The sequence below is a fragment of the Streptomyces sp. NPDC048185 genome, assembly GCF_043202495.1.
Classification (GTDB): Bacteria; Actinomycetota; Actinomycetes; order Streptomycetales; family Streptomycetaceae; genus Streptomyces.
Genome location: NZ_JBIDAN010000001.1, coordinates 443,156 through 556,876, shown reverse-complemented (window position 1 = coordinate 556,876; position 113,721 = coordinate 443,156). Strand labels below are relative to the sequence as shown.

At 72.4% G+C, this 113,721-nt stretch carries 99 protein-coding genes, 1 other RNA gene and 1 pseudogene (1 of these 101 running past the window's edge); 51 read left to right on the top strand and 50 right to left on the bottom strand.

What is annotated here, in order from left to right:
* From ACGF3H_RS02545 to ACGF3H_RS02515, 7 genes and pseudogenes are all read left to right on the top strand, one after another.
* Positions 1-345: pseudogene (locus tag ACGF3H_RS02545) on the top strand (DMT family transporter); its annotated part reaches 483 nt to the left of the window's first position; the annotation flags it as partial.
* A gap of 70 nt (positions 346-415) precedes the next feature.
* Positions 416-819: RNase P RNA component class A (gene rnpB, locus ACGF3H_RS02540), an RNA gene on the top strand.
* A 466-nt stretch (positions 820-1,285) separates the two neighbouring features.
* Positions 1,286-3,085 carry an ATP-binding protein gene (locus tag ACGF3H_RS02535; RefSeq protein WP_362495740.1) on the top strand — a complete coding sequence of 600 codons (1,800 nt, stop codon included), beginning with the start codon at positions 1,286-1,288 and terminating at the stop codon, positions 3,083-3,085.
* Between the two features lie 117 nt (positions 3,086-3,202).
* Positions 3,203-3,622 carry a roadblock/LC7 domain-containing protein gene (locus tag ACGF3H_RS02530; RefSeq protein ID WP_362495737.1) on the top strand — a complete coding sequence of 140 codons (420 nt, stop codon included), beginning with the start codon at positions 3,203-3,205 and terminating at the stop codon, positions 3,620-3,622.
* Positions 3,619-3,975 (top strand): DUF742 domain-containing protein, encoded by a 357-nt coding sequence (locus ACGF3H_RS02525; RefSeq protein WP_362495734.1) that lies wholly within the window; start codon positions 3,619-3,621, stop codon positions 3,973-3,975. Before ACGF3H_RS02530 ends, ACGF3H_RS02525 begins: the two co-directional genes overlap by 4 nt.
* Complete coding sequence (locus ACGF3H_RS02520; RefSeq protein ID WP_362495732.1) at positions 3,956-4,573, top strand: ATP/GTP-binding protein; 618 nt, start codon at positions 3,956-3,958, stop codon at positions 4,571-4,573. The genes ACGF3H_RS02525 and ACGF3H_RS02520 overlap by 20 nt, the downstream gene beginning before the upstream one ends.
* Complete coding sequence (locus ACGF3H_RS02515) at positions 4,570-5,832, top strand: cytochrome P450 (protein WP_362495730.1); 1,263 nt, start codon at positions 4,570-4,572, stop codon at positions 5,830-5,832. Before ACGF3H_RS02520 ends, ACGF3H_RS02515 begins: the two co-directional genes overlap by 4 nt.
* 57 nt (positions 5,833-5,889) lie before the next feature.
* Here ACGF3H_RS02515 and ACGF3H_RS02510 read toward each other — a convergent pair whose 3' ends face one another.
* Positions 5,890-7,116 (bottom strand): cytochrome P450, encoded by a 1,227-nt coding sequence (locus tag ACGF3H_RS02510; RefSeq protein WP_362495727.1) that lies wholly within the window; start codon positions 7,114-7,116, stop codon positions 5,890-5,892.
* Positions 7,117-7,303: 187 nt separating this feature from the next.
* Here ACGF3H_RS02510 and ACGF3H_RS02505 point away from each other — a divergent pair, with 187 nt between their 5' ends.
* From ACGF3H_RS02505 to ACGF3H_RS02495, 3 genes are all read left to right on the top strand, one after another.
* The gene (locus ACGF3H_RS02505; protein WP_362495724.1) at positions 7,304-8,860 is read left to right on the top strand and encodes a hypothetical protein; all 1,557 of its coding nucleotides are present in this window, start codon (positions 7,304-7,306) and stop codon (positions 8,858-8,860) included.
* A 213-nt stretch (positions 8,861-9,073) separates the two neighbouring features.
* Entirely contained in the window at positions 9,074-10,075 is a 1,002-nt protein-coding gene (locus ACGF3H_RS02500) for a glycoside hydrolase family 11 protein (protein WP_362495722.1), read from the top strand.
* Positions 10,076-10,110: 35 nt separating this feature from the next.
* Complete coding sequence (locus ACGF3H_RS02495) at positions 10,111-11,124, top strand: polysaccharide deacetylase family protein (protein WP_362495720.1); 1,014 nt, start codon at positions 10,111-10,113, stop codon at positions 11,122-11,124.
* Positions 11,125-11,181: 57 nt separating this feature from the next.
* Here the strand turns inward: ACGF3H_RS02495 and ACGF3H_RS02490 are convergent, their stop codons facing one another.
* From ACGF3H_RS02490 to ACGF3H_RS02480, 3 genes are read right to left on the bottom strand one after another with little or no spacing between them, the layout of a single operon-like run.
* Positions 11,182-12,276, bottom strand: coding sequence for a hypothetical protein (locus ACGF3H_RS02490; RefSeq protein ID WP_362495717.1), 1,095 nt, complete (start codon positions 12,274-12,276; stop codon positions 11,182-11,184).
* Positions 12,277-12,319: 43 nt separating this feature from the next.
* Positions 12,320-12,715, bottom strand: a complete 396-nt coding sequence (locus ACGF3H_RS02485) for a MazG-like family protein (protein ID WP_362495715.1) — start codon at positions 12,713-12,715, stop codon at positions 12,320-12,322.
* Between the two features lie 43 nt (positions 12,716-12,758).
* On the bottom strand, positions 12,759-13,301 hold the full coding sequence (locus ACGF3H_RS02480) for a DoxX family membrane protein (RefSeq protein WP_362495712.1): 543 nt from the start codon (positions 13,299-13,301) through the stop codon (positions 12,759-12,761).
* 171 nt (positions 13,302-13,472) lie between these two features.
* On the opposite strand from ACGF3H_RS02480, the gene ACGF3H_RS02475 reads away from it, so the two are divergent.
* Positions 13,473-13,799 (top strand): nuclear transport factor 2 family protein, encoded by a 327-nt coding sequence (locus tag ACGF3H_RS02475; protein ID WP_362495709.1) that lies wholly within the window; start codon positions 13,473-13,475, stop codon positions 13,797-13,799.
* Between the two features lie 357 nt (positions 13,800-14,156).
* Here ACGF3H_RS02475 and ACGF3H_RS02470 read toward each other — a convergent pair whose 3' ends face one another.
* Positions 14,157-14,951, bottom strand: a complete 795-nt coding sequence (locus ACGF3H_RS02470) for an SDR family oxidoreductase (protein WP_362495706.1) — start codon at positions 14,949-14,951, stop codon at positions 14,157-14,159.
* Between the two features lie 142 nt (positions 14,952-15,093).
* Here ACGF3H_RS02470 and ACGF3H_RS02465 point away from each other — a divergent pair, with 142 nt between their 5' ends.
* Complete coding sequence (locus tag ACGF3H_RS02465) at positions 15,094-16,761, top strand: alkaline phosphatase D family protein (RefSeq protein WP_362495704.1); 1,668 nt, start codon at positions 15,094-15,096, stop codon at positions 16,759-16,761.
* Here the strand turns inward: ACGF3H_RS02465 and ACGF3H_RS02460 are convergent.
* Complete coding sequence (locus tag ACGF3H_RS02460; RefSeq protein ID WP_362495701.1) at positions 16,748-17,785, bottom strand: Gfo/Idh/MocA family oxidoreductase; 1,038 nt, start codon at positions 17,783-17,785, stop codon at positions 16,748-16,750. The genes ACGF3H_RS02465 and ACGF3H_RS02460 overlap by 14 nt on opposite strands.
* An 84-nt stretch (positions 17,786-17,869) precedes the next feature.
* Between ACGF3H_RS02460 and ACGF3H_RS02455 the strand changes: the two genes are divergently transcribed.
* The 3 genes from ACGF3H_RS02455 to ACGF3H_RS02445 all read left to right on the top strand — a co-directional run bounded on the left by ACGF3H_RS02455 (position 17,870) and on the right by ACGF3H_RS02445 (position 21,407).
* Complete coding sequence (locus ACGF3H_RS02455) at positions 17,870-19,249, top strand: multidrug effflux MFS transporter (protein ID WP_362495698.1); 1,380 nt, start codon at positions 17,870-17,872, stop codon at positions 19,247-19,249.
* 77 nt (positions 19,250-19,326) lie between these two features.
* Positions 19,327-20,376 (top strand): serine hydrolase domain-containing protein, encoded by a 1,050-nt coding sequence (locus tag ACGF3H_RS02450; RefSeq protein WP_393583029.1) that lies wholly within the window; start codon positions 19,327-19,329, stop codon positions 20,374-20,376.
* A 38-nt stretch (positions 20,377-20,414) separates the two neighbouring features.
* Positions 20,415-21,407: a small ribosomal subunit Rsm22 family protein gene (locus tag ACGF3H_RS02445; RefSeq protein WP_362495696.1), complete on the top strand. Its 993-nt coding sequence runs from the start codon at positions 20,415-20,417 to the stop codon at positions 21,405-21,407.
* A gap of 9 nt (positions 21,408-21,416) precedes the next feature.
* On the opposite strand, the gene ACGF3H_RS02440 is transcribed toward ACGF3H_RS02445, so the two are convergent.
* Positions 21,417-21,593, bottom strand: a complete 177-nt coding sequence (locus tag ACGF3H_RS02440; RefSeq protein WP_393816446.1) for a DUF6243 family protein — start codon at positions 21,591-21,593, stop codon at positions 21,417-21,419.
* Between the two features lie 134 nt (positions 21,594-21,727).
* Between ACGF3H_RS02440 and ACGF3H_RS02435 the strand changes: the two genes are divergently transcribed.
* Positions 21,728-22,354 (top strand): TetR/AcrR family transcriptional regulator, encoded by a 627-nt coding sequence (locus ACGF3H_RS02435; protein WP_362495690.1) that lies wholly within the window; start codon positions 21,728-21,730, stop codon positions 22,352-22,354.
* 91 nt (positions 22,355-22,445) lie between these two features.
* Entirely contained in the window at positions 22,446-23,174 is a 729-nt protein-coding gene (locus ACGF3H_RS02430; RefSeq protein WP_362495688.1) for a bifunctional DNA primase/polymerase, read from the top strand.
* Between the two features lie 22 nt (positions 23,175-23,196).
* On the opposite strand, the gene ACGF3H_RS02425 is transcribed toward ACGF3H_RS02430, so the two are convergent.
* From ACGF3H_RS02425 to efeO, 4 genes are read right to left on the bottom strand one after another with little or no spacing between them, the layout of a single operon-like run.
* Positions 23,197-24,189, bottom strand: coding sequence for a hypothetical protein (locus tag ACGF3H_RS02425; RefSeq protein ID WP_362495685.1), 993 nt, complete (start codon positions 24,187-24,189; stop codon positions 23,197-23,199).
* The gene (gene efeU / locus ACGF3H_RS02420; protein ID WP_362495683.1) at positions 24,149-25,021 is read right to left on the bottom strand and encodes an iron uptake transporter permease EfeU; all 873 of its coding nucleotides are present in this window, start codon (positions 25,019-25,021) and stop codon (positions 24,149-24,151) included. The genes ACGF3H_RS02425 and efeU overlap by 41 nt, the downstream gene beginning before the upstream one ends.
* 2 nt (positions 25,022-25,023) lie before the next feature.
* On the bottom strand, positions 25,024-26,268 hold the full coding sequence (gene efeB / locus ACGF3H_RS02415; protein ID WP_362495680.1) for an iron uptake transporter deferrochelatase/peroxidase subunit: 1,245 nt from the start codon (positions 26,266-26,268) through the stop codon (positions 25,024-25,026).
* A gap of 15 nt (positions 26,269-26,283) precedes the next feature.
* Positions 26,284-27,438 carry an iron uptake system protein EfeO gene (efeO, locus tag ACGF3H_RS02410; protein WP_362495677.1) on the bottom strand — a complete coding sequence of 385 codons (1,155 nt, stop codon included), beginning with the start codon at positions 27,436-27,438 and terminating at the stop codon, positions 26,284-26,286.
* 293 nt (positions 27,439-27,731) lie between these two features.
* On the opposite strand from efeO, the gene ACGF3H_RS02405 reads away from it, so the two are divergent.
* Positions 27,732-28,376 carry a PhzF family phenazine biosynthesis protein gene (locus ACGF3H_RS02405; protein ID WP_362495674.1) on the top strand — a complete coding sequence of 215 codons (645 nt, stop codon included), beginning with the start codon at positions 27,732-27,734 and terminating at the stop codon, positions 28,374-28,376.
* Positions 28,377-28,390: 14 nt separating this feature from the next.
* Here the strand turns inward: ACGF3H_RS02405 and map are convergent, their stop codons facing one another.
* Positions 28,391-29,248, bottom strand: a complete 858-nt coding sequence (gene map, locus ACGF3H_RS02400; RefSeq protein WP_362495671.1) for a type I methionyl aminopeptidase — start codon at positions 29,246-29,248, stop codon at positions 28,391-28,393.
* 57 nt (positions 29,249-29,305) lie between these two features.
* Here map and ACGF3H_RS02395 point away from each other — a divergent pair, with 57 nt between their 5' ends.
* Positions 29,306-29,536 carry a hypothetical protein gene (locus ACGF3H_RS02395; RefSeq protein WP_362495667.1) on the top strand — a complete coding sequence of 77 codons (231 nt, stop codon included), beginning with the start codon at positions 29,306-29,308 and terminating at the stop codon, positions 29,534-29,536.
* A 285-nt stretch (positions 29,537-29,821) separates the two neighbouring features.
* On the opposite strand, the gene ACGF3H_RS02390 is transcribed toward ACGF3H_RS02395, so the two are convergent.
* Positions 29,822-30,424: a hypothetical protein gene (locus tag ACGF3H_RS02390; protein WP_362495664.1), complete on the bottom strand. Its 603-nt coding sequence runs from the start codon at positions 30,422-30,424 to the stop codon at positions 29,822-29,824.
* Between the two features lie 131 nt (positions 30,425-30,555).
* Here ACGF3H_RS02390 and npdG point away from each other — a divergent pair, with 131 nt between their 5' ends.
* Positions 30,556-31,263 (top strand): NADPH-dependent F420 reductase, encoded by a 708-nt coding sequence (npdG, locus tag ACGF3H_RS02385; protein ID WP_362495662.1) that lies wholly within the window; start codon positions 30,556-30,558, stop codon positions 31,261-31,263.
* Between the two features lie 88 nt (positions 31,264-31,351).
* Positions 31,352-31,540, top strand: a complete 189-nt coding sequence (locus ACGF3H_RS02380; RefSeq protein ID WP_189228095.1) for a hypothetical protein — start codon at positions 31,352-31,354, stop codon at positions 31,538-31,540.
* Here the strand turns inward: ACGF3H_RS02380 and ACGF3H_RS02375 are convergent.
* Positions 31,533-32,327, bottom strand: coding sequence for a site-2 protease family protein (locus ACGF3H_RS02375; protein ID WP_362495659.1), 795 nt, complete (start codon positions 32,325-32,327; stop codon positions 31,533-31,535). The genes ACGF3H_RS02380 and ACGF3H_RS02375 overlap by 8 nt on opposite strands.
* A gap of 159 nt (positions 32,328-32,486) precedes the next feature.
* On the opposite strand from ACGF3H_RS02375, the gene ACGF3H_RS02370 reads away from it, so the two are divergent.
* Positions 32,487-36,392: a BTAD domain-containing putative transcriptional regulator gene (locus tag ACGF3H_RS02370; protein WP_362495656.1), complete on the top strand. Its 3,906-nt coding sequence runs from the start codon at positions 32,487-32,489 to the stop codon at positions 36,390-36,392.
* 5 nt (positions 36,393-36,397) lie between these two features.
* Here the strand turns inward: ACGF3H_RS02370 and ACGF3H_RS02365 are convergent, their stop codons facing one another.
* From ACGF3H_RS02365 to panB, 3 genes are all read right to left on the bottom strand, one after another.
* Positions 36,398-37,210, bottom strand: coding sequence for an ABC transporter permease (locus ACGF3H_RS02365; RefSeq protein WP_362495654.1), 813 nt, complete (start codon positions 37,208-37,210; stop codon positions 36,398-36,400).
* The gene (locus ACGF3H_RS02360; RefSeq protein ID WP_362495651.1) at positions 37,207-38,235 is read right to left on the bottom strand and encodes an ATP-binding cassette domain-containing protein; all 1,029 of its coding nucleotides are present in this window, start codon (positions 38,233-38,235) and stop codon (positions 37,207-37,209) included. Before ACGF3H_RS02360 ends, ACGF3H_RS02365 begins: the two co-directional genes overlap by 4 nt.
* A gap of 142 nt (positions 38,236-38,377) precedes the next feature.
* A complete protein-coding gene (gene panB, locus ACGF3H_RS02355) occupies positions 38,378-39,253 on the bottom strand; it encodes a 3-methyl-2-oxobutanoate hydroxymethyltransferase (RefSeq protein WP_362495648.1) in 876 nt (291 codons plus the stop codon).
* Positions 39,254-39,449: 196 nt separating this feature from the next.
* Here panB and ACGF3H_RS02350 point away from each other — a divergent pair, with 196 nt between their 5' ends.
* The 4 genes from ACGF3H_RS02350 to ACGF3H_RS02335 all read left to right on the top strand — a co-directional run bounded on the left by ACGF3H_RS02350 (position 39,450) and on the right by ACGF3H_RS02335 (position 44,284).
* Positions 39,450-41,042 carry an MFS transporter gene (locus ACGF3H_RS02350; protein ID WP_362495645.1) on the top strand — a complete coding sequence of 531 codons (1,593 nt, stop codon included), beginning with the start codon at positions 39,450-39,452 and terminating at the stop codon, positions 41,040-41,042.
* 50 nt (positions 41,043-41,092) lie between these two features.
* The gene (locus ACGF3H_RS02345; RefSeq protein WP_362495642.1) at positions 41,093-41,716 is read left to right on the top strand and encodes a TetR/AcrR family transcriptional regulator; all 624 of its coding nucleotides are present in this window, start codon (positions 41,093-41,095) and stop codon (positions 41,714-41,716) included.
* Positions 41,717-41,902: 186 nt separating this feature from the next.
* On the top strand, positions 41,903-42,955 hold the full coding sequence (locus ACGF3H_RS02340) for an endonuclease/exonuclease/phosphatase family protein (RefSeq protein ID WP_362495638.1): 1,053 nt from the start codon (positions 41,903-41,905) through the stop codon (positions 42,953-42,955).
* A 105-nt stretch (positions 42,956-43,060) separates the two neighbouring features.
* On the top strand, positions 43,061-44,284 hold the full coding sequence (locus tag ACGF3H_RS02335) for an MFS transporter (RefSeq protein WP_362495636.1): 1,224 nt from the start codon (positions 43,061-43,063) through the stop codon (positions 44,282-44,284).
* Positions 44,285-44,354: 70 nt separating this feature from the next.
* On the opposite strand, the gene ACGF3H_RS02330 is transcribed toward ACGF3H_RS02335, so the two are convergent.
* Positions 44,355-44,597 (bottom strand): phosphopantetheine-binding protein, encoded by a 243-nt coding sequence (locus tag ACGF3H_RS02330; RefSeq protein WP_362495633.1) that lies wholly within the window; start codon positions 44,595-44,597, stop codon positions 44,355-44,357.
* A 113-nt stretch (positions 44,598-44,710) separates the two neighbouring features.
* On the opposite strand from ACGF3H_RS02330, the gene ACGF3H_RS02325 reads away from it, so the two are divergent.
* The 7 genes from ACGF3H_RS02325 to ACGF3H_RS02295 all read left to right on the top strand — a co-directional run bounded on the left by ACGF3H_RS02325 (position 44,711) and on the right by ACGF3H_RS02295 (position 53,339).
* Positions 44,711-46,705 (top strand): caspase family protein, encoded by a 1,995-nt coding sequence (locus ACGF3H_RS02325; protein ID WP_362495631.1) that lies wholly within the window; start codon positions 44,711-44,713, stop codon positions 46,703-46,705.
* Entirely contained in the window at positions 46,668-48,905 is a 2,238-nt protein-coding gene (locus ACGF3H_RS02320; protein ID WP_362495628.1) for a WD40 repeat domain-containing protein, read from the top strand. The genes ACGF3H_RS02325 and ACGF3H_RS02320 overlap by 38 nt, the downstream gene beginning before the upstream one ends.
* Before the next feature lie 63 nt (positions 48,906-48,968).
* Complete coding sequence (locus ACGF3H_RS02315) at positions 48,969-50,345, top strand: hypothetical protein (RefSeq protein ID WP_362495625.1); 1,377 nt, start codon at positions 48,969-48,971, stop codon at positions 50,343-50,345.
* A gap of 77 nt (positions 50,346-50,422) precedes the next feature.
* The gene (locus ACGF3H_RS02310) at positions 50,423-50,548 is read left to right on the top strand and encodes a hypothetical protein (protein ID WP_362495623.1); all 126 of its coding nucleotides are present in this window, start codon (positions 50,423-50,425) and stop codon (positions 50,546-50,548) included.
* A 4-nt stretch (positions 50,549-50,552) separates the two neighbouring features.
* Complete coding sequence (locus ACGF3H_RS02305; RefSeq protein WP_362495621.1) at positions 50,553-51,920, top strand: SUMF1/EgtB/PvdO family nonheme iron enzyme; 1,368 nt, start codon at positions 50,553-50,555, stop codon at positions 51,918-51,920.
* Positions 51,917-52,363, top strand: a complete 447-nt coding sequence (locus ACGF3H_RS02300; RefSeq protein WP_362495619.1) for a pyridoxamine 5'-phosphate oxidase — start codon at positions 51,917-51,919, stop codon at positions 52,361-52,363. The genes ACGF3H_RS02305 and ACGF3H_RS02300 overlap by 4 nt, the downstream gene beginning before the upstream one ends.
* A 31-nt stretch (positions 52,364-52,394) precedes the next feature.
* Complete coding sequence (locus ACGF3H_RS02295) at positions 52,395-53,339, top strand: hypothetical protein (protein ID WP_362495617.1); 945 nt, start codon at positions 52,395-52,397, stop codon at positions 53,337-53,339.
* A gap of 100 nt (positions 53,340-53,439) precedes the next feature.
* Here the strand turns inward: ACGF3H_RS02295 and ACGF3H_RS02290 are convergent, their stop codons facing one another.
* Complete coding sequence (locus ACGF3H_RS02290; RefSeq protein ID WP_362495614.1) at positions 53,440-53,664, bottom strand: hypothetical protein; 225 nt, start codon at positions 53,662-53,664, stop codon at positions 53,440-53,442.
* Positions 53,665-54,086: 422 nt separating this feature from the next.
* Between ACGF3H_RS02290 and ACGF3H_RS02285 the strand changes: the two genes are divergently transcribed.
* Entirely contained in the window at positions 54,087-54,689 is a 603-nt protein-coding gene (locus tag ACGF3H_RS02285; protein ID WP_362495612.1) for a GNAT family protein, read from the top strand.
* Between the two features lie 74 nt (positions 54,690-54,763).
* Here ACGF3H_RS02285 and ACGF3H_RS02280 read toward each other — a convergent pair whose 3' ends face one another.
* The gene (locus tag ACGF3H_RS02280; RefSeq protein WP_362495609.1) at positions 54,764-55,162 is read right to left on the bottom strand and encodes a VOC family protein; all 399 of its coding nucleotides are present in this window, start codon (positions 55,160-55,162) and stop codon (positions 54,764-54,766) included.
* A gap of 162 nt (positions 55,163-55,324) precedes the next feature.
* On the opposite strand from ACGF3H_RS02280, the gene ACGF3H_RS02275 reads away from it, so the two are divergent.
* Positions 55,325-55,792: a MarR family transcriptional regulator gene (locus ACGF3H_RS02275; RefSeq protein ID WP_362495607.1), complete on the top strand. Its 468-nt coding sequence runs from the start codon at positions 55,325-55,327 to the stop codon at positions 55,790-55,792.
* A gap of 50 nt (positions 55,793-55,842) precedes the next feature.
* Here the strand turns inward: ACGF3H_RS02275 and glnA (ACGF3H_RS02270) are convergent, their stop codons facing one another.
* Complete coding sequence (glnA, locus tag ACGF3H_RS02270) at positions 55,843-57,204, bottom strand: type I glutamate--ammonia ligase (protein ID WP_362495604.1); 1,362 nt, start codon at positions 57,202-57,204, stop codon at positions 55,843-55,845.
* 309 nt (positions 57,205-57,513) lie between these two features.
* Between glnA (ACGF3H_RS02270) and ACGF3H_RS02265 the strand changes: the two genes are divergently transcribed.
* Together ACGF3H_RS02265 and ACGF3H_RS02260 are read left to right on the top strand one after the other, a co-directional pair.
* The gene (locus ACGF3H_RS02265; protein ID WP_362495601.1) at positions 57,514-58,182 is read left to right on the top strand and encodes a DUF3105 domain-containing protein; all 669 of its coding nucleotides are present in this window, start codon (positions 57,514-57,516) and stop codon (positions 58,180-58,182) included.
* Entirely contained in the window at positions 58,179-58,805 is a 627-nt protein-coding gene (locus tag ACGF3H_RS02260) for a DUF305 domain-containing protein (RefSeq protein WP_362495599.1), read from the top strand. Before ACGF3H_RS02265 ends, ACGF3H_RS02260 begins: the two co-directional genes overlap by 4 nt.
* A 124-nt stretch (positions 58,806-58,929) precedes the next feature.
* On the opposite strand, the gene ACGF3H_RS02255 is transcribed toward ACGF3H_RS02260, so the two are convergent.
* The gene (locus tag ACGF3H_RS02255; protein WP_362495596.1) at positions 58,930-59,373 is read right to left on the bottom strand and encodes a VOC family protein; all 444 of its coding nucleotides are present in this window, start codon (positions 59,371-59,373) and stop codon (positions 58,930-58,932) included.
* A 193-nt stretch (positions 59,374-59,566) separates the two neighbouring features.
* On the opposite strand from ACGF3H_RS02255, the gene ACGF3H_RS02250 reads away from it, so the two are divergent.
* The gene (locus ACGF3H_RS02250) at positions 59,567-62,569 is read left to right on the top strand and encodes a bifunctional [glutamine synthetase] adenylyltransferase/[glutamine synthetase]-adenylyl-L-tyrosine phosphorylase (protein WP_362495593.1); all 3,003 of its coding nucleotides are present in this window, start codon (positions 59,567-59,569) and stop codon (positions 62,567-62,569) included.
* Positions 62,570-62,940: 371 nt separating this feature from the next.
* Here ACGF3H_RS02250 and ACGF3H_RS02245 read toward each other — a convergent pair whose 3' ends face one another.
* A complete protein-coding gene (locus ACGF3H_RS02245; RefSeq protein WP_362495590.1) occupies positions 62,941-63,804 on the bottom strand; it encodes a phosphatase PAP2 family protein in 864 nt (287 codons plus the stop codon).
* An 85-nt stretch (positions 63,805-63,889) separates the two neighbouring features.
* Positions 63,890-64,924 (bottom strand): LacI family DNA-binding transcriptional regulator, encoded by a 1,035-nt coding sequence (locus ACGF3H_RS02240; RefSeq protein ID WP_362495588.1) that lies wholly within the window; start codon positions 64,922-64,924, stop codon positions 63,890-63,892.
* 391 nt (positions 64,925-65,315) lie between these two features.
* Here ACGF3H_RS02240 and ACGF3H_RS02235 point away from each other — a divergent pair, with 391 nt between their 5' ends.
* The 7 genes from ACGF3H_RS02235 (at position 65,316) to ACGF3H_RS02205 (ending at position 77,954) form a co-directional block, all read left to right on the top strand.
* Positions 65,316-66,587 (top strand): extracellular solute-binding protein, encoded by a 1,272-nt coding sequence (locus ACGF3H_RS02235; protein WP_362495585.1) that lies wholly within the window; start codon positions 65,316-65,318, stop codon positions 66,585-66,587.
* Between the two features lie 108 nt (positions 66,588-66,695).
* Entirely contained in the window at positions 66,696-67,700 is a 1,005-nt protein-coding gene (locus tag ACGF3H_RS02230) for a sugar ABC transporter permease (protein WP_362495582.1), read from the top strand.
* 13 nt (positions 67,701-67,713) lie between these two features.
* Positions 67,714-68,625: an ABC transporter permease subunit gene (locus ACGF3H_RS02225; protein WP_362495580.1), complete on the top strand. Its 912-nt coding sequence runs from the start codon at positions 67,714-67,716 to the stop codon at positions 68,623-68,625.
* Positions 68,626-68,775: 150 nt separating this feature from the next.
* The gene (locus ACGF3H_RS02220) at positions 68,776-70,458 is read left to right on the top strand and encodes a glycoside hydrolase family 13 protein (RefSeq protein ID WP_362495577.1); all 1,683 of its coding nucleotides are present in this window, start codon (positions 68,776-68,778) and stop codon (positions 70,456-70,458) included.
* A gap of 150 nt (positions 70,459-70,608) precedes the next feature.
* On the top strand, positions 70,609-71,979 hold the full coding sequence (locus tag ACGF3H_RS02215) for an alpha-amylase family protein (RefSeq protein WP_362495575.1): 1,371 nt from the start codon (positions 70,609-70,611) through the stop codon (positions 71,977-71,979).
* A 144-nt stretch (positions 71,980-72,123) separates the two neighbouring features.
* Positions 72,124-77,550 (top strand): pullulanase-type alpha-1,6-glucosidase, encoded by a 5,427-nt coding sequence (pulA, locus tag ACGF3H_RS02210; RefSeq protein ID WP_362495572.1) that lies wholly within the window; start codon positions 72,124-72,126, stop codon positions 77,548-77,550.
* A 50-nt stretch (positions 77,551-77,600) separates the two neighbouring features.
* A complete protein-coding gene (locus ACGF3H_RS02205; protein ID WP_362495570.1) occupies positions 77,601-77,954 on the top strand; it encodes an isomerase in 354 nt (117 codons plus the stop codon).
* A gap of 1 nt (position 77,955) precedes the next feature.
* Here ACGF3H_RS02205 and ACGF3H_RS02200 read toward each other — a convergent pair whose 3' ends face one another.
* From ACGF3H_RS02200 to ACGF3H_RS02190, 3 genes are all read right to left on the bottom strand, one after another.
* Entirely contained in the window at positions 77,956-78,672 is a 717-nt protein-coding gene (locus tag ACGF3H_RS02200) for a TetR/AcrR family transcriptional regulator (RefSeq protein ID WP_362495567.1), read from the bottom strand.
* Positions 78,673-78,738: 66 nt separating this feature from the next.
* Positions 78,739-79,848 (bottom strand): PDR/VanB family oxidoreductase, encoded by a 1,110-nt coding sequence (locus tag ACGF3H_RS02195; RefSeq protein WP_362495564.1) that lies wholly within the window; start codon positions 79,846-79,848, stop codon positions 78,739-78,741.
* A gap of 85 nt (positions 79,849-79,933) precedes the next feature.
* Entirely contained in the window at positions 79,934-81,853 is a 1,920-nt protein-coding gene (locus ACGF3H_RS02190) for a hypothetical protein (RefSeq protein ID WP_362495561.1), read from the bottom strand.
* 137 nt (positions 81,854-81,990) lie between these two features.
* On the opposite strand from ACGF3H_RS02190, the gene ACGF3H_RS02185 reads away from it, so the two are divergent.
* Positions 81,991-82,419, top strand: coding sequence for a hypothetical protein (locus ACGF3H_RS02185; protein WP_362495559.1), 429 nt, complete (start codon positions 81,991-81,993; stop codon positions 82,417-82,419).
* Positions 82,420-82,493: 74 nt separating this feature from the next.
* Here the strand turns inward: ACGF3H_RS02185 and ACGF3H_RS02180 are convergent, their stop codons facing one another.
* The 8 genes from ACGF3H_RS02180 to ACGF3H_RS02145 form a co-directional block, all read right to left on the bottom strand.
* Positions 82,494-84,023: a DUF1996 domain-containing protein gene (locus ACGF3H_RS02180; protein ID WP_362495556.1), complete on the bottom strand. Its 1,530-nt coding sequence runs from the start codon at positions 84,021-84,023 to the stop codon at positions 82,494-82,496.
* A 131-nt stretch (positions 84,024-84,154) separates the two neighbouring features.
* Complete coding sequence (locus ACGF3H_RS02175) at positions 84,155-84,808, bottom strand: response regulator transcription factor (RefSeq protein WP_362495553.1); 654 nt, start codon at positions 84,806-84,808, stop codon at positions 84,155-84,157.
* Positions 84,793-86,058: a sensor domain-containing protein gene (locus ACGF3H_RS02170; RefSeq protein ID WP_362495550.1), complete on the bottom strand. Its 1,266-nt coding sequence runs from the start codon at positions 86,056-86,058 to the stop codon at positions 84,793-84,795. The genes ACGF3H_RS02175 and ACGF3H_RS02170 overlap by 16 nt, the downstream gene beginning before the upstream one ends.
* Before the next feature lie 53 nt (positions 86,059-86,111).
* On the bottom strand, positions 86,112-87,131 hold the full coding sequence (locus tag ACGF3H_RS02165) for an SDR family oxidoreductase (RefSeq protein ID WP_362495547.1): 1,020 nt from the start codon (positions 87,129-87,131) through the stop codon (positions 86,112-86,114).
* Between the two features lie 60 nt (positions 87,132-87,191).
* The gene (locus tag ACGF3H_RS02160) at positions 87,192-87,779 is read right to left on the bottom strand and encodes a winged helix-turn-helix domain-containing protein (RefSeq protein ID WP_362495544.1); all 588 of its coding nucleotides are present in this window, start codon (positions 87,777-87,779) and stop codon (positions 87,192-87,194) included.
* A 393-nt stretch (positions 87,780-88,172) separates the two neighbouring features.
* Positions 88,173-89,204, bottom strand: coding sequence for a glutamine synthetase (gene glnII, locus ACGF3H_RS02155; RefSeq protein ID WP_362495542.1), 1,032 nt, complete (start codon positions 89,202-89,204; stop codon positions 88,173-88,175).
* A 227-nt stretch (positions 89,205-89,431) separates the two neighbouring features.
* Complete coding sequence (locus ACGF3H_RS02150) at positions 89,432-90,163, bottom strand: hypothetical protein (RefSeq protein WP_362495539.1); 732 nt, start codon at positions 90,161-90,163, stop codon at positions 89,432-89,434.
* Positions 90,164-90,277: 114 nt separating this feature from the next.
* Positions 90,278-90,637, bottom strand: coding sequence for an arsenate reductase family protein (locus ACGF3H_RS02145; protein WP_362495537.1), 360 nt, complete (start codon positions 90,635-90,637; stop codon positions 90,278-90,280).
* A 174-nt stretch (positions 90,638-90,811) separates the two neighbouring features.
* Between ACGF3H_RS02145 and ACGF3H_RS02140 the strand changes: the two genes are divergently transcribed.
* The gene (locus ACGF3H_RS02140) at positions 90,812-91,126 is read left to right on the top strand and encodes a hypothetical protein (RefSeq protein WP_362495535.1); all 315 of its coding nucleotides are present in this window, start codon (positions 90,812-90,814) and stop codon (positions 91,124-91,126) included.
* Positions 91,127-91,260: 134 nt separating this feature from the next.
* Here the strand turns inward: ACGF3H_RS02140 and ACGF3H_RS02135 are convergent, their stop codons facing one another.
* The 5 genes from ACGF3H_RS02135 to glnA (ACGF3H_RS02115) form a co-directional block, all read right to left on the bottom strand.
* Positions 91,261-92,445: a winged helix DNA-binding domain-containing protein gene (locus tag ACGF3H_RS02135; RefSeq protein WP_362495533.1), complete on the bottom strand. Its 1,185-nt coding sequence runs from the start codon at positions 92,443-92,445 to the stop codon at positions 91,261-91,263.
* A gap of 78 nt (positions 92,446-92,523) precedes the next feature.
* Positions 92,524-93,102, bottom strand: coding sequence for a hypothetical protein (locus ACGF3H_RS02130; RefSeq protein ID WP_362495530.1), 579 nt, complete (start codon positions 93,100-93,102; stop codon positions 92,524-92,526).
* A gap of 5 nt (positions 93,103-93,107) precedes the next feature.
* Positions 93,108-94,025, bottom strand: a complete 918-nt coding sequence (gene htpX / locus ACGF3H_RS02125; RefSeq protein ID WP_362495529.1) for a zinc metalloprotease HtpX — start codon at positions 94,023-94,025, stop codon at positions 93,108-93,110.
* A gap of 80 nt (positions 94,026-94,105) precedes the next feature.
* On the bottom strand, positions 94,106-94,366 hold the full coding sequence (locus ACGF3H_RS02120; protein WP_362495527.1) for a hypothetical protein: 261 nt from the start codon (positions 94,364-94,366) through the stop codon (positions 94,106-94,108).
* A gap of 164 nt (positions 94,367-94,530) precedes the next feature.
* Positions 94,531-95,940 carry a type I glutamate--ammonia ligase gene (glnA, locus tag ACGF3H_RS02115; protein WP_361564961.1) on the bottom strand — a complete coding sequence of 470 codons (1,410 nt, stop codon included), beginning with the start codon at positions 95,938-95,940 and terminating at the stop codon, positions 94,531-94,533.
* A gap of 230 nt (positions 95,941-96,170) precedes the next feature.
* Between glnA (ACGF3H_RS02115) and ACGF3H_RS02110 the strand changes: the two genes are divergently transcribed.
* Positions 96,171-96,638: an RDD family protein gene (locus ACGF3H_RS02110; RefSeq protein WP_362495524.1), complete on the top strand. Its 468-nt coding sequence runs from the start codon at positions 96,171-96,173 to the stop codon at positions 96,636-96,638.
* A 127-nt stretch (positions 96,639-96,765) separates the two neighbouring features.
* Here ACGF3H_RS02110 and ACGF3H_RS02105 read toward each other — a convergent pair whose 3' ends face one another.
* From ACGF3H_RS02105 to lipB, 4 genes are all read right to left on the bottom strand, one after another.
* Positions 96,766-97,467, bottom strand: coding sequence for a DUF4191 domain-containing protein (locus ACGF3H_RS02105; protein ID WP_362495522.1), 702 nt, complete (start codon positions 97,465-97,467; stop codon positions 96,766-96,768).
* Between the two features lie 68 nt (positions 97,468-97,535).
* The gene (locus ACGF3H_RS02100; protein WP_362495519.1) at positions 97,536-97,739 is read right to left on the bottom strand and encodes a hypothetical protein; all 204 of its coding nucleotides are present in this window, start codon (positions 97,737-97,739) and stop codon (positions 97,536-97,538) included.
* A 272-nt stretch (positions 97,740-98,011) separates the two neighbouring features.
* The gene (lipA, locus tag ACGF3H_RS02095; RefSeq protein WP_362495516.1) at positions 98,012-98,977 is read right to left on the bottom strand and encodes a lipoyl synthase; all 966 of its coding nucleotides are present in this window, start codon (positions 98,975-98,977) and stop codon (positions 98,012-98,014) included.
* 206 nt (positions 98,978-99,183) lie between these two features.
* Positions 99,184-99,984 carry a lipoyl(octanoyl) transferase LipB gene (gene lipB / locus ACGF3H_RS02090; protein ID WP_362495513.1) on the bottom strand — a complete coding sequence of 267 codons (801 nt, stop codon included), beginning with the start codon at positions 99,982-99,984 and terminating at the stop codon, positions 99,184-99,186.
* Between the two features lie 256 nt (positions 99,985-100,240).
* Here lipB and ACGF3H_RS02085 point away from each other — a divergent pair, with 256 nt between their 5' ends.
* Entirely contained in the window at positions 100,241-101,704 is a 1,464-nt protein-coding gene (locus ACGF3H_RS02085; protein ID WP_362495510.1) for a regulator, read from the top strand.
* Between the two features lie 80 nt (positions 101,705-101,784).
* Here the strand turns inward: ACGF3H_RS02085 and ACGF3H_RS02080 are convergent, their stop codons facing one another.
* The 3 genes from ACGF3H_RS02080 to ACGF3H_RS02070 all read right to left on the bottom strand — a co-directional run bounded on the left by ACGF3H_RS02080 (position 101,785) and on the right by ACGF3H_RS02070 (position 107,418).
* Complete coding sequence (locus tag ACGF3H_RS02080; RefSeq protein WP_362495508.1) at positions 101,785-103,911, bottom strand: FG-GAP-like repeat-containing protein; 2,127 nt, start codon at positions 103,909-103,911, stop codon at positions 101,785-101,787.
* An 817-nt stretch (positions 103,912-104,728) separates the two neighbouring features.
* The gene (locus ACGF3H_RS02075) at positions 104,729-106,123 is read right to left on the bottom strand and encodes an NAD(P)/FAD-dependent oxidoreductase (protein WP_362495505.1); all 1,395 of its coding nucleotides are present in this window, start codon (positions 106,121-106,123) and stop codon (positions 104,729-104,731) included.
* A 389-nt stretch (positions 106,124-106,512) separates the two neighbouring features.
* On the bottom strand, positions 106,513-107,418 hold the full coding sequence (locus ACGF3H_RS02070; protein WP_362495503.1) for a TIGR01777 family oxidoreductase: 906 nt from the start codon (positions 107,416-107,418) through the stop codon (positions 106,513-106,515).
* A 65-nt stretch (positions 107,419-107,483) separates the two neighbouring features.
* Here ACGF3H_RS02070 and ACGF3H_RS02065 point away from each other — a divergent pair, with 65 nt between their 5' ends.
* Together ACGF3H_RS02065 and ACGF3H_RS02060 are read left to right on the top strand one after the other, a co-directional pair.
* Complete coding sequence (locus ACGF3H_RS02065) at positions 107,484-107,972, top strand: GNAT family N-acetyltransferase (RefSeq protein WP_362495500.1); 489 nt, start codon at positions 107,484-107,486, stop codon at positions 107,970-107,972.
* Positions 107,973-108,049: 77 nt separating this feature from the next.
* Entirely contained in the window at positions 108,050-108,856 is an 807-nt protein-coding gene (locus ACGF3H_RS02060) for a peptidoglycan recognition protein (RefSeq protein ID WP_362495497.1), read from the top strand.
* A gap of 57 nt (positions 108,857-108,913) precedes the next feature.
* Here ACGF3H_RS02060 and ACGF3H_RS02055 read toward each other — a convergent pair whose 3' ends face one another.
* The 3 genes from ACGF3H_RS02055 to aceE form a co-directional block, all read right to left on the bottom strand.
* Positions 108,914-109,435, bottom strand: a complete 522-nt coding sequence (locus ACGF3H_RS02055; RefSeq protein ID WP_362495769.1) for a DUF4240 domain-containing protein — start codon at positions 109,433-109,435, stop codon at positions 108,914-108,916.
* 133 nt (positions 109,436-109,568) lie between these two features.
* Positions 109,569-110,549, bottom strand: coding sequence for a YafY family protein (locus ACGF3H_RS02050; protein ID WP_362495494.1), 981 nt, complete (start codon positions 110,547-110,549; stop codon positions 109,569-109,571).
* A gap of 55 nt (positions 110,550-110,604) precedes the next feature.
* Positions 110,605-113,307 (bottom strand): pyruvate dehydrogenase (acetyl-transferring), homodimeric type, encoded by a 2,703-nt coding sequence (aceE, locus tag ACGF3H_RS02045; protein ID WP_362495491.1) that lies wholly within the window; start codon positions 113,305-113,307, stop codon positions 110,605-110,607.
* Between the last annotated feature and the right edge of the window lie 414 nt (positions 113,308-113,721).

Sequence of the window (113,721 nt, the reverse complement as noted above, 5' to 3'; positions counted from 1 at the left end):
ACCGCCCCCCTGATAGCCGCGCGCCACCTCAAGGACGTCCACACGCTCCAGCTCATCACCCCCTGCCTCACCCTGGCCGCCGTCGTCTACGCTCCCGCCGCCTTCCTGACCCGGCCCGCAGACCTCCCCCCGGGCGAGGTCCTGGCGGCCCTGGCCGGCCTCGGCGTCGTCTGCACCGCGATCGCCTTCGTGGCCTTCCTGGAGCTGATCAAGGAGGCCGGCCCGACCAGGGCCGGGGTCATCACCTACGTCAACCCGGCGGTCGCCGTCGCCGCGGGCGCCGTCCTCCTGGGCGAGGAGCTGACCCTCGGCATCGGCGTCGCCTTCACCCTCATCCTGGCCGGCTCGGTCCTGGCGACGGCCGCCGCCGGTCCGGGGCGGGAGGTGCGCCGGGTACCATGGTCGGCACGGCAGACGAGCCGGGCGGGCGGCCGCGTGGAGTCCCTTGTGGGGCTTCCCGAGGAACGTCCGGGCTCCACAGGGCAGGGTGATGGCTAACGGCCACCCGGGGTGACCCGCGGGACAGTGCCACAGAAAGCAGACCGCCGGAGGCTTCGGCCCCCGGTAAGGGTGAAACGGTGGTGTAAGAGACCACCAGTGCCCAGGGCGACCTGGGCAGCTAGGTAAACCCCACCCGGAGCAAGGTCAAGAGGAGCGCCGTGAAACGCGCTCTGCGCGGACGTTCGAGGGCTGCCCGCCCGAGTCCGCGGGTAGACCGCTGGAGGCCGGTGGCAACGCCGGTCCTAGATGGATGGCCGTCGCCGGCGGGACCGCGAGGACCCGCCGGAACAGAACCCGGCGTACAGCCCGACTCGTCTGCCGCCCTTCCCGGGCCGCCGTCACGGAACCTCCACGATCGACGGCATTCCCACACCCCGACGGCCCGGCCGGCCGGGTGGCCCGTGCGCGCAACGGGGCTGTTCGTACGTATAGTTGGCTGGAATTCGACAGCTCGTACGGGACGGGGGCCGGTGAGACTCGCACAGTTGGGGCGACGGGACGCCGTGCCGGTGCGGTCCCTGCCCGCATTTCCGCCCTCCGGCCGGACGTGCCGTGCGTCGTCCCGGCTACCACGGCCGCACGTACGGGCGATGAGTTCACGACGAACTCGGATTGCCGACGGACCGTGCGACAAGTGGGGTTTTCTCGCACGTCGGGGTGATTAGCATGAGCCGTAGGTGGACGGAAGATCACCCTCCTGTTGGCTGACCTCCCTCTCCCGGCCCGCGACTGCCTCGTGCCGCCGCCCTGATTCCCCTGCTCTCACCGACCGAGGGACCGCTCCATGCCAGTGCCTGCTTCGCCCAGCCAGCACCGCCCGGCCGGGGCGCCGCGCACCTCGTCCGCCGCACGGCCGGTCGTCCTGGTGACCAGCGCCGTCGCCGGCGGCGCGACGGTCGCCCTGGCACCGTCCGGCGCCTTCACGTGGATCCTCGCCGTGGTGGTGGTCGCCTGGGTGTGCGTGGCCGTCAGCGTCCTCGTCTGCCACCGGCTGGTCCACCGGGCCCGCGGCGCGGCCGCCGAGCGGGAGGCGGAGAACAACCACCTCAGGGCCGAAGCCGCCCGGCTGTCGGTCGAGGTCTCGCACCTGGCCGGGACGACGCTGCCCGCCGTGGCCGAGCGGCTGCGGGAGGGCGCGAGTGCGGCCGACGTGCTGGCCAGCGTGCCGCCGCCGTCCGACCCGCAACTGCAGCGGCTGACGCGCACGTTCGCCACGGTCGTCGAGGAGGACACCCGGCGGCTGGCCGCCCTGGACGGCGAACTGCGCACGCTGCGACACGAGATGGACCAGGCGGTCGCCGAACACGAGCGCTTCGTGCAGGAGACGATGCCCGCCGCGGTCGCCCGGCTGCGCGAGGGCCGGTCCGCCGCCACCGTGCTCGCCGAAGCCGAGCTGCCCCGGCTGCCGGGGCTGCGGGTCCCCGCCGAGTCGTTCATCCGCGAGCTCGCCCACAGCGAGCGGCGTGCCGCCGCCGCCCAGGCCGCCTCCGCGAAGGCGCTCAGCCGCGTCCAGGCCAAGGCCGTGCGGATGCTCGCCGACCTGCGGGACATGCAGGAGCGCCACGGCGAAGAGGTCTTCGGCGACCTGCTGAAGCTCGACCACAGCACCTCCCAGCTCGGCCTGATGACCGACCGGCTGGCGCTGCTCATGGGCGGCCGGTCCAGCCGCGCCTGGAACAAGCCGATCGTGATGGAGAGCATCCTGCGCGGCGCCGTCGGCCGCATCGCCGCCTACCAGCGGGTGCGCCTGCACTGCTCCACCCGCGCCGCGGTCTCCGGCTTCGCCGCCGAGGGCGTGATGCACCTGCTCGCCGAACTGATGGACAACGCCGCGAACTTCTCCCCGCCCATCGACGAGGTGCACGTCTACGTCGAGGACCGCAGCGCCGGCATCGTCGTCACCATCGAGGACAGCGGCCTGAAGATGGCCGACGCGGCGATGCGCCGCGCCGAGGAGGCCGTGACCGGACACGTCACCGACCTCGCCTCGCTGCAGGGCACCCGGCTCGGCCTGGCCGTGGTGGGCCGGCTCGCCGTGAAGTACGGCATCAGCGTCAACTACCGCCCCTCATCGCGCGGCGGCACCGGCGTCGTCGTCCTGCTGCCCCTGCATCTGCTCGCCCAGCAGCGCGACCTGGTCCCGCACCGGACGGCCCCCCGGCCCGAGGCCATGCCGGCGGCGCTCGCGCCCGCGCCGGTGCCCGAGGCGACCGAGCGCCCCGCCGCCCCGGCCCTGCCCGCGGGCACCGAGCGCCCCGCGGCGGCCCTGCCGGTGGCCACCGGACCAGCCGCGGCAGGGCACGTCCTGCCCGAGCCGTCCGAGCCGCGACGGCACCGGCGGCCCGACGGCACCACGCCGAACGGTCTGCCGGTCCGGGCCCCCGGCCGCACCATGGCCGAGGCCGAACGCGAACGCGAGCAGCGTCAGTCGGCCTCCGCGCAGACCGGCGACGCACCGCCGGACCGGCGTCCGGCACGCGACGCGGGCTCGCGGTTCGGCGCCTTCCACCGCGCACGGCAGTCCGCGGACGGCACCGCCCGCCCGGCCGCCCGTCCCGAGACCGAGCCGCCCGCGGCTCCGTAGTCCCACCCCTTCCCGTACGGCGTCCGGGGCGACGGCGCCCCTTCCCGCTCGAGTTCGTGAGATAGGAGGAACGGGCCGGTGGCCGGTCAGCCCGGCACCACCGTCCCATCACCCATCATGCAGACCACCGACAACAGCCTCAGCTGGCTCCTGCACGGTCTCCTGGAACAGACCCCCGGTGCCCGCCACGCCCTGGTCCTCTCCCGGGACGGCCTGAAGCTCTGCTGGAGCGAGCACCTGACGCTCGACCTGGCCGACCAGCTGTCGGCGATCTGCTCCGGCATCCAGGCCCTCGCCCAAGGGGCCTCCATGGAGTTCGGCGACGGCACCGGCGGTGTCCGGCAGTCGATGACCGAGTTCCACGGCGGCCTGCTGTTCATCGTGGAGGCCGGCGAGGGGGCGCACCTCGCCGTCGTCGCCGGGGAGGACGCCGATCCCGGAGTGGTCGGCCACCAGATGACGGAGCTGGTCGAGCAGATCGGCGAGCATCTGCGGGCGGAACCGCGGGACCAGGCCAGGGCGAACGGCACCTCGTGATGCGCAAGCCCGTCGACACGGGTGATCCCGACCGGCTCTACACCGTCACCCGCGGACGGAGCCGTGCCGACGAGTCCTTCGACCTGGTCACCCTCGTCGTCAGCGAGAGCGGGCCGGCCCCGGGGATGCAGTCCGAGCACGCCCGGATCCTGGAGATGTGCCGGCACCCCACCGCCGTCGTCGAGATCGCCGCGGAGCTCGGACTGCCCGTCACGGTGGTGCGGATCCTGCTCGGCGACCTGCTGGACACGGGCCGCATCACCGCCCGCCACCCGCGCGCGGCGCAGTCCGTCGCCTCCCTGCCTGATTCCGCCCTACTCCAAGAGGTGCTCCATGGGCTCCGCAACCTCTGAGCTGCCCTCCCACCGCACACCGCTGAACGACACCGCGGAGACCGGTCTGAAGATCGTCGTCGTGGGCGGGTTCGGCGTCGGCAAGACGACCCTCGTCCGCTCCGTGAGCGAGATCCGGCCGCTCAACACCGAGGAAGTGATGACGCAGGCCGGCGTGGGCGTCGACGAGACGAGCGCGGTGTCGGCGAAGACCACCACGACGGTCGCCTTCGACTTCGGACGGATCACCCTCAACGACCGCATGGTGCTGTACCTGTTCGGGGCGCCGGGCCAGGAGCGCTTCTGGTTCCTGTGGGACCGGCTGTTCTCGGGCACGCTGGGCGCCGTGGTCCTCGTGGACACGCGGCGGATGGACGACTCCTGGTACGCGATAGACAGGCTCGAGCACCACCGCACGCCCTTCGTGGTGGCCGTGAACCGCTTCGACGACGACACGGTCCGCCACTCCCTGGACGAGATCCGCCAGGCGCTCGCCCTGCCCGCGCACGTGCCGATGGTCGACTGCGACGCGCGGGTCAGGCAGTCCGGCAAGGACGTCCTGCTCACCCTGGTCAACCACCTGCACGACATGGCCATCGCCCAGGAGGCGACACTGTGACCGACCCCGGCTATCCCTCCGCGCGACCGGCGCCCCCGGGCTGCCCCGCCCACGCCGGGGCGGTGCGCCTCGGGGGACTCGAGTACCAGCAGACGCCGTCGCAGCTCTACCGCGCGCTGCGCCGGGAGCACGGTCCGGTCGCGCCGGTCCTGCTCGACGGAGACATCCCCGCCTGGCTGGTGCTGGGCTACTCCGAGGTCACCTACGTGACCAGTCACGACGAACTGTTCGCGCGCGACTCGCGGCGCTGGAACCAGTGGGACGCCATCCCGCCGGACTGGCCGCTGCTGCCCTTCGTCGGCTACCAGCCGTCCGTGCTCTTCGCCGAGGGAGAGGAGCACCGGCGGCGGGCCGGGGTGATCACCGAGGCGCTGGAGGGCGTCGACCAGTTCGAGCTGTCCCACGACTGCCTGCTGATCGCCGACGACCTCATCGCCCGGTTCGCCGGCAGCGGCCAGGCGGAGCTGATGGCCGACTACGCGCACGCCCTGCCCATGCGCACCGTGGTGCAGATGTGCGGGATGCCGACCTCGGGCGAGGACACCCGCCGGCTCGTCGACGACCTGCGGATCTCCCTGGACGCCGGGGAGGGCGACGACCCCGTGGCGGCCTACGCGCGCGTGGGGGAACGGCTGCGGCAGCTCGTGCAGGACAAGCGGGCCGCCCCCGGCCCCGACGTCACGTCGCGCATGCTGGCCCACCCGGCGGGCCTGACGGACGAGGAGGTCGTCCAGGACCTGATCTCCGTGATCGCGGCGGCGCAGCAGCCGACCGCGAACTGGATCTGCAACACGCTGCGGCTGCTGCTGACGGACGAGCGGTTCGCCGTGAACGTGTCGGGCGGCCGGCTCAGCGTGGGCGAGGCGCTCAACGAGGTGCTGTGGCTGGACACGCCGACGCAGAACTTCATCGGGCGCTGGGCGGCGCGGGACGTCCAGCTGGGCGGCCGGCAGATCCGGGCCGGCGACTGCCTCGTGCTGGGGCTGGCCGCGGCCAACACCGATCCGCAGATCTGGCCGGAGGGGCACGTGGGCGCGGAGAACGCCGCGCACCTGTCGTTCAGCAACGGCGAGCACCGCTGCCCGTATCCGGCTCCGCTGCTCGCGGACGTGATGGCGCGGACGGCGGTCGAGACGCTGCTGGAGCGGCTGCCCGACCTGGTGCTGGCTGCGGACCCGGAGGAGCTGGCCTGGCGGCCGTCGATCTGGATGCGCGGGCTGTCGTCGCTTCCGGTGCGGTTCACCCCGGTGGTGCAGTAGCGCGGCCTCCGGGCCCCTGACCTGGGGCCCGGACACCGGCGCGGGACGGCGGGCGGGTCAGTCCCGCACGGGCGTGAAGCGCACCGGGAGGCTCTGCGGTCCGCGGGTGAACACGCCCTGCTCGGCCGGTTCGAACCCGTCGGCGAGGCGCACGTCGGGCATGGCGTCGAGGAGCTGGCCGACGCCGGTCTCCACCTCCGCCTTGGCCAGCAGCGCGCCGACGCAGAAGTGCCGGCCGAGCGCGAAGGCGAGGTGGTCGGCGGCGGCCGAGAAGGCCGTCGTGGTGGTGAGGTCGTCGCGGAAGATGTCGAAGCGGTCGGGGTCGCGGTAGCGGTTCTCGTCCCGGTTGGCCGCGCCTATCAGACAGGTGACGGTGGCACCCGCGGGCACGGTGCCGCCGCTGAGCGTCACCTCCGTCGCGGACTGGCGCATGATCATGTGCACGGGCGGGGTGACCCGCAGGGTCTCGGCGAAGGCGCGCGGGATCAGCGAGCGGTCCGCGCGGACGGCGGCGAGCTGGTCGGGGTGGAGCAGCAGGTTCGCGAAGATGCCGGCGATGGCCTTGTCCGTGGTCTCGCCGCCGGCGGCGAGCAGCAGGCTGCAGAACGCCTTGACGTCCTCGTCGCTCATCCGCACCCCGTCCACCTCGGCGGCGCACAGCGCGGACAGCAGGTCGTCGCCCGGCTTCTCACGGCGTTCCCGGATGATCGGCAGCATGTACTCGGCGAACTCCACCCGGGTCCGCTCGCCGGCCGCCGTCACCTCGGGGTCGCCCGACAGGTTCCCGAGGAAGGCGATGACGGCCGTGTACCAGCGGTGGAAGCGGGTGTGGTCGGCCTTGTCCAGGCCCAGCATGTCGGCGATGACGTTGACCGGGAAGCGGGTGGCGTAGTCCGTGACCAGGTCGGCGGAGCCGGTGTGCCGGAAGGCGTCGATCAGTTCGCGGGAGTTGCGCTCGATGACGGGCAGGAACTTCCGCTCCAGGTCGCTGCCGCGGAAGGCGGGGGCGACGAGGGCCCGGCGCACGGCGTGCTCCCGCCCGCTGAGCTGGAGGATCGTCTTGCCGTGCACGGGTTCGAGCTGCCAGGCGTAGTTGTCGGTGGTGAACTCGCCCGCCTTGTCCTTGAAGACGCGCTCGACGTCCTCGTAGCGCGAGACGATGTAGCTCTGCGTCGCCTCGTGCCAGATGAGGGGGGCGGTCTCCCGCATCACCCGGTAGGCGGGGTAGGGGTTCGCCGCGAACTCCGGCGAGAGGATGTCGGGCACCTGCTGGGCGGTGGACATGGGACTCCCAGGATCGTGACTCGGTGTACCACGCAAGGTTATTGATCATTCATCAGTTTCGACAGGGCGCCAGGAGGCCGACTGTGCCGGCCGTGACGGGAGGGAACCCGGGTGCCGTCCGGCGCATGACGTTCCGTAGTCTCCTGGCTGTCTCGCGCGACACCCGGTGCAGGAGGAAGCAGACCGCATGGCCCCCACGCGATACGACCGACGGGTCCGGGTGTTCGTCCAGGTCTGCGGCGGTGAGCACGACTGGCAGGAGGCGGAGGCCCGCTTCGAGGCGCACGGCTGGCCGGTGCGCGACGCGCACCCCGCGGGCGGGGGGCCGCTGGGTACGGCGCTGGACGCCGACCCCGCGTCACGCGTGTACGAGATAGAGGTCCGCCTCTTCGGCGCGGCCAGGGGCAGCGACCGGGGCGCGGCCGACCGGGTGCGCAAGGTGCTGCGCGGCGCGCACCTCGAGGGGTACGTCCGCCGCGCCGAACCACTGGAACGCGACCGGGAGTTGTTCCCCCACTGGCGGGTCGTCAGCACGGCCCACCGGCGGACGGGCAGGCGGCCGGCCTGGCGACGGCACCTCAGCCGCGCCGCCACGCGGCTCGGCCGGCACGACACCGGCGGGTTCGTCGCCGGTGGCCCGCGCCAGGCGCTGCGGCTGGCCCGCGCGGACGCTCCCGCCGGAGGCCCGCGCCCCGCCGTGGCCGTCAGGCCGCTGGACGGACGCCGGCGTGAACCCGCGCCGTACCGGCGGGAGGAGCACCTGGAGCGCTCGATCTACCGGCTGGTCCTGTGGACCCTGCTGTCGGCGGGCGCGCTCACGCTGGCCTCGGCGGCGGTCCCCGGGGCACCTCGGTGGGTCCTGGGGACCCTGGCACTCTTCGGCGCCTGCGGATCCCTCTGGTCCGGCTGGGACATGAGCCGGGCGGGCAAGCGGCAGGAGGGTGTCGTCCTCGCCCTGCTCTGCCTGCTGGTCTTCGCCGCCTTCGGGATGGGCCTCCTCAGCAGCGACGGCAAGGCCTGGACGCCGCGCGAGACCCTCACGACCGCGGTGGTGCTCGCCGTCCTCGCGGGGCTGTGGCTCCTGGTGCGGCAGTGGACGTGGGGCGAGTGGGTCGCCTGGGCGGTCCCGCTGGCGGTGACCCTGACGGTCTCCGCGTTCGTGGCGGCGGGGTCCGTCCTCCACGCCCTGTACGCCGACGGCCTCTCGCTCACCCCGGGGGACCTGGACGTGCCGCCGGTCTGGCAGTTCGCGGCCGCGGTGAAGCTGCTGGTGATGCTGAGCCTCGTCATGATCGTCCCGGCCTGGTGGGGATTCGCCAAGCACCGGCACCACCGGTACGCCACACCGGGGGACGGCACGAACATCATCCTGAACGTGTGCCTCTTCGTGGCGATGCTCGCCGGCGCGGGGCTGCAGGCCCAGAACTCCGCAGCGACGGCCGTGGACCGGACGGTCGCGGCGGCCGCGCGCGGTGAGGACCCACCGCCGTACTTCGGCGTCGAACCGGAGTGGACCTGCGTACGGCTCACCGTGCCGGCCGGTGAACTCGCGGGCGAGGGACCGTCGCTGAAGCCGGGCAGGCCCTACCTCTCCTTCGGCGTCGCGGGAGAGACGGCGGTCCTGTGGGATCCGGCCACCCGCGAACCGGTGAAACTGCCGGCGAACCAGGTGTGGCTGGGACCGGCGGAGTCGGGGAACGTGACGTGCCCGGCGGGGCCGTCGGTCCAGTCGAAACTTTCGTAAGAGACTCCCACTGTTTCTGATCTACCTGGTGGCTTCCTCGTCCCAGAAGTGGTTCCTCGCAGGTGGGTGCGCATCTGAGCAGCCAGTATCGGCTCGTCCTGCAATCTCCTGGTGACCGAAGCTTTCGAAACAATTACCGAAAGTATTGACGCTTGACGGGGACAGGCCAACACTGGCGCCGTTGTCGAACCCCCCAGGAGAGGAAGCACCGCCATGAGCGTGCTCGTCCAACCCGCGCGCCGCGGAAGCCGCGGCGTCGCGTTGTCCGTCCGAAGCGCGTGGGCCTTCGCCCTGGCCGCCCTGGCCGCGATGCTGCTGCCGGCCACCGCCCACGCCGACACGGTCGTGACCACCAACCAGACCGGCACCGACAACGGCTACTACTACTCGTTCTGGACCGACAGCCAGGGCACCGTCTCCATGAACATGGGCTCCGGCGGCCAGTACAGCACCTCGTGGCGCAACACCGGCAACTTCGTCGCGGGCAAGGGCTGGAGCAACGGAGGGCGCCGGACCGTGCAGTACTCGGGCACGTTCAACCCGTCCGGCAACGCCTACCTGGCGCTCTACGGCTGGACGTCGAACCCGCTCGTCGAGTACTACATCGTCGACAACTGGGGCACCTACCGGCCCACGGGCACCTTCATGGGCACCGTGAACAGCGACGGCGGCACCTACGACATCTACCGGACGACGCGGTACAACGCCCCGTCCGTCGAGGGCACCCGCACCTTCGACCAGTACTGGAGCGTGCGGCAGTCGAAGCGGACCGGCGGCACCATCACCACGGGCAACCACTTCGACGCCTGGGCGCGTGCCGGGATGCCGATGGGCAGCTTCACCTACTACATGATCATGGCGACCGAGGGCTACCAGAGCAGCGGGAGCTCCAGCATCAACGTCGGAGGCACGTCCGGCGGTGACGGCGGAGGGGGCGGTGGTGGCGGTGGCGGCTGCACCGCGACGCTGTCGGCCGGGCAGAAGTGGGACGACCGGTACAACCTGAACGTCTCGGTGAGCGGGGCGAGCAACTGGACGGTGACGATGAACGTGCCGTCCCCGGCGAAGGTGCTGTCGACCTGGAACGTCGGAGCGAGCTACCCCAACGCCCAGACGCTGACCGCCAAGCCGAACGGCAGCGGCAACACCTGGGGCGCCACCATCCAGGCCAACGGGAACTGGACCTGGCCGACGGTCAGTTGCAGCGCGGGCTGACGCCACCCACCGACGAGCGAGGAGGATCCCTTCGCATGCGCACCAGAACCCGTCCGTCATGGCGGCCCCTGGTCACCGGGGCGGCCGTCACCGCGCTGGCCGCCGCGGGCACCGTCGCCGCCGACGCCGCACCCGCGGCCGCACCCGCACGTGCCGCCGCCTGCACCGGCTACGTCGGCCTCACCTTCGACGACGGCCCGTCGAGCACCACGCAAGCGCTGCTCAACGCGCTCAAGCAGAACGGGCTGCGGGCCACCATGTTCAACCAGGGCCAGTACGCGGCCCAGAACCCGTCCCTCGTCCGCGCGCAGGTCGACGCCGGCATGTGGGTCGCCAACCACAGCTACACCCACCCCCACATGACCCAGCTCGGCCAGGCCCAGATGGACTCGGAGATCTCCCGCACCCAGCAGGCCGTCGCGGCCGCGGGCGGCGGTACGCCGAAGCTGTTCCGCCCGCCGTACGGCGAGACCAACTCCACCCTGCGGTCGGTCGAGGCCAAGTACGGCCTGACCGAGGTCATCTGGGACGTCGACTCGCAGGACTGGAACAACGCGAGCACCGACGCCATCGTGCAGGCCGTGTCCCGGCTGGGCAACGGCCAGGTCATCCTGATGCACGACTGGCCCGCCAACACGCTCGCGGCGATCCCCCGCATCGCGCAGACCCTGGCGGGCAAGGGCCTGTGCTCCGGCATGATCTCCCCGGTGACCGGCCGCGCGGTCGCCCCCGACGGCGGCGGCACCGGCGGCGGAGGAGGCGGCGGAGGAGGGGGCGGTGGCGGCAACTGCACCGCGACGCTGTCGGCCGGGCAGGCGTGGGGCGACCGGTACAACCTGAACGTCTCGGTGAGCGGGGCGAGCAACTGGACGGTGACGATGAACGTGCCGTCCCCGGCCAAGGTGCTGTCGACCTGGAACGTCAGCGCCAGTTACCCGAGTTCACAGGTGCTGACGGCCAAACCCAACGGCAGCGGCAACACCTGGGGCGCGACCATCCAGGCCAACGGGAACTGGACCTGGCCGACGGTCAACTGCAGCACCGGCTGAGCCGCACGGAGACACACGCGGCGCGGTGGTCGCCCGGCCACCGCGCCGGACGCCCGCTCAGCACCAGCGGGTGCGGGGGCAGTTCCAGTGGTCGCCGCCTCCGCCGCCGTTCCCGTCCGACGAGTCGTCGGAGCCGCCCGTCAGGCCGTTCGGGAAGGCGCTGGTGCGGTTCCGGTCGCCGGGGAACGGGTCCCGGTAGTCCGGGTCGCCGTCGTCGTCCCGGTCCGGCAGGTCCGGCCGGTCGCCGTCCTCCCGGTCCGGGTCGGGGCAGCCGTTGTCCGGGTGGGTCAGTTCGAGGGTCACCCGCAGGTCGACGGTGACGTCGCCGCCCTCGGCGGGGTCGGTCACGCAGACCCGCCAGTCGTCGTACTCGCCCTCGTCGGGGAGCTGGTCGTTGAGGTACGCGGTGGACGCCATGATGTGGTCGCCCGGAACGGTCCCGAGGGCGGCGACCTCCTGGTGCGCCGTCTTCCACGTCTTCCAGACGAGGTCCGGCATCGTCGGCCAGGGGATCGCCCCGCCGTCGGCCGCGGGGCAGGGGGCGCCGTTCTTCACCGCGCCGAAGTCGATCGTCTTCGTCCCGGACGACGTCCAGCCGGTCTTCTGGAAGCAGACGGTCCAGTTGAGCCGCATCATGATGCTCTTGTCCTCGTCGGACGCGTCGTGCTCGTCGACGCCGAACCCGGCGGCCTCGGCCCTGTCCCGGGCGTCGTCCAGCGTCATGCCCCGGTAGTCCGCGGCCTCGGGCCGGGGTCGGGGGCTGGGCTCCGGGGTCGTCCCGGCCGTCGGCGACGCCGGGGCGAGGACGCCGGCCGCGCTGCCCCCGCCGGCGGCCTTCCCGTCCGCCTCCGCCGTGACCGTCGCGGCCCCGTCCTCGGGCGGAGCCGGGAGGACCGCGCCGAGCAGTGCCATGGCCCCGATCGTGGCGGCCACCTTCGTGCCCTTCTGCCAGGGGCTGTCCTTCCACACCAGGACGATCGCGGCGAGCAGGGCGAAGAAGCCCAGGTACTCGCTGACCAGACCGAGCAGGGGCACGGCGACCAGGGCACCGAGGCGGGTCCGGTCGGTCAGCCACCGACGGGTGCCGGGGCGGGCGGGCCCGGGAGGGTCCGGTGGCGTGGGTGGCGTGGGAGGGGCGGGCGGGCGGTGCATGGGCGGTGTCTTTCCTGGTGCAGGGTGGTGATGGCCCGTGAGGTCACTCCGGCCTCCCGTCGGGCGACCGCATCGTACAGTCCGCGGCCGGCCGGGCCGGACCCCCGAGCGACCGCCCCGCCACCCGCGCCAGATGCCGCCCGAACACCTCCCGCGCCCCGGGTGTCAGGGTGCGCAGTGCCACCATCGCCGTGATCACGACGTCGCACAGCTCGGCCTCGACGTCCTCCCAGGTGTGCGTGACGCCCTTGCGCGGGTTCTGGCCCATCGTGCCGATCACCGCCTCGGCGACCTCACCGACCTCCTCCGACAGCTTCAGCATGCGCAGCAGGAGGCCCTCACGGCCGCCGACGGGCTGGTCGGCCTCCAGCCACGTCCACAGGGCGTCGACGGTGGTCCACGGGTCGTCGGCGGGCGTGCCGCCTCGGGTCTCGGTCATGCCCAGCAGCCTGCCACGGCGGACGAGGGCGTCCGGCGCGACCTCAGTCGAACAACTGCTCCTGCCGGCCCTCCGCCGCCTTCCGCATGCGCCTGTTCCTCGCCCCGACGACCACCGTCGTGGCCGCCGCCGTCACCGCGAAGGCCGCCGGGACCATCCAGTTCCGGTTGACCGCGTGGCCCAGGGCGTGGTCCACGGAGAGGCGGCCGGGGCCCGCGACCGCGAGACCGGCGGCCGTCAGGCCGAGGGAGGCCGCGTACTCGTACCCGCCGCTCTGGGCGAAGAAGCCGTTCGGGGCGTGCACGGCCGCCGCGCCCGTCATCGCGCCGGCCGCCGCCGCGCCCGCGGCCGGGGTGGCCAGGCCAAGGGCCAGCAGGACGCCGCCCCCGGCCTCCGCGAGGCCCGCCGCGGTGGCGCTCGCCCGGCCCGGTGTGTAGCCCATGGACTCCATGGCCTTGCCGGTCCCCTCCAGCCCTCCGCCGCCGAACCAGCCGAGCAGTTTCTGCGCGCCGTGCGCGGCCAGGACGCCGCCCGTCCCCAGACGGAGCAGCAGCAGTCCGAGGTCGCGTCGGTCGTAACAGGTCATGTCGGCTCCTTCAGCGGTGACGGCGGTGAGAGGGGTGACTGTGGTGCCCTGTCGCTGTCTCCGGGTTCCCACCCTCCCCACGTTTCCACCGTCGCACCGCACCCACCCGGCCGGCCCGCCGCGGGCGCCGTTCGGGTGGCGGGGGGCCGCGGCCGGTGTGACGCTGCCCGCATGACGATTCAGACCACCCGACTCAGCGACCCGGCCGTCCGGGCCTTCGTCGCCGCCGTCAACGCGCACGACCGCGAGGCCTTCCTGGCGCTGCTCGCGCCGGACGCCACCATGGCCGACGACGGCGACGACCGGGACCTCGCCCAGTGGATCGACCAGGAGATCTTCTCCTCCAACGGCCACCTGGAGGTCGACAACGAGTCGAACGGCGGGCGCGCCCTCATCGCCCGCTACCGCAACGACACCTGGGGCGAGATGCGCACCCGGTGGAACTTCACCGTCGACGACGAAGGCCGGATCGCGCGGTTCGAGACCGGGCAGGCGTAACCGGGCCGCGAAGGGCGCCGCGGGGGAGGCGCCGCGGGGGAGGGGCCGCTCGCCGTCGGCCGGGCGGCCGTGGCCGGGCCGGGTCCCTCGCGGCCGACGCCCGCGGGCATGTGCGCGGCAGCCGTCCGCCCACCGGTGCGTATCCCGCGTACCCCCGCGGGATCCACCCCCATCCGGTGGCCGGAACGGCTGCCGTCTTCCCCCCCTCGCCATGGCTCGAGGCTCCGGAAGGCCGACGCTCCGAGTGTGAAGCTTCGGTGAAGGAAAGTTGAGCATAGATCCGTCACCGGCCGCAAGAGTGCGGACTGTTGAATTCCGAACGTGTGAATCGTCAAGGGGCCCGCACGCGCGGCCCGTTCAGCCCCGTCCCACGTACGGCATCGCCGTCGCCATGACCGTCGCGAACTGCACGTTCGCCTCCAGCGGCAGCTCCGCCATGTGCCGCACCGTGCGCGCCACGTCGGCGACGTCCATCACGGGCTCGGGAGCCACCTCCCCGTTGGCCTGGAGCGCTCCGGTCTGCATGCCGGCCGTCATGTCGGTCGCCGCGTTGCCGATGTCGATCTGGCCGACCGCGATGCCGTAGGGCCGGCCGTCCAGGGACAGCGACTTGGTCAGGCCGGTCAGCGCGTGCTTGGTCGTCGTGTACGCCACCGAGTGCGGGCGGGGCGTGTGCGCGGAGATCGAGCCGTTGTTGATGATCCGGCCGCCCTGCGGGCTCTGCTCCTTCATCTGCCGGTACGCCGCCCGCGCGCACAGGAACGCACCGTTGAGGTTGGTGTCCACCACGTGCCGCCACGCGTCGTAGGACAGCTCCTCGACCGGCACGCCGCCCGGACCGAACGTCCCGGCGTTGTTGAACAGCAGGTCCAGCCGCCCGAACCGGTCGCGCACGGCGGCGAACAGGGCGGCCACGTCCTCGGGCCGTGACACGTCGGTCCGTACGGCGAGAGCGGTGCCGCCGGGGACGAGGGCGGCCGTCTCCTCCAGGGTCTCGGTGCGGCGGCCCGCCAGGGCCAGCGTCCAGCCCGCGCGCAGCAGCTCGGCGGCGACCGCGCGGCCGATGCCGGAGCCGGCGCCCGTCACCACGGCGATCCTCTCCCGGCCGGTCATGTCGTACGTCCCCTCGTCGGCGGTTCTCACGGTGTTCATGAGGCCGCAGCGTACGCGTGGGGATCGACCGGCGATCATGCGGAACTCATCCGTCCGACACGGGCCCGTCATGTCCGCGCCAAGGTGGCGTCGTTCCCGGCCATTCGAATGCCCCCTGCACCCACCGCAAGGGGAGGAACGGATGACACCCGCGAACCACCAGGCCCCCAGCCCTGTTCAGGCCACCCCGGCCCCGCACGCGCCCGAACTCCGCGCCGCCGCCCGCCACCTGGGCCGCCGCCGCTTCCTGACCGTCACCGGCGCCGCCGCGGCGCTCGCCTTCTCCGTCAACCTGCCCGCCGCCGGCACCGCGAGCGCCGCCGAACTCGACCCGGCCCGGCTCACCGGCGACCCCTTCACACTCGGCGTCGCCTCGGGCGACCCGCTGCCGGACTCCGTCCTGCTGTGGACGCGCCTGGCCCCCGCGCCGTACCAGGCCGACAGCGGACTGCCCGCGAAACGCGTCGACGTCGGCTGGGAGCTCGCCCTCGACGAACGCTTCCGCCGCGTCGTCAGACGGGGCACCGCCACCGCCCACCCCGAGTTCCACCACACCGTCCACGTCGAGGTCGACCACCTCGCCCCGGGCCACGTCTACTACTACCGCTTCCGCGCCGGCCGCTTCGTCAGCCCCGTCGGACGCACCCGCACCGCGCCCCCGGCCCGCAGCCGCACCGCCGAGCTCACCTTCGGCCTGGTCTCCTGCCAGCGCTACGACCAGGGCTACTACACCGCCTACCGGCACCTCGCCGAGGAGGACGTGGACGTCGTCTTCCACCTCGGCGACTACCTCTACGAGTACGCCGTCAACTCCGCCGGAGGCTCCCGCGCCTACCCGGCCGGCACCCTGCCGGACCTGTTCGACCACGAGACGGTGACGCTGGAGGACTACCGCCTGCGGTACGCCCTCTACAAGTCCGACCCCGACCTGCGGGCCGCGCACGCCGCGCACCCCTTCGTCGTCACCTGGGACGACCACGAGACCGAGAACAACTACGCGGGCGACACCCCGGAGAACAGCGTCCCGCCGGAGGAGTTCCTGCTGCGCCGGGCCGCCGCCTACCGGGCCTACTGGGAGAACATGCCGCTGCGGCGCCCCCAGCTTCCCGAGGGGCCGGACCTGAAGCTGTACCGCCGGCTGCACTGGGGCCGGCTCGCCCAGTTCGACGTGCTCGACACCCGCCAGTACCGCTCCGACCAGGCCTACGGCGACGGCTGGCAGTACCCCGGCCCCGAGTCCGAGGACCCGGGCCGCACCCTGACCGGCGACGCCCAGGAGCGCTGGCTGATCAACGGCTGGCACCGCTCGGACGCCGTGTGGAACGTGGTGCCCCAGCAGGTCACCTTCTCCCAGCGGTACAGCGCCACCACCACCCCGGCCAAGGTCTCCATGGACTCCTGGGACGGCTACCCGGCCTCCCGCGAACGGGTGCTGGCCGGCGCGCAGGCCGCCGGTGTGGAGAACCTGATGGTCCTCACCGGCGACGTGCACGTGCACTACGGCTTCGACATCAAGCGCGACTTCTCCGACCCGGACTCCCGGACCCTGGGCACGGAGATCGTCACCTCCTCCGTCACCAGCGGCGGCAACGGCTCCGAGAAGCCGTCCAACTGGGACACCTACCTGGCCGCCAACCCGCACCTGCGGTTCTACAACGGCCTGCGCGGTTACGCCACGGTGTCCCTCGGCAAGGAGCTGGCGCGCGCCGACTTCAAGACGGTGTCCCACGTGACCACCGAGGGCGCGCCGCTCACCACCGCCGCCTCCTTCGTCACGGAGGTCGGGGACCAGGGCCTCAAGCCGGCGTGACCTCGCGCGACGCGGCCACCGCACCGGGCCGCTCGCCGGGGTAGCGGACGCCGACGCGCTCCCGGATCGCGTCGAGCGTCCGCATCACGGCGAGGGTGCCGTCCAGCGGGACCAGCGGCGACTCCGTCTCACCGGCCCGCAGCGCCCGCATCACCTCCCGCGCCTCGTGCTTGAGGCTCGCGCGGGGCCCGTCGGCCGGGTCGGCCGTGAACCTCTCGGGTTCGCGGCCGTCCCGGTGCAGCACGAAGTGGTCCGGGAAGAAGAAGCCGTAGGGCACGTCGATCCGGCCCAGGGACCCGGTGACCGAGGCGGAGTTGGGCGTGCCCCCGGTGATGGAGCAGTGCACCGAGGCCAGCGCGCCGGTGTCGTAGGAGAGCAGCGCACCCGTCTGGAGGTCGACCCCCTCCTCCGAGAGCACCGCCCGCGCCGCGACGTCCGACGGCTCACCGAGCAGCAGCTGCGCGAACGACACCGGGTACACGCCCAGGTCGAGCAGCGCGCCGCCGCCCTGCGCCGGGTCCCGCAGCCGGTGCGCCGGAGGGAAGGGGCCCGCCAGTCCGAAGTCCGCCTGGACACTGCGGACCTCGCCGATCGCGCCGTCCTCCACCAGCGCCTTCAGGCGCCGCACGAGCGGATTGCAGAACATCCACATCGCTTCCATCAGGAAGACCCCGCGCTCCCGCGCCAGCGCGACCAGTTCCCCCGCCTCGCGCGCGTTCAGCGTGAACGGCTTCTCGCACAACACGTTCCGGCCCGCCTCCAGACAGAGGCCGGCGGCGGTGCGGTGCGCCGCGTGCGGAGTGGCGACGTACACCACGTCGACGTCCTCGTCCCGGGCCAGCGACTCCCAGTCGCCGTACGCCCGTGGTATCCCGAACCGGTCCGCGAACGCCTTCGCCGACGCCTCGGTCCGCGAGGCGACCGCCACGACCTCGGCGTCCGGCAGATCGACCAGATCCGCCGTGAACGTCGCCGCCATGCCGCCGGTCGCCAGAATCCCCCAGCGCACCCTCTGCTCGGCCACCCTGTCCCCACCCTCGCTCACGTTCCAACACGTCCGTACGAGCTGAGAGCATAGGTGCCGGATCCGTAGAACAGGGAGGGGCTCATGCCCGAGCGCGGGCCGTCCGCACCGCACGCGTCACCGTCGAACACCACACAACCGAACACGCCACGGGCGGCCGGGCCGGTCACGATTCCGGCCGTCCGCCCGCCGCGCGCCGGGCGCCGCACCGGACTGCTCGTCACGCTCGTCCTCGGCGGCCTGACCGCCACCCCGCCGCTGGCGATGGACATGTACCTCCCCTCGCTGCCGGAGGTCACCGAGTCCCTGCGCGCGCCGGCGGCGACCGTCCAGCTGACGCTCACCGCCTGCCTGGCCGGCATGGCCCTCGGCCAGCTCGTCGTCGGCCCGATGAGCGACAAGTGGGGCCGCCGCCGCCCGCTGCTGACCGGCCTCGCCGTCTACGTCGTGGCCACCGCGCTGTGCGCGCTCGCGCCCACCGTCGAGCTGCTGGTCGCCTTCCGGCTGGCACAGGGCCTCGCGGGGGCCGCCGCCATCGTCATCGCGCGGGCCGTCGTGCGCGACCTGTACGACGGTGTGGCCATGGCCCGCTTCTTCTCCACCCTCATGCTGATCTCCGGCGTCGCCCCGGTCGTCGCGCCGCTCATCGGCGGGCAGATCCTGCGGGTGACGGACTGGCGGGGCGTGTTCGTCGTGCTCACCGTGGTCGGGGTGGTGCTGGGCGGGGTCGTGTGGGCCAAGCTGCCCGAGACGCTGCCGGAGGCCGAACGGCACGCCGGCGGGGTCGCCGACACGCTCCGCTCGATGCGCGGCCTGCTCGCCGACCGGGCCTTCACCGGGTACATGCTCGCCGGCGGCTTCGCCTTCGCGGCGCTGTTCGCCTACATCTCGGCGTCCCCGTTCGTCGTCCAGGAGATCTACGGCGCCTCCCCGCAGACGTTCAGCCTGCTGTTCGGGCTCAACTCGATCGGCCTGGTCGTCGTCGGACAGATCAACGGCAAGGTCCTCGTCGGGCGGGTCAGCCTGGACCGGGTGCTGGGCATCGGCCTGCTCGTCGTCATCGCCGCCGCGACCGCGCTGCTGCTGATGGCCCTCGGCGTCTTCGGCGAGGTCGGGCTCGCGCCGATCGCCGCCGCGCTGTTCGTGCTGATGTCCGCGATGGGCATCAGCCTGCCCAACACCCAGGCTCTCGCGCTGATGCGGGTCGAGCAGTCCGCCGGCTCCGCGTCCGCACTGCTCGGCACGTCCTCCTTCCTCATCGGCGCCGTCGCCTCCCCGCTGGTCGGGATCGCCGGGAAGGACACCGCCCTGCCGATGGCGATCGTCCAGCTCGGGGCGGCGGTGGTGGCGCTGGGCTGCTTCCTGGGCCTGTGCCGGCCCTCGGCCGGGCGTCCGGGCGCGGACGCGGGGCGTGCGCCCGCGCGGGCAGCGGAGACGGGAGCGGAGAAGGGGGCGGAGAGCTGAGCGCTCCGAGACTGCGCGGCGACACCCCGGAACGGGCCGGACTCGACCCCGGGCAGCTCCGCCGTGTCGTGGCGGACGTGCACGCGCTCACGGCGGGCGAGCGGCCCTGGGCGGCGGGTGCCGTCGTGGCCGTGGGGCGCGGGCCGGTGCTCGCCGTCGAGGAGGCGGCGGGGTGGGCCGTGCGGTACGCGTCGTACGACCCGGACACCGGCACGGGCGTGGAGCTGCCGGCCGGCTCCCGGGTGCCGGCGACCGTCGACACGCCCTTCGACCTGGCGTCGCTGACCAAGCTGTTCACCGCGGTCGCCGCCGTGCAGCAGATCGAACGCGGCACGCTCGGCATGGACGCGGAGGTGGGGGCCTACCTGCCCGACTTCCGCGGGGCCGCCGCGCACGGCGTCACCGTGCGGCAACTGCTCACGCACACCTCCGGGCTGCGGCCCGAACTGCCGCTGTACGACTGCGCCGACGACGGGGAACGCCTGCGGCGGCTGCGCGCGGAACCGCCGGTCGGGGTGCCGGGGACGTACTGCTACTCCGACCTGAACATGCTGCTCCTGCAGCATGTGCTGGAGCGGGTGGGCGGGCGCGGCCTCGACGTCCTCGTGCGGGACGGGATCACCCGGCCGCTGGGCATGACCGCGACGGGCTTCGGGCCGTGCCCGGGCGCGGCGGCGACGGAGGACCAGCGGCGGCCGTGGGCCAAGGCGGACCGGGGAATGCTGCGGGGCGTCGTCCACGACGAGAACGCCTGGGCGCTGGGCGGGGTGGCGGGGCACGCGGGACTGTTCTCGACCGGCCGGGATCTCGCGGTCTTCTGCCGGGCGCTGCTGGCGGGCGGCTCGTACGGGCCCGCGCGCATCCTCGGGCCCGACTTCGTGGAGCTGCTCCTCGGGGAGCCGGGGCTCGGCTTCGCGGTCGACCAGCCGTGGTTCATGGGGGAGCTGGCGGGGCGCGGGGCGGCGGGGCACACCGGGTTCACGGGCACGATGCTGGTCCTCGACCGCGCGACGGACACGTTCGCGATCCTGCTGGCCAACACGGTCCACCCGCGCCGCCGGCCGCCGGACAACGGGCCGCGGGCGACGCTGGGGACACGGGTGGCGCGGGCGGTGCGGGCGATCTGACGGACCGCGCGTCCGCCCCGGCGCCGTAGAATTCCCGGGTGAACGCCCCCGCCGCCCCCGCCGACACCCTGCGCACCGCCCTCGCCGGCCTCGTCGACGGGCTTCCGCCCAGCCAGGCCGCGCAGGCCGTCGAACGGCTGATCGCCAACTACCGCGGGGCCACCCCGACCGACGCCCCGATCCTGCGGGACCGCGCGGACGTCGTCGCGTACGCCGCGTACCGCATGCCGGCGACCTTCGCCGCCGTACGGTCGGCGCTCGCGGAGTTCTCGGCGGCCGTGCCCGGGTGGGCGCCCGCGAGCCACGTGGACGTGGGCGGCGGGACCGGCGCGGCGACCTGGGCCGTCAGCGACACCTGGGGCGGCACCCGCCCGGTGACCGTGCTCGACTGGGCCGAGCCGGCGCTCGCCCTCGGCAAGGAGATCGCCGCCGCCGACCCGGCCCTGCGCGACGTCCGCTGGCAGCGCGCCCGGATCGGCGCCGGGCTCACCGTCGGGTCCACCGACCTCGTCACCGTCTCCTACGTCCTCAACGAACTGACCCCCGCCGACCGGGCCGCCCTCGTCGACGCCGCCGCCGGCGCCGCCCGGGCCGTCGTGATCGTCGAGGCGGGCACCCCGGACGGCTACGCCCGCGTCATCGAGGCCCGCGCCCGGCTGGTCGCCGCCGGCTTCCACGTCGCCGCCCCCTGCCCGCACAGCGCCGCCTGCCCCATCGTCCCGGGCACGGACTGGTGCCACTTCGCGGCGCGGGTCAGCCGCTCCTCCCTGCACCGCCAGGTCAAGGGCGGTTCCCTCGCCTACGAGGACGAGAAGTTCAGCTACGTCGCCGCCGCCCGCTTCCCGGTCGCCCCCGCCCCCTCCCGCGTCGTGCGGCGCCCGCAGATCCGCAAGGGGCAGGTCCTGCTCGACCTGTGCGAGGCGGACGAGCAGCTCCGCCGCCGGACGGTCACCAAGCGCCACGGCGACCTGTACAAGGCGGCCCGCGACGCGGACTGGGGTGACCCGTGGCCCCCGGCCGCGGACCGCTAGTACCGCTGGTCAGGACTCGGGCTCCGACTCCTTCCGGGCCGCCTCCTCCCGTTGTTCCCGGAGCCTGCGCAGCAGCTCCCGCTTCTGGGCCCGCGCGTCCTGCGCGCCGCCGACCCGGTCGCCCGGCCCGCCGCCGCGCAGGGCCCTGCGGCCGAGATTGCGGCGCGCGCCGCCCACACCCAGCATGTTTCCGGCTCCGCCTCGGGTCATCGGAGCTCACCGTCCCTTCGCACTCAGGAGAACGAGACGGTTCGTCTCGCGCTGTTGTTCCCTCACTGTCAGGCGAGACGCACCGTCTTGTCAACTGATAAATTCGGGCCATGGCCACCCAGAAACCCACCCAGGTCCCCGACGTCACACGCCGCAGCGCGAGGTCACGCCGGGCCATCTACGAAGCCGCCCTCGCGCTCGTCGCCGAGGTCGGCTACCCCAGGACCACCATCGAGGGCATCGCCGCCCGTGCCGGCGTGGGCAAGCAGACCATCTACCGCTGGTGGTCCTCCAAGGCGGAGGTCCTGCTGGAAGCCTTCCTCGACCTCCAGGAGCAGGCCGTGGAGGCCCAGGGGCAGCAGGACACGTACGCGATCCCGGACACCGGCGACCTCGCCGCCGACCTGAAGGCCGTGCTGCGCGCCACGGTCGACCAGCTGCACGACCCGAAGTTCGAGGCCCCCTCCCGCGCCCTGGCGGCGGAGGGCGTCGTCAACGAGCAGCTCGGCCGGGCGTTCGTCACCAAGCTGCTGGAGCCGTCGCTCCAGCTCTACGTCGACCGGCTGCGCGCCGCCCAGGAGGCCGGGCAGATGCGGCCGGAGGTCGACCCGCGCGTCGCCCTCGAACTCTTCGTCTCCCCGCTCGCCCAGCGCTGGCTGCAGTACACGGCGCCGATCTCGCACGACTACACCGACACCCTCGTCGACTACGCGCTGTACGGCCTCGCCCCCCGCTGACCAGTGAGGTTTGTCCCTTCCCGACCCCGAAGCGCGGAATGGTGCGACCATAGGGCATGCTGATGCGCACGACGGCGAGGCGAGGGGATAGATGAGCGCGGACTTCGGTGGCCGGACCCTGCGGGACAAACTCTCCCAGTGGCTGCGCAAGGGCCGCCCGAAGGAGGCCGCCGGTGACGGCGACCGGGAGTCCCTGCTGCTCGCCGCCGCCGCCGCGGGACTGCCCCTCGCGCCCGCCGCCCACCCCGTCGGCTACCGCTGCTCCTGCGAGCGCGTCGGCTGTCCCACCCCCGCCCGGCACCCGGTGTCCTTCGCCTGGCAGACGCAGTGCACCACCGACCGGGCACAGCTCGAGCGCTGGGTCCGGCACCAGCCGCAGGCCAACTTCATCACCGCGACCGGCATGGTGCACGACGTCCTCGACGTGCCCCTCGACGCCGGTCGCGAGACCCTGCGGCGGCTGCTCGAAGCGGGCGTCGAGGTCGGGCCCGTCGCCGAGAGCGACGACGGCCGCATGCTGTTCTTCACCCTCACCCGCGGCACCCCCGAGCAGGAGGACGAGTGGTGGCCGTGCGAGCTGGACTGCCACCCCGAGACCATGGACGAGCACCCCGGCCTGCGCTGGCACTGCCGCGGCTCCTACGTGCTCGTACCCCCCGCCCGGCTGCCCGGCGAGGACCGGGCCGTGCACTGGGTACGCGGACCCGAGCACCCGCTGCCCGACCCGCTGACCCTGCTGGAGACCCTCACCGACGCCTGCGCCCGGCACGTCGGCGAGGAGAGCGACCACGCCGGCACCGCCTGGCCGCTGCGCCGCTGAGCGCCGCCCGGCCGCGCGGGCGCTACTCGCCCTTCGCCGACGTCATGCCCTGAATACGGCCCAGGACGGACACCTGACCGCCGCCCGCCGGGTCCAGCGCGACCTCGTTGGAGACGAACTCCATCGTCAGCGACTGCTTGATCTCGCCGTCCGTCAGCGCCAGCACGTCCTTGTTCGGCGTGGGCACGGAGGTGCCCTGCGCGGCGGTCTGCTTCTCGAAGTGGCGCGTGGTGAAGAACACCATCGCCCCGCCGTCCTTCGTGCGCAACGCCAGCGGCGCGTAGTCGCCGTCGGTCAGCGGCTCGTCGATGTACTGGGTGACCAGGCCCGGCCTGATCGACCGCTTCTTGCGCAGCTCCCGCCACGCGCTGGTGTGCGCGCCGTCCGCGAAGGTCTTCCCGCCGTCCTTCAGGTACGCCGCGTAGTCCTCGCTCAACCCGGCGGGCGCCGCGGCCAGTTCCGTGGAGTTCGCGGGGACGGCCTCGGCCCAGCCGTCCTCGTCGGTCTTGAACTCGGGCACGTCACCGGGGGCGACCAGCGTCAGGTACGCCACCTCCCAGGGGTCCTCCAGACCGTCCCGGGTGAACACCAGCAGCCAGCGCGCCTCACCGCCCTTGTTCGCCCTGGTGTCCGCGACGAACCAGCGCGGCCAGCCGGCCTTCGCGGGGATGGTGAACTTCGCGTCCGTCAGCTCCAGCGGCGAGTGAGAGGGATTGCCGCCCGGGTTGTTGGCCCGGCCGGCCTTCAGCCGCGCCGAGTCGATGGCGGCGAGGGCGCCGGTGGTGTACTCGGCGTCCAGGGAGCCGTCGTAGGCCTTGTCGGCATCGTTGTACGCGTCCGTGAACTGCTCCAGCGCCTTCGCGGCCTCGGCCCGGGTGGTCGCGGGGAGCACCTCGCGCTCGCCGTGCACCACCACGCAGCCGCTCGCCGACAACGACAAAGCCGTCACCGAGGCCGCTATCAGTGCGCTCCGGTCAAGCCTGCGGGGCCTTCGAGGGCCGCGATCCCTGCTCATCAGGTTCCTTCACCTTCCCCTTCCCGGAGGCGAACCCTACCGGGGCGAGGAACAGCGCGAGCGCCGGGACCAGGTACAGCAGCCACACCGTGACCTGGAGGACGGTCGGGTCGGGCTGGAAGTTGAACACGCCCTTCAGCAGGGTGCCGTACCAGCTCGACGGGTCGACGGTGTCGCTGATGTCGAAGGCCAGCTTCGTCAGGCCGGGCAGCAGGTCGGCCTCCTGCAGGTCGTGCACCCCGTACGCCAGCACGCCCGCGGCCACGACGACCAGCATCCCGCCGGTCCAGGTGAAGAACTTCGCCAGGTTGATGCGCACCGCGCCCTTGTAGAACAGCCAGCCGAGCAGCACCGCCGTCGCCAGGCCCAGGGCCACGCCGACCAGCGGGCGCGGGGTGCCGTCGCTCGCCGCGTGCACCGACGCCCACACGAACAGGGCGGTCTCCAGGCCCTCGCGGCCCACGGCGAGGAACGCGGTGGCCACCAGCGCGCCCGTGCCCATCTTCAGGGCCGCGTCGAGCCTGCCGTGCAGCTCCGACTTCAGGTGGCGGGCGGTGCGCCGCATCCAGAACACCATCCACGTCACCAGCACCACCGCGACGATCGACAGCGAGCCGCCGAGGGCCTCCTGCGCCTTGAACGTCAGTTCCTGCGAACCGAATTCGAGGACGCAGCCGAAGCCGAGCGCGATGGCGACCGCGACGCCGATGCCGGCCCAGATCGGCTTCAGCGCGTCCCGGCGGCCCGTCTTGACCAGGTAGGCGATGAGGATGCAGACGACGAGGGAGGCCTCGAGGCCCTCACGCAGTCCGATCAGGTAGTTGGAGAACACGGCTACGCCTCCTTGGCGAACAGCGTGCTGCCCCACCAGTCGTCCGCGTCACGGACGCCGGGCGGGATCGCGAAGACCGCCGAACCCACGTGCTGGATGTATTCGTTGAGCGCGTCCGTCGCCAGATTGCGCTGGACGCGGATGAAGCCGCTGCGCACGTCGCGTTGGTAGGCGAGGAAGAACAGGCCCGCGTCCAGGCGGCCCAGACCGTCGGTGCCGTCGGTGAACGAGTAGCCGCGGCGCAGGATCGTCGCCCCGCCGTTGGCGTCGGGGTGCGCGAGCCGCACGTGCGCGTCGGGCTTCATCGCCTTCAGGAACGGCTCGTCGCGCTCCTTGGCCTTGCCGACCGGGGCGCCCTCGCCCTTGTCGCGGCCGAAGACGTCCTCCTGCTCCTGCAGCGAGGTGCGGTCCCAGGTCTCGATGTGCATGCGGATGCGCCGGGCGACCAGGTAGGAACCGCCGGTCATCCAGTCCGGGCCGTCCTTCGCGCCGGCCCAGACGAACTCGTCCAGCCGTTCCGTCTCCGTGCCCGAGATGTTGCGGGTGCCGTCCTTGAACCCGAACAGGTTGCGCGGGGTCTGCGCGTCCGCCGTCGTCGAGGAGGTCTTGCCGAAGCCCAGCTGGGACCAGCGCACGACGACCTTGCCGAAGCCGATGCGGGCCAGCTGGCGGATCGCGTGCACGGCGACCTGCGGATCGTCCGCACAGGCCTGCACGCACAGGTCGCCGCCGCTGCGGTTCCGGTCGAGGTTGTCGCCGGGGAACTTCGGCAGGTCGACCAGTGCCTCGGGGCGCTGCCCGGCGAGGCCGAACTTCCCGAACAGGGACGGTCCGAAGCCGATGGTGAGCGTCAGCCGGGACGGCTTGAGCCCCAGCGCCTCGCCGGTGTCGTCCGGCGGGGCCTCGGCCAGTCCGCCGTAGGCACCCTCGCCGACGGGCTCCCCGGCGGTCATCCGCCGGGCCGCGGCCGTCCAGTCCTTGAGCAGCCGGACGAACTCGGCGCGGTCGTCGGTGGTCACGTCGAACGCCGCGAAGTGCAGCCGGTCCTGCACCGGGGTGGCGATGCCCGCCTGGTGCGCGCCGTGGAAGCCGACCGCGTCGGCACCGGCCGGGTCCACGTCGTCGCCGGTGCGGGCCATCGCCATCGCCCCGCCGGCCGCCGCGGCGCCGAGGGCGAGTCCCGCGCCGCCCCAGCCGATCAGCGCCCGGCGCGACGGAGCCTGCGCCCTGCCGTCCGTGTCCGTCATCGTCGTCCTCCGGTGCTACTTGCCGACCACGGCGGCGGCGAGCTTGGACAGCGGCTCGGCGAGCGCGTTCACCGCGTCCGACAGCTCCTTGCGGCCGGCCTTGCCGACCCTGTCGTAGGAGGTGAACTCGTACGACGCCGGGCCGGGCCGGTACTGGTCGAGCAGCTTGTCCAGCGCGGCGAACTGCTTGTCGAGGTCCGCCGTCAGCGCCGCGTCGTTCTCCCGCGCGACGGGCTTCAGCAGCTCGTAGGACTTCTGGGCCCCCTCGACGTTGGCCTTGAAGTCGACCAGGTCGGTGTGCGAGTAGCGCTCCTCCTCGCCGGTGACCTTGCCGGTGGCGACCTCGTCGAGGAGTTCCTTGGCGCCGTTGGCCATGGACGTCGGGGTGATGTCGGCGGTGCCGACGCGGTTCTGCCAGTCCTTCAGGTCGGTGACCAGGGTGCCGGCGAGTTCCTTCTCGCGGTCGCCGATCTCCTTGTCCTGCCACAGCGCCTTCTCCAGGCGGTGCCAGCCGGTCCAGTCGGTCGCCGGGTCCTGGCCCTCCTCCAGGCCGTCCTCGCGGACGTCGACCTGCGGGTCGATGTCGCCGAAGGACTCCGCGACCGGCTCGGTGCGCTCCCAGCCGATGCGGGACGGCGCGTACGCCTTCTTCGCGGCCTCCAGGTCACCGGCCCGGACGGCCTTCGCGAACGCCTCGGCCTTCGGCAGCGTCTCGTCGGCCTGCTGCTGCACGTACTGCCGGTAGGCGGCCACGGCCCCGTCCAGGCGCGGGTCGCGCTTGGCGGCCTTGCCACCGGTGGCCTTGACGTCCTGGCGGATGCCCTTGCCCTTCATGCCGGGTTTGCAGGCGATCCGGTAGTCGCCGGCCTTCACCTCGGCGGTGACCCGCTGCTTGGTGCCGGGGCCGATGTTCTCCCGCTCGGTGACCACGCGGTCGTCGGGGAACAGAAGGTAGACCTCGGTGACCTTGGACCCCTTGTTCTCGATGGCGAGCTCGACGTGCCCGGCCGGGAACTCCTTCGCCGACACGTCGCACGCGTCGTCCTTCGCCGTGACGGTGACGACGTGGTCGCCGTTCGCCGAGTCGCTCTTCTCGGCGCATCCCGTCACGGCGGTCAGGGCCGCCGCGGTGGCGACGGCGGTGACGACGGAGAGTCTGGCGGCTCGCATGCGGGCTCCAAGGGATGGCCGAAAGTACGCGTGACGGACCTCATAGGGAAGGTGAGGCTCGCCTAACGTACCTAAGGATTTCCTAAGTGCCAGCCGTCGAAGCGGTGATCCGAATCTCATGGACGGTGTATGAGCACGGTCCGGTCACGGTGGCTCAAAGCCGCGTTCACAGGAAGGTCAAAGGAACGTCAAAAGGTGCGTCGCGGGACGACCCTCGCGGCCCCGGGCGCGCCCGGCCGCCCCGCCCGGCCTTCGAGTCGGGTCCCGGCCCGCGGCGGTGCTTGAATGCCCCGGTGACTGACTACGACGTACTGCGCGTCTTCTGCGCGCCGAACGGCGGCTACGGCAACGAGCTCGGCGTGGTCCGGGACGGCTCCGTGCTGCCCGGCCGGGACGAGCGGCAGGAACTCGCCGGCAAACTCGGCTTCAGCGAGACCGTGTTCGTGGACGACCCCGAGCGCGGTGCCGTCGACATCTACACGCCCACCCTGCGCCTGCCGTTCGCCGGCCACCCCTGCGTCGGCACGGCCTGGCTGCTGGACGTGCCCGAACTCGTCACCCCCGCCGGAGTGGTGGGCGCCCGGCAGGACGGCGAGTTCAGCTGGATCGAGGCACGCCCCGAGTGGGCGCCGCCCCGCACGCTGCGTCGCTACGCCTCCGTCGCCGAGGTCGACGCGCTGCCGGTGCCGCCGAAGGGGGAGTGGGTCTATGCCTGGGCCTGGGAGGACGAGGCGGCGGGGCGCGTCCGGGCCCGCGCCTTCCCCGGCCGCGACGACGGCATCGACGAGGACGAGGCGACGGGGGCCGCGGCCCTGCTGCTGACCGAGCGGCTGGGCCGCGCCCTCAACATCACGCAGGGGGCCGGCTCACAGATCCTCACGGCGCCCCAGCCCGGGGGATGGATCGAGATCGGGGGACGGGTGCGCCTGGAGCGGTGACGGCCGGCGGCCGGTCAGGGCAGCGTGAGGATGTCCGCGCCGGTGTCCGTCACCACCAGGGTGTGCTCGAACTGGGCGGTCCGCCTGCGGTCCTTCGTCACGACCGTCCAGCCGTCGTCCCACATGTCGTACTCGTGCGTCCCGAGCGTCAGCATCGGCTCGATCGTGAAGGTCATCCCGGGCTGCATGACCGTCGTCGCGTGCGGGCTGTCGTAGTGCGGGACGATCAGCCCCGAGTGGAACGACGAGTTGATCCCGTGCCCGGTGAAGTCCCGCACCACCCCGTACCCGAACCGCTTCGCGTACGACTCGATGACCCGGCCGATGATGTTGATCTGCCGGCCCGGCTTGACCGCCTTGATCGCGCGGGCCAGGGACTCCCGGGTCCGCTCGACCAGCAGCCGGCTCTCCTCGTCCACGTCGCCGACCAGGTAGGTCGCGTTGTTGTCGCCGTGCACGCCGCCGATGTAGGCCGTCACGTCGAGGTTGACGATGTCACCGTCGCGCAGCACGGTGGAGTCCGGGATGCCGTGGCAGATCACCTCGTTGACGGAGGTGCACAGGGACTTCGGGAAACCGCGGTAGCCGAGCGTCGAGGGGTAGGCGCCGTGGTCGCACATGTACGCGTGCGCGACCCGGTCCAGCTCGTCCGTCGTCACGCCCGGCGCGATCAGCTTCGCGGCCTCGGCCATCGCCTGCGCCGCGATCCGCCCGGCCACGCGCATCGCCTCGATCGTCTCGGGCGTCTGCACCTCGGGGCCGGTGTACGGCGTCGGCGCCGGTTTGCCGACGTACTCGGGCCGGCGGATGTTTCCGGGTACGGAACGGGTGGGAGACAGCTCCCCTGGTACGAGCAGCGACTGGCCAGACATGCCGCGAGTCTAACCAGCGGGCACGGGGGAACATGTCGGTGGCGAGAGGAGCTGGTCATGGCCCTGTTCAAGAAGCGCACGGTCGGAAAACCGGGCGAGTGGTACTACTGCCTGGAGCACAAGAAGGTCGAGGAGGGCCCGGAGTGTCCGGCCAAGGACCGGTTCGGGCCGTACGCCTCCCGGACGGAGGCCGAGCAGGCGATGCAGACCGCCCGCGAGCGGAACCTGGAATGGGAGAACGACCCCAAGTGGCACGACGCCCGGGCCGGCCGCGGGGACGACGACTGATCCGACACCCGGCACGGCGGCTGCGCGTCACCCGCGCAGCCGCACCGCGTGCTCGTTCGTCCGGACGTCCTGCGCCGTGAGCCCAGGCGGGCACGGCGCCGGCAGGCCCACCGCACCGGCGCGCAGCGTCCCGCCGGGCCGCGCCGGCGCCCGCACGACGGACGCCGCGAGCGACGGTTCCCGGACCCGGCCGCGGGCAGCCGTGCCTCTCCCGGTGCCCGAACGTCACGCGCGGCCGGCGGGGTGAGGGCCGGGGCGCCTCCCAGGGGGTGCCGGACCCCCGCCTCACCAGTGCGGAGGCGGCGGCGCCGTCAGGTGGTCGGTCAGCCGGGACAGACGGTCACGGAAGCGGCGCCGGCCCCGCGGAGGCGGTACCGCGTTCTCGCCCGCCGCCGCGCTGACCAGGTGCTGCACCGTGTCCAGGTCCAGCTCGGCGCCCTCCGGCACGGTCAGCGTCTCGTGCGCCATGGCCGTCAGCTCCCGCTCGCCGCTGCCCAGCGCCAGCACCGTCGCGCCGGCCCGCCGGGCGTCGTGCACCCGCTCCAGCAGCGGGGCGCCGGGATCGTCGGGCGTCACCACCAGCAGCGTCTCCCCGCGCCGGGCCGCCGCCAGCCGCCCCAGCCCCACCGCCAGATGCGCCGGGTCCGACGGACGCGCGCCGTGCCGCACCAGGGTCGGCGCCAGCTCCGGCGTCCCCGACCAGGCGGCCTCGTCCACCAGGTGGGCCGCCAGGTGCCACGGCTCGTACTCCGCCGTGCCCACCAGCAGCAGCCCGCCCCCGTGCGGCACCACCGACCCCCGCAGCGCCCCCGCGAACCGCCGGGTGGCCCCCAGCCACTCGGTCCCGGCGAGCACGTCCCGCAGCAGCGCTACCCGTACGGCGTCCATGCGCCCGCATCCTGCCGCAACCCCGCCCGCCCGTCCCGGCGTTCGCCCCGGATTCCCCCGACCCGGGGACGGCGTCGCGCCGGGCGGCACCCGGACCGGTGCGACGGCCGGGCCGGACGTAGGGTCGGGCCATGACCTCTACCGACAGTGCCGCACAGAAGGCCCCCGCCAAGGACCCCTGGGACCTGCCCGACGTCTCCGGGCTCGTGGTCGGCGTGCTCGGCGGGACCGGCCCGCAGGGCAAGGGCCTCGCCTACCGCCTCGCCAAGGCCGGCCAGAAGGTGATCGTCGGCTCCCGTGCCGCCGAGCGCGCCCGGGCCGCCGCCGAGGAGATCGGGCACGGCGTCGAGGGCGCCGACAACGCCGAGACCGCCCGCCGCAGCGACATCGTGATCGTCGCCGTTCCGTGGGAGGGCCACGGCAAGACCCTCCAGTCCCTGCGCGGGGAACTGGCCGGCAAGCTCGTCGTCGACTGCGTCAACCCGCTCGGATTCGACAAGAAGGGCGCCTACGCCCTCAAGCCCGAGGAGGGCAGCGCCGCCGAGCAGGCCGCCGCCCTGCTGCCGGACAGCCGGGTCGCCGCCGCCTTCCACCACCTCTCGGCCGTCCTCCTCCAGGACCCGGAGATCGACGAGATCGACACCGACGTCATGGTGCTCGGCGAGGAGCGCGCCGACGTGGAGATCGTCCAGGCCCTCGCCGGCCGCATCGCCGGCATGCGCGGCGTCTTCGCCGGACGGCTGCGCAACGCCCACCAGGTCGAGTCGCTGGTCGCCAACCTGATCTCCGTCAACCGCCGCTACAAGGCACACGCCGGGCTCCGCGTCACCGACGTATGAGGCGATGGGGGACACTGGTGAGTGCCGGTACGCGTCTGCCGGCGGTATCCGCAGTACCCGCACGTGTCCCCCGACAGGAGCCCCGCCCATGCCCCGCCTCGCCGTCTACGCCCTGATCGTCTGCGTGCTCGCCGTGGTCGCCGCCGTCGTCTCCTTCGTGCAGGGCAGCGTGCTGATCGGCGTCGTCTGGGTGCTGCTGACGGGCGTGTCGTCCAACATGTGCTGGTACTACGTCAAGCGCGGCCGGACCCCGCGCCGCGAGTCGGTCGCTAACTGACCGAGCAGAACTCGTCCGTCTGCCAGAACCGGTACAGCTCGAAGCCGCAGTACGAGTCGAAGTCGCTGATGCCCAGCCCGCGCAGGATCGAGTCGACCGCGTCGAAGAACACGCCGTTGACCGCCGGCAGCCACAGCAGCGCGAACACGAACAGCAGCCCGAACGGCGCGAACGGCTCCACCTGCCGCCGCACGCCGTACGACAGCCAGGGCTCGACCACCCCGTAGCCGTCCAGGCCCGGCACCGGCAGGAAGTTAAGGATCGCGGCCGTGACCTGGAGCAGCGCGAGGAAGGCGAGCGCGAGCCGGAAGTCGCGCGGCACGCCGTCCAGCGCGTCCAGCCAGAACGGGGCCGTGCACACGGCGGCGAACAGCACGTTCGTCAGGGGGCCCGCGGCCGAGATCAGGCTGTGCCGCCAGCGCCCGCGGATGCGGCCCCGCTCGATGAACACCGCACCGCCCGGCAGACCGATCCCGCCCATGATCACGAACAGCACGGGCAGCACGATGCTCAGCAGCGCGTGCGTGTACTTCACCGGGTTCAGCGTGAGATAGCCCTTCGCGCCGACCGAGATGTCGCCGCTGTGCAGCGCGGTGCGCGCGTGGGCGTACTCGTGCAAACACAGCGAGACGATCCACGCGGCCGTCACGAAGAGGAACACGGCCACGCCCGGCTGCTCGGCGAAGCCGGTCCAGGTGGCCCATCCCGTGACCGCCGTGACGGCCAGGATGCCGAGGAACACGGGACTGATCCGCCGGTCGCTGGGACGGGTGGTGGCGGCGGTCATGGGACTCCCTGACTGGCTTGCGTACGCACGGCGGGACCCGTGGGGCACGGGGACTGCCCGACCGTACCCGGCGGGGCAGGTGTTCGGCGAGGCCCCGGCCGGGCGCTGCCACGCCGCACCGGACAAACCCCGTGACCGGCGCCGACGGCACCAGGGACAATGGGCTCCGTGCGCTATCGCATCCTCGGCACCACCCAGGCACTCCGCTCCGACGGCACGGCCGTCCCCGTCGGCGGGGCGCGGCTGCGCGCCCTGCTGACCGTGCTCGCCCTCAGGCCCGGCCGTGCCGTGCCCGTGGGGCTGCTGGTGGAGGAGGTGTGGGGCGCCGACCCGCCCGCCGACGCGCCGGGCGCCCTTCAGGCCCTGGTCGGACGGCTGCGCCGGGCGCTCGGCGCGGCCGCGGTCGCCTCCGCCGACGGCGGCTACCGGCTCACCGCCGCCCCCGACGACATCGACCTCCACCGCTTCGACCGGCTGGCCGGGGAGGGCTCCCGCGCGCTCGCCGACGGCGACCCGGACAAGGCCGCCGAGCTCCTCGACGACGCCCTCGCCCTGTGGCGCGGCCCCGTCCTCGCCGACCTGCCCGACCGCACCGCCGAGGCGGCCCGCTGGGAGACCCGGCACCTGGACGCGCTGCGCGGCCGCCACGCCGCCGCCCTGGAGCTCGGGCGGGCGGAACTCGCCCTGCCCGAGCTGACCGCGCTGTGCGACGGCCATCCCCTGGACGAGCCCCTCCAGGCCCTGCGGCTGCGCGCCCTGCGCGACACCGGCCGCACCGCCGAGGCGCTGGCCGCCTACGAGGGCGTACGACGCGTGCTCGCGGACCGCCTCGGCGCCGACCCGGGACCCGAGCTGCGCGCGCTGCACGGGGAGTTGCTCAACCCCTCGGAGGCCGCCGACGGCTCCGCGGCCCACCCCGGCACCCGAAGGCACCCGAAGCCCACCCAGGGCACGCGACCCGCCGGCCCCGCCCCTGCGGGGCCGCCCGCTCCCACGGGGCCGGCCGGCCCTGCGGAGGCCGTCGGTTCTGCGACGCAGGCCGGTTCTGCGACGCAGGCCGGCCCTGCGGAGGCCGTCGGTTCTGCGACGCAGGCCGGTCCAGGGGCCCCGTCCGGCCCCGAGGGGTTCGCCGACCCAACGGCGCGCGCCGGGTCTCCGGGGCATCCGGGTTCTGGGGCGGATGTCGGGTCTGCGGGGCATCCGGGTTCTGGGGCGGATGTCGGGTCCCCCGGACACTCCGGTCCTGGGGCGCATGCCGGTTCCCCCGGACACCCCGGTCCTGGGGCGCATGCCGGTTCCCCGGGGCACCCGAGCCTCGCGGCGCATGCCGGTTCTCCGGAGCACCCCGGCCCCGCGGAGCACCCTGGCCCCGCGGAGCACCCTGGCCCCGCGGAGCACCCCGGCCCCGCGGAGCACCCCGGTGCCGCAGCACTCACCCCCGCCTCCACGCCCACCGGCGCTGCGTCGCCCACCGGCCCCGCGGCCCGCCCCGCCGCTCCGGGAGGGCTCGGCGCGTCCGCCCCCGAGGTGGGCTTCCGTCCCCGGGGGAATCTGCGTGCCCGGCTCACCTCGTTCGTCGGGCGGGACGGTGACATCCAGGCGCTGCGCGCCGACCTGGCGACCGCGCGGCTCGTCACGCTGCTCGGGCCCGGCGGCGCCGGGAAGACCCGGCTGTCGCAGGAGGCCGCCGAGGGCGCCGGCGACTCGGCGCAGGACGGCGTGTGGCTGGCCGAACTCGCCCCCGTCGACGACCCCGACGCCGTACCGGAGGCCGTGCTCACGGCCCTCGGCGCCCGCGAGACCGTGCTGTACGGCGCCGGCGCCGAGGAGATGCGGGCCGTCACCGCGACCGACCGCCGGGCCACCGCCGTCGAGCGTCTCGTCGAGCACTGCGGCCGGCGCCGCATGCTGATCGTCCTCGACAACTGCGAGCACGTCGTCGACGCCGCGGCGCACCTCGCCGAGGAGCTGCTCGCCCGCTGCCCCCACCTGACCGTCCTCGCCACCAGCCGCGAACCCCTCGGCGTACCGGGGGAGTTGCTGCGCCCGGTCGAGCCGCTGCCCGAGCCCGCCGCGCTGCGGCTGCTCGCCGACCGGGGAGCCGCCGCCCGCTCCGGCTTCCGCCCCGACGCCGACGAGGAGACCGCGGCGGCCTGCGCCGAGATCTGCCGCCGCCTCGACGGCCTGCCGCTCGCCATCGAACTGGCCGCCGCCCGGCTGCGGATGCTCACCCCGCGCCAGATCGCCGACCGCCTCGACGACCGTTTCCGCCTGCTCACCTCCGGCAGCCGCACCGTCCTGCCCCGCCAGCAGACGCTGCGCGCGGTCGTCGACTGGTCCTGGGAACTGCTGGACGAGGACGAACGCGAGGTCCTCGGCCGCCTGTCGGTGTTCGCGGGCGGCTGCGACCTGGCCGCCGCCGAGGCCGTGTGCGGGCCGGCCGCCCTGGACGCGCTCGGTTCCCTGGTCGACAAGTCCCTGGTCGTCGCCGCCCCCGCCGGCGACGGGGAGATGCGCTACCGCCTGCTGGAGACCGTCGCCGAGTACGCCGCCGAACGCCTCGACGAGACCGGCGCCCGCGCCGGCGCCGAACGGGCCCACCTGACCCACTACCGCGAACTGGCCCGCACCACCGACCCGCTGCTGCGCGGCCCGGGCCAGCTCACCGCCATCGCCCGTCTGGAACGCGAGTACGAGAACGTCCGCACCGCCCTGCGGCACGCCGTCGCGGTGCGCGACGAGCAGGAGGCGCTCTGCCTGACGCTGTCGCTGGCCTGGTACTGGCACGTCCGCGACCTGCGGCTGGAGGCCCGCGGCTGGTGCCAGGAGGTCATGGCGCTCGGCCCGAACCCGTTCACCGATCCGCCCCGGCCCGCGGAGCCGGTCGAGGAGCGGTGCACCAGCGCCCCGCCCCCGATGACCGGCGAGGTCCTCGCCGAAGCCCGGCGCGGCGTGCACCTGGCCCACCTGGCCTGCATGGACACCGAACTGGACGCCTGGCAGACGCCGCAGGCCCAGGCGAAGCTGCGGGCGATCGCGGCCACCTACCGGCCGGGGCTGCCGCAGACCTGCCGCAGCCCGGGCCTGTTCTGGTTCTTCGCCGTGATGCTCACCGGCGACATCGAGCGCCTGGCGAAGAGCATCGACGCCTCCGTGCGCACCTGCCGCGAGACGCCGGGCTACGAGTGGGAACTGGCCTGCGCCCTGCAGTGGCGGGCCAACTTCGCGAGCCACCGCAGCGACATCGTCCCCGACGCGACCCGCGACGCCGACGAGTCACTGGAGATCTTCCGGCGGCTCGGCGACGAGTGGGGCCTCGCCGAGGCCCTCTCCGCCCGCGCCGAGGCCCGCGAACGCCGGGGCGAGTACCTGCTCGCCGCCGCCGACTACGAGGCGGCCGCCGAGTACGCCGATCGGCTCGGGGCGCACGCGCAGGTCGACGTGCTCGAGGCCCGGCTCGGCAGCGCGCTGCTGGAGGACGGCCGCCACCGGGAGCGGGGCGAGCGGATCCTGCGCGAGGTCGTCGAGCGCACCGACGACGGCGGACACAACAGCGCCATGCCCGCCGCCCGCCTCTTCCTCGCCGGCTGGCTCGTCCGCACCGACCGCACCGGTGAGGCCCGGGAGCAGTTGCGGCTGCTGCGGGAGCACTTCTCCATCGCCCACTTCGTCGTCTTCGACTCCTTCATCCTCTCGGCGGAGTCCTGGATCGACGCCGTGGACGGCCACTACGACACCGCCCTCGACAAGGCCCGCAAGGCCCTGGCGCGCGGCGACGACCCGCTGTCGGCCGCGATCGCGCCGCAGATGCGCTCGGTGCACCTGGTGGTCGCGGCCATGTCGCTGGCGCGGGTCGACGGCGGAAGGCGAGCCGCGGACGCAGCCCGCTGCCTGGGCGCCGCCGCCGCGATGCGCCCGTCCGGCCACGTCGAGGAGGCCATGGAACGCGAGGTGCGCGAACGCGCAACCGACTGGACCCGCGCCGCCCTCGGCGACCCGGCCTACGAGAGCGCGTACGCCGAGGGCACCGGCCTCACGGCGGAGGAGGCCGGTGCCCTGGTCTGACGTCGTCAGGCCTTCGTACGGAACTTGTGGATCGCGATCGGAGCCATCACCGCGGTGAGCGCCACCGACCAGCCCACCGTCATCCACAGGTCGTGCGCGACGGGACCGCCCACCATCAGGCCGCGCGCGGCGTCGGCGAGGCTGGACAGCGGGTTGTAGTCGGTGAAGGCCTCCAGCCAGCCCGGCATCGACTGCGTCGGCGCGAAGATCGAGGAGCCGAACTGGAGCGGCATCAGCACCAGGAAACCCATCGCCTGCACGGACTGGGCGTTCTTCATCATCACGCCCAGCGTGAGGAAGATCCACATCAGGGCCGAGCCGAACAGCACCGACAGCCCCACGGAGGCCAGCAGCCCGGCCCAGTTGGTGATGTCGAAGCCGACGAGGACGCCGACGATCATCAGCACCACGGTGGCGAACAGCATCCGCAGCAGCTCCACGGCGATCTTGGCGAACAGCACCGAGCCGCGCCCGATCGGCAGGGACCGGAAGCGGTCCATGACCCCGGAGTTGAAGTCCTGGTTGAAGCCGGTGCCGACGCCCTGGGCCATGTTCATGCCCATCATGGCCATCAGGCCGGGCACGACGTACTGCACGTAGGCCTGCTGGCCGCCGCCCAGCGACTGCCCGATGGAGCCGCCGAAGACGTAGACGAACAGCAGTGTGAAGATCACCGGGAACAGGATGGCGTCGAACATCGACTCCGGGTCCTGCCTGATCCACAGCAGGTTGCGGCGGACCAGTGCACCGGTGTGGCGCACGTGCCCGCGCAGCGAGATCCGGGCGTCGGGAGCGGGGACGGCGGTGGCGGCGCTCATACGGCGACCTCCTCGCGGGTGTCGGTGGCGGGCGTGGTGTCCTGCGGGGCACTGGCGCGGTGGCCGGTGAGGGACAGGAACACCTCGTCCAGACTGGGCAGTTCGGTGGTGATGGAGGCGATGGTGACGCCGCGTGCGGTGACCGCGCCGACCACGGCGGTCAGCTGCTCGTCACTGAGGATCGGCACCAGGACGGACCCGCGCTGGGTGTCCACGGTGGAGTTGGCGAGCCCGGTGATGCCCATCTCGTCCAGGAACGCGGCGAGCGGGCGCAGTTGGGCCGGGTCGACCGGGCGGACCCGCAGGGTGCGTCCGCCGACCTTCGCCTTCAGCTCCTCGATGCCGCCCTTCGCGATGACCTTGCCGCGGTCGACGACGGTCAGCTCGGAGGCGAGCTGCTCGGCCTCCTCCATGTACTGGGTCGTCAGCAGCACGGTGACGCCGTCGCCGACCATGCGCTTGACCTCGTCCCACACCTCGTTGCGGGTGCGCGGGTCCAGGCCGGTGGTGGGCTCGTCCAGGTAGAGGACGGCCGGGTGGCCGATCATGGAGGCGGCCAGGTCGAGGCGGCGCCGCATGCCGCCCGAGTAGGTGGCCGCCGGCCGCTTGCCGGCCTCGGTGAGCGAGAACCGCTCCAGCAGTTCGTCGGCGCGGGCGCGGGCGTCCTTGCGGGACAGGTCGAGCAGCCGCCCGATCATGTAGAGGTTCTCCCAGCCGGGGAGCTTCTCGTCCACGGACGCGTACTGCCCGGTGAGGCCTATCACCCGCCGCAGCTGCCGGGGCTGCCGTACGACGTCGTAGCCGGCGACGTACGCCTCGCCGGCGTCGGGGGTGATGAGGGTGGACAGGATGCGGACGAGGGTGGTCTTGCCGGCGCCGTTCGGCCCGAGCACACCCATCACGGTGCCCTCGCGCACGTCCAGGTCGACGCCGTCCAGCGCCTTGGTCTCGCCGTAGTGCTTGACCAGCCCCCGCACGGTGACCGCGCTGTTCGCGGCCGAGGGGTCGTCGTCGATTCGCTTCATGGGGAGGACAGTGTCAGCCCCCACTGACAAGTCGCCGACAAATCACCGACAGCGAGCCCCGTCCGCCGACATCCCACCGACAGAACAGAACCGGCCCCGCCGACGGGGGAAGATCGGCGGGGCCGGGTGGTGCCGTGCTGGTCTAGTGGACGGAGTGCTCCTCCTGCGGGAACGTTCCGCCGACGACGTCCTCGGCGAACGACTTCGCCGCGTCGCCCATGACCTGGCGCAGGTCGGCGTACTGCTTCACGAACTTCGGCACCCGTCCGCCGGTCAGCCCGAGCATGTCGGTCCACACCAGCACCTGCGCGTCCGTCTCCGGACCCGCGCCGATGCCGACGGTCGGGATGTGCAGGGTGCGCGTCACCTCGGCGGCCAGCTCGGCCGGTACCAGCTCCAGGACGACCGCGAAGGCGCCCGCGTCCTGCACGGCCTTGGCGTCGCGCAGCAGCTGCTGGGCGGCCTCCTCACCGCGGCCCTGCACCCGGTAGCCCATGGCGTTGACGGACTGCGGGGTGAGACCGATGTGCGCCATCACCGGGATGCCGGACTCGACGAGCAGCCGGATCTGCTCGTGCGACCGCTCACCGCCCTCCAGCTTCACGGCGCCCGCCCCGGCCTCCTTGACCAGCCGGGTCGCCGAGCGCAGCGCCTGCACCGGGCCCTCCTGGTAGGAACCGAAGGGCAGGTCGGCCACGATCAGGGCGCGGTGGGTGCCCCGGACCACGGCGGACGAGAGCATGACCATCTCGTCCAGCGTGACGGGCACGGTGGTGTCGTAGCCGAGGTGGCAGTTGCCCGCGGAGTCGCCGACGAGCATGACCGGGATGCCGGCCTCGTCGAAGACGGACGCGGTCATCGCGTCGTAGGCGGTGAGCATGGGCCACTTCTCGCCGCGCTCCTTGGCGGCGGTGATGTCCCGGACGGTGATGCGGCGGGTGGTCTTGCCCCCGTACAGCGCCCTGCCGCCGTCGGCGGACTTGGCCTGAGGCGTCTGGGCAGCCGAAAGCTGCGTCATGGCAACGGCTCCTTCATGTCATCTCGAGGCGCCCTGACGGCGTCCCCGGATCCCTTCCATGGTGGCACCTCGTGCCGCCGGACGGCTAGGGGACCCTCGCCACGTGTCCGGCGACGCGGACCGGCGGTGTAAGAGATGGGTAAGAGAATTACGATACGGAACGGTCTCGTATCTTAAAACTCCTAGGGTCGGCGGCATGACTACTCCTGCCGACTCTTCCTCCCGGCGCATACCGGAAGAGGTGCACCGGCGCCGCTGGGCCATCCTTGGCGTGCTCATGCTGAGCCTGCTGATCGTGGTGCTCGACAACTCGATCCTGAACGTCGCCATCAAGACCATCTCCACCTCCGAGCCGACCGGTCTGGGCGCCACCCAGAGCGAGTTGGAGTGGGCGATCAACGCCTACACCCTCGTCTTCGCCGGCCTGCTGTTCACCGCCGGCCTGCTCGGGGACCGGCTGGGCCGCAAGAAGGTGCTGCTCGGCGGCCTGGCGGTGTTCGGCATCGGCTCCGCCCTCGCCGCCTTCTCCGGCTCGCCCGGCGAGCTCGTCGCCTTCCGCGCCGTGATGGGCCTGGGCGCCGCCTTCGTCATGCCCGCCACCCTCGCCGTCCTCATGAACGTCTTCGAGCGCGAGGAGCAGCCCAAGGCCATCGGGATCTGGGCCGGCGGCGTGGGCCTGGCCATCGCCATCGGCCCGATCACCGGCGGACTGCTCCTGGACCACTTCTGGTGGGGCTCGGTCTTCCTCGTCAACGTGCCGATCGTCGTCCTGGCCCTCGCGCTGATGCTGTGGCTGGTCCCCGACTCCCGCGACCCGAACCCCGGACGCCTCGACCCGGTCGGCGTCGTCCTGTCGGTCGTCGGCCTCGTCCTGCTGGTCTACGGCATCATCAAGGGCGGTCAGCTCGCCGACTTCACGGACGCGACCGTGCTGGCGACGATCGGCGCGGGCCTCGCCGTGCTCGTGGCGTTCGTCGTGTACGAGAAGCGCAGCGACCACCCGTCCATCGACGTCACGTACTTCCGCAACAAGGTCTTCTCCGCCGCGATCGCCGCCATCGCGCTGGTCTTCTTCGCGCTGATGGGCGTGACCTTCTTCTCCGTCTTCTACACCCAGAGCGTGCTCGGCTTCTCCCCGCTGGAGACCGGACTGCTGATGCTGCCGCTGGCCGCCTCGCAGCTGATCTTCGCTCCCCGGGCCCGCCTGCTCGTCGACCGGTTCGGCAACCGGGCCACGACCACGGCCGGGATGGTGCTCATCGCCGCGATGCTGGCCGCGTTCGCCACGCTGGAGGCCGACACGCCCGTCTGGCTGCTGGAGGTCTACTTCTTCCTCATGGGCACCGGCATGGCGCACATCATGACCCCGACCAGCGTCGTCATCATGCAGGCCCTGCCCCGCGAGAAGGCCGGCTCGGCCTCCGCGCTCAGCAACACCTTCCGCCAGGTCGGCGGCGCCCTCGGCATCGCCGTCCTCGGCTCCGTGCTGTCCACGGCCTACCGCACCGGCATCGAGGGTGACCTCGGCCACGTCCCGGCGGGCCTGCGCCACACCGCCGGGGAGTCCATCGAGGCGACGCTCGGCGTCGCCGAGAAGCTCGGCCCGCAGGGCAAGGCCCTCGTCGGCCCGGCCCACGACGCCTTCCTGCACGCCATGCACGTCACCGCGCTGTGGGGCGCGGGCGTCGCCGTGCTCGGCGCGATCGTGGTGGCCGTGTACCTGCCGGGCCGGACCCCGGCGCCCGAGGCGCCCGAGCGGGAACGGGAGCCGGTGGCCACGATGGAGTAGTACCGCCGCACCAGGGAGAATCCGTCCCAGCCCAGCGAAAGGACCCCCGCGTGAGCCTCGACAGCCGCTCGCCGCACCACTGGCCCACGCGGGGGCGCCCCCGCAGCGAGGCCGTCGAGCGCGCCATCATCGAGGGCGTGCTGGAGCTCCTGGGGCAGGGCGTCCCGCTCGCCGAACTCTCCGTCGAGCGCATCGCGCGCATGGCCGGCGTCGGCAAGGCCACCATCTACCGCCGGTGGAGCGGCAAGGAGGAGCTCTTCGTCGACGTGGTGCGGGCCGCCGAGCCCGAGGACCCGGTCCTGCCGGGCACGTCGATGCGTGACGATCTGGTCGTCATCCTCGAGTCGCTGCGGCAGCGCGGCCTGACCAACAGGTCGACGATCCTGCACAGCGTCTACGCCCAGATGAAGTCCAGCCCCCGGATCTGGGCGGCCTACCACCACAGCGTCGTCCTCCCGCGGCGCAGACTCGGCATCGGGATACTGCGCCGCGGCCGCGCCAACGGCGAACTGCGCGACGACGTCGACCTGGAGCTGCTCTACGACATCGTCGTCGGCCCCATGCTGGTCCGCGCGATCATGCGCCCCGAAGGCGACCTCGCCGAGGACCTCGCCACCCGGATCGTCGACACGCTGCTCGGCGGTCTGCGCCCCGCCGGCCCGCCCGGCTCGTAGGGCGCGAATGTGCGCGTTCTGTCACAGAGGCCCCTGGTCCCACCCGTGTTCGGAACTCCGGACGCCGACTCGCACGTCCTCGTGCCCGTACGGCCGTCATGGGACGGCATGAACGGAACCGATCATCCCCTAGGGTGCTGAGCACGGGGGGACGACGGTGTGCACGGCAGGCAGTGAGGCGGCGGTATGGCGCAGCAGGCGTACATGACGGAGACGGACAACGGCGGCTCGGGACCCGAGCGTCGGGGCCCCCGGCTCCGGCGCCTGTTCGACCGGATGGCCACCGGCTGGCGCGGCGACCGGCGGATCTGGCGCCGGGGCCTGATCACGGCGGCGGTGGCCGTCGTCCTGGCCGTCGTCATGGCGGCGCACTCGCACATCCCCAACGCCGTCGGCAACCTCGGCAGCCTCACCGAGACCTTCCTGCCGTGGTTCGGTCTGCTGATCCCGGTGCTGCTCGTGATCGCCCTCGTCCGCAAGTCGGCGACGGCGCTGATCGCGCTCGTCCTGCCGGTGAGCGTATGGCTGAATCTCTTCGGCGGCCTGCTCTTCGACAAGACCGGCGCCGGCGGCGACCTCACGGTGGCCACGCACAACGTCAACGCCGACAACGCCGACCCGGCCGGCACCGCCCGTGCCGTGGCCGCCGCCGGCGCGGACGTGCTGGCCCTGGAGGAGCTGAAGGCGTCCGCCGTGCCGACGTACGAGAAGGCGCTGGAGGCGAAGTACCCGCACCACGCGGTCGTCGGCACCGTCGGTCTGTGGAGCACGTACCCGATCAGCGACGTGAAGGCCGTCGACATCCGGCTGGGCTGGAAGCGCGCGATGCGCGCGACCGTGGCCACCCCCTCCGGGCCGGTCGCCGTGTACGTCGCGCACCTGCCGTCCGTCCGGGTGAAGCTGGAGGCCGGTTTCACCGCCCGGCAGCGGGACAAGAGCGCCGACGCCCTCGGCGAGGCCATCGCCGACGAGGAGCTGCCCCGCAAGATCCTGCTCGGCGACCTCAACGGCACGATGAACGACCGCTCGCTCACCGCGATCACCTCGCAGATGCGCTCCCCGCAGGGCGCCGCGGGCGACGGCTTCGGCTTCAGCTGGCCGGCGTCCTTCCCGATGGCCCGCATCGACCAGATCCTGGTCACGGGCGTCGAGCCGGAGACCAGCTGGACCCTCCCGGAGACCGGCAGCGACCATCTGCCGATCGCCGCGCGTGTGAAGGTCGACACAACGGCTTCCTGAGATTCGCCGCCGGAATACTCGCCCTGAGAGTCTTTGTTCCGTACGGGAACATAACGACGTCCCCTACCCGTACGCACACTCCGTACTCGAAAGGCGAGACCCTTCATGCCCCTGGCCCTGCTCGCCCTCGCCGTGGGCGCCTTCGGCATCGGCACGACCGAGTTCGTGATGATGGGCCTGCTGCCCGATGTCGCCGACGACCTGCACCTCTCGATCCCCACCGCCGGACACCTCGTCTCGGCGTACGCGCTCGGCGTCGTCATCGGCGCCCCGCTGCTCGCGGCGGCGACCGCGCGGATGTCCCGCCGCACGGTCCTGATCGCCCTGATGGTCCTCTTCGTCGCGGGCAACGCCCTGTCGGCCGTCGCCCCCGGCGAGGTCTCCCTGCTCGCCGCCCGCTTCGTCAGCGGCCTGCCGCACGGCGCCTTCTTCGGCGTCGGCGCGGTGGTCGCCACCGGCATGGTGGCACCGGAACGCAAGGCCCGCTCCGTCTCCCTGATGTTCCTGGGCCTGACGGTCGCCAACATCGTCGGCGTCCCCGCGGCCACCGCCATGGGCCAGCAGCTCGGCTGGCGGGCCACGTTCATCGGCGTCAGCGCGATCGGCGTCGCGGCGATAGCGGCCCTCGTGGCGCTGATCCCGCGCGACCACGCCCCGGCCCCCACGACGGGGCTGCGCGGCGAGCTGGCCGCACTGCGCTCCCTGCCGGTCTGGCTGGCCCTCGGCACCACGGTCGCGGGCTTCGGCGCGCTCTTCGCCGCCTACAGCTACATCACGCCGATGCTCACGGACGCCGCCGGCTTCGCCGACGCGAGCGTGACCCTGCTGCTGGCCCTCTTCGGCGTCGGCGCCACCGCGGGCAACCTGCTGGGCGGCCGGCTCGCGGACCACTCCCTGCGCGGCACGCTCTTCAGCGGCCTCGCCTCCCTGGTCGTGGTCCTCGCGCTCTTCCCCCTCCTGATGCGCACGGAGGTCACGGCGGCACTCGCGGTGGCGCTGCTCGGCATGGCCGCCTTCATCACCGGCTCGCCCCTTCAGCTGATGGTCATGGAGAAGGCCTCGGCGGCCCCCTCCCTCGCCTCCTCGGCCAACCAGGCCGCCTTCAACCTCGCCAACGCCGGCGGCGCCTGGATCGGCGGCCTCGCCCTCGCGGCGGGCCTCGGCACCACGTCCCCGGCCCTGGCGGGCGCGGCCCTGGCGTTCCTCGGCCTGGCGGTCGCGGGCACGGCCTACGCGGTGGACCGCCGGACCGCCGCCGCGGATTCCCGCCGCGAGCGTGTGGTCGCGGGGCACGTGCCGGCGGGTGACGAGGTGGCCGTTCGGCGGTGACCCGAGCCGGACCGGACTCCGGCAGGACACCGCAACCGTGGGGCGGGACGACCGGGCGCGTTCCGCCCCTTCACCCCTGAGTCGCCTGGATGTGGGCCACGGCATCGCCCACCCGCGCGAAGGCCGTCCCGTCGGGCAGCGGCACACGGAACTTCTGCTCGATGTGCCCGGCGATCACCCGCATCATGGCCGCATCGACGCCGAGGTCCTCGGTGAACCGCGTACCCAATTCGACGGACTCGGCCGGCACCCCGGTCTCCTCGTCGAGGATCTCCGCCAGTCCGCCCAGAATTTCCCACTCGCTCAGCGCCATCGCGGGCACCCCCCATCCCTGTGCACACTACAGAAACGGCCGCCGGTCGTCTGTGGCGCGGATGTCGGCAACACCGGGTTCACATCGCCTGCGTGCTGGCATAATCGCTCACCGTGACGACACGGACGCGTGGTTCAGTCTTCTCGGTCGGCATCGACTACGCCGGCGGCCCGCACCCCCACCTCCCCGAAGCACCGTCCGACGCCCGCCGCCTGGAGACGTTCTTCGGCGAATGGGGCTTCCTCCCGCTCGCCGAATGCTGCCGGCTCTCCAACGCCACCACCCGGGCCATCGTCGACTCGCTGGAACGCTGGGCGGACACCGCCCGTGACGAGAAGCGGGCGGCCAAGGTCATCCTCTACCTGGCGGGCCACGGCCGGCTGCACAACGGCCGGCACTACGTCCTCGTCGCCTCCAGTCCCGAGGCCGCCCCCTACTTCGGCAGCAAGGCCATAAGCGTCGAGGACCTGGTGCAGGCGATCCTCAACAGCGGCGCGCTCTCCGGCCTGATCCTCCTCGACACCTGCTACTCCGGCTTCGCCGCCCACGAGGTGCAGCAGGCCGTCGACCGCGCCGCTGCCGCCCACGGCGGGCCCGGCATGGATCTCGCGGTCCTGGTGCCCTCCCTGCACCACGAGCGGTCCTACAGCGGGCTGTTCGTCACGGGCATGCTCGAAGCGCTGCGGACGGGCTCACAGGGGGGCCACTGGAGCGACGGCGACGAGTTCGTCACTCTGCTCGAACTCCGCGACGAACTGCGGCTGAGGCTCCGCGACGACCAGTGCGCCTACGTTGCCGGGCGGGACGGACTGAAGATCGTCCCCAATCCGCGCTACCGCGCCAACGCGGCCGACCGCGCGGTGGAACTCGGCTCGCTGCTGGCCCAGTTGCCCGATGCCGACCGCGAGCACTTCCTCGACAAGGCGGCCAGTGCCGACGCCGGCGACGTCGGCTGGTTCTTCACCGGGCGAGAGCGGATGACACGCCGGGTGATCGACTGGCTCTCCTCCGACGACCACGGAGTGCTCGTGGTCACAGGGGCGCCCGGCACCGGAAAATCGGCCTTCCTGGGCCGCATGGCCGTCCTCGCCGACCACGGATCGCAACCCGCCTGCCGGGTCCTGGGGCTGCTCGACGACGACCACGCGCGGCCACCGGTCGGCAGTTTCGACGCGGTCGTCCACCTCAGGAACCGGCGCGCGGAGGAGGTCGCCCGCGACATCGCCGGCCAGCTGGGCATCGACCTGTCCGAGTCCACCAGCCCACCACGCGACCTGATCACCCTGCTCAGCGACGAGGGACGCGCGGTGACCGTGCTGGCCGACGCGCTGGACGAGGCCGAGCAGGACGACGACGTCTTCATCGCCCGGGACGTCCTGCGCGCCCTCGCCGGCCTGCCCGGCTGCCGGGTCGTCGTCGGCACCCGGCGCGACCGGGACGGACGGCACGACCCGGACGCCCGCGACCTGGGCCCGCTCATCGACATGCTGCGCCCCCGCCGCGCGCCGCTGACCGTCCTCGACCTAGGCAGCGACGACCACACAGACAGAGACATCGAGCGGTACGTCGAGCAACGCCTCGGCAGGGACGGCACCGCCACCGGCTGGCCGACTCCGGAGCGGCGGCGGGCGGCTGCCCGCACGGTCGCGGCACAGGCCCGGAGGGTGTTCCTGTACGCCAGGTTCGCCGTACGCGTGCTGGAGGGCCTGAGCGAGGAGGTCGTGGACGAGCGGGACTGGGCGCGGCGGCTGCCCGCGGACGTGGGCGACGCGGGGCTGCACCGGGTCTTCGCCGAGGACCTGACCCGCTTCGACGACCCCACGCTGGTCCGCGAGGTCCTCACGCCGCTGGCCTTCGCCCGCGGCAAGGGTCTGCCGAGGCGCCAGATCTGGCCCGAGCTGGCCGGCGCGCTCGCCGCCGACCGCTCCGGCCGCCCCTACAGCGCCGCGGACGTCTCGCGGGTCATCCGCGAGGCGGGGTGGTACCTGATCGAGGGCACCGAGGACGGGCAGGCCGTCTTCCGCCTCTACCACCAGTCGATCGGAGACTATCTGCGGGCGGAGGTGGGCCGTGGAGGAGAACGCCGACATCGAGGCGAGGATCGTTGAACGGCTCCGCACCCTGGCCCAGGCGGACGGCTGGGAACGCGCCAACCCGTACACGGCTCACCACCTCGCCGCACATGCCCGGGCAGCCGGCCGGCTGCCGGAACTCGGGCGCGACCTCGGCTACCTGGTCGCCGCGGAACCGGAGGGACTCGCCGCCGCCCTGGGCACCGGCCTGGAGCACGAACTGTCCGACGCCACCCGTCTGTACCTCAGGTGCGCGCACGCCATGCGCGGACTGTCCGCCGACGAGCGCGCGGCAGTCCTGGCGCTCACCGCGGCCCAGCAGAACCAGTGCCTCGAGCTCGTACCACCCCGCAGCGCCCGTTGGTGGCCGCGCTGGGCGCGTTACCGGCCCACGCCCTACCACAGGGTGCTGGAGGGCCACCGGGGCGGCGTCCGGGCCGTGGCCGCCGCCGAGGTGGACGGCAGACCCCTGGCGGTGACCGGCGGGGTGGACTGCGCCGTCCGCGTCTGGGACCTCGCCTCCGGCAGCACGCTGTCCATCCTGGAGGGACACACCGGCGCCGTGCAGACCGTCGCCACCGGGGACCTCGACGGCCGGACGGTGGCCCTCTCCGGCGGCGACGACGGCACCCTGCGGCTGTGGGACCTGTCCACCGGCCGGCTGCTGAGAACCCTGACGGGACACACCGGATGGGTGGCGTCGGCGGACATCGGCCTGGTCGGCGGCCGGACGGTCGCGGTCAGCGCGGGGTCCGACCGCACAGCCCGGGTCTGGCCCCTCGACGAGGAAGGCCCCCCGTGCGTTCTCCACGGACACACCAAGGGCGTGCGTACGGCCGCCCTGGGAACGGTTGACGGCCGGGACGTCCTGCTGACCGGCGGCGCCGACCGCACGGTCCGGCTCTGGGACCCGGCGGACGGCACCCCGCTGCGGGTCCTGACCGGCCACACCGGCTGGGTGCTGTCCGCACGGTTCGCCGAGATCGACGGGCGGGCGGTGGTCGTGAGCACCGGCGACGACTGGGAAGTGCGCCTCTGGGACGCCTCGGACGGCACCCAGCAGCAGGTCCTGGAAGGACACACCGGGTGGGGACGCTGCGTGGCCGTCGCCGCCCACGCACCCGACGGCCCGGTCGAGCGTGCCGTCCTCACCGCGAGCGCCGACCGCACGGTGCGCATCTGGGACCTGCGCACCGGAGACTGCGCGCAGGTGTTGGGCGGACACACCGGCGGAGTCCGGTCCGTGGCGGTTTCCGCCGTCGACCGACGGCCCGTCGCGCTCACCGCCGGCGACGACGCGACGGTCCGGGTCTGGGACCTGCGCGGCGTGGGGGAGCCGGACCCCGACGACGTGCACGGTCAGTGGGTCCTCGCCATGACCGCCTGCGACGCCGGTGACCGCCCGGTGGCCGTCTCGGGGGGAACGGACCGCACCGTTCGTGTGTGGGACCTGGCGGACGGCAGTCCGGTGGCCGTTCTGCGGGGACATTCGGGCTGGGTGGGCAGCGCCGCCTGCGCGGTCCTCGACGGGCAGTCCGTCGTCGTCACGAGCGGTGCGCACGCCGACGTGCGGGTGTGGAACCTGTCGGACGGCACCGACCTGCGCGCCCTCCGCGGCCACACCAGCTCTGTACTGGCCGTGGACACCGGCACGGCGGCCGGCCGCCCGTACGCCGTGACGGCCGGCAACGACTCCACCGTCCGTGTGTGGGACCTCGCCGACGGGCGTGCGCTGCACGTGCTGACCGGGCACACCGGCGGGGTGCGCACGGTCGCCACAGCGGTCACCGGCGACCGGTCGGTCGCCGTCTCCGGAGGAACGGACGGGACCGTGCGCGTGTGGGACGTCGTCCGCGGCGAACCCGTGCATCTGCTGGCCGGGCACGAGCGCTGGGTGCGCGAGGTGGCGGTCGTCGAGGTCTCGGGCCGTCCCGTGATCGTCAGCGCCAGCGACGACGGCACCGTGCGGACGTGGGACCTGACCGAGGGCCGGGCACTCGACGTCCTGGAGGGGCACACCGACGCCGTGCTCGCGACGGCAGCGGGCTCCCTCCAGGGCCACCCGGTGGCCGCGACCGCGGGCAATGACGGGACCGTACGCGTCTGGGACCTGATCGACCGCCGGCACCTGAGGATTCCGCTGAACGGCTGCTACGGGCTGGCCGTCCACCGCTCGACACTGCTGGCCGCCACCCATCTCGGGGTGTGCGCCATGGACCTGCTCGGCCCGCCCTGATCGGCGCGGCGGAAACGGTTCGAACGGTTCAGCAAAGGACGCACCGCACCACAGGGGGGACCCATGACCGGCATCGCACACGGTGATCTCGTGGTGGTGATCCCGGGCATCCTGGGCAGCACGCTGGCGCGGGGCGAGCGGCAGACCTGGGGCTATCGCCAAATCTTCCGCAACGTCCACCGGCTCGGCGACCGCCTCACCCAGGACCTCTCACTGGACCCCGGTGTCTTCGGGCAGCCGGCGCAGGGCTGGGACGACGGCACGCGCGTCACCGGAGTCCTCACCACGCTGGGGATGTTCCCCGGACTCGTCGCCGTGGACGGCTACGACAACCTGCTCAAGCGGCTGCGGAGGCGCTTCGCCGGAGACCGGGACGGGATACGTGCCTTCCCTTACGACTGGCGGCAGTCCAACGAGCACACCGCCCGGCGGCTGGCCCGGTTCGTGGAGCCACTGCTGGAGGAGCGCCGACGGGACGCCCCGGGGGCACGACTCGTCCTCGTCGGCCACTCCATGGGAGGCCTGGTCGCCCGGTACTACGCCGAATGCCTCGACACCCGGGGGCTCACTCGCCGGGTGATCACCATCGGCACGCCGTACCAGGGTTCGGTGAAGGCGCTTACCCTCCTCGCCAACGGATTCTCCCGGCTCGGGCCGGTGAAGTTCGGGCTCGGTGACCTCGCCCGCTCCTTGCCCTCGGTTGCCGAACTCCTTCCTGTCTACGCCTGTGTGGGCACGTCGTACGACCGGCTGACCGCGGTGCAGACGCCTCTGGCCGCCCCAGGACTGCCCGAGGATTCCCTCGATCGGTGCCGCTCCTTCCACCGCGCGATCGAGGAGGCGATCGCTGCGCGCGGCAGCGAACGCCCCGTCTACCACGCCCTGCTGAGCCACTGGCAGACCACCGAACTGTGGGCGCTGGTGGAGGGTGCCGGTGAGATCCGGGGCCAGGCGTCCACCGGCTTCGACGAGGGCGGTGACGGCACGGTGCCGCGCTGCTCGGCGGTCCCGCCGGAGTGGGCCGACGACGCCGGCGCCCTGTTCATCGCGGGCAAGCACGCCGCCCTCCAGCAGCAACGGGAGACGCTGGTGCAGCTGACCGGCATCCTCACCGCCCGCCCCAGAAGACCCCAGGCCGCTGTCGACGGCATATCTGTCACCGCGGAGTCGGTCGTCGAGCCGGGAGAGGCATGGCCGGTCGCTGTCAGGTCGGTGGAGCGCTCCGACGCCCTCGTGCTGACCCTGACCGTGACCGACCCCGCGCGTCCCGGCACCCAGCCGGCGACGCCGACCTCGCTGAAACCCCGGGGCGGCGGACTGTACACAGGCAGTGTGCTCATCCGGGAGCCAGGACTTTACCGCTGGACCGTGCACACGGAAATGACGGCCATGACCCCGGTCGAACCGGTGACCGATGTTCTCTTGTGCGCGGCAATGTGAACTCATCCGCTTCACGAGGGTCGGCACCACCTCATAGAATGACGGCACATCAGAAGACGGGACCTCGGGGAGGGCACGTGGTGCGTGACGAGGAGAACGGGGAAGCGGGACGGCCAGAAGCCGGTATTCCGGTCGATCACGAACTGGACATGGATCGATTCCTCAACAGCCGGGACGCCGAGACCGACGTGCACAAGTGGTAGCCGCATGACCGTGCCCGCCGACGGTACCGACCATCTCGTCACGGATCTGTGGACCGGGGCCGTCAGGCGTGACCCGGGCGTTCACGAACGAGTCCTCCGCCTGTCGGCACACCACGACCGGTGGACGGTTCGGGTCGCCTGTCTGAACATCCTCGCGGCGCATTTCCTCACGGAGACGGGTACCGCGGAGGCCCTGGCCAGAGCGACACACGATTCGGTCGATTGGGTGGCCTTCACCGGAATCCGGCTCATCGGACAGCACCGGATCGAATCAGCCGTTCCGGATCTCATCAGGATTTCCGGGTGGCCCAGTAATTTCAGCCGCTCCACGGCCGTGAGAAAACCGGTCGGATGCGGGGCGGCTTTCGCCAAGCAGGCGCTCATCCGCATATTCGGGACCAGTGACCCGGAACGCCTGCGCGACCTGGAGGACGCATTTTTCGCCCCCTGGCGGCAAAGTGTCATGGCCCGCCGCCGCCCACGGAACACCGACGACGTCGTGTTCGTGCCGGAAGGCGAAGGCAGGCACGGCGCCGCCCCAGAGGGAAACCCCTACGGAATGGATGACACCGATAATCCGTCACGAAACGTCCATATTCCGGCATTCTGGATCGACCGCACCGCGGTCACGAACGCTCGGTATGCCGTCTTTCTGGCCGAGGCGCGCGACAGTACGGAATTCGACCACCCGGACCAGCCCGCGGGGAAGGGGCATGCCCCCGCCCACGCGAACGACCCGCGCTTCAGCCGGCCGGAACTGCCAGTCGTCGGGATCGACTGGTACGACGCATGGGCCTTCGCCACATGGGCGGGAGGCATGCTTCCGAGCGAGGACGAATGGGAACGGGCGGCGCGCGGCACGGACGGGCGTGCCTATCCCTGGGGGAACACCTTCGACCCGGGCCGCGTGCAGTACGTCGAGCGTGTCTTCGCCCGGGCCGTCCCGGACCTCGCGGCTCTCGACGCCCTGCTGGTGACGGCGGAACCGGACACCCGCCCCCCGATGCCTCTCCTGCCTGCGGACGGCCTCCCCGAGGGGGCCGGCCCGTACGGGACCCTGCAGATGTCCGGCAACGTGTGGGAGATGACCCGGACGAACTACTTCAGCCGGGAAGACATGGACCCGTTCTTCAAGGGGCGCCGTCCCGTGGAGTTCATGAACAGAAAAGATGCCTTCCACGTGCTTCGGGGCGGCTCCTGGACATCACCCCCGCCGTGCCTGACCACGCACTACCGTGGGCGCGACCTGCTCACCGACCGGCACAGCGAGGTCGGATTCCGGTGTGTGTACCGCGTCGACGACGGCCCTTTCCCCGGAGGCCCCGCCGGCTCCGGCGTTCCAGAGGACAGAGAAAGAGAGACGACCTCATGACCGAGCCCGCCCGCCCCACGGCGCAGCGCAGGACCGACGCTCTGACCCGACTGGAGAAGGACAAGGACCTCTGGGTGGCCACCGCCGGGGGCGGCGTGCCCACCCTCGTACCGCTGTCCTTCTGGTGGCGCGAGCCCACCCTGTACGTCGCCACGGTCCGCACCAACCCGACGGCGGTGAACATTATGAGATCCGGCCGTGTGCGGCTGGTACTGGGCCACACCCGCGACGTGGTGCTCATCGACGCGACCGGTGAACTGGTGGAGAACGCCGACCTCCCGGACGAGCACGCCGAGGCCTATGCGGCGAAGTGCGGCTGGGATCCACGGGAATCTCGGAACTACCGGTTCTTCCGGCTGGAGCCCCGGGACATCGAGTGCTGGCGCGAACTCAACGAGCACGCCGACCGCCAGGTGATGCGCGACGGCCGCTGGCTCGCCTGACCGGCCGGCACGGGCCGCGGTAGGGGCGGGCGTGGAGGGGCGCGCGCAGGGAGGCGGCGACGACGAGGCCGCCCGGCGGGACGAGGTGATCGCTTGGTTGCGGCGGGGGACGCTGCCCGTCCGCTACATGTACACCGGCAGCGGTGCTGACCGGCACATCAGGTTCGCCGAGGAGTACGCAGGCGAGTACGAAGACGGCCGGTGCGGCCACGAGACGGCCGTCATCGCGAAAGGCCTGGACCGGGCCGGGACGCCGGGCCAGGTGTGCGACATCGGGCCGAGCAACGGTGTTCACACGGCCCAGTTCCTGACCTGGTTCGCGGAGAGGCACCCCGGCCCGGTGCGCTATCTCGGTATGGACCTCAGCCCCGAACTGCTGGGAGCGGCCAGGGAACGCACCCGGCCCATCGCGTCCGTCGAGCGGTCGTTCGCCGTGTGGAACATGGAGTCCGCGGCGACACCACTCGTCGGGCGGTGGCGGGCGCCGGGTCCGGTTCTGTTCTGCCTCTTCGGCAACACCCTGGGCAATGTGGAGGACCCGGTCGGCACGCTGCGCAACATTTCCCTCAGCGCACGTTCCGGCGACATCCTGGTCCTCGGGCTCTTCGGCCCGCCACGGCCGGACGGCTGTGACGCCGTCGGCTACCTTTCCGCACCCTTGCGGGAGATGATTCTGGGGCCGTTGACAGCAGCCGGCCTGCCGGAGAACAGCCTGGCACTGCGCCTGGAGACGACGGGGGACGCGGTCGTCGGCACCGTGCGTCTCACGGAGCCCGTCGCCCTCCCCGGCGCCCGTCTCCCGGCCGGCCACGAGATCCGCTGTTTCCTGTCCCGCCGCTTTCACCCGGCTGGGGCCCGCCGGCTGCTCCGCGACACCGGCTGGCTTCCGCGGCTGCCGTACACCGAGCCGGACGAGGGGCACTTCGTGCTGCTCGGCGAACGTACGGCGTCCGGAACGGAACACGGGGTGGCTTGACGCAGTGCGGCTGTCGCTGTCGTGCCGGCCGGTGCGGCGCGCACCGAGCGGGCCCCGGACACGGCGGTCCGGGGCCCGGTGCGCTTCCGGTTTCCGCGAATCAGATGCTCATGGTGTGAGCCTGGCCGTGCGCTGCGGCGTCGGCGGGTGCCACCGAGGCACCGAGGCCGGCGCAGACGGAGAGCGGGCCGGCCTCGGCGTAGAGACCCGCACCGACGGAAGCGCCGGACGTGATGACCGCGGTGCTGACGGCGAGGCCGCCCGACACCTGGTCGAGGTCCGTGTCGGAGAGTGCAGCCGTGTCGACCTGGGGGACGAGGTTCATGACAGGTCTTCCCTTCGCGCGAAGAAATCGGAGCGGTGGAGCGCACACGCCGGGTCTCCGGATCGGGGACCGGAACCGATCCCGGGGTGCCGTGCGTCGATCAAAGCACGCCCGTGAACGGCCCACCGTCCACGCGTGGTTGAGCGTTCACCGATGTGCGTGTGCGGTCGTGAAGAGGGACCTCCTCTTCACGTAATCCACCGGTGGGGGAGCCCCTCCCGGGCTCCGACGCGCGCGGCTGCCCCCGTCCGGCACCGCCCCGCCCCGTCGGCGTGACCGTGCGATGGACGGTGTGCAGGTCGGAGGGATTTTCGGAGGACCGTTCCCGATGAGGGCGTCCGCCGACAGGCCTGTGGAGAAAACCCGTTGCGGGTGACCCGCCTCGAATGACTGACTGGTCGGCCACCGACCAGGGAGGGACCATGAGGGCGTCGTTGCCCACCCCCTCGTTGCACACCGCGCGTCTCCGGCTGCGTCCCTTCACGGACGCGGACACGGACGACCTCTTCGCCCTGATGAGCGACGCCCGCATCCTGCGCTACTGGGACTCACCGCCATGGACCGAACGCTCGCGCGCCGAGGGCTTCCTCGCCACGTGCCGACGGGTGGAACAGGAGGGCACCGGGGTGCGGCTCGCCGTGGATCGCGTCTCCGACGGCGCGTTCATCGGCTGGTGCACCCTGCACCGCTGGAATCCGGACTTCCGCAGCGCGTCGCTCGGCTACTGCTACGGCGAGGCGGCCTGGGGCAAGGGCTGTGCGACCGAGGCCGCCCGCGCCCTGCTGGGATGGGCGTTCGACACGCTGGACCTGAACCGCGTCCAGGCCGAGGCCGACACCCGCAACGTTGCTTCCGCCCGCGTGCTGGAGAAGCTCGGCTTCGTGCGCGAGGGCACGCTGCGGGAGGACTGCGTCGTCAACGGCGACGTCTCCGACTCGTGGGTGTACGGCCTACTCCGCCGGGAATGGCAGCCGCCGTCCGAGCCGGTCCCCGCGCACGGCCCGGAGACGGCCCAGAGCCGGTGACACGGCACGGGGCCGGTGGTCCACGACCGTCGGCCCCGACCGCGCGACAACGGCGCAGCACCGGCCCGAGTCGGTCACGAGTGGAACGGTGCCAGGGTGCGCATGACATCGAACTCGTTGCCCTCGGGGTCGGCCATGACCACCCAGCTCCGGCCGGGGCCCTGGCCCACGTCCACCTTGGCTGCGCCGAGGCCGAGCAGCCTGGCCACCTCGTCGTCGGTACTGCGGTCGACCGGGCTGACGTCGAGGTGGAGCCGGTTCTTCACGGTCTTGCCCTCGGGCACTCGGATGAACATCAGAGTGGGCGGCATCTGGCGTGCCCGGACCTCCTCGACGGTCGGCTCCCAGGAGCCGATCTCGACCTTGCCCTCGCTCCGGTCGATCACCTTGAAACCCAGGACAGCGCTCCAGAAGGCCGCGAGCCGCTCCGGATCACGGCAGTCGACCACCAATTCGGTGAACCTACTGGTCATTACTCCCCCAGACAGTGCGGCAGGGAGCTGAGCCTAGGGGACCGCGCCACCCTCCGGTCCGGAAGCGCACTGCTTGCCCTCAACCGGACTTGAGGTCGTACGGTCACCCCACGGCCCGCACGGTGTGCGGCTCCGCAAGGACGTACACGGAGGGGACGACCCATGACGACACAGCAGATCTCCGATGCCGAACTCGCCGGACAGCCCGCCGCGTACTGGACCGGTGTCGCCTACGAGGCGCTCATCGCGTACACCCGCGCCCGGCAGGCCGAGAAGGGCTACACCCAGCCCCAGTTCTGGCTGCTGCGCAATCTGTCGGTGAACGACCTCTCGCCCGACGGCGAGGGGAGGACCCTGGCCGAGCTGCGGGAGGCGATGAGCTCCTACATCCGTCCCGAGGACGACCTGGCGGCGGAAGCGGAAGGGCTCCTCGGCCGCGGCCGGCTGACCCGGGACACCGTGGGCCGGCTGTGGCTCACCCCGGAAGGGGAGCAGGCCCGCGTCGACCTGGCCCGCAACGCCCCCGCGATCCGCGCCGCCCTCCACGCAGGCATCGACGACGCGGACTACGTCACCACGGTGAAGGTGCTCCAGCGGCTGATCCGCAACGCGGGTGGAACGGTCGCCTGACCCGCCACCGGAGCCGCCGGCCCGAGAGCCCTCCGACGGCCCGGCCGCCCCTACAGCACCGGCAGCGACTTCTTCAGCTCGAACGCCGTCACCTGCGACCGGTACTCCTCCCACTCCTGCCGCTTGTTGCGCAGGAAGAAGTCGAAGACGTGTTCGCCCAGGGTCTCGGCGACCAGGTCGCTGTGCTCCATCAGGGCCAGGGCCTCGCCCAGGTTCTGGGGGAGCGGCTCGATGCCCAGGGCGCGGCGTTCGGCGTTGGACAGGGCCCACACGTCGTCCTCGGCGCCCGGCGGGAGCTCGTAGCCCTCCTCGATGCCCTTGAGGCCGGCGGCAAGCAGGACCGCGTAGGTCAGGTACGGGTTGGCGCCCGAATCGATCGAGCGGACCTCGACGCGGGCGGATCCCGTCTTGCCGGGCTTGTACATCGGGACACGGACCAGCGCCGAGCGGTTGTTGTGGCCCCAGCAGATGTAGGACGGGGCCTCGCCGCCCGCGCCGGCGGTGCGCTCGCTGCCGCCCCAGATGCGCTTGTACGAGTTCACCCACTGGTTGGTGACCGCCGAGATCTCCGCCGCGTGCCGCAGCAGGCCCGCGATGAAGGAGCGGCCGACCTTGGAGAGCTGGTACTCCGCGCCCGACTCGTAGAAGGCGTTGCGGTCGCCCTCGAAGAGGGACAGGTGGGAGTGCATGCCCGAGCCCGGGTACTCCGAGAACGGCTTCGGCATGAAGGTGGCCTGGAGGCCCTGCTCCAGCGCGACCTGCTTCATGACCAGGCGGAACGTCATGATGTTGTCGGCCGTGGACAGCGCGTCGGCGTAGCGCAGGTCGATCTCCTGCTGGCCGGGGGCGCCCTCGTGGTGGGAGAACTCCACCGAGATGCCCATCGACTCCAGCATGGTGATCGCCTGGCGGCGGAAGTCCATGCCGATGTTCTGCGGGGTGTGGTCGAAGTAGCCCGAGTTGTCGGCGGGCGTCGGCACCGAGCCGTCGACCGGCTTGTCCTTCAGCAGGAAGAACTCGATCTCCGGGTGCGTGTAGAAGGTGAAGCCCAGGTCGGAGGTGCGGGCGAGGGCGCGCTTGAGGACGTAGCGCGGGTCCGCGAAGGACGGCGAGCCGTCCGGCATGAGGATGTCGCAGAACATCCGGGCCGTGCCGGGCGCCTCGGCGCGCCAGGGCAGGATCTGGAAGGTCGAGGGGTCCGGCTTGGCGATCATGTCGGACTCGTAGACCCGGGCGAAGCCCTCGATCGCGGAGCCGTCGAAGCCGATGCCTTCGTCGAAGGCCTGCTCCAGCTCGGCCGGGGCCACGGCCACGGACTTGAGGAAGCCCAGCACGTCCGTGAACCACAGCCGTACGAACCGGATGTCGCGCTCCTCGAGCGTCCGGATCACGAACTCCTGCTGCTTGTCCATCTTCCGCTTCCCCATCCTTGCTGGTCAGGCCGCCTGTCTCCGGTACGGCGGAAGGCGGTCGGGCACCTGAGCATCACACCACAGCACCGTTTCGTACGCGTTGCGGACCTTGATCGGCCGGCCGGCCCCGGCCTGAACGGGGGCGGACCGTGTGTACCGCTCACCCGCAGCGTAGAGGCCGCGTGTTCGATCGGGCCATTCCTGCGGCCCCGCCGCATCAGATCACGTGACCACCCTACGAAAGACCCCTCCTCCACCATTACGATCAGCGCACTCACCGCCCCCCGTTTTCCCAGAAGGGCACACCCCATGGGTTCCGCCAAGAAGAGCAGCAACACGGCGCGGCAGGCACGCATAGCGGAGATGCGACGGGCAGAGGAGGCCCGCGACCGACGGAACCGGATCCTCACGATCGGGATCAGCGTCGTGGTCGTCGCCGGTCTCGTCGTCGGCGGTGTCGTCCTCGTGCGCTCGCAGTCCGACGACTCCGACGGCACGGCGGCCACCGACGCCAAGACCTCCGGCAAGTTCGTCGCCGGCGAGGACGGCGTGCAGACCTGGCAGGGCACCCTCTCCCGCAACCACGTCGCCAAGAAGGTCACCTACCCGGTCGAGCCCCCGGTCGGCGGCGACCACAACCAGGTCTGGATGAACTGCGACGGCGACGTCTACACCAAGCCGCTGAACAACGAGAACGCCGTGCACTCGCTGGAGCACGGCGCGGTCTGGGTGACGTACACCGACAAGGCCCCGAAGGCCGACGTCGAGGCGCTGGCGGCGAAGGTGAAGAAGACCCCGTACTCGCTGATGAGCCCCGACGACAAGCAGAAGGACCCGATCGTGCTGTCCGCCTGGGGCCACCAGCGCACCGTCACGGGCGCGAGCGACCCGAACGTGGACACGTTCTTCGAGAAGTACGTCCAGGGCGAGCAGACCCCCGAGCCGGGCGCCGCCTGCACCAACGGACTGTCGCAGTGACCTCCGGGCGGGCCGGCTGGATCGCGGGGTCCGCGGCGGCGGTGCTCGTCGCGGCCGGTGCCATCACCTACGCGGTCGCCGGCGACGACGGCGGGGCCGGCACTCCGTCCGCGGGCTCGGCGGACGCCGGGTTCGCCCGGGACATGTCGGTCCACCACCAGCAGGCCGTGGAGATGTCGTACATCGTGCGCGACCGCACCGAGGACGAGGAGGTGCGGCGGCTCGCCTACGACATCGCGCAGACCCAGGCCAACCAGCGGGGCATGCTGATCGGCTGGCTCGACCTGTGGGGGCTGCCGAAGGTGTCGTCCGACCCGCCCATGACCTGGATGGGCATGGGGGACATGCCGTCGGCGGGGGAGGGCTCGCTGATGCCCGGCATGGCCACCGACGCCGAGATGAAGAAGCTGGCCGGCCTGAACGGCCGGCGGGCCGAGGTCTACTACCTCCAGCTGATGACCGAGCACCACAAGGGCGGCGTCCACATGGCCGAGGGCTGCGCCGCCAGGTGCACGGTCGGGGTGGAGAAACGGCTGGCCCGGGGCATGGTGGAGTCGCAGGAGTCGGAGATCCGGCTGATGGCGGACCTGCTGGCGGAGCGCGGCGCGACACCGCGGCCGTGACACCGCGCCGCACCGCTGCCGGCGCCCGGCGCCCGGTGCCTGTGCCGTTGGGCACCGAGATCTCGGCGGACGGTGACCGGCAGGCGGCGCGAGACGGGCTGACCCCTGCGGCCCGGGGGTGGCGCTACCGCTGCCGCTTCAGGTCCGCCAGCACCTGGTGCAGCGGCTCCGTCTCCCGGCGCCGGTACTCCTGAACGGCCCAGCCGTTGCCGTCCGGGTCCGTGAAGTACATGAACGTGGCACCGTCGTCCGGCGCGTACCGCACCGGCTCGGAGACCTCCAGGCCACGCCCCACCAGTTCCGCGTGGGCCGCCTCGATGTCGGCGACGCACAGCTGGAGCCCCCGGTAGGAACCGGGAGCCGGCTTCCGGCCCGGGGTCATCTCCCAGATGCTGTCGCCGAGGGCGACCGAACAGCCGGAGCCCGGGGGCGTCAGCTGGACGATCCGCATCCCCGGCATCACCTCCTGGTCGATGTCGACGTGGAAGCCGACCTTGTCCCGGTAGAAATCCCGGGCGCGGTCGATGTCCGTCACGGGCAGCGGAATCACTTCGAGGGTGAAGTCCATGCCCTCACCGAAGCCGAAAACGGCCCGCCGCGCCACCGAAAGGGCGCAACTCCGCGCCCGGCGGCGACCGGACCCCCGACGGCGCCGCCCGCACCTGCGCCCGAACGCGGCTCCCCGGTTACGCTCAAGGCCGTACGACCTTGATCCGACGGGTCCGGTCCCACCGGCCCCGCAGGTCCGACAGGAGGCCGAGATGACGGCGCCGGGGCGCAGGAGCAGTACCTTCACGCGACTGCTGCGGCACGGCTTCACCGATCCCTCGGCCGCCGAGCGGCTGCTGGACGGTCTGGAGCTGACACCGGTCCGCAACGACCCGGTGCTGCTGGAGGCGCTGGGCGCCACCGCGGACCCGGACCTCGCCCTGCACGGCCTGGTCCGCCTTCTGGAGGCACAGCCCGACCCCACCGCCCGCCGGGAACTGCTGGACACCCTGATAGCCGCCAAGCCGCTGCGCGACCGCCTCCTCGGCGTGCTCGGCGCCTCCGAGGCGCTCGCCGACCACCTCGCCCGGCACGCCGGCGACTGGCAGGCCCTCGTCACGTACGAGCCGCGTGACCTGCACCCCGGCGTGACCGAGTTCGAGAGCGGACTCGCCGGGGCCACCGACCCCGTCTCCCTGCGCGTCGCCTACCGGCGCTGCCTGCTGTCCATCGCCGCCCGCGACGTGTGCGGCACCATCGACGTCTCCCAGACCGCCGCCGAGCTCGCCGACCTCGCCACCGCCACCCTGCGCGCCGCCCTCCGGCTGGCCGAGGAGGCCGCGCCCGAGGACGCCGCGCTGTGCAGGCTGGCGGTGATCGCGATGGGCAAGTGCGGCGGACACGAGCTGAACTACGTCTCCGACGTCGACGTCATCTTCGTGGGCGAGGCCGCGGAGGGCCTGGCCGAGGCCGACGAGCCCAAGGCGCTGCGGGCCGCGACCTCCCTCGCCTCGCACCTGATGCGGATCTGCTCCGAGACGACCGTCGAGGGCACCATCTGGCCCGTCGACGCCAACCTGCGCCCCGAGGGCCGCAACGGCCCGCTGGTGCGCACCCTCAGCAGCCACGTCGCCTACTACCAGCGCTGGGCCAAGACCTGGGAGTTCCAGGCGCTGCTCAAGGCCCGCCCGGTCGCCGGCGACCCGGCCCTCGGCGGCGAGTACGTCGCCGCGCTCCAGCCCCTGGTGTGGCAGGCCGCCGAGCGCGAGAACTTCGTCGCCGACGTGCAGAAGATGCGCCGCCGCGTGGTGGAGAACATCCCCGTCGCCGAGGTCGAGCGCCAGCTCAAGCTGGGCCCGGGCGGCCTGCGCGACGTCGAGTTCGCCGTGCAGCTGCTCCAGCTCGTGCACGGGCGCGCCGACACCTCGCTGCACAGCGGTACGACCCTGGACGCGCTGAAGGCCCTCGCCGCGGGCGGCTACGTCGGGCGGGCGGACGCCGCCCAGCTCGACGAGGCGTACCGCTTCCTGCGCTCCATGGAGCACCGCATCCAGCTGCACCGGCTGCGGCGCACCCACCTCGTGCCCGAGGACGAGACCGACCTGCGGCGCCTCGGCCGTTCCCTCGGACTGCGCAACGACCCCGTCAGCGGGCTGCTGCGCGAGTGGAAGCGGCACGCCGCCGTCGTACGCCGGCTGCACGAGAAGCTGTTCTACCGGCCGCTGCTCGACGCGGTCGCCCAGCTCGCGCCGGGGGAGACCCGGCTGCGCCCCGACGCGGCCCGTGAGCGGCTGGTCGCCCTCGGGTACGCCGACCCGGCCGCCGCCCTGCGGCACCTGGAGGCGCTGGCCTCCGGCGTCACCCGCAAGGCCGCGATCCAGCGGACCCTGCTGCCGGTGCTGCTGGGCTGGTTCGCCGACTCGGCCGACCCGGACGCGGGCCTGCTCAACTTCCGCAAGGTCTCCGACGCGCTCGGCAAGACGCCCTGGTACCTGCGGCTGCTGCGGGACGAGGGCGCGGCGGCGGAGAACCTCGCCCGGGTGCTGTCCGCCGGCCGGCTCGCCCCCGACCTGCTGATGCGGGCGCCCGAGGCGGTGGCGCTCCTCGGGGACGGCGACGGCGGAGGGCTGGCGCCGCGCGGGCGGGCCCAGCTGGAGCAGGAGGTGCTCGCCGCGGTCCGCCGCGCGGACGGCGCGGTGCAGGCGGTCACGGCGGCGCGCGGCGTGCGGCGCCGCGAGCTGTTCCGCACGGCGGCCGCCGACATCGTCGGCTCCTACGGCACCGAGGCGCAGCCCGTCGAGGCCGACCAGGGCGCCCTGGTGGACCGGGTCGGCGCCGCGGTGTCGGACCTGACGGCGGCGACGCTGGCGGGCACCCTGCGCGCCGTGGTGCGCGACGGCTGGGGGGACACCCTGCCCACCCGGTTCGCGATCATCGGCATGGGCCGCTTCGGCGGGCACGAGCTGGGCTACGGTTCCGACGCCGACGTCCTGTTCGTGCACGAGCCCCGGGACGGGGTCGACGAGCGGGAGGCCGCGGACGCGGCGAACAAGGTGGTCGCCGAGATGCGCCGCCTGCTCCAGGTGCCCAGCGCCGACCCGCCCCTGATCATCGACGCCGACCTGCGGCCCGAGGGCAAGTCCGGACCGCTGGTGCGCACGCTGAAGTCGTACGCGGCCTACTACCGGCGCTGGTCGCTGACGTGGGAGTCGCACGCGCTGCTGCGGGCCGAGTTCGTCGCCGGCGACGAGGACCTGGGGCGGCGCTTCACGGAGCTGGTCGATCCACTGCGCTACCCGGCGCAGGGGCTGTCCGAGGAGGCCGTGCGGGAGATCCGGCGGCTCAAGGCCCGCATGGAGTCCGAGCGGCTGCCGCGCGGCGCCGACCCCAAGCTGCACGCCAAGCTGGGGCCCGGCGGCCTGTCCGACGTGGAGTGGACCGTGCAGCTGATGCAGCTGCGGCACGGCCACGCGGAGCCGGGCCTGCGCACGACCAGGACCCGGCAGGCCCTCGCGGCGGCCTCCGGGGCGGGGCTCATCTCCGAGGAGAACGCCGCGACGCTGGACGAGGCGTGGGTGCTCGCCACGCGGGTGCGCAACGCGGTGATGCTGGTGCGCGGACGGGCCGGAGACACGTTCCCGACCGACCCGCGCGAACTGGCGGCGGTGGGCCGCTACCTCGGCCACGGCCCCGGCCACGCGGGCGACATGCTCGACGAGTACCGCCGCACAGCCCGCCGCGCCCGCACGGTGGTGGAAGACCTCTTCTACGACTGACCCAGCGGCCCAGCTACGGGCAGTCGAGCCGCACGGTGCCACCCTGTCCGCCCCCCCAGCTGCGGGCAGTCGTGCCGCACGGTGCCACCCTGTCCCCCCCCAGCTGCGGGCAGTCGTGCCGCTGGGGCGGCACGGGTGGGCGCAGCGGCACCCCGCAACGCCGGGCCAGCGGGCCCACCCGCTCGCGCCGGACTCCCCGCACCCCGCAACGCCGGGCCACCGGACCCACCCGCTCGCGCCGAACTCCCCGCACCCCGCAACGCCGGGCCACCCGGCCCACCAGCACGCGCCGAGCTGTCCGCAACGCCGGGCCACCGGCCCCACCCGCTCGCGCCGAACCCCCCGCACGCCCCAGACCGACGTACGCCCTCTCAGGCCCGCCCGGGCGACCACACCCCCCGCCGCGCCCCACCCCCCGGCACCACCCGCGGCAACGCGTACGGCAGCCTCCCGTACCAGACCCGGGCCACCGCGTAACCGAAGGCCAGGCACAGCAAGCCCCCCACAGCGTCCAGCCAGAAGTGGTTCGCCGTCGCCACGATCACCACCAGCGTCAGCGCCGGATACACCAGCCCCAGCACCCGCACCCACGGCACCGACGCCAGCGCGAAGATCGTCAGCCCGCACCACACCGACCACCCGATGTGCATCGACGGCATCGCGGCGTACTGGTTGGACATGTTCTTCAGGTCCCCGGACGCCATCGAGCCCCACGTCTGGTGGACCATCACCGTGTCGATGAAGTGCCCGCCGTTCATCAGCCGCGGCGGGGCCAGCGGATACAGGTAGTAACCGAGCAGGGCAACACCCGTCGTCGCGAAGAGGACCAGACGGGTCGCCGCGTACCGCCCCGGATGGCTGCGGAACAGCCAGACCAGCACACCCAGCGTCACCACGAAGTGCAACGTGGCGTAGTAGTAGTTCATGCCGACGACCAGCCAAGTCACCGAGTCGACGGCATGGTTGACCGTTTCCTCCACGGCGATCCCGAGGTGCTGCTCGACCCGCCAGATCCAGTCGGCGTTGCGCAGCGCCTGCCCCCGCTGCTCGGGTACGGCGTTGCGGACGAGCGAGTACGTCCAGTAGCTGAGCGCGATCAGCAGGATCTCGAACCACAGGCGGGGCCGGCGCGGCCTGCGGAGCCGGCGCACGAGCCCCCGCCCCGTCCCCTCCGTGACGGGGTGCGGAACGCCCTCTTCCAGGCGCTCCCGAGTCCTCACGGTCGCGTCACCCATAGGCATGAAGTCTGCCAGAAAAGCCTTCTTCCACCGATCATCCCCCTGCCGGGTCCGGGCCGCACCCGCTGCCCCGGAGGGAGGGTCAGGACCGGTGGCGTGCGGCCGGCGCCGAGGCGGTCGAACCGCGCACGACCAGCTCCGGCATGAACACGAACTCGCTGTGCGGCGCGGGTGTCCCGCCGATCTCCTCCAGCAGCGTGCGCACCGCGGCCTGCCCCATCGCGGGGACCGGCTTGCGGACGGTCGTCAGCGGCGGGTCGGTGAAGGCGATCAGCGGCGAGTCGTCGAAGCCGACGACCGAGATGTCCTTCGGCACGTCCAGCCCGCGCTGCCGGGCCGCACGTATGGCGCCCAGCGCCATCATGTCGCTGGCGCAGACCACTGCTGTGCAGTCCCGCTCGATGAGCGCGGTGGCCGCCGCCTGGCCGCCCTCGAGGGTGTAGAGCGAGTGCTGGACGAGTTCCGTCTCCACGGTCCGCGCGTCGAGGTCCAGTTGCTCCTGGACGGTGCGGACGAAGCCCTCGATCTTGCGCTGCACCGGCACGAACCGCTTGGGACCGAGGGCCAGCCCGACGCGGGTGTGGCCCAGGGAGACGAGGTGGGTGACGGCGAGGCTCATCGCGGCACGGTCGTCGGGGGAGATGAAGGGCGCCTGCACCTTCGGCGAGAAGCCGTCGACCAGGACGAACGGCACGCCCTGGGCGCGCAGCCGCTCGTAGCGCTCCATGTCGGCGGTGGTGTCGGCGTGCAGTCCGGAGACGTAGATGATCCCGGCGACCCCGCGGTCGACCAGCATCTCCGTCAGTTCGTCCTCCGTGGAGCCGCCCGGGGTCTGGGTGGCGAGGACCGGTGTGTAGCCCTGGCGGGTCAGCGCCTGGCCGATGACCTGGGCCAGCGCCGGGAATATCGGGTTCTCCAGCTCCGGGGTGATCAGCCCCACCAGGCCCTCGCTGCGCTGCCGCAGCCGCACGGGACGCTCGTACCCCAGGACGTCGAGGGCGGCGAGCACGGACTGTCGGGTGGTGGCGGCGACGCCCGGCTTCCCGTTGAGGACGCGGCTGACCGTCGCTTCGCTCACGCCCGCCTGGGCGGCGATGTCGGCAAGCCGTGTGGTCACAGGGGTGGACTGTACCTGTCGGAGGGCGCCTTGCACACCGATCGGGCGCCGTGGACGGCCGGTTGGGCGGCCCTTCGGACGGCCCGGCGCGGGCTGCTGCGTCATCGCGCTCCCTTGAGAAAGTGGTGGCAAGAGCTTGCAGAGTCTTGCACAACCGGCCCGATACCGCTCGTGCCCTGTAAACAAGCGTCTCACGACGGTCGCCAGGAGGTCACGCACGGATAACTTCGGAGATCTCTTGCACTTTTTTGCTGCAAGGCCTTTCGCCACGCTTACAACGCTGTTACGTTCACGTCGCCCGACGGCGGCAATGACGCGGTCGGTGTCGGCAGGAGCGGCGGACGGGCCCGCGACCCTGCACCACACGGGCTTTCACCCTCAAGGAGAACTCATGCGGCGTGGCATAGCGGCCACCGCTCTGGTGGCGTCCCTCGCCCTCGCGGCGACGGCGTGCGGCGGGGACGGCGACAGTGACAGCGAGTCCGGCGGACCGGTCACCATCACTTACTGGGACACCTCCAACGCGACCAACGAGGCGCCGACCTACAAGGCCCTGGTCAAGGAGTTCGAGGCCGCCAACAAGGGCATCAAGGTCAACTTCGTCAACGTGCCCTTCGACCAGGCGCAGAACAAGTTCGACACCGCCGCCGGCTCCAAGGGCGCCCCGGACGTGCTGCGCTCCGAGGTCGGCTGGACCCCCGCCTTCGCCAAGAAGGGCTTCTTCCTGCCGCTGGACGGCACCGAGGCCCTCGCCGACCAGGCCAAGTTCCAGCCCAGCCTGATCGAGCAGGCCAAGTACGAGGGCAAGACCTACGGCGTGCCGCTGGTCACCGACACGCTCGCCTTCGTCTACAACAAGGCCCTGTTCGAGAAGGCCGGCGTCCAGGCCCCCAAGACCTGGGACGACCTGAAGAAGGCCGCCGCCACCATCAAGGACAAGACCGGCGTCGACGGCTTCTGGGGCTCCACCGCCGGCTACTACGCCCAGCCCTTCCTGTACGGCGAGGGCACCGACACGGTCGACGCCGACGCCAAGAAGATCACCGTCAAGTCGCCCGCGGCCCAGAAGGCCTACGGCACCTGGCTGAGCCTGTTCAACGGCAAGGGCCTGCACAAGGCCGACACCACCGCCGACGCCTACGCGCACATCCAGGACGCGTTCGTCAACGGCAAGGTCGCCTCGACGATCCAGGGCCCGTGGGAGATCACCAACTTCTACAAGGGCTCGGCGTTCAAGGACAAGAGCAACCTCGGCATCGTCACCGTCCCGGCCGGCTCCACCGGCAAGGCGGGCGCCCCCACCGGCGGCCACAACCTGTCGGTGTACGCCGGTTCGGACCAGGCGCACCAGGAGGCGGCGCTGAAGTTCGTGAACTTCATGACCTCGGCGAAGTCCCAGGAGACCGTCGCGCTGAAGAACTCCACGCTGCCGACCCGCGACGACGCCTACACCGACAAGGTCAAGGCCGACCCGGGCATCGCCGGCTACCAGACGGTCCTGCCCGCCGCCCAGCCGCGCCCGGCCCTGCCCGAGTACAGCTCCCTGTGGGGTCCGCTGGACGACGAGCTGCCCCAGATCGCCGGCGGCAAGAAGTCCCTCGACGGGGGCCTCGGCGACGTCGAGACCGCGATGACCAAGCTGGTGCCGGACTTCGGCAAGTGAGTCCGTGTGGCCGCCGGGTCCCCCGTCCAGGGGGGAGGGGATCCGGCGGCCACCGGCCCGCGCGTCGTACCCCTTGATCTTCCTGCTGCTCTTCGAAGGTGTCGAACCATGACAGTCGCCATCGACCGCGCGACCGGCAAGCGCCGCGGTGACCGCACCCCGCGGCCCGGCCTCGGCCGGCGTCTGAAAGACGGATACCAGAAGCACTGGTACGCCTACGCGATGATCGCGCCGGTGGCCGTCGTGCTCGGCGTCCTCGTGCTGTACCCGCTGGTGTACGGCCTCTACCTCACGCTCACCGACGCCAACAGCCTGAACTCGGCGCGCACCATCGGCGTCAACCACATCGACGCCACCTACAAGTTCATCGGCCTGGACAACTACGCCGACATCCTGTGGGGGCCGACGGCGTACGACCGGTTCTGGTCGCACTTCATCTGGACGATCGTGTGGACGGCGCTCTGTGTCGGCCTGCACTACTTCATCGGTCTCGGCCTCGCGCTGCTGCTCAACCAGAAGCTGCGCGGACGCACCGTCTACCGGCTGATCCTGGTCCTGCCGTGGGCCGTGCCGACCTTCGTCACCGTCTTCGGCTGGCGCTTCATGCTCGCCGACAGCGGCATCATCAACTCCGCCCTCGACGCGCTGCACCTGCCGACGCCGCTGTGGCTGGAGGACGTCTTCTGGCAGCGGTTCGCCGCGATCATGGTCAACACCTGGTGCGGGGTGCCGTTCATGATGGTCTCGCTCCTCGGCGGCCTCCAGTCCATCGACGCCAGCCTGTACGAGGCCGCCGAGATGGACGGCGCGAACGCCTGGCAGCGCTTCCGCTACGTCACCCTGCCCGGGCTCAGGTCCGTCAGCTCCACCGTCGTGCTGCTCGGCATCATCTGGACGTTCAACCAGTTCGCCGTGATCTTCCTGCTCTTCGGCAACACGGCGCCCGACGCCCAGATCCTCGTCACCTGGGCGTACCAGCTCGGCTTCGGACAGCAGCCGCGCGACTTCGCACAGTCCGCCGCCTACGGCATCCTGCTGCTGGCCATCCTGATCGTCTTCACCTCCTTCTACCGCCGCTGGCTGAACCGCAATGAGCAGCAGCTCGCGAACTGAGGCAGGAGCCATCATGAGTACCACCACCGTGCCGACCGAGGCTCCCGCCGACCAGGCCCCCGACTCCGCCGCGCCCAAGCGCCGGGTCCGGAGCCGCAGCGAACGCAGCCGCGGCGCGTCCCTCGCCTCCCACGGCATCCTGATCGTGGCGAGCCTCGTCGCGCTCTTCCCGATCGCCTGGCTGGTCTACCTGTCCCTCGGCCCGGACAAGGACGACTACCTGCACCCCGGCGGCATCTGGTCGAAGATGACCTTCGACAACTACGCCTTCGTGCTCCAGCACACCAACTTCTTCGACTGGCTGAAGAGCTCGCTGATCGTCTCGCTGGGCACCACGGTCATCGGCGTCATGGTCGCCGCCACCACCGGCTACGCGGTCTCGCGGATGCGCTTCCCCGGTTACAAGAAGCTGATGTGGGTCCTGCTGGTCACCCAGATGTTCCCCATCGCGGTGCTGATCGTGCCGATGTACCAGATCCTGTCCAGGCTCCAGCTCATCGACAACTACTTCGGTCTGGTCCTCGTCTACTGCTCCACGGCGGTGCCGTACTGCGCCTGGCTGCTCAAGGGCTACTTCGACACCATCCCGTTCGAGATCGACGAGGCCGGCCGGGTCGACGGGCTGAACCCCTTCGGCACCTTCTTCCGGCTGATCCTCCCGCTCGCCAAGCCGGGTCTCGCGGTCGCCGGTTTCTACAGCTTCATCACGGCCTTCGGCGAGGTCGCCTTCGCCTCCACGTTCATGCTGAGCGACACGAAGTACACCTTCGCCGTCGGACTGCAGAGCTTCGTCAGCGAGCACGACGCGCAGCGCAACCTCATGGCGGCCACCGCCGTGCTCGTCGCGATACCCGTCTCCGCGTTCTTCTACCTGGTGCAGAAGAACCTGGTGACCGGTCTCACCGCCGGCGGCACGAAGGGCTGACGCCCGCCCCACCGACTCCCGCGCCTTGCCGCGCGGGTGGCGGCCGCGGTGTCCATCCGACCCCGCCGGCACCGCGGCCGCCTCGTCACCCGTCGCCGGACACCACCACGCATCCATGACCCGAACCGCCCCGTTACGTACAAGGACGCCATGAGCCAGCAGCCTTCCGCCGCACCGGCCCCCACCTCTGCCACCGCCACCGTCACGAGGCGCCGCGACTGGTGGCGCGACGCGGTCATCTACCAGGTGTACCCGCGCAGCTTCGCCGACAGCAACGGCGACGGCATGGGCGACCTGGAGGGTGTCCGCACCCGCCTGCCGTACCTGCGCGACCTGGGCGTGGACGCCGTGTGGCTCAGCCCCTTCTACGCCTCCCCGCAGGCCGACGCCGGCTACGACGTCGCCGACTACCGGGCCGTCGACCCCATGTTCGGCACGCTCCTGGACGCGGACGCGCTGATCCGCGACGCCCACGGCCTGGGCCTGCGCATCATCGTCGACCTGGTCCCGAACCACTCCTCCGACCAGCACGAGTGGTTCAAGCGCGCCCTCGCCGAGGGCCCCGGCTCCCCGTCGCGGGACCGCTACCACTTCCGCCCCGGCAAGGGCGAGAACGGCGAACTGCCGCCCAACGACTGGGAGTCCATCTTCGGCGGTCCCGCCTGGACCCGGGTCACCGAGCCCGACGGCACGCCGGGGGAGTGGTACCTGCACCTGTTCGCCCCCGAGCAGCCCGACTTCAACTGGGAGCACCCGGCCGTCGGCGACGAGTTCCGCTCCATCCTGCGCTTCTGGCTGGACATGGGCGTGGACGGCTTCCGCATCGACGTCGCCCACGGCATGGTGAAGGCGGAGGGCCTGCCCGACCTCGGATCGCACGAGCAGCTGAAGCTGCTGGGCAACGATGTCATGCCGTTCTTCGACCAGGACGGCGTCCACGACATCTACCGGCAGTGGCGCCTCATCCTGGACGAGTACAGCGGAGAGCGGATCTTCGTCGCCGAGGCGTGGACCCCGACCGTCGAGCGCACCGCCCACTACGTCCGCCCGGACGAGCTGCACCAGGCGTTCAACTTCCAGTACCTGGGCACCCACTGGGACGCCGAGGAGCTGCGCGCGGTCATCGACCGGACGCTGGACGCCATGCGGCCGGTCGGCGCCCCCGCCACCTGGGTGCTGTCCAACCACGACGTCACCCGGCACGCCACCCGCTTCGCCAACCCGGCCGGCCTCGGCACCCAGATCCGCCTGGCCGGCGACCGCGAGCTGGGGCTGCGCAGGGCCCGCGCGGCCACCCTGCTGATGCTGGCGCTGCCCGGCTCGGCCTACGTCTACCAGGGCGAGGAGCTGGGCCTCCCGGACGTCGTCGACCTGCCCGACGAGGTGCGCCAGGACCCGGCGTACTTCCGCGGCGCCGGCCAGGACGGCTTCCGCGACGGGTGCCGGGTGCCGATCCCGTGGACGCGTACGGGGTCGTCGTACGGCTTCGGTGACGGCGGGAGCTGGCTTCCGCAGCCGGCGGGCTGGGGCGAGCTGAGCGTCGAGGCCCAGACCGGCGAGCCCGGCTCGACCCTGGAGCTGTACCGGACCGCGCTGGCCGTCCGCCGCGAGCACGCCGACCTGGGCGCGGGCGACGCCGTGGAGTGGCTGCGGGCACCCGAGGGCGTCCTCGCCTTCCGTCGCGGGGAGTTCGTCTGCGTCGCCAACACCACCGGCGAGTCGGTGACGGTGCCCGCCCACGGCCGCGTGCTGCTGGCCAGCGGCGAGGTGACCGAGGCGAACGGCGAGGCGAAGGTGCCGGCGGACACGACCGTGTGGTGGACGACGGTCTGACACCCGCCGCCCGACGGAGGTCCGGCAAGAATCTTCGTTCAATTGCGTACGGCCCGCTGCCCTTTCGGGCGGCGGGCCCTTAACATCTGCGTCACCGAAATCTTGCTGAAGGTTTCAGCAAGAGCCTTCAACGACGAAGGAACTCCCCACATGGCACGCAGAGCCCTCACGGGGGCCGTCGCTCTGACGGCCGCCCTTGTCATGACCCCTACGAACGCGCAGGCCTCCCCGCCCGGCACCAAGGACGTCACCGCGGTCCTCTTCGAGTGGGACTTCGCCTCCGTCGCCAAGGAGTGCACCACCACCCTCGGCCCCGCCGGGTACGGCTACGTCCAGGTCTCCCCGCCGGCCGAGCACATACAGGGCGGGCAGTGGTGGACGTCTTACCAGCCGGTCAGCTACAAGATCGCGGGTCGGCTCGGCGACCGCACGGCCTTCCGGAACATGGTGAACACCTGCCACGCGGCCGGGGTGAAGGTCGTCGCCGACGCCGTGGTCAACCACATGTCCGCGGGCAGCGGCACCGGCACCGGCGGCTCGTCGTACACGAAGTACGACTACCCCGGGCTGTACTCCTCGTACGACTTCGACGACTGCACCGCCCAGGTCACCAACTACCAGGACCGGTACAACGTCCAGCACTGCGAACTCGTCGGCCTCGCCGACCTGGACACCGGCGAGGAGTACGTCCGCAAGACGGTCGCCGGATACCTGAACGACCTGCTCTCCCTCGGCGTCGACGGCTTCCGCGTCGACGGGGCCAAGCACATCCCGGCCGCCGACCTCGCGAACATCAAGTCCCGGCTGTCGAACCCGTCCGTGTACTGGAAGCAGGAAGTCATCTACGGCGCCGGCGAGGCCATCCAGCCGTCCGAGTACACCGGCAACGGCGACGTGCAGGAGTTCCGGTACGCCTACGACCTCAAGCGCGTCTTCAACAACGAGAACCTCGCCTACCTCAAGAACTACGGCGAGGGCTGGGGCTACATGAGCAGCGGTGTCTCCGGCGTCTTCGTCGACAACCACGACACCGAGCGCAACGGCTCCACGCTCAGCTACAAGGACAACGCCAGGTACACCCTGGCCAACGTCTTCATGCTGGCCTGGCCCTACGGCGCACCGGACGTCAACTCCGGCTACGAGTGGTCCAGCGCGGACGCCGGTCCCCCCAACGGCGGCCGGGTGAACGCCTGCTGGCAGGACGGCTGGAAGTGCCAGCACGCCTGGCCGGAGATCAAGTCGATGGTCGCCTTCCGCAACGCCGTGCGCGGCCAGGCGGTCACGAACTGGTGGGACAACGGCAACGACGCCATCGCCTTCGGGCGCGGCAGCAAGGGCTACGTCGCCATCAACCACGAGTCGGGCGCGCTGACCCGCACCTACCAGACCTCGCTGCCGGCCGGGACGTACTGCGACGTCCAGAGCAACCGGCCGGTGACCGTGAACGGCTCCGGCCAGTTCACCGCGACGCTGGGAGCCGACACCGCCCTCGCCCTGTACGCGGGCAAGTCCGGCTGCTGACCGGCCGCTGAGCACGTGTCACGAGCAAGGGCCGTGAAATTCCTTTCCGTTACTTTCACGGCCCTTGCCGCAAGACTTGCGTCGGCGCTACGGTCACGCCGGGGTCGGACCCGATCGAGCCGTAATCGCAAGGAGTTCACACCGGTGATACCGAGATGGCCGGCGCCTGTGAAGCGCCGCACCGCCGCACCCGGAGGGGCCGCCGCCCCACGGATCGCGGCCGTCACCGTCGCCGCGCTCGCGGCGACACTCCTGACACCCCTCGCCGCGCGGGCCGGTGCCCCGCCCGCGCCCCCGTCGGACGCGAAGCTGGCGAAGACCGCCGCGCGCCACGACCTGACCCGCGAGCAGTTCTACTTCGTCCTGCCCGACCGCTTCGCCAACGGTGACACCCGCAACGACAAGGGCGGCCTGACCGGCACCCGGCTCAGCACCGGCTACGACCCCACCGACAAGGGCTTCTACCAGGGCGGCGACCTCAAGGGCCTGACCGAGCGGCTCGACTACATCAAGGGTCTGGGCACCACCTCCATCTGGATGGCGCCCATCTTCAAGAACCAGCCCGTGCAGGGCACCGGTGAGAACGCCTCGGCCGGCTACCACGGTTACTGGATCACCGACTTCACCCAGGTCGACCCGCACTTCGGCACCAACCAGGACCTGAAGAACCTCATCTCCAAGGCGCACGCCAAGGGCATGAAGGTCTTCTTCGACGTCATCACCAACCACACCGCCGACGTCGTCGACTACGAGGAGAAGTCCTACGACTATCTCTCGAAGGGCGCCTTCCCGTACCTGACGAAGGACGGGCAGCCCTTCGACGACGCCGACTACGCCGACGGCTCCCGCCGCTTCCCCCGCGTGGACGCCGGCTCCTTCCCGCGCACGCCGACGGTGCCGGCCGCGAAGAAGAACCTCAAGGTCCCCTCCTGGCTCAACGACCCGGCGATGTACCACAACCGGGGCGACTCGACCTGGGCCGGCGAATCCGCCACGTACGGCGACTTCAACGGTCTCGACGACCTGTGGACCGAACGGCCCGAGGTCGTCAGCGGCATGGAGCAGATCTACGAGCGGTGGGTGAAGGACTTCGCCATCGACGGCTTCCGGATCGACACCGTGAAGCACGTCGACATGGAGTTCTGGACCCAGTGGGCCACCGCGCTGGACGCCTACGCCGCGAAGCGGGGCCGCGACGACTTCTTCATGTTCGGCGAGGTCTACTCCGCCGACACCTCCGTCACCGCCCCGTACGTCACCCAGGGCCGGCTGGACTCCACGCTGGACTTCCCCTTCCAGGACGCGGCCCGCGCCTACGTCTCCCAGGGCGGCAGCGCCCAGAAGCTCGCCTCGGTCTTCGGTGACGACTGGAAGTACACGACCGACAAGGCCAACGCCTACGAGCAGGTCACCTTCCTCGGCAACCACGACATGGGCCGCTTCGGCACCTTCCTGAAGCAGGACGACCCGGAGGCCGGTGACGCCGAACTGCTGAAGAAGGACAGGCTCGCCAACGAGCTGATGTTCCTCAGCCGCGGCAACCCGGTGATCTACTACGGCGACGAGCAGGGCTTCACCGGCGCCGGCGGCGACAAGGACGCCCGCCAGCCGATGTTCGCCTCCCGCACCGCCGACTACCTGGACGACGACCAGCTCGGCACCGACCGCACCCACGCCGAGGCCGCCTACGACACGAACGCGCCGCAGTACCGGCAGATCAGCGCCCTCGCGAAGCTCCGCAAGGCCAACCCGGCCCTCGCCGACGGCGTCCAGACCGAGCGCTACGCCGCCGACGGCCCCGGCGTCTACGCCTTCTCCCGCACCGACGCCGACAGCGGCACCGAGTACGTCGTCGCCCTCAACAACGCCGACGGGGAGAGGACGGCCACCTTCGCGACCGGCTCGGCCGGCATGACCTTCCGCGGCCTCTACGGCACCGACGCCACCGTGCGGTCCGGCGCCGACAGGAAGGTCACCGTCACCGTGCCGGCCGGCTCCGCGATCGTCCTCAAGGCCACGGGCAGGCTCGCCGCGCCCGCCACGAAGCCGGCGGTCACCCTCACCGCACCCGAGCCCGGCGCCACCGGCACCGTCGAGCTGACGGCCGACGTCGACGGGGGACAGCTGAACCGCGTCGTCTTCGCCGCCCAGACCGGCGACGGCACCTGGCGCACCCTCGGCACCGCCGACCACGCCCCCTACAAGGTCACCCAGACCATCGGCGAGGACACCCCGGCCGGCACCGCCCTGCGCTACAAGGCGGTCGTCGTCGACTCGGCGGGCCGCACCGCGAGCGCCACGGCCGCCTCGACGACCGGCACCCCGCCGGTCGAGCAGCCGCCCACCGCCGCCTCCCGCGACTACGCGATCGTCCACTACAAGCGGCAGGACGGGAACTACGGCGACTGGGGCCTGTACGCCTGGGGCGACCTCGCCGACGGCGAGGCGACCACCTGGCCCGCCACCCACCCCTTCACCGGCCGGGACGCCTACGGCGCCTTCGCCTACGTCAAGCTCGAGCCGGGCGCGTCGAACGTCGGCTTCCTCGTCATCGACAAGGACGGGAACAAGGACGTCGCCGCCGACCGCACGATCGACGTGACGAAGACGGGCGAGGTGTGGATCGAGCAGGGCAAGGAGCAGGTCGTCACCGAGCGGCCGGATTACCCGGCCCAGGACACTTCCAAGGCCGTCCTGCACTACCACCGTGCCGACGGGAACTACGACGGCTGGGGCCTGCACGTCTGGACGGGCGCCGCGAACCCCACCGACTGGGCGAAGCCGCTGGCGCCGGTGAAGACCGACTCCTACGGCGCGGTCTTCGAGGTGCCCCTCGCCGAGGGTGCCACCAGCCTCAACTACATCCTCCACCAGGGCGACGAGAAGGACCTGCCCACCGACCAGGCCCTGGACCTCAGGGCGAACGGCCACGAGGTGTGGCTGGTGAGCGGCCAGGAGAAGTACCTGCTGCCGCAGCCCGCGGGCTCGGCCGCCGCCGTCGACCTCACCACCGCCAAGGCGGTCTGGATCGACCGCGACACCGTCGCCTGGAACGGCACCGAGGGCGCCGCCTCCACCCAGCTGCTCGCCTCCCGCAGCGGCTCGGTCGAGGCCGCGAACGGCACCCTCACCGCGGACGACGCCCAGTGGCTCCGCCTGACGAGGACCACCCTCACCGACGCCCAGAAGACGACGTTCCCCCACCTGAAGGAGTACACCGCCTGGTCCGTCGACCCGCGCGACCGCGACCGGGTCCGCGAGGCCCTGCGCGGCCAGGTCGTCGCCTCCCAGCGGGCCGCCAACGGTGCCGTGCTCGCCGCGACCGGCGTGCAGACCGCCGGCGTCCTGGACGACCTCTACGCCGGGGCCACCGAGGCCGGCCTCGGCCCGGTCTTCCGCCACGGCCGCCCCACGCTGTCCGTGTGGGCACCGACCGCGCAGAGCGTGAAGCTGGAGATCGGCGACCGCACGGTCGGCATGCGCCGCGACGACGCCACCGGCGTCTGGTCCGTCACCGGCCCGGCGTCCTGGAAGGGCAAGTCCTACCGGTACGTCGTCCAGGTCTGGGCGCCCACCGCGGGCGAGGTCGTCACCAACAAGGTCACCGACCCCTACTCGGTCGCCCTGACCACCGACTCCGAGCGCAGCCTCGTCGTCGACCTCGACGACCGCGCGCTCGCCCCGCGCGGCTGGTCGGACTACACCAAGCCCGAGGCCGTGCCGCTCAGGGACGCCCAGATCCAGGAGCTGCACGTCCGCGACTTCTCCGTCGCGGACGGCACCGCCGCCCCGGCCCACCGGGGCACCTACCTCGCCTTCACCGACCAGGACAGCGACGGTTCGAAGCACCTGCGCGAGCTGGCGCGGGCGGGCACCTCCTACGTGCACCTGCTGCCCGCCTTCGACATCGCCACGATCCCCGAGAAGAAGTCCGACCAGGCCACCGTCGACTGCGACCTCGCCTCCTCCCCCGCCGACTCCGACCAGCAGCAGGAGTGCGTGGCGAAGGCCGCCGCGAAGGACGCCTACAACTGGGGTTACGACCCGTACCACTACACGGTCCCCGAGGGCTCCTACGCCACCGACCCCGACGGCACCGCCCGCACGGTCGAGTTCCGCCGGATGGTCAAGGCGCTCAACGAGGACGGCCTGCGCGTCGTCATGGACGTCGTCTACAACCACACGGCGGCGAGCGGCCAGGCGGACACGTCCGTCCTGGACCGGATCGTGCCCGGCTACTACCAGCGCCTGCTGGCCGACGGCTCGGTCGCGAACAGCACGTGCTGCGCGAACACGGCCACGGAGAACGCCATGATGGGCAAGCTCGTCGTGGACTCGGTCGTCACGTGGGCCAAGGAGTACAAGGTCGACGGCTTCCGCTTCGACCTCATGGGCCACCACCCGAAGGCCAACATCCTCGCCGTCCGCAAGGCCCTCGACGCGCTGACCGTCGCGAAGGACGGCGTCGACGGCAAGAAGATCATCCTGTACGGGGAGGGCTGGAACTTCGGCGAGGTCGCCGACGACGCCCGCTTCGTCCAGGCCACCCAGAAGAACATGGCCGGCACCGGCATCGCGACCTTCTCCGACCGGGCCCGCGACGCCGTGCGCGGCGGTTCCCCCTTCGACGCCGACCCCGGCGTCCAGGGCTTCGCCTCCGGCCTGTACACCGACCCCAACACCTCGAAGGGGAACGGCACCGAGGCCGAGCAGAAGGCCCGCCTGCTGCACTACCAGGATCTGATCAAGGTCGGCCTCACCGGCAACCTCGCCGCCTACCGCTTCACGGACACCGACGGCAAGGAGGTCAAGGGCTCCGACGTCGACTACAACGGCGCCCCCGCCGGATACGCGGAGGCCCCGGGCGACGCCCTCGCCTACGCCGACGCCCATGACAACGAGTCCCTCTTCGACGCGCTCGCGTACAAGCTGCCGAAGGACACGTCCGCCGACGACCGGGCCCGCATGCAGGTCCTCGCCATGGCCACCGCCGGCCTCTCGCAGGGCCCGGCGCTCTCCCAGGCCGGCACCGACCTGCTGCGCTCCAAGTCGCTGGACCGCAACTCCTTCGACAGCGGCGACTGGTTCAACGCCATCCACTGGAACTGCGCCGACGGCAACGGCTTCGGCCGCGGGCTGCCGCCGGCCGCGGACAACAAGGACAAGTGGACCTACGCGGCGCCCCTGCTCACCACGGTGAAGGCCGGCTGTCCGCAGATCCGGGGCGCCTCGGCCGCGTACCGGGACCTGCTGAAGATCCGTACGAGCGAGAAGGACTTCTCCCTCGCCACGGCCGGCCAGGTGCAGTCCCGGCTCTCCTTCCCGCTCTCCGGGAAGGACGAGACACCCGGCGTGATCACCATGCGCCTCGGTGACCTGGTCGTGGTCTTCAACGCGACCCCCGAGGAGCAGCGGCAGCGGGTGAGCGAGGCGGCCGGTACCGGTTACCGGCTGCACCCGGTGCAGGCGTCCGGAGCGGACCCCGTCGTGAAGAAGGCGGCCTACGCGCGGGACTCGGGCACCTTCACGGTGCCGGCCCGCACGGTGGCGGTCTTCACCCGCGCGGGCTAGCGGGACGCTGCGGTTAGGGTGCTCCTGTCCGCCGTAGAAGAGGAGCACCCATGCCGCAGATCACCATCGAGCGTTCCGCGTCTCTCGACGACGTCGACTGGGAGGAGTTCGCCCTCGCCCTGCACCCGGTGGTCGTCGAGACGGTGGCCGCGCGGCTGGAGGCGTGCAAGACGCGGGTCCTGCGCGGCGAGGAGGACGTCGTCGGTGCCGAGAAGGAGCGGCACGCCATCGTGAACGTGTCGATCGCCCTGCTCGCCGGGCGTTCCGACGAGACGAAGGCGCAGCTCACCGAGGCCGTGGTGGACCTGCTGCGCAAGCACGTCGAGCCGAGGGACGAGGTCACCCTGCATCTGTCGGCCGAGGTGCGCGACCTCGACCCGTCCTACCGCAAGGCCGAGGTCTGAGCTACGACGCCAGCTCGATCAGCCGGCCGACCAGGTCCGTGAACGGGCCGTCGGCCGGCTCGTCCTCCAGGACGCCGCGCAGCAGGGCGCCCATCTCCTCGTCGTGGGCGGCGCTCACCGCCAGCAGCGCCGCGAAGTCGTGCACGAGCTGGGCCTCCAGCTCGGCGCGCGGGATGCGCCGGCCGTCCAGCCAGATCAGCGCCGTCGACTCGGCGAGCGAGATCCACGAACGGACGACCAGTTCCAGTCGCGGGGGCGGATCGGTGACGTCCAGATGCGCAAGGATCTGGACGTACGCGGCCTGCCGCACGGAGTCGACGAGCGCGTTCGCCGTGGACACCGTGCTCAACGAGCAGGCCCCGCCCGCCGGGACCGCCGGACCTCCGCGCATCAGCGCCGAGAAGCCGGGGCCGTGCTCGTCGACGAAGTCGAAGTAGCGCCCCATCACCCGCAGCAGCCGCGCCCCCAGCGGGCCCTCCCGGGGCTCCGCGAATCGGGCCGCCAGGTCGGCGGCGGCACGCTGCAACGCGGCCTCGTACAGGCTGAGTTTGCCGGGGAAGTAGTGATAGACCAGCGGGCGCGAGATGCCGGCGGCCGACGCTATCTCGTCGATGGAGACCTCGTCGGGCGAGCGGCGGCTGAACAGATCGAGCGCGACGCCGATCAACTGCTGCCGCCGCTCCTCGACGCCCATTCTGCGGCGTACCCCGGTAGTCATACGAACACCTTACCGATCGAATCCAGCCTCTGAACGGGCCGGACCGGGCATCGGTGTTCGCCGGCCTCACAGGTCCAGTACGAGTCGTGCGCTCCTGGCGCGCGAGACGCAGATGAGCATCGAGTCGCCGCGCTCCGCGTCGGTCAGCAGCTCGTCCCGGTGATCGATCTCGCCCTCCAGCACCCGCTGTTGGCAGGTCCCGCACCAGCCCTGTTCGCAGGAGTACGGCGTGTTCGGCAGCTCGGCGCGCACGGCGGCCAGCACGGACGAACCGGCGGCCACGGTCAGGGTGCGCCCGCTGCGGTGCAGCTCGACCTCGAACTCCCCGTCGCCGTCCGCCGCCGTACGCGGCGCGAACCGCTCCAGGTACGGGGCGGTGCCCTCCGGGAGCCGCTCCTCGACGGCCGCCATCAGTGACTCGGGGCCGCAGCAGTAGACGGCCGCGCCCTCGGGGAGGTCCGCGAGGAAGGCGTCCAGGTCGGGCAGCCCGTCCTCGTCCTCGGCGACCACGGTGACCCGCCCCCGGCCTTCGGCCGGGCGCACTCCCGTCCCGCTTCGTCCGCCGCCCGCGGCCAGTTTCTCGACGTCCTCCAGGAAGGGCATCGAGGCCCGAGTGCGCCCGCCGTACAGCAGCCGCCACTCGGTGCCCTCCGGCAGGGCCCGCAGCATGGGCAGGACCGGGGTGATGCCGATGCCGCCGGCGACGAACACGTAGGCGGGGGCGTCGACCAGCGGGAAGCGGTTGCGGGGTCCGCGCACCTCCAGCTCCATGCCCTCCTGCACCTGCTCGTGCACCTCGCGCGAGCCTCCCCGTCCGTCCTCGACGAGCCGCGTGGCGACGGTGTACGACGAGGTGTCCTCGGGGTCGCCGCACAGCGAGTACTGCCGGACCAGCCCCGACGGCAGGACCAGGTCCACGTGGGCGCCCGGCTCCCAGCGCGGCAGGTCGTGCCCCTCCAGACGGAGCCCGGCCACCCCGTCGGCCAGGCGTTCGTGCGCGGTGACCAGCAACCGCAGGCCACGGGCCCCGGACCGCCCCGGGGACGGCGGCTTCCCGGCGTCCGTCGTCGCCGGCGGCGGGGCGGGGGTCCGGCCCCGCATCGCCCGCCGGACGGCCAGCGCGGCACCGGCCAGCACCACCAGGGTCTTCAGCGCGGAGACATGCTTGTTGGACATGGCGTCAATGTACTGACGAGTAGGCCCGTCAGGAACCCTTGCGGCGGTACTTGTTGACGCTGGTGTCAGCAAGCGTGCCCGGTGGCTAGCGCAGCCCGCCGATCGTCCGCCCGTCCTCCAGGGTGCCCTTCAGCCGGGCCTGGGCGCCCCGCTCGGCCTCGGCCGTCAGCAGTCGGCCGTCGGCGGAGCCGCTGACCCCGCCGGTCGCCTCGACCGACTCCGTGTCCCGGCTGCCGGCGGCCAGCAGGTACCAGTGCCCGCCCTCCGACTTCCACAGCACCCCGGCCAGCACGTGCGGATCGCGCTTGCCGCACGCCGGCACGTCCTGGGCCTTCGCGGCCACCGCGCCCCGCACCCCGCCCGGCGTCCGGAACTGCGCCATCACCCGCGCCCCGGCCCCCCGCCAGGTCTCGGCCCGCGTGCACACCCACTCGCCCGAACCGGTCTCGTCGGGCAGCGGCTGGCTCGCGAACTCCCAGGCGTTCACCGACCGCACCCCCTGTCCGCGCACGGCGCCCAGGGAGCAGGCGTACGGCGCCCAGGTGTGCAGCGCCCCCGCCCCAAAGACGTCCTTCGCCTTCCCGGGCCGTCCGGTGGTGAGGCGGGCCGGGACCAGCTCGCCGAGGTCGCTCATCAGGCGGGTGTGCGAGCCGTCGGTCAGCTGGAGCACGTTCCACGAGGCGCAGTCCCCGGTGCGCTGGACCGGGCTCGCCAGCGGCGAGGTCACCCCGTCGGCCAGTGTCAGCTCCATCGCTCCGGACCGCGGCTTCACCAGGTCCCGCTCGGCCGCCTTCGTCACCCAGGGCGCCGTCAGATAGCGCACGTTGCCGTCGGCCCGGCCCAGCACCACCGCCGTCGCCTCCGTCCGGCCGGCCCCGTCGGCCCGCGCGAAGTCGAGCGCGGCGCCCGCCGTGCCGTCCTTCGGCTCGGCGTACCGGACGATGCGCAGACCGTCGTAGAGGATCACGACGCGCGCGGTGTCGACGGTCCCGGCGTACAGCAGTTGCGGCGGTCCGGCCGGCCCGCCGCTCGCGGTGCCCGCCGTCGCCGAGACCCGCACGTTCCCGCCGGGGCGGGCCCAGACGGCGAGGGCCCGGCGCAGCAGCGCCTCGTCTCCGGTGAGGGCGCCGCGCGCCGGCCACACCGAGAAGTCGGTGCGCGCGGAGGTCTTCCAGGCCGCGGGGGCGGCCCTCGTCAGCCTGCCGGGGTCGAGGGCCGCCTCGGCCGCCGGGTTGCGGGCATCCGCCGGGGCGGCCGCGCCGTCCGGCCCCCAGCCGTCGCCGGGCAGGCTCAGCAGCGCCCCGCACACCACCAGTGCCGCCCCGGCGACCAGAGCCGCCTTGGTGTGCCGGCGGCGCCGCATCAGATCGGTGGGCCGGGCCTGGAGCGAACAGGGGTCGAACTCGGGGGAGGCGAGCAGCGCGTACTGGTCCGCCACCTCGTCGGCCTCGCGCAGAGCGCCGTCGGCGTCGCCGACCCCGGCGGCCGTGAGCAGCCGCCGCACGTCGCTGTCGGGGAGCCGGTCGAGACCGCGCAGCGCGTACGCCGCCCGGGCCGGGCCGGACAGGGCGGACAGCCGCTGGTCCAGGGCGAGTTCGTCGGCGCCGCCCGAGCGCGGGAAGAGCTTGAGCCCCCACACCTGGGGCAGCAGCGGCGGCAGCTGGGACCGCCTGGGCCGTGCCCGGCGCCACAGCGGCAGTCCCGCCTCCAGTGCCGTACGCACGACCCGCAGACGCACCAGGGCGTACCCGGGGTCGCCCTCGCGGCCGGTCGACTGGGCGGGGATCACGGGCGTCGCCGTCCGGTTCCTGGGCAGCGCGCGCTGCGTCAGGGCGTGCGCGGTCAGCACCCGGCGGCTGCGGCCGAGGCCGGGCGGCAGCACCAGGTAGGCGAGGCGGACCAGGCCCGGATAGTGCTCGACGAGCGCGGCCTCGGCCTGCTCGACGTCGACGACCGGGTCAGCGGCGGACGGTGCGGGGCGTTTGGCGACATCCTGTGACTGCACGTCCAGCAGAACGAGCCAGTCGGCCCGTGGTCACCGGGCGTGCCGTTGAGCGCTCCGCCGTCCGTGGCCGTACCGATGGCCGGAGCCCCGTGCCGGGGTTCCGTGCGGCATGTCGCCGTCAGGGACCGGAGGAACACATGAGGCTGATCCGACCGAGGCTCGCGCTGGCCGGTGCGGTGGCGGTACTGGCACTGACGGGCTGTGCGTCCGAGGGGGGCGGCGAGGCCGTGCCGGAGACGGCGACCGGGAGCCTGGAGCACCTGGCCGCCGAGGCCGGCTGCGAGCCGGACCTGCAGACCGACGCGGACACCCTCCGCCAGGCCATCTGCCGGAGGGGTGAGGAGAAGTACGTCCTCGCCACCTTCGCCACCGACCGCGGACAGCGCGAGTGGATCGACACGGCCAAGGACTACGGCGGCTACTACCTCGTCGGCCGCAAATGGGTCGCCGTCGGCCACGAGGACGTCGTGGCCGGCCTGCGGGGCCGGCTCGGCGGCACCCTGGAGCAGGGGGCGGTGCACGGGGGCGGCACGCACCCGGCCGGGCACGGCGGCCACGGCGGCTGACCGCCCGCGGACGCGGGGGAGGGCCGGTGGCGGAGAGTCCGCCACCGGCCCTCCCGGGTCCGTCGCCGGCGGGGCTACGTGCAGTCCTCGCCGTTGTTGATGCAGTCGACCACCTGGTCCATCAGGTCCTCGTCCATGACGTTGATGAAGTCGTTGTGGTCGGTGATCGGCTTGTGCAGCTGCTCCGGGAAGCTGTCCACGGCGTACGGGTTCCGCACCTGGCCGTTCTCGACGACCGGGGTGGGGATGTCGTACACCAGGCGCACCTGGAGCTGGGGGATGGCCTGGAAGCCGTCCGGGCAGTTGCCGTTCTCGTCGACGAACGCCGTGTGGGTGCGGTGGTTGGCGCTGTCGGTGTTCTGGCCGTCCCAGCAGCTCTGGAAGTGGGTCGTCCGCACCACCTGGCTGCCGTCGGGGCACAGCGGGTACTTGTCCGTGACCTGCCGGTCCTCGAAGCCGGTGCAGCTCCACGAGCTGTTGGCGTTCGCGTCGCCGTTGGTGAAGGACTTGGCGTCGCCGGTGATGATGCGCAGGAACTTCGGCATCGCCACCACGTCGCCCTGCCGGTTGCCGGCGAACCTCAGCTCGGCCTGTGCGGGCTTGAGGATCTTGCCGATGTTGCCCTCGGCGCCGCCGCCCTGGTCGCCCGCGTCGAACTCCTGCGTACCGTCCTGCAGCCGCAGCACCGGCCAGTAGTAGGTGGACCTGTCGCCCTGGTTCCGGCACGAGGTGTCGGCGTTCGCCAGGTCGTCGTCGCTGGAGAAGGCGTCGTTGTCCTGGTTGCCGACGTAGTCGTGGGTGTGGTGCGCGCCGTTGTCGACACCGGGGGCGGCGATCAGGTTGTCACTGTTGAACAGGTTGTTCTCGTTGACCCCGCAGTCGGTGGTGAAGGTGCCGGTGGAGCCGCCGTCGCCGTCGGCGGCGAGGCCGTTGCGGCTGTCGCGCGAGTTCGGCCGGACGTCGTTGATGTCGATGAAGTCGTCGGCCACCGGGCCCGCGACACCGTTGCCGTTGTCGTCCTGGTCCTGGCCGTCACCGCCCTGACCGCCGTCACCGCCCTGGCCACCGCCGTCGTCCTGACCGCCGTCGTCGCCCTGACCGCCGTTCTGGCCACCGTCGCCGTCCTGCGGGCGGTTCGCCGGCCGGCCCTGGCACGTCGCCAGGTCGTCCAGGCCGTCGTCCGCCCGGCCGCCGGCCCGGTCGATCTCCAGCTGGATCCGGTCGATGATCACCTTCCGCCGGTCCTTCAGCGGACCGAGGATGGCGTTGTCGACGAACCGGGAGTCCCCGGCCTGCGCGCGCCGCGTGGTGGCGAGTCGCTGGTAGGCGTCGGTGATCTGGCTGTCCAGCGTGGCCAGTTCGCCGTCCACCTCCCCGCGGGCGCGGTCCGGCACCTCGGAGATCCGCTGACCGACGTCGGGGCAGCTGATGGTCGCGACCTGCGCCGCGGCCGACCTCGTCCGGTTGTGCGGCGAGTGCTCCTCGTGGGCCGAGGCGTAGAAGTTCGCCCAGACCAGCCCGCCCCCGCCGAGTGCCAGGGCCGCCGCCCCGGCAACGGCCTTGGCGGCCAGCGGCATTCGGCGTTTTCTCGTATTGCGTCCCATGGAACTCCTCTGACTTCCTTGCGGGGCATCGAGGCGCCCGACAGGAGTGAAGCGGCTCCCCTCCATACGGAAGCCGCTGCGGAGGTGTTCACCCGTCCTGGGAATCGAGGGTCCTGCGGGACCGGTGTGACTCAGCGGCCGTGGTCGAGATAGGCCAGAACCGCCAGCACACGGCGGTTGTCGTCGTCCGAGACCTCGAGGCTCAGCTTGGCGAAGATGTTCGCGGTGTGCTTCGCGATCGCGCGCTCCGTCACGACGAGCCGCCCCGCGATCGCCGCGTTGGTCCGCCCCTGCGCCATCAGCTCCAGCACCTCCAGCTCCCGGGGCGTCAGCCGCTCCAGCGGCCGGTCCTCCGCCGCACGCCGGCTGAGCAGTTGCTGGATGACCTGGGGGTCCATCGCGGTGCCGCCCGCCGCCACCCGCCGTACGGCGTCCACGAACTGCTCCGCATCGAACACCCGGTCCTTGAGCAGGTACCCCACCCCGCCGGTGCCGTCGGCGAGCAGCTCACGCGCGTACAGCTGCTCCACGTGCTGGGACAGCACCAGCACCGGCAGCCCCGGCCGCTCCCGGCGGGCGGCGAGCGCGCACTGCAGGCCCTCGTCGGTGTGCGTGGGCGGGAGCCGGACGTCGACCACGGCGACGTCCGGCTCCAGTTCGGCCAGGGCCCGGGTCAGCTCGGGACCCGACTCGACGGCGGCGGCGATCTCGAAGTCGTGGGCCTGAAGGAGCCGGACCAGCCCGTCGCGCAGCAGGAACAGGTCTTCGGCTAGGACAACGCGCAAGGGATCTCCATGGTGACCATGGTGGGACCGCCCGCCGGGGAGCTGACGGCCAGGACGCCGTCGAATGTACCCAGCCGCCGCTCCACCCCGGCCAGCCCGGACCCCGCCGAGGCCACCGCACCGCCCTTGCCGTTGTCCGTGACGGAGACGCGCAACTGCCCGTCCGCGTGGTGCACGTCGATCCAGATCCGGTCGGCGCCGGAGTGCTTCACGGCGTTGGTGAGCACCTCGCTGACCGCGAAGTACGCGGCCGACTCCACGGGCGCCTCCGCGCGGCCGGGCAGGTCGACGTCCGTCTCGGCCCGCACGGGCAGCCGCAGCGCCAGCGCCCGTACGGCGTCGCCGAGTCCGCGCTCGGCGAGGACCGGCGGGTGGATGCCGCGCACCAGCTCGCGCAGCTCCGTCAGCGCCTCGGCGGAGGACTGCCGGGCCTGCGCCAGCAGCTCGCGGGCCTTCGCCGGGTCCTTCTCGAGCAGCGCCTCGACGGTGCCCAGGTCCATGCCCATGGCGACCAGCCGGGCCTGCGCCCCGTCGTGCAGGTCCCGTTCGATGCGGCGCAGTTCGGCGGCGGAGCTGTCGACGGCGTCCCGGCGCGTCTCGGTCAGCACCCGCACCCGCTCGGCCAGTGCACCGTCACCGTCGCCGAGGAGGCCGGCGGTGAGCCGGAAGTGGGCGTGCAGCGCGCGCGGGGCGAGCCAGAGGGCCGGGACGAGGAGGACGACGGCCAGCGCGGCGGCGTAGTAGGCCGAGGTCTGGTCGGTGACGTGCACGAAGCCGTACCAGTATCCGTCGGGCAGGGCCCGCCACAGCCCGGCCGCGATCACGAACCCCTCCAGCGGGTACAGCGGCAGCAGGAAGGCGAGCAGGGCGAGGACGAAGCCCGCCGTCATGTCGGCCGGCAGCCAGCGGAAGTCCCGCCAGGTCGCCGGGTCGCGGAGCATGCCGAAGGTGCGGGCCCACGGGTTGGCGTCCGCCGGCAGCGGCCGGTACGCCCGCGGGATGCGCACCCCGCCCCACTCGGCGGCCAGCAGCCGCCGCCGGTCCGCGAACGCCCGCACGCCCGTCAGCACGTACGGGGTGGTGACGATGCCGACCCCGATCGGGACGAGCGCGATCGACACCAGGGTGAGGCAGAAGCACAGCACCGCGCCGGGGAGGCAGATCAGTGCCAGCCCCAGCCCCCGTACGGCCGTCAGGCCCACGTTCCGTATCCGCGTACCGCCGCCGTCGCGCGTCATCTCGAAGCTCATGGCGTCAGTCTCGCGCAGGCGGACGAGGGAGGGCACGGGGCCGGGCCCCCGTCTCAGGGGGTGGTGCCAGGTACACCCCCGTCCGCCGCGAGCACCTTCGCCTCCGTCTCCGGGTCCAGCCCCACCGGCGGCCGGTCGGGACGTTGCGGTGCTGTCCCGCCGATGTCCCGCAGCCAGGCCCACGTGTCGGAGACGGTCTCGGTGACCGGCCGGCAGCGCAGCCCCGTCGCCAGCGCACGGGAGACGTCGGCCGAGTGCAGCGCGTCGTGCAGGTCGCTGCCCGGCGGCACCCACACCGGCAGCTGCGTCCACGGCTGCACCCCGGCGCCGAGGACGGTCCCGGGGGCCGTCCAGCGCAGCTCGGCGGCGCCGCCCGTGACCCGGACGCAGGCGTCGAGCAGGCCGCCCATGGTGGTGTGCCCCGGCGCGGAGACCAGGTTGTACGGTCCGCTCAGCTCCTGCTCCACCGCGCCGAGGACCCATGCGGCGAGGTCGCGGACGTCGACGTACTGCAAGGGCAGGTCCCGGGGGCCGGGCGCGAGCACCGGGCCGCCGCGCGCGACGCGGTCCAGCCACCACGGCAGCCGACCGATGTTCTCGTACGGGCCGAGGATCAGCCCGCTGCGCACGAGCACCGAGCGGTCCGCGCCGAAGGCGTCCAGGACGGCCAGCTCGGCGCCCCTCTTGTCGCGGGCGTAGTCGCTCTGCCCGGCGTCGGCCGCCGCGCCCTCGACCAGCGGGGCGTCCTCGGCGTACCCGGCGGGCGGCGCCCACGCGTACACCGAGCAGCTCGACACGTACACGTACCGTCCGGCGCGGCCGGCCAGCAGCCGTGCCGCGTCCCGCACCGCGCGGGGCGCCGCCGACCAGGTGTCGACGACGGCGTCCCAGGTGCCCTCGGCGAGGGCGGTGAGCCCGTCGGGCGCGGTGCGGTCGCCGTGCAGCGACCGCGCCCCGGCCGGCGGCGCGTGCCGCCCGCGGTGGAACACGGTCACGTCCCAGCCGCGCCCGAGCGCCGCCTCCGCCACGGCCCGCCCCACGAACTCCGTACCGCCCAGCATCAGTAGCCTCATGCCGGCCACTCTGCCTGGTGCTAGGGCCCGGGGGAACGGGCCTTGGCTGTCAGCAGAGCCTCAGCGTCCGGTGGGCGGCGTGTACTTGTAGCCGACGCGCCGCACGGTCTGGATCGTCCGCCGGTGCTCGGCGCCCAGCTTGCGGCGCAGCCGGGCGACGTGCACGTCCACGGTGCGGCCGTCGCCGACGTGGCCGTAGCCCCACACCGTCGTGACGAGCTGGTCGCGGGTGTGCACGCGGTGCGGATGCGCGACGAGGTGGGCGAGCAGCTCGAACTCCAGGTAGGTGAGGTCGAGTTGACGCCCGTCCACGGAGGCCGTGCGGCGCACGGCGTCGATCCGGACGAGCGGGTCCCCCGGGGCGTCGGCGTCCTTCGGGTCCTGCTGTGCCGTGCCGGCCACGGCGACGGGCGGGAAGGGCGGCTGCTGGTCGGCGGGGACGAGCACCAGGTAGCCGACCATGGGCGGCCGGCCCGGCAGTGCGGGCAGGGTGTGCGGGGGAGCGGGCAGCCAGGTGGCACCCGGCGGCAGGAAGTCCGTGACGTCCACCACCTCGTCCCGGTCCACGGCGCGCAGCCGGTGGCGGGCCGGGACGGCGGGGGCGGAGGCGGTGACGGGAGCGGTGGAGAGGGAACGAGTGGTCGCCATGAGAGGTCAGCTCTTTCGCGCGAGGAGTTCGTCGGGAGGACGACGGCCGCGGCGCGGCGGCCGGGGCGTCGGGGACGTACGTCGTGCGCGTCGGCGAAAGCCGGGACTACGGCTTCACAGGGCCGGCGCGGTCGTCGCGCGGCAACACACCCGGTCGAAGTCGTGGTGCTGACGGGAAGGCCAGAAGGGCTCGAGGTCGTGGCGACCCGTCGCTGCGTGCTTCTGGAAGGCGGACATGGGTCCATTGAAGCAGACGACGGCGCGGGACAGGAGACTCCTCTCACTGCTTGGACGTCCCACGGCGCCTCCTGACACCCCGTCGGCCGGAAACGGGCGCGGAAGAAGGGGCGCCCGCCATGTCGGCGGACGCCCCCCTTCGCGGGACGGCGGGGGTCAGACCTGGCCGGCCTTCTCCAGTGCGGAGCAGCAGGTGTCCACCAGCAGGCGGGTCACCACGTACGGGTCGACGTTGGCGTTGGGACGACGGTCCTCGATGTAGCCCTTGCCGTCCTTCTCGACCTGCCACGGGATGCGGACCGAGGCGCCGCGGTCGGAGACGCCGTAGGAGTACTCGTTCCACGGGGCGGTCTCGTGCAGGCCGGTCAGGCGGTCGTCGATGCCCGCGCCGTAGTTCTTGACGTGGTCCATCGGCTTGGAGCCCTCACCGAGCGACTCGCAGGCGGTGATGATCGCGTCGTAACCCTCGCGCATCGCCTTGGTGGAGAAGTTGGTGTGCGCGCCCGCGCCGTTCCAGTCGCCCTTGACCGGCTTGGGGTCGAGGGTGGCGGAGATGTCGAAGTCCTCCGCGGTGCGGTACAGCAGCCAGCGGGCCACCCACAGCTGGTCGGAGACCTCCAGCGGCGCCAGCGGGCCGACCTGGAACTCCCACTGGCCGGGCATGACCTCGGCGTTGATGCCGGAGATGCCGAGGCCGGCCTTCAGGCAGTTCTCCAGATGCGCCTCGACGACGTCGCGGCCGAAGATCTCGTCCGAGCCGACGCCGCAGTAGTAGCCGCCCTGCGCGGCCGGGAAGCCGCCCTCGGGGAAGCCGAGCGGGCGGGAGCCCTTGAAGAAGGTGTACTCCTGCTCGATGCCGAAGATCGGCTCCTGCGCGGCGAAGCGCTCGGACAGCTCGGCGAGCGCGGCACGCGTGTTGGTCGGGTGCGGCGTCATGTCCGTGTCGAGGACCTCGCACAGCACCAGGATGTCGTCGCCGCCGCGGATCGGGTCGGGGCAGGAGAAGACCGGCTTCAGCACGCAGTCCGAGGAGCGGCCCTCGGCCTGGTTGGTGGAGGACCCGTCGAAGCCCCAGATCGGCAGGGCGTCCAGACCGGCCGGGGCATCCGTGATGATCTTCGTCTTGGAACGGAGCTTGGCCGTCGGCTCGGTGCCGTCGATCCAGATGTACTCAGCCTTGAAGGTCACGGGGCCACATCCTTCGGGGTGGGTCTGGGCGCACTTGCGGGTGCTGCGGCGCTGCGGCACTGGGGCGCCGCGTCTACTGCCGTGCAGCGTGTCAACGGGCGATTTCCCGTCCGTTGCCCGTATGTGAACCCCGTGTTACCTGGGGAAGGTGTGGTGCGTCTCACGGCCCGGCGCCTCCGCTCGGCGCGGGGCCGGGCGGAGGCACGGGCGGGGGAGGGGAGGAGCGGTCAGCCCACCTTCTCGATCACCGCCCGGCGGATCAGGAACTTGCCCTGTTCGCGGACCTGTTCGAACGCCGCGTTGTTCAGCAGCACGCAGCTGCCCGAGACCGACTCGACCTCCACCGTCGTGGACTTGTCGTTGTCCAGGTTGGTCACCTTGAGCTTGGTGCCCACCGGGAACTGGTTGCTGGAGGCCGCGGGTGCGCCGCCCTCGCCGGAGAGGGTGACGGTGGAGCCGTTGCACACCTGCTCACCGGCCTGCGCGGCGCCGCCCGCCTGGTCCCCGCCCTGCTGCCCGGCGTCCTGGCCCGTGTTCTGCCCGGCGTCCTGGCCCATGTCCTGGCCGGCTTCCTCGTCCGCGCTCTGCCCGGCGTCCTGGCCGCCCTGCGGCGGCTGCGCGGCCTGGGAGTCCTGAGCCGACTCCCCCACCGCGCACCCGGACGCCTCCTGCTTGCGCTGGATCTCCTCGATGACCGCCTCGCGGTTGGCGATCCGGGCCTCGGACTGCGCGTCGGGAGCGGCCCGCTGGCCGTCGATGAACCGCTGGTTGTTCCCGAGCGCGGTGGCGAGGCCCTGGCAGACGGTGGAGTCCTGCGCGGACTTCGTCTGCGCGTTCTGGGTGGTCTGCGCGGCGTTCGAGGCGTTCGCCATCACGAAGGCCCCGCCGCCCGCCACCGCCGCCGCGCTCATCAGCAGCGCGAGCTTCTTCTTCGTACCGAGACTTCTCCTGCGCGACATGCGCGCCTCCTGAAGAGGTAGGGGAGCGTACGCCGCTATGTACGAGATACCGAACGAAGTTACTCAGCGGTCACGGAGATCCGCCGGAGTAACCTGCGTCACAGCCGGGCCGGCTCAGCGGGACAGGGCGTCACGCACCGCCTCCTCGGAGCGGCCCACGACGGCCGTTCCGTCCTCCGCCGTGATGATCGGGCGCTGGATCAGCTTGGGGTGTGCGGCGAGCGCGGCGACCCAGCGGTCGCGTGACGCGTCGTCACGGGGCCAGTCCTTCAGTCCGAGTTCCTCGGCGTCGGCCTCGCCGGTGCGCGTGATGTCCCACGGTTCGAGGCCGAGGCGGGTGAGCACCTCGCGGATCTCGTCCTCGCTCGGTACGTCCTCCAGGTAGCGGCGGACGGTGTAGTCGGCGCCCTCGGCGTCGAGCAGGCTGAGGGCGCTGCGGCACTTGGAACAGGCCGGGTTGATCCAGATCTCCATGCCGCACACGGTAGCCCGAGGGGCGCGAAACCCGTTCTCCCCGCACGCCCCAGCAGCCCCGAAAGCCCTTGTGGCCAGGGGCTTTTGTCAGTGGGGGGCGGTAAAATAGAAGCAGTGTTCGAGGGTGTCGCCGGGGTGTCCGGACGGCGCCCCGACCGCGACAGGAGGATGCCCGTGCCCGCTGCCGCACTGAAGCAGAAGCCCTTGCCCACCCAGTCGACCGCCGAGCGACCCGTCCTGCTCGACCTGCCGTACCAGCCCGTGGAGAAGAGTCCGCTCCCGGCGGGCCGCCCCCGCGAGTGGTACGTCACGCACAACCGCCGGCTCAAGGCGATGCGACTCGCCATCGCCCTGCTCGACTCCGGCGTCTACCTGCCGAACCAGGCCCGCAACGAGACGATACGCCGTGCCGCGGAGACGATCGGCGTGCACCCGCCGTCGGACACGACGTGCCACATGGTGCGGGCGCTGATGCGGTACTCGCGGTGACGCGGAGCGCGGGGTGCCGTTTCGTCTGACGGTGCCCCGCGCTGCAGTCGCCGTCTGCGGGGGCTGCCGCCCCCGGGCCCCCGCTTCGGCCTGAACGGCCTCGTCCGCGAACGCCGGACGGGCTGAAAGGCGTCCTACGCCGACAGCTCCCGTTCGAGCGGTGTCCGGAAGCGCGGGGTCACCCGGGTGGGGCCCACCCAGGACGCCAGGCGTTCCGCCTCCGCCGTGATCGCCGCCTCGGCCTCGCGGCCCACGTCCTCGCCGTCCAGGATCCGCCAGACGATCTCCCCGTCGACCCGCTGGGCCCAGCCGCCGATCACGCGGCCGTCCCACCACACCGTCGGGCCGACGTTGCCGCTGCCGTCGAACAGCATCGGGCGCAGCCCGGGCGCGAGGTACCAGTCCCGGTGCCGCCAGCCCATCGCCGTCGGATCCAGCGCGGGCAGCAGCGCGGCCCAGGGTTCGGCGGGCGCCGCCACCGGACCGGCGTCACCGGCGGCCACGTACCCCGGGCCCTCGTCCAGCGACACCGCCTCCGCGCCGATCGCGGCCAGCGCCCGGCGGACCTCCGTCACCCGCCACCCCGTCCACCACTTCAGGTCGTCCTCGGTGGCCGGACCGCACGCCGCCAGCCACCGGCCCAGCAGCTCGGCCTGCGCCGCGGCGGTGTCCAGCTCGGCATGCTCGGGCGCCGGAGCCCAGCGGAACTGGCTGGACGTCCACGAACCCAGCGGCCGGCCCCGCACGACCTTGCCCTCCACGCCCAGCACCTTCAGCAGCCGGGTGGAGACCGTGTGCACGCCCTCGTACCTCTTCCCGGCCGCGTACACGAACCGCTCCTTCAGCCGCGGCTCGTCCGCGGCCAGTTCGGCCGCCGTCGCCTGCCCGCGCCGGGCCAGCGCCGCCAGCGCCGACTCCTCGACCTCCGCCAGCCAGGCCGCGTCCGGTGCCCCGGCGACCGCCATGTGCTTGAGCAGTGCCGCCCGCTCCCGAGCGGCCACCGCGAGACCGGTCGAGGCGTGCACGACCGCCGTCAGCGCGGTCGGGAAGACGAACACGGTGTGCCGCATGCCGTGCATCCGCACCAGCGCCCCGTCCTCGTAGAGCGCCCGCTCCGTCTCGGCCACCGTCTTCGCCGGGTCCGCCAGCCGTGCGCCGACGGCCAGATACACCGTCGAGGGGTCCGTGCCGTGCAGCGCGACCAGCGATCCGGCGACCTCCTCCGGGCTGCCCGCCCGGGCCCCGCCCGCCAGCCGCTGCCGCAGCGCGAGCCTCGCCCGCCGCTCCGCCACCCCGATGTGCCGCCGTCCGTCACCCATACCGGCCTCCGCCCGCCCGTCGCCTCTCGGTGCGGCCCATCCTGCCCGACACCGGTGACAACGGCGGGCCCGTGCGCTTCACAGCCCGGGTGCGCCCCACACCGGGAACCAGCGGCCCAGGTCGTCCTCGACCGGCAGCTCGCCGGCGAGCACCGCACGTATCCGCAGCTCCAGCGCGTTGTCCCGCTGCTGCCGGTCGCCGGGCAGGGGCGCGAACGGGTAGAAGGTGCCCCGCTTGTAGAGGTAGACGAGCGCGAGCCGCCGCCCGCCGTCGTCACGGAAACCGGCCAGGGAGCACAGCAGCTGCGGCCCGAAGCCGTTGACCTCCATGGAGCTGTTCACCGCGTGCAGGTCGTTCACCAGCAGCGGCAGCTCGTCGGGGGTGCGGTGGGAGACGAGCCAGGAGTAGCCGAAGGAGTCGTGGCTCAGTTCCACCGGGGTGCGGCCGGCGTCCGCGTCCAGCAGGGCCCGGACCTCGCGGTGCGTCTGCTCGAAGGCGGCTCCCTCGACCGTCGCGAAGCACACGGCGCCCTGCCCGGTCGGCGCGAGACCGGCCGCGGCCTGGAGGCTCACCGCCGCCGAGGGCAGGGCGAAGAGCCGGTCCAGGTCGGGTGCGACGGGCTTGGAGCGGCCGAGCAGGATGTCCAGCAGGCCCATCGGTCTCAGGCCCTTCCGGGCGCCGCCGCCTCACCCAGTTCGCCGGAGATCCGGCCCAGCTGGTCGAGCCGCTGCTCCAGGCTCGGGTGGGTGGCGAAGAGCCGTCCGAGGCCGGGCTCGGCGCCGAAGGCGGGCGTGAAGTAGAAGGCGTTGAACGCCTGCGCCGTCCGCAGGTCCTTCGTCGGGATCCGGGCGATGTCGCCGGTCACCTTGGTGAGCGCCGAGGCCAGCGCCGAGGGACGGCCGGTGAGCAGGGCGGCGGCCCGGTCGGCGGCCAGCTCCCGGTACCGGGACAGGGCCCGGATCAGCACGAAGCTGATCGCGTACACCGCCGCGGCGACGCCCATCACGGCCGCGAACACGACCAGGGTGTTCTGGTCCCGCCGCCCGGCGCCGAACAGCTGCGAGTAGAAGGCGAACCGCACGACCAGCCCCGCGATCACGCCCAGGAAGGACGCGACCGTGATCACGGCGACGTCCTTGTGCGCCACGTGCGACAGCTCGTGCGCGAGCACGCCCTCCAGCTCGGCCGGTTCCAGCCGGCGCAGCAGCCCGGTCGTCACGCAGACCACCGCGTTGTCCGGGTTCCGTCCGGTGGCGAACGCGTTCGGCATGTCCATCGCCGACACGGCGACCACCGGCTTCGGCATGCCGGCCATCGCCGACAGCCGGTCCACCACCGCGTGCAGCTCCTCGTACTCGTCCCGCTCCACGACCCGGCCCCGCATCGCGAACAGCGCGATCCGGTCGGAGAACCAGTACTGCGCCCCGAACACCAGGGCCACGATCACCACGCCCAGGACCCAGGACTTCAACAGCACGATCAGCGCGGCGATGAAGCCCACGTACAGCAGCCCGAGCAGGAACAGCGTGATCCCCATGCGCACGGTCAGCCGCCGGTCGCTCCGGAAACGGCTCTGCATCTGCATCACCCCGCAGTCGCGCACTCGTCCCGCTGTCCAGTGTGCACCCGGCGGCCGCTGCCGGAGGCAGCGAAGGACGCCTAGTAGGGCGCCCGGAAGTTGATGTACCCGAGCAGCACGATCACGGCGGCCACGCAGCCGAGCACCACGGCGGTGGAGACCCACGACGACCGGCGGCGGGAGCCCACGTGCTCGGGGTCGGCGCGGAAGGGCACCGGTCCGGGAGGGTTCTCCTTCCACCGCGCGGCGAGCATCCGGGCGCGCGCGGAGGGCTCCTTGTGCTCGGCACCGTCCGCCCATGTGAGGTCGAACTCGCGTTCCTCGTCGTCCCGATCGGACATGTCCGGTCCCTCTCCCCGTTCCCTGACTCGAACAACCGTGTCAGTGACATGATCCCGGGCCGGGGCGGCGCTGTGAAGTTTTTCGGCCAACGACGGCGCCCCCGCCCCCTGACGAGCAGGGGACGGGGGCGCCGGACGGCCGGGCCGGGCGGCCCGGGTGCCGATCACACGTCGAAGTAGAGCTCGAACTCGTGCGGGTGCGGACGCAGCTGCAGCGGGGCGATCTCGTTCGCGCGCTTGAAGTCGATCCACGTCTCGATCAGGTCCGGCGTGAAGACGTCGCCCTGGAGGAGGAACTCGTGGTCGGCCTCGAGGCGGTCGAGGACGGCGCCGAGGGAGGTCGGGACCTGCGCGACGTTCGCGTGCTCCTCGGGAGCCAGCTCGTAGAGGTCCTTGTCGATCGGCTCGGCCGGCTCGATCTTGTTCTTGATGCCGTCCAGACCCGCGAGGAGCAGGGCCGAGAAGGCCAGGTACGGGTTGCCGGAGGCGTCCGGGGCGCGGAACTCGACGCGCTTGGCCTTCGGGTTCGAGCCCGTGATCGGGATGCGCATCGCGGCGGAGCGGTTGCGCTGCGAGTAGACCAGGTTCACCGGCGCCTCGAAGCCCGGCACCAGGCGGTGGTAGGAGTTCACCGTCGGGTTGGTGAAGGCCAGCAGCGACGGGGCGTGCTTGAGGATGCCGCCGATGTAGTAGCGGGCGGTGTCCGACAGGCCGGCGTAGCCCTGCTCGTCGTAGAACAGCGGCTCGCCGTTGCTCCACAGCGACTGGTGGACGTGCATGCCCGAGCCGTTGTCACCGAAGATCGGCTTCGGCATGAAGGTCGCCGTCTTGCCGTTCTTCCAGGCCACGTTCTTCACGATGTACTTGAAGAGCTGGAGGTCGTCCGCGGCGGCGAGCAGCGTGTTGAACTTGTAGTTGATCTCGGCCTGGCCGGCGGTGCCCACCTCGTGGTGCTGGCGCTCGACCTTCAGGCCGGACCGCTCCAGCTCCAGGGAGATCTCGGCGCGCAGGTCGGCGAAGTGGTCGACCGGCGGGACCGGGAAGTAGCCGCCCTTGTAGCGGACCTTGTAGCCGCGGTTGTCCTCCAGGGCACCGGTGTTCCAGGCGCCGGCCTCGGAGTCGATGTGGTAGAAGGACTCGTTCGCGCTGGTGGCGAAGCGGACGGAGTCGAAGACGTAGAACTCGGCCTCGGGACCGAAGAACGCCGTGTCGGCGATGCCGGTGGAGGCGAGGTAGGCCTCGGCCTTCTTCGCCACGTTCCGCGGGTCACGGGAGTACTGCTCGCCCGTGATCGGGTCGTGGATGAAGAAGTTGATGTTGAGGGTCTTGTCCCGGCGGAACGGGTCGATGCGCGCGGTCGACAGGTCGGGGCGCAGGGACATGTCCGACTCGTGGATGGCCTGGAAGCCCCGGATCGAGGACCCGTCGAAGGCCTGCTCGTCGTCGGGGTCGAACGCCTCGGCGGGCAACGTGAAGTGCTGCATGACGCCCGGCAGGTCGCAGAACCGGACGTCGACGAACTTGACGTCCTCGTCCGCGATGAACTTCTTGGCCTCGTCGGCGTTCTGGAACATCCAGCTCCTCCTACTCCCGACCGTGCCGCCGGGGTGGTAGATCGTTCGTGCGCCAGTGCGGGTGGCACACGCTGCCTCGACCCTAGGGACGGGTGATTTCTCGGGCGTGACCCATTTGTTTCGCAGAAGTTAACCGGCTGCCTTCCAGCGTAGGCCCCATCCCGGCCCCGCACACCCCACCGTGTACCCCGCCGTCCCCGGGGCATATGGGGGCGCAGTACCGTGGACGGGTGGACAACAGGCAAGCAATCGGATCGTGGCTCTCCGGGCCGCGCGCGGCCATCGAAGGAGCCGGCGCCGATCTCGGGTACCGGGGCGAGCAGCTCGGGCTGCCGGAGGAGGGGCCGGGCTCCATCGCCCGTCCGGGCCGCAGGCTCGGGGCCCTCGCCGTCGACTGGGCCCTGTGCTCCTTGATCGCATACGGCCTGATCACGGGCAGCTACGGCCAGACGGCGAGCAACTGGGCGCTGCTGATCTTCTTCGTGCTCAGCGTCCTGACCGTCGGCACGATCGGCTTCACCCCGGGCAAGCGCCTCTTCGGTCTGCGCGTGGTGGAGCTGGGCACGGGCCGCGTCCACCCGGCCCGCGCGCTGCTGCGGTCGGTCCTGCTGTGCGTGGCGATCCCCGCGCTGATCTGGGACCGGGACGGCCGGGGGCTGCACGACCGGCTGGCGCGCACGGTCGAGGTCCGCATCTAGCGCAGCATCCGGTGCCGCGTCCGCGCGGCAGCGGCGGCGCACGGAACCCGTACGGCGATGGGGCGCCCGGAGTGATCCGGGCGCCCCATCGCCGTGAGTGCGTGTCCGCCGATGCCGGCCGCCGGGCTCAGCGCCGGGGATTGCCGCCCTTCGGCATCCGCATGCCCTTGGGCATCGGGCCCTTGGGCAGGGGCATGTTGCTCATCAGGTCGCCCAGGGCGCGCAGCCGGTCGTTGGTCGCGGTGACCTGCGGACCGGTCAGGACGCGCGGGAGCTTGAGCATGGTCGTGCGCAGCTTCTTCAGCTCGACCTGGCCCTCGCCGGTGCCCACGATCAGGTCGTGCACGGGGACGTCGGCGACGATGCGGTTCATCTTCTTCTTCTCGGCCGCGAGCAGGGACTTCACCCGGTTCGGGTTGCCCTCGGCGACCAGCACGATGCCGGCCTTGCCGACCGCGCGGTGCACCACGTCCTGGCTGCGGTTCATCGCCACCGCGGGGGTGGTCGTCCAGCCCCGGCCGATGTTGTCCAGTACCGCCGCGGCGGCGCCCGGCTGGCCCTCCATCTGCCCGAAGGCCGCCCGCTCGGCCCGGCGCCCGAAGACGATCGCCGTCGCGAGGAAGGCGAGCAGCAGGCCCAGGATGCCGAGATAGATGGGGTGACCGATCAAGAAACCGATCCCGAGGAGGACACCGAAGACGACGATGCCGACACCCGCGAGCACAAGACCGATCTTCTTGTCGGCCTTGCGGGTCATCTTGTAGGTCAGAGCGATCTGCTTCAGTCGCCCGGGGTTCGCAGCGTCCGCTGCAGGTTCCTTCCTCGCCATGCCGTGAAGTCTACGTGGCCGGGAGGGCGCCGACGACGGCAGTGCCCGGCGCCGCCGTACGGGGGAGGTCAGAGACGGCCGGTGGCGACCTGCTGCTGCAGGACCCGCTCGGTCTCGATCCGCTCCTTGGCCCGGCGGCGGTCCTCCAGCACGGAGGTCCAGGCGTTGCGCCGTGCGGTGCGCTGGCCGCTGCTCATCAGCAGCGACTCGACGGCCCGCAGGGCGTCGGTGAACGACGGGATGGCGGTGGCGCGAACGGGCGCGGCCTGCATGGTGGAGGTCCCCCCTCGGTACGGATCCGGGTGCGGGTGAACGTGCTGTGATTCCAGGGTCACTGATTGGTGTTACCAGGGCGTGACCCGCCGGTCAAACGCACGTGAAGCGGTGGTGCCGGGGCCCGGAACGGCGACGCGGCCCCGACCGGTGCCCTCATCTGCGAGGACGGTCGGGGCCGCGGCGTATCGGCCACTACTGCCGAGTAGCGTCTTGTGCGTGAATTCACACGCGGCGCGCCTCCGCCGTGCGGGCGGAGGCTGACGGCAGGTCAGACGGCCTGGCCGGCGACGACGGTGTCGCGCTTCTCGACCGCCATCCGGTAGAGCCGCCCGGCGCGGTAGGACGAGCGCACCAGCGGGCCGGACATCACGCCGGAGAAGCCGATCTGCTCGGCCTCCTCCTTCAGCTCCACGAACTCCTGCGGCTTGACCCAGCGCTCCACGGGGTGGTGGCGCACGGACGGGCGCAGGTACTGCGTGATGGTGATCAGCTCGCAGCCGGCCTCGTGGAGCTGCGTCAGCGCCTCGCTGATCTCCTCACGGGTCTCGCCCATGCCGAGGATCAGGTTCGACTTGGTGACCAGGCCGTAGTCGCGGGCATCGGTGATCACCTTCAGGGAGCGCTGGTAGCGGAAGCCGGGGCGGATCCGCTTGAAGATGCGCGGCACGGTCTCGACGTTGTGCGCGAAGACCTCGGGGCGGGAGTCGAAGACCTCGCGGAGCAGCTCCGGCACCGCGTTGAAGTCCGGGGCCAGCAGCTCGACCTTGGTGCGGCCCTCCTGGCGCTCGGCCGTCTGCTGGTGGATCTGGCGCACCGTCTCGGCGTACAGCCAGGCGCCGCCGTCCGGCAGGTCGTCACGGGCCACGCCGGTGATCGTGGCGTAGTTCAGGTCCATGGTGACCACGGACTCGCCGACCCGGCGGGGCTCGTCGCGGTCGAGCGCCTCGGGCTTGCCGGTGTCGATCTGGCAGAAGTCGCAGCGCCGGGTGCACTGGTCGCCGCCGATGAGGAAGGTCGCCTCGCGGTCCTCCCAGCACTCGTAGATGTTGGGACAGCCGGCTTCCTGGCAGACCGTGTGCAGGCCCTCGCTCTTCACGAGGTTCTGCATCTTCGTGTACTCGGGGCCCATTTTCGCCCGGGTCTTGATCCACTCGGGCTTGCGCTCGATGGGGGTCTGGCTGTTGCGGACCTCCAGGCGCAGCATCTTGCGTCCGTCGGGTGCGACTGCGGACACGACCGGCTCCCTAGCGTTCGATTCTTCGGCGCCTTTAAGCGTACGCCCGTTGATTTGATGCCCGGCGAGGCTGCTGGCCTTGCCGGGGGCTGCCGCCCCCAGGCCCCCGCCGAAGCCCTGAACGGGCCTCGTCCCCAAACGCCGGACGGGCTGGAAATATGCCCTCCGCCACAAAGTGCCGGACGGGCCGGAAACGAGCCCGGGGTTCAGGCCGCCCGGGTCTTCTCGATCACCCTCGGCTTCAGGTCCGCGTTCTCCAGGACGTCCCGCAGGTGGCGCTCCGCCACCGGGAGGACCTCCTCGATGGTGACGTCCCGGCCCAGCTCGTTCGCCAGGGAGGCGACGCCCGCGTCGCGGATGCCGCACGGGATGATCCGGTCGAACCACTTGTTGTCCGGGTTCACGTTCAGGGCGAAGCCGTGCATCGTGACGCCCTTCGCCACCCGGATGCCGATCGCGGCGATCTTGCGGTCCTCGCGGCGCTGGCCGGCGTTGGACGGGGCGTACTCCGGCCCGTTGAGACGGGGGTCGAACTCCTCGTCGGTCAACCGCGGGTCGAAGTCCAGCGAGAGTCCGCCGAGGGCCGGGCGCTTCTCCACGGGGTCACCGAGGACCCAGACCCCGCTGCGGCCCTCGACCCGGGTGGTCTCCACGCCGAACTCGGCGCAGGTGCGGATCAGCGCCTCCTCCAGCCGCCGCACGTGCGCGACGACGTCGACCGGGCGCGGGAGCTTCTGGATCGGGTAGCCGACCAGCTGGCCCGGCCCGTGCCAGGTGATCTTGCCGCCGCGGTCGACGTCGATGACCGGCGTGCCGTCGAGGGGCCGCTCGTCGTCCGCGGTGCGCCGGCCGGCGGTGTAGACCGGCGGGTGTTCGAGGAGCAGCACGGTGTCCGGGACCTCGTCGGCGAACCGCGCGGCGTGCACGCGGCGCTGCTCGTCCCACGCCTCCTGGTACTCGACGCGCTCGGCACCGAACCCCATGCGGACGAACCGAAGCTCACTCACGGCAAGAGCCTCCCTGGAAGGTCGTAAGGCACGAACCGTGCCCACGCCACTGTACGACCGGCCGCCCGGCCTCCGTCGGGGGGCCGCTGCCGTCAGCCCGCAGGGAATCCTCACACGATCGGATGAATGCCTGGCGAAGAATGCGATCGGATGCTTACTCTCCGCTACATTCGCGCCGTTCACGAGGCCATAAGGGCTGCTCACAGGCGCTCCGGGCACATCGAAGGGCCCGGAAGGCAGGAGACCGCACCGCACCATGACGGAACGACCCGCGCAGCGCACCCCCAACCGCCAGCTCGCCGCGCTCATCGCCGAAGCGGGGTTCTCCCATGCGGGTCTCGCGCGTCGCGTCGACCAGCTCGGACTCGAACACGGCCTGGACCTGAGATACGACAAGACGTCCGTCACCCGGTGGCTGCGCGGCCAGCAGCCGCGCGGCACCACCCCCGCCCTGATCGCCGAGGTCTTCACCCGCCGCCTCGGCCGCCGCCTCAGCGCCCAGGACCTCGGCCTGGACGCCTGCGCCCCCGTCTACGCGGGCCTCGAGTTCGCCGCCACCCCGGAGGAGGCCGTCGACATCGTCGGCGGGCTGTGGCGCAAGGACTCCGGCAGCCACGCCGAGCTGCGCAAGATCGCCTTCACCCCGGCCGGCCTCGTCGTGCCCAGCCGGGACTGGCTGATCGGCCGCGCCGACGAGAGGGTCGCCCGCGTCGAGGTGCCCGTCCGCATCCCCGCACAGGGCCGTCCGGCGTTCCCCGGCGGCCCCGTGCCGCTCGCCCCCTCGCGCCGGCGGGTCCCGGCCGACCGCGGGCCCGGCCAGAAGGTCACCGGCGGCGACCTCGCCGCCCTGCGCTCGGTGGGCGAGCTGTTCCGCAGCCTGGACGACCGGTACGGCGGCGGCCACGCCCGCCAGGCCCTCGTGCGCTACCTGGAGCACGAGCTGGAGCCGATGCTGCGCGGCACCTACGGCGAGCAGACCGGCCGCCGGCTGTTCGCCGCCGCCGCCGACCTCACCCGGCTCGCGGGCTGGACGTCGTACGACATCGCCGCGCACGGGCTCGCCCAGCGCTATTTCGTGCAGGCGCTGCGGCTCGCGCAGGCGGCCGGGGACCGGGCGTACGGCTCGTACGTGCTGGTCACCATGAGCCGCCAGGCCGTCTACCTCGGCCACGGCCGCGAGGCCGTGCAGCTCGCGCGCGTCGCCCAGCAGGGCGTCGGCACCTCCGCGCCGCCGGTCGTGCAGACGCTGCTGCACGCCGCCGAGGCACGGGCGCACGGCATCCTCGGCGAGGTGCGGGCGTGCACCGCGGCCCTCGCGCGGGCCGAGCGCGCCCTGGAGACCGCCCGGCCCGGGGACGAGGTGCCGCACTGGGCGCGCTTCTTCGACGAGGCGCAGCTCGCGGACGAGTTCGGGCACTGCCACCGCGACCTCCAGCAGTTCCGCGCCGCCGCCCAGCACGCGGAACGCTCCCTGCAACTGCGCGCCCCCGCGTACGCCCGCAGCCGGCTGTTCTGCCGGATCGTCCTCGCCACCGCCCGCCTCGGCCTGGGCGAGCTCGACCAGGCCTGCCAGCTGGCCGCCGAGGCGGCCGGGCAGGCGGCCGAGATGCGGTCGGTGCGGGCGGCGGAGTACGTGCGCGACTTCGAACGGCGCCTGGAGCCGTACCGGGACGCGGCACCCGTACGGGGCTACCGGGACAAGGTGGCGGCGTTGGGGTAGGGCGAAGCGGACGGGCCCCGCCGGTCCCGGCCGTGACGGCGGGGACCGGCGGGGCCCGTCGGCTCCCGGTCGTGTTCGACTCAGGCAGGGCTGTTGTAGCGCTCGATCGCGTTCATGCGGCTGAAGGTCCAGCCGCTGGCGGCCTCCCAGCTGTGCAGCGGGGAGTTGAGGGTGCCGTCGGCCTTCGCCGTCCAGGTGATGGTCCTCACCCGGCCGTCCGAGTAGCCGTAGAAGGTGGCCAGATCGTCGCGTCCGTCGCCGTTGTAGTCGCCGGTGACGATCTTCATGTGGCTGCGTTCGTAGTTGCCGGCCGGGGTGGTCCAGAGGTCGGTGCGATTGCCGAACTTGCCCGTGGCGTCGGCGGTGAAGCCGATCACGGTGTCGTGGCCGTCGGCGTAGTCGTACCAGGCGGCCAGGTCGTCGCGTCCGTCGCCGTCGAAGTCACCGGAGTGGAGACTGGTGGCGGCGAAGGTCCAGCCGGTGGTGCTCCAGCCGTTGACGGGCGTGTTGACGAAGCCGCCGTCGGGCGTGGCGGGGAAGGTGATGATCCTCGTCTCACCGGAGGCGTAGCCGTAGAGGGCGGCGAGGTCGTCGCGTCCGTCGCCGTTGTAGTCGCCGGTGCTGAACTTCATGTTCGAGGCGGTCCAGCCCTCGGTACGCGAGAACGAGGAGAAGGGGCTGCTGAAGCCGCCGTCCGCCTTGGCGAGGAAGGTGTGGAGCTTGTCGCCGCCGTCGGCGTAGTCGTACCAGACGGCGACGTCGTCGCGGCCGTCACCGTTGAAGTCCCCGGAGTTGACCGTCATGCGGTCGAACGTCCAGCCCGAGGTGGCCTTCCAGGAGTGGACCGGCTCGGCGGTGTAGCCACTGCTCGTACCGAGCCAGGTGATCAGGGCCACCTCGCCGCTGGAGTAGCCGTAGAAGGCGGCCACGTCTCCGCGCCCGTCTCCGTTGAAGTCACCGGTGAAGCGCTTCATGTTCTCGGCCCAGTAGTTTCCGGCCGGCGTGTTCCAGGCGTGCGTCGGGGCGGCGAAACCGCCGTCGGCCTTGGCGGCGAAGGTGTGGATCTCGTCGCTGCCGTCGCCGTAGTCGTACCACTCGGCCAGGTCGCTGCGGCCGTCGCCGTCGTAGTCGTGACGGACCTCGGTGCCGGCGGCCCACTGGGAGGCGCCCTGGGCGTCGCGGATGACGAAGTCGCCGCGGTCCTGGAGGACGGCCCTGCCGCCGGCCGCGCTGGTCTTCGACTCCCAGAGGACGGTCGTGCCGTCGGCGTCGAGGACGGCGAGGTTGCCGTTGGTGTCGAAACGGGCGGTCGCGCCGGGGTGGCCCGCGGTGCCGGTGGACCACAGGGTCTTCCCGGCGTTGGAGACGACGACCAGGTTGCCGTCGGCCTGCAGGGTGAGGCGCGAGGCGTTGGCGGTGAGGCTGTCCTCGGCGTGCAGGACGGTGCCGGGCGTCAGGGCGTTCCCGCCGACGATGTTGTCGAGGCGGGGGGACACGGCGTCGTTGCGCGTCTCGGCCGGGTCGGAGCCCCAGCAGCCGCCCTGCCAGGACTGGCTGGCGAGCGCGACCAGTTCGAACGTGCCGTCCTTCTGCCGCAGCAGAGGCCCGCCGGCGTCACCGGCGCAGATGGCGTCGTCGTCGGTCCTGCCGTCGAGCGCGAGGGTGGTGCCGGAGACGGACTGGACCGTGAAGGTCGCCGTGTGCCGGCCGGCGGGCACCCACTCGTCCTTGGTCCTGCCGAACCCGACGGCCGTCAGCTCCTCGCCCGCGGTGGGCGCGGTGGTGGCGAACGGGACGGTCGGGGCGCCGATGGGAGACTCGAGGCGGGCCAGAACCATGTCGCGGTCGGTGCGGGGAACCAGCTCGACGACCTCCAGGGGCCTGCTGAGGCCCGGGTGTCCGGGGACCGGATCGACCGGGAACAGGGCTGTCGTCTTCCACTTCGGCTTGCCCGCCGCGACCGGCCCGCCGCCGAGGTCGTCGGCGAAGCAACTGGCGGCGGTGGCCACCCACTGGGAGGCGACCAGCACGCCGGTACAGGCGCGCTGGTCGTCACCTATCGTCAGGCGTGCGGTGAAGTTGTACGCGTTGGCCGTACTGGCCGGGCCGGTGGCGGCCTGGGCGGTGCCGGCGGTGAGACAGCCGGCGGCCACGGCGGTCGCCATCAGGCCCCCGGTCAAGGCGGCGAGTGAGCGGGGCGTGGACATGGGGCGTCTCTCGTTCCTATCCGTGGCGGCACCGAACATGGTCGTGAACCGCATCAGTCCGCCACACGGATGTCGACGAGAACCGACCGAGAGCCGCCGGTGGGTTCCGCACCCACGGCCTTGAATACCGCGAGCGGCGCCCTTCGGGGTCGGGAGATCAAGGTAATTCCTCCAATGATGCACGAATGGCGTTCGCCGTCATGGATGTCTCAGCGGCGAAAGCGCCAGTGGCTGCGAGGTGAGGAGGCGCCCTGAAGGCACAGTGATCTGCTGGTCGATTCAATGCACCATGAAGTTGGATTCACGACGGTGAAAGTCCCCCCTCTTCAGGTCGATGGTTGTCCATCGCCATCAATGCCCCCCCAGTAATCGAGCGAGAGCGTATCAAACGAACATTCGAGGCGCATCGATGTCCGCTACATCGACGAGGTGATGCAAAAGGGCATAACGGGCTCTTTCTATGAGCGGTGCAAGTGTGCACATGGCATCTGTATCCCCGTATGTGACGATCCGTCAGTGCCGCGAGGACGCCTGGCCGGCAATACCGTTACGGCAGCGCGGCAGGCCGTTCGCGGGGGCGAGTGCTCAAGTCACCTCTGGGTGACATGCATTCTGAGGAATGCTGCACCCGAATGGGAATTCAGAAGCGGGCGAAGCCTCGGTCGAAGTCTTGGTTCTCTGACGGTCGAGCACAATCAGCCAGTCTTCGGCGAGTCTTTTCTCGCTCGTCCTCGACCGATATGGACGTGCGGTACGGGCCGCTGCGCGGCGGTGAGGGGGAGGGCGTCGTCCCACCGGGGCGCGCCCTCCACCCGCATCAGGCTGCCCGTACCGTCTCGGCCGCGTGCATCGGCCGGCCCGCGCCCAGGTCGGTGAGGATCGCCGCCGACGCCCGGTGGGCCGAGTGCAGCGCGCCCTGGACGGTGCTGGTGTCGCGGTGGTCGCCGCACACGTACAGGCCGGCCAGCAGCCGTACCGGCCGGTGCGGGTCGTGCGGCGGGCGCATGGCGGGCACCGCCTCGGCCGTGTGGTGCACGGCCAGGGTCTCCCAGCGGCCGGTCGACGTGCCGTACAGACGGGCCAGGTGGATGCGCACGGCGGCGTCGACGCCGGACGGGAAGGGACCGAGGACCGTCGACGAGACCAGGGCGCGGCCGGCCGGCGCGCGCGACGGGTCCACGTGGCTGATCACCGCCGTGTGGGCGACCGGCCCGCCGCGGTCCGCGTCGAGCAGCAGGGACGCGCCCGTCGACAGGGGCTCGTCGGTCGTGTGGTGCACCACCGTCACCGGATGGAAGTCCGGCACCCGCAGTCCCGGCAGCAGCTCGGCGGCGGCGCGGGCGTCGGTCGCCACCAGGACGGCCCGGCAGCGGATGACGCCGTGCTCGGCGGTGGTCACCGCGTTGGTGGCGACCGAGGTGACCTTGACACCGGTGTGCACGGTGCCCGGCGGCAGCGTCCGCGCCAGCAGTTCCGGCACGGTCTCCGCGCCGCCCTCCGGCAGCACCGGCCGGCCGCCGGCGAAGGCGCGCAGCGCGAGGTCGGCGCACCGGCTGGAGGTGGTGAGGTCCGGGTCGTACAGCAGGGCGGCGAGCAGCGGACGCAGGAAGCCGTCGATCGTGCGGGCCGGCAGTCCGCGGGCCGCCAGCGCCTGGGCGGCGGGCAGCTCCGGGCGGGCCAGCAGCCGTTCGACCGGGGTGCTCGCGAGGCGGGTCAGCGCGGCGCCGAGCCGGGCCTGGTCGACGGCGGTGCCCAGCGGGGCACCCGTCCGGGGCCGAACGGCGGCTACGGGGCGTCCCGGCACCCTGGACGCGGGAACCGTGCGCCGGGGCGCGGAACCCCCTCTGGGGGCGCTCGCCAGGGCGCGCACCGTATGGAGTGCGCCCCTTGCGCCCCGGGTGCCGGCCGGGGCGCCCGCACGGTGGTGGCGGCCCTCGCTGTGCAGCAGCACCCCGGGCGCGAACGGCAGCAGCGCCAGGCCGTCGAGGCCGGGGGTGAGGCGCAGTTCGGGATACGCCGTGGAGAGCGGCTGCCCGATCCTGTCGAGCCGGAATCCGTCGACCTTCTCCGTCGCCATCCGGCCACCCACCCCGTGGGCGGCCTCCAGGACCGTGGTCGTCACTCCTGCGCTGGTCAGCCGATGCGCCGCGGCGAGTCCGGCGATCCCGGCCCCCACGACGACGACGTCCGCCTGGTACGCGGGCTCAAGCACGTGCCCCTCCTAGGGGGTGTCGTTCGGGTCATGCCGCAGACGCGGGTCTGACACGCCCACCTGCGGCGTTGTCCTCACTCGCCGACGCGCCGCGTCGGCTTCCTCCTCCGCCTCGCGTCCCGCGCCGGGAACCGCCCGGCGGTGCCGGCGGGGAACGGCCGATGTCCTGCGAGCCGGTCCACACCGCACCCCCTGGAGGTTGCGCGGTCGCTGGAGACGTCATGCCCCCAACCGGCTTGAGGGATACCCGAGTTCGTTCCGAGATTAAGGCCGGGAACGGTCAGGGGGAGTCGCACGGAGGCAGGGCACGGTCGCACGCCGGTCGCATTCGGCTGCGATACGGCCGGCAGACGGTCACAAGGGGGCTCGCCCCTGTCGTGGCCTCCGGCTCACAGCGCCGCCCGGATCGCCCCGTCGATCTCCGGGAACGCGAAGCGGAAGCCCGACTCCAGGAGGCGGGCCGGCAGCACGCGGGCGCTGCCCAGGACGTCGCCGGACATCTCGCCGAGCACGGTCCGCAGCACCGGCGCGGGCACGGCGAACGGCGTCGGCCGGTGCAGCACCCGCCCCATCGCCGCGGTGATCTCCCGGTTCGTCACCGGGTGCGGGGCGGTGAGGTTGAAGGGCCCCGACAGGTCGTCCCGGTCCAGGAGGTGCCGGATCGCGGCCACCTCGTCGTGCAGCGCCACGAACGACCAGTACTGCGAGCCGTCGCCCAGCCGTCCGCCGAGCCCCGCCCGGAAGAGCGGGAACAGCCGTGCCCAGGCGCCGCCCTGCCGGGCGACCACCAGGCCGGTCCGGACGAACACCGTCCGCACACCCGCCCCACGGGCGGGCGCCGCCGCACCCTCCCACTCCACGCACACCCCCGGCAGGAAGCCCTCGCCCGCGGGCGCGCTCTCGTCGACGGGCCGCCCGCCGGTCTCCCCGTAGAAGCCGATCGCGCTGCCGTTCACGAAGACCCGTACCGGCCGCTCCAGCGAGGCGACGGCCTCGGCGAGCGCCCTGGTGCCGTTCACCCGGCTGTCGCGGATCCGCGCCTTGTAGGCCTCGCTCCAACGGCGGTCGCCGACCCCTGCCCCGGCCAGGTTGACCACGGCGTCGCAGCCCTCCAGACCGGCCGCGTCCACGCGCCCCGCGGCGGGGTCCCACCGGACCTCGTCCGCACCCGCCGGCGCACGGCGCACCAGGCGCACCACTGCGTGCCCGTCCGCGGTCAGGGACCGCACCAGGGCGCTGCCGATGAGACCGGACGCGCCGGCCACCGCGATACGGGAACGTTCCGAGTCGTCCATGCGTCCATCCTGCCCGCAAAGGCCGGGAAACCACGGCCCCGGCCGCGCGCCGTACAGTGATCGTCATGCCCGTCGCCCGCATACGCCCCGCCCGGTCCGAGGACGAGCAGCCGCTGCGCCTGCTCGACCGCGCGACCTGGTCGTACCAGCACGCCGTCTCGCCCCCGCCGGGGCCGGACGACCCCTTCTTCCGGGAGCGGTCGGGCCCCTCCGACCACCTCGTCGCCGAGCTCGACGGCACCCTCGTCGGCTACGTCCGGCTCGGCTTCCCGACGGAACTGGCCTCCAACACCCACGTACGCCAGATCCGGGGCCTCGCCGTCGCCGACGCGGCCCGCGGTCACGGCGTCGGCCGGGCCCTCGTCCGCGGAGCCGTCGAGGAGGCCCGCCGCCTCGGCGCCCGCCGCATCACCCTGCGCGTCCTCGGGCACAACACCGCGGCCCGCAAGCTCTACGAGTCCGAGGGCTTCACCGTCGAGGGCGTCCAGCCGGAGGAGTTCCACCTCGACGGCGCGTACGTCGACGACGTGCTGATGGGGCAGTCGCTGCTGTAGAGCCACGGCGCCGGACGGTTCCACCGGCCGGCACGGCCCACGTCGCGGACGGAGCGGATCCGCCGGACAGTGGGACCATGCGTGTCTTCCGAGGTCCGCGCGGCCCACGGGATCGGCGTCCGGACCGCATACCGGCCCCCGCCCGGGTGCTGCTCGGCTGTCTGCCCGGCCTCGCCGCCGTCGCGGCGCTGCTGCTGTGCGCGAGCGGTGTGGAACGGGCCGTCGAGCGGAACGCCCGGTCGGCCCCCGCCGGCGCCGCCCACCCGCACACCGCCCCACGGCCGCCCATCGTGCCCCGCTCGGTCTGGCTCGGCGACGCCGCCCGGGCCCAGCCGGCCCCGCGCTACGACGACGAGATCCACGCCGTCTTCGTCCACCACACCGACACACCGAACGGCTACGACTGCGCCGACGTGCCGGGCATCCTGCGCGGGGTCTACACGGGCCAGACCGGCGCCCGGGACTGGGACGACATCGGCTACAACTTCGTCGTCGACCGCTGCGGCACCATCTACGAGGGCCGCGCCGGCGGCATCGACCGACCCGTCACCGGCGCCCACACCCAGGGCTTCAACCACGGCACCACCGGCATCGCCGCCCTCGGCACCTTCACCGCCGGCGTCCCCGTGCCGGACGCGCTGACCGACGCGATCGCCGCGCTGGCCGCCTGGAAACTGGGCCCGACCGACACCGACCCGCGCGGAACGGTCCGCCTGGTCTCCAGCAACGGCCTCAGCCGGTTCGCCGCCGGCAGCACCGCCACCCTGCCCGCCGTCGCGGGGCACGGCGCGGGCTACCAGACCAGCTGCCCGGGCGAGGCCCTCACCGCCCGTCTCCCGCACATCAGGGACCTCGCCGCCCGCCTCCAGGGCAGGACCGGCTGACCCCGGCCGTAAGGGCGGGCGGGAGGGCCGTCACCGCCCCGGGCGGCGGGGAGAGCCTCAATCCCCTCCGAAACGCTCCCACAGCCTCGGCAGCCGCTCGGCGACGGCCCGGTCGTCCTCCAGGTCGATCGGTGCGCCCAGCGGCTCCGTGGGCGCCGGCGCGATGCCGAGGTCGGGGGCGACGGTGCCGGTGAGCTGCTCGTAGGCCTCGTCGGCCGCGTAGCCCAACTCCTCGCCGTCGCCGTCCAGCTCCTCGTCGAAGTCGTCCAGCAGCTCGGCGAGCGAGTCGGGCTCGTGCACCGCACCCTCGTACACCTCGCGGCCCTGACCGATCAGCCAGCACCGGAAGTAGTCGAAGGCGTCGTCGCTCGCCCCGCCGAGCAGCACCCACGCGGCACCCCACAGGTCCCACGTGCAGGCCCGGTTGTAGCGGGCCTCGAAGTGGCGGGCGAAGTCCAGGACGAGGTCCGGGTCCAGTTCGAGGAGCCGCTCCAGGAGCAGGTCGGCCTGGTCCTCGGGGTCGCCCTCGGCGCCCCGCCGGGTGGCGTCGATCAGCTCCCAGAACTCCGTCTCGTCCATCACGGGTCCAGCATCGGCCCTGCGGGGGTGCCACGCACGTGGAGCGGAGCGGATCGTTATCTCCGGGGCGGGCCGGGGCGGGCCGGGGCGCGCGGACCGTCGGGCAGGCCGTCGGGCGGCCGGTCGGATCCCGTCAGGACTCGGTCCGGTAGAGCGCGGCGAGCCGTCCGGCGTCCCGTGCGAAGCGTTCGCGCAGTTCCCGGGGCGCCAGTACCTCCACCTCCGGCCCGAGCGCCCGCAACTGCGTGTGGGCCACCTCCTCGGACTCCACCGGCACCGTCACGGTCACCCACCCGTCCGGGTCCGGCGCGCCCGCCCCCGCCAGGGCCTCCCGGGCGGACAGTGCGTCCACGGCGTACGGCAGCCCCCGCACGCCCCGCTCGGACAGCCGCACCACGACCTCGGCCCGCAGGATCGAGCGCGCGAACTGCTCGGCCCGCTCCGCCCAGAACGCGGGCAGATCGAACCCCTCGTCCCGCGCGAACCGCTCCCCGCCCTGCTCCACCGCCGTGAACCGGTCGATCCGGTACACCCGGAACGCGCCGCCGTCCGGCACCCGCGCGCACAGGTACCAGACCCCCGCCTTCAGCACCAGCCCGTACGGCTCCAGCTCACGGACGACCTCCTCGTCCCCGCGCCGGTAGCGCGCGCCGAGCCGCCGGTCGTCCCACACCGCGTCCGCGACCACCGGCAGCAGCTCGGGCGTCTCCGGCTCCCGGAACCAGTTCGGCGCGTCCAGGTGGAACCGCTGGGCAGCCGTGCGGGAGGCGTCCCGCAGGGAGGGCAGCAGCGCGGCCGACACCTTCAGCCGGGCCGCCGACGCCGCGTCCTCCAGTCCCATCTCGCGCAGCGCCCCCGGCACCCCGGAGAGGAACAGCGCCTCGGCCTCGCCCCGCGCGAGCCCCGTGAGCCGTGTCCGGTACCCGCCGACCAGCCGGTAACCCCCGGCCCGGCCCCGCTCGGCGTACACCGGCACACCCGCCTCCGACAGCGCCTGAGCGTCCCGCGTCACGGTCCGCTCCGACACCTCCAGCTCCCGGGCCAGCTCGGCGGCGGTCATGGCCGGGCGGGACTGGAGCAGCAGCACCATCTTGATGAGGCGGGCAGCGCGCATGCCCACATCATGCAGGAGGCCCCCGCCGAAGCGGGGGCCTCCTGGGGTCAGAGCCTCACAGCCCGTAGCGCTCGCGCGCCTCCTTCACGGCCGTCGCCTGGACCTCGCCGCGCTTGGCGAGCTGGGCCAGGGCCGCGACGACGATGGACTCGGCGTCGATGCCGAAGTGGCGGCGGGCGGCCTCACGGGTGTCCGACAGACCGAAGCCGTCGGCGCCCAGCGAGGACCAGTCCTGCTCGACCCACTGCGCGATCTGGTCCGGGACCTGGCGCATGTAGTCCGAGACGGCCAGCACCGGGCCCTCGGCGTTCTGCAGCGCCTGGCGGACGTACGGCACCCGCTCCTCGCCGCGCAGCAGCGCCGCGTCGGCCTCCAGCGCGTCCCGGCGCAGCTCGGTCCAGGAGGTCGCGGACCACACGTCGGCGGCCACGCCCCACTCCTCGGCGAGCATCTTCTGCGCCTTCAGCGTCCAGTGGATCGCCGTGCCGGAGCCCAGCAGCTGGATGCGCGGGGCGTTGGCGACCGGGGTCAGACCCGCCGACTCCGCCGTGTTGAAGCGGTACAGACCCTTGACGATGCCCTCGTCGACGCCGGCGGCGGACGGCTTGGCCGGCTGCGGCATGGGCTCGTTGTAGACGGTCAGGTAGTAGAAGACGTTCGGGTCCTCGCCCGGGGCCGCCTCGCCGTACATCCGGCGCAGACCGTCCTTGACGATGGTGGCGATCTCGTACGCGAACGCCGGGTCGTACGTCAGGGCCGCCGGGTTGGTCGCCGCGATCGCGGGGGAGTGGCCGTCCGCGTGCTGGAGGCCCTCACCGGTCAGCGTCGTGCGGCCGGCGGTGGCACCGACCAGGAAGCCGCGGCCGAGCTGGTCGCCGAGCTGCCACATCTGGTCGGCCGTGCGCTGCCAGCCGAACATCGAGTAGAAGATGTAGAACGGGATCATCGCCTCGCCGTGCGTCGCGTACGACGTCGAAGCGGCGATGAAGTCGGCCATCGAGCCGGCCTCGGTGATCCCCTCGTTGAGGATCTGGCCGTTCTTGGCCTCCTTGTAGTACATCAGCTGGTCGCGGTCGACCGGCTCGTACGTCTGGCCCTTGGGCGAGTAGATGCCGAGCGACGGGAACAGCGACTCCATGCCGAAGGTGCGCGCCTCGTCGGGGACGATCGGCACCCAGCGCTTGCCGGTCTCCTTGTCGCGGACCAGGTCCTTGACCAGGCGGACGAAGGCCATGGTGGTGGCCACGCTCTGCGTGCCGGAGCCCTTGTCGAAGGCGGCGAACGCCTTGTCGGCGGGCGCGGGCAGCGGCGCGACCGGGTGCACGCGGCGGGCCGGGGCCGGACCGCCGAGGGCGGCGCGGCGCTCTTGGAGGTAGCGGACCTCGGGGGAGTCGGCGCCCGGGTGGCCGTAGGGGACCACGCCGTCGACGAAGTCGCTGTCCTTGATCGGCAGGCCGAGCAGGTCGCGCATGTCCTTGAACTCGTCCACCGAGAGCTTCTTCATCTGGTGGTTGGCGTTCTTGGACGCGAAGCCGGTGCCGAGGGTGTGGCCCTTCACCGTCTGGGCGAGGATCACGGTCGGCGCGCCCTTGTGGGCGAGCGCGGCCTTGTACGCGGCGTAGACCTTGCGGGACTCGTGACCGCCGCGCGAGTAGTGGAAGCACTCGAGGATCTTGTCGTCGCTCAGCAGCTTCGCCATCTCGGCGAGCGCCGGGTCCTTGCCGAAGAAGTCCTCGCGGATGTAGGCGGCGTCGCGCGTCTGGTACGTCTGCACCTGCGCGTCCGGTACCTCGCGCAGCCGGCGTACGAGCGCGCCGGTGGTGTCGAGCTGGAACAGCTCGTCCCAGGCGGTGCCCCACAGGCTCTTGACGACGTTCCAGCCGGCGCCGCGGAACTGGGCCTCCAGCTCCTGCACGATCTTGAAGTTGGCGCGGACCGGGCCGTCGAGGCGCTGCAGGTTGCAGTTGATGACGAAGGTCAGGTTGTCCAGGCCCTCACGGGAGGCGAGGGTGAGCGCGGTGGTGGACTCCGGCTCGTCCATCTCGCCGTCGCCGAGGAACGCCCACACGTGGGAGTTCGTCAGGTCCTTGATGCCGCGGCTGGTCAGGTAGCGGTTGAACCGCGCCTGGTAGATCGCGGAGATCGGGCCGAGGCCCATGGAGACGGTGGGGAACTCCCACAGCCAGGGCAGGCGCCGCGGGTGCGGGTAGGACGGCAGACCGTTGCCGCCGGCCTCGCGGCGGAAGTTGTCGAGCTGCTCCTCGTTCAGCCGGCCGTCGAGGAAGGCGCGGGCGTAGATGCCGGGGGAGGCGTGGCCCTGGATGTAGAGCTGGTCGCCGGAGCCGTCCCCCTCCTTGCCCTTGAAGAAGTGGTTGAAGCCGGTCTCGTACAGCCAGGCCGCGGAGGCGAAGGTGGCGATGTGGCCGCCGACGCCGTGCTTGCTTCCGCGGGTCACCATCGCCGCCGCGTTCCAGCGGTTCCAGGCGGTGATCCGCTGCTCCATCGCCTCGTCACCGTCCACGGTGGGCTCGGCGGAGGTGGGGATGGTGTTGACGTAGTCCGTCTCGAGCAGCTTCGGCAGGGCGAGGCCGGCGCCCTCGGCGCGCTCCAGTGTGCGGCGCATCAGGTACGCGGCACGGTGCGGCCCGGCCGCCTTGGTGACGGCGTCCAGGGAGGCCCGCCACTCGGCGGTCTCCTCGGGGTCGCGGTCCGGGAGCTGGTCGAGCTCGCTCGGCTGGATGGCGTTGGGGTCGGTCATGTCGCCGCCTTCCTCAGTCGAAGGGGGTTCCCTCAAGGTCAAGGGTTCGGGGGTGCCCTAGGTCTTTGGCAGGACAGGGCGCGAGGCTTGGGTGCAAGCCCGTCGGTGACTGTAACTCCCTGATCGATGATCGATCAAAGGGTTGAGGGGCAAAACCTCTCGATCCCGAGAAAGTCGGCACGGGGTGCCTCAGGCGGTGGCACCGGGTGACTGTGCTGGTGGGTGTTCGTGCAGGTGAGCGCGGGGGAGCTCGGGTGGTTCGGCCGTATGGCGGCTGCCGGCCAGCCGTGGCCGATCGCGCAGTTCCCCGCGCCCCTTCAGGGGCGCGGGGAACTGGGGCCAACAAGTGGGGCGGGGGGCGCCGCCCCCGTCCCGGGGCCTGGACGGGACGGGGGTGGGCGGCTAACGAGCCCC

Coding starts and splice junctions, on each gene's coding strand:
- ACGF3H_RS02485 (WP_362495715.1), bottom strand. CDS start 12,715: ATGACCGAGACCCGAGGCGGCACGCCCGCCGACGACCCGTGGACCACC.
- ACGF3H_RS02290 (WP_362495614.1), bottom strand. CDS start 53,664: ATGAACCTCGTCCCCCAGGTCGACACGGCTGCACTCTCCGACACGGAC.
- ACGF3H_RS02235 (WP_362495585.1), top strand. CDS start 65,316: ATGCGGCGTGGCATAGCGGCCACCGCTCTGGTGGCGTCCCTCGCCCTC.
- ACGF3H_RS02335 (WP_362495636.1), top strand. CDS start 43,061: ATGCCCCTGGCCCTGCTCGCCCTCGCCGTGGGCGCCTTCGGCATCGGC.
- ACGF3H_RS02490 (WP_362495717.1), bottom strand. CDS start 12,276: ATGCACCGCCCGCCCGCCCCTCCCACGCCACCCACGCCACCGGACCCT.
- ACGF3H_RS02205 (WP_362495570.1), top strand. CDS start 77,601: ATGCCGCAGATCACCATCGAGCGTTCCGCGTCTCTCGACGACGTCGAC.
- ACGF3H_RS02510 (WP_362495727.1), bottom strand. CDS start 7,116: ATGTCCACCGCCCAGCAGGTGCCCGACATCCTCTCGCCGGAGTTCGCG.
- ACGF3H_RS02070 (WP_362495503.1), bottom strand. CDS start 107,418: ATGGACGACTCGGAACGTTCCCGTATCGCGGTGGCCGGCGCGTCCGGT.
- ACGF3H_RS02375 (WP_362495659.1), bottom strand. CDS start 32,327: ATGACCGCCGCCACCACCCGTCCCAGCGACCGGCGGATCAGTCCCGTG.
- ACGF3H_RS02185 (WP_362495559.1), top strand. CDS start 81,991: ATGAGGCTGATCCGACCGAGGCTCGCGCTGGCCGGTGCGGTGGCGGTA.
- ACGF3H_RS02160 (WP_362495544.1), bottom strand. CDS start 87,779: ATGGCGACCACTCGTTCCCTCTCCACCGCTCCCGTCACCGCCTCCGCC.
- ACGF3H_RS02475 (WP_362495709.1), top strand. CDS start 13,473: ATGACGATTCAGACCACCCGACTCAGCGACCCGGCCGTCCGGGCCTTC.
- ACGF3H_RS02170 (WP_362495550.1), bottom strand. CDS start 86,058: ATGAGCTTCGAGATGACGCGCGACGGCGGCGGTACGCGGATACGGAAC.
- efeB (WP_362495680.1), bottom strand. CDS start 26,268: ATGACGGACACGGACGGCAGGGCGCAGGCTCCGTCGCGCCGGGCGCTG.
- ACGF3H_RS02500 (WP_362495722.1), top strand. CDS start 9,074: ATGAGCGTGCTCGTCCAACCCGCGCGCCGCGGAAGCCGCGGCGTCGCG.
- ACGF3H_RS02150 (WP_362495539.1), bottom strand. CDS start 90,163: ATGTCGCGCAGGAGAAGTCTCGGTACGAAGAAGAAGCTCGCGCTGCTG.
- ACGF3H_RS02265 (WP_362495601.1), top strand. CDS start 57,514: ATGGGTTCCGCCAAGAAGAGCAGCAACACGGCGCGGCAGGCACGCATA.
- ACGF3H_RS02425 (WP_362495685.1), bottom strand. CDS start 24,189: ATGAGCAGGGATCGCGGCCCTCGAAGGCCCCGCAGGCTTGACCGGAGC.
- npdG (WP_362495662.1), top strand. CDS start 30,556: ATGACCTCTACCGACAGTGCCGCACAGAAGGCCCCCGCCAAGGACCCC.
- ACGF3H_RS02455 (WP_362495698.1), top strand. CDS start 17,870: ATGCCCGAGCGCGGGCCGTCCGCACCGCACGCGTCACCGTCGAACACC.
- ACGF3H_RS02230 (WP_362495582.1), top strand. CDS start 66,696: ATGACAGTCGCCATCGACCGCGCGACCGGCAAGCGCCGCGGTGACCGC.
- ACGF3H_RS02060 (WP_362495497.1), top strand. CDS start 108,050: ATGCGTGTCTTCCGAGGTCCGCGCGGCCCACGGGATCGGCGTCCGGAC.
- ACGF3H_RS02225 (WP_362495580.1), top strand. CDS start 67,714: ATGAGTACCACCACCGTGCCGACCGAGGCTCCCGCCGACCAGGCCCCC.
- ACGF3H_RS02340 (WP_362495638.1), top strand. CDS start 41,903: ATGGCGCAGCAGGCGTACATGACGGAGACGGACAACGGCGGCTCGGGA.
- ACGF3H_RS02305 (WP_362495621.1), top strand. CDS start 50,553: ATGACCGTGCCCGCCGACGGTACCGACCATCTCGTCACGGATCTGTGG.
- ACGF3H_RS02530 (WP_362495737.1), top strand. CDS start 3,203: ATGCAGACCACCGACAACAGCCTCAGCTGGCTCCTGCACGGTCTCCTG.
- ACGF3H_RS02360 (WP_362495651.1), bottom strand. CDS start 38,235: ATGAAGCGAATCGACGACGACCCCTCGGCCGCGAACAGCGCGGTCACC.
- ACGF3H_RS02330 (WP_362495633.1), bottom strand. CDS start 44,597: ATGGCGCTGAGCGAGTGGGAAATTCTGGGCGGACTGGCGGAGATCCTC.
- ACGF3H_RS02245 (WP_362495590.1), bottom strand. CDS start 63,804: ATGGGTGACGCGACCGTGAGGACTCGGGAGCGCCTGGAAGAGGGCGTT.
- ACGF3H_RS02350 (WP_362495645.1), top strand. CDS start 39,450: ATGACTACTCCTGCCGACTCTTCCTCCCGGCGCATACCGGAAGAGGTG.
- ACGF3H_RS02435 (WP_362495690.1), top strand. CDS start 21,728: ATGGCCACCCAGAAACCCACCCAGGTCCCCGACGTCACACGCCGCAGC.
- ACGF3H_RS02135 (WP_362495533.1), bottom strand. CDS start 92,445: ATGGGTGACGGACGGCGGCACATCGGGGTGGCGGAGCGGCGGGCGAGG.
- panB (WP_362495648.1), bottom strand. CDS start 39,253: ATGACGCAGCTTTCGGCTGCCCAGACGCCTCAGGCCAAGTCCGCCGAC.
- ACGF3H_RS02120 (WP_362495527.1), bottom strand. CDS start 94,366: ATGTCCGATCGGGACGACGAGGAACGCGAGTTCGACCTCACATGGGCG.
- ACGF3H_RS02275 (WP_362495607.1), top strand. CDS start 55,325: ATGACGACACAGCAGATCTCCGATGCCGAACTCGCCGGACAGCCCGCC.
- ACGF3H_RS02195 (WP_362495564.1), bottom strand. CDS start 79,848: ATGTCCAACAAGCATGTCTCCGCGCTGAAGACCCTGGTGGTGCTGGCC.
- ACGF3H_RS02315 (WP_362495625.1), top strand. CDS start 48,969: ATGACCGGCATCGCACACGGTGATCTCGTGGTGGTGATCCCGGGCATC.
- ACGF3H_RS02180 (WP_362495556.1), bottom strand. CDS start 84,023: ATGGGACGCAATACGAGAAAACGCCGAATGCCGCTGGCCGCCAAGGCC.
- ACGF3H_RS02370 (WP_362495656.1), top strand. CDS start 32,487: ATGGGCTCCGTGCGCTATCGCATCCTCGGCACCACCCAGGCACTCCGC.
- ACGF3H_RS02285 (WP_362495612.1), top strand. CDS start 54,087: ATGAGGGCGTCGTTGCCCACCCCCTCGTTGCACACCGCGCGTCTCCGG.
- htpX (WP_362495529.1), bottom strand. CDS start 94,025: ATGCAGAGCCGTTTCCGGAGCGACCGGCGGCTGACCGTGCGCATGGGG.
- ACGF3H_RS02390 (WP_362495664.1), bottom strand. CDS start 30,424: ATGGACGCCGTACGGGTAGCGCTGCTGCGGGACGTGCTCGCCGGGACC.
- ACGF3H_RS02430 (WP_362495688.1), top strand. CDS start 22,446: ATGAGCGCGGACTTCGGTGGCCGGACCCTGCGGGACAAACTCTCCCAG.
- ACGF3H_RS02280 (WP_362495609.1), bottom strand. CDS start 55,162: ATGACCAGTAGGTTCACCGAATTGGTGGTCGACTGCCGTGATCCGGAG.
- ACGF3H_RS02145 (WP_362495537.1), bottom strand. CDS start 90,637: ATGGAGATCTGGATCAACCCGGCCTGTTCCAAGTGCCGCAGCGCCCTC.
- ACGF3H_RS02520 (WP_362495732.1), top strand. CDS start 3,956: ATGGGCTCCGCAACCTCTGAGCTGCCCTCCCACCGCACACCGCTGAAC.
- ACGF3H_RS02085 (WP_362495510.1), top strand. CDS start 100,241: ATGACGGAACGACCCGCGCAGCGCACCCCCAACCGCCAGCTCGCCGCG.
- ACGF3H_RS02495 (WP_362495720.1), top strand. CDS start 10,111: ATGCGCACCAGAACCCGTCCGTCATGGCGGCCCCTGGTCACCGGGGCG.
- ACGF3H_RS02105 (WP_362495522.1), bottom strand. CDS start 97,467: ATGGCGAGGAAGGAACCTGCAGCGGACGCTGCGAACCCCGGGCGACTG.
- ACGF3H_RS02480 (WP_362495712.1), bottom strand. CDS start 13,301: ATGACCTGTTACGACCGACGCGACCTCGGACTGCTGCTGCTCCGTCTG.
- map (WP_362495671.1), bottom strand. CDS start 29,248: ATGTCTGGCCAGTCGCTGCTCGTACCAGGGGAGCTGTCTCCCACCCGT.
- efeO (WP_362495677.1), bottom strand. CDS start 27,438: ATGCGAGCCGCCAGACTCTCCGTCGTCACCGCCGTCGCCACCGCGGCG.
- ACGF3H_RS02200 (WP_362495567.1), bottom strand. CDS start 78,672: ATGACTACCGGGGTACGCCGCAGAATGGGCGTCGAGGAGCGGCGGCAG.
- ACGF3H_RS02465 (WP_362495704.1), top strand. CDS start 15,094: ATGACACCCGCGAACCACCAGGCCCCCAGCCCTGTTCAGGCCACCCCG.
- glnA (WP_361564961.1), bottom strand. CDS start 95,940: ATGTTCCAGAACGCCGACGAGGCCAAGAAGTTCATCGCGGACGAGGAC.
- ACGF3H_RS02535 (WP_362495740.1), top strand. CDS start 1,286: ATGCCAGTGCCTGCTTCGCCCAGCCAGCACCGCCCGGCCGGGGCGCCG.
- glnA (WP_362495604.1), bottom strand. CDS start 57,204: ATGGACAAGCAGCAGGAGTTCGTGATCCGGACGCTCGAGGAGCGCGAC.
- ACGF3H_RS02365 (WP_362495654.1), bottom strand. CDS start 37,210: ATGAGCGCCGCCACCGCCGTCCCCGCTCCCGACGCCCGGATCTCGCTG.
- ACGF3H_RS02050 (WP_362495494.1), bottom strand. CDS start 110,549: ATGCGCGCTGCCCGCCTCATCAAGATGGTGCTGCTGCTCCAGTCCCGC.
- ACGF3H_RS02080 (WP_362495508.1), bottom strand. CDS start 103,911: ATGTCCACGCCCCGCTCACTCGCCGCCTTGACCGGGGGCCTGATGGCG.
- ACGF3H_RS02215 (WP_362495575.1), top strand. CDS start 70,609: ATGGCACGCAGAGCCCTCACGGGGGCCGTCGCTCTGACGGCCGCCCTT.
- ACGF3H_RS02220 (WP_362495577.1), top strand. CDS start 68,776: ATGAGCCAGCAGCCTTCCGCCGCACCGGCCCCCACCTCTGCCACCGCC.
- ACGF3H_RS02165 (WP_362495547.1), bottom strand. CDS start 87,131: ATGAGGCTACTGATGCTGGGCGGTACGGAGTTCGTGGGGCGGGCCGTG.
- ACGF3H_RS02395 (WP_362495667.1), top strand. CDS start 29,306: ATGGCCCTGTTCAAGAAGCGCACGGTCGGAAAACCGGGCGAGTGGTAC.
- aceE (WP_362495491.1), bottom strand. CDS start 113,307: ATGACCGACCCCAACGCCATCCAGCCGAGCGAGCTCGACCAGCTCCCG.
- ACGF3H_RS02300 (WP_362495619.1), top strand. CDS start 51,917: ATGACCGAGCCCGCCCGCCCCACGGCGCAGCGCAGGACCGACGCTCTG.
- ACGF3H_RS02255 (WP_362495596.1), bottom strand. CDS start 59,373: ATGGACTTCACCCTCGAAGTGATTCCGCTGCCCGTGACGGACATCGAC.
- ACGF3H_RS02055 (WP_362495769.1), bottom strand. CDS start 109,435: ATGGACGAGACGGAGTTCTGGGAGCTGATCGACGCCACCCGGCGGGGC.
- ACGF3H_RS02250 (WP_362495593.1), top strand. CDS start 59,567: ATGACGGCGCCGGGGCGCAGGAGCAGTACCTTCACGCGACTGCTGCGG.
- ACGF3H_RS02100 (WP_362495519.1), bottom strand. CDS start 97,739: ATGCAGGCCGCGCCCGTTCGCGCCACCGCCATCCCGTCGTTCACCGAC.
- ACGF3H_RS02470 (WP_362495706.1), bottom strand. CDS start 14,951: ATGAACACCGTGAGAACCGCCGACGAGGGGACGTACGACATGACCGGC.
- ACGF3H_RS02505 (WP_362495724.1), top strand. CDS start 7,304: ATGGCCCCCACGCGATACGACCGACGGGTCCGGGTGTTCGTCCAGGTC.
- ACGF3H_RS02130 (WP_362495530.1), bottom strand. CDS start 93,102: ATGGGCCTGCTGGACATCCTGCTCGGCCGCTCCAAGCCCGTCGCACCC.
- ACGF3H_RS02065 (WP_362495500.1), top strand. CDS start 107,484: ATGCCCGTCGCCCGCATACGCCCCGCCCGGTCCGAGGACGAGCAGCCG.
- ACGF3H_RS02440 (WP_393816446.1), bottom strand. CDS start 21,593: ATGCTGGGTGTGGGCGGCGCGCGCCGCAATCTCGGCCGCAGGGCCCTG.
- ACGF3H_RS02380 (WP_189228095.1), top strand. CDS start 31,352: ATGCCCCGCCTCGCCGTCTACGCCCTGATCGTCTGCGTGCTCGCCGTG.